The 113,999-nt window shown below is 60.8% G+C and carries 106 protein-coding genes, 2 tRNA genes, 2 pseudogenes and 1 other annotated feature (2 of these 111 cut by a window edge); of the genes and pseudogenes, 69 read left to right on the forward strand and 41 right to left on the reverse strand.

Features of this window, described 5'->3' with window-relative positions:
• The 6 genes from ACT5M9_RS16565 to ACT5M9_RS16590 all read left to right on the forward strand — a co-directional run.
• Nucleotides 1–834: the final stretch of a di-heme-cytochrome C peroxidase gene (locus tag ACT5M9_RS16565; RefSeq protein ID WP_457980333.1), read on the forward strand. It extends 1,404 nt beyond the left edge of the window; the window shows 834 of its 2,238 coding nt (coding positions 1,405–2,238); the start codon falls outside the window, past its left edge; the stop codon is at nt 832–834.
• 11 nt (nt 835–845) lie between these two features.
• A complete protein-coding gene (locus ACT5M9_RS16570) occupies nt 846–2,213 on the forward strand; it encodes a cytochrome P450 (protein WP_457980331.1) in 1,368 nt (455 codons plus the stop codon).
• 146 nt (nt 2,214–2,359) lie between these two features.
• Nucleotides 2,360–3,169 (forward strand): alpha/beta fold hydrolase, encoded by an 810-nt coding sequence (locus ACT5M9_RS16575; protein ID WP_457980329.1) that lies wholly within the window; start codon nt 2,360–2,362, stop codon nt 3,167–3,169.
• A gap of 81 nt (nt 3,170–3,250) precedes the next feature.
• Nucleotides 3,251–3,580 carry a DHCW motif cupin fold protein gene (locus tag ACT5M9_RS16580; RefSeq protein WP_457980327.1) on the forward strand — a complete coding sequence of 110 codons (330 nt, stop codon included), beginning with the start codon at nt 3,251–3,253 and terminating at the stop codon, nt 3,578–3,580.
• Between the two features lie 38 nt (nt 3,581–3,618).
• The gene (locus ACT5M9_RS16585; RefSeq protein ID WP_457980325.1) at nt 3,619–3,867 is read left to right on the forward strand and encodes a DUF1272 domain-containing protein; all 249 of its coding nucleotides are present in this window, start codon (nt 3,619–3,621) and stop codon (nt 3,865–3,867) included.
• A gap of 132 nt (nt 3,868–3,999) precedes the next feature.
• Nucleotides 4,000–4,665, forward strand: coding sequence for a class I SAM-dependent methyltransferase (locus tag ACT5M9_RS16590; protein WP_457980323.1), 666 nt, complete (start codon nt 4,000–4,002; stop codon nt 4,663–4,665).
• Between the two features lie 80 nt (nt 4,666–4,745).
• On the opposite strand, the gene ACT5M9_RS16595 is transcribed toward ACT5M9_RS16590, so the two are convergent.
• The 8 genes from ACT5M9_RS16595 to ACT5M9_RS16630 all read right to left on the reverse strand — a co-directional run bounded on the left by ACT5M9_RS16595 (nt 4,746) and on the right by ACT5M9_RS16630 (nt 11,827).
• Nucleotides 4,746–5,165 carry a cupin domain-containing protein gene (locus ACT5M9_RS16595; RefSeq protein WP_457980321.1) on the reverse strand — a complete coding sequence of 140 codons (420 nt, stop codon included), beginning with the start codon at nt 5,163–5,165 and terminating at the stop codon, nt 4,746–4,748.
• Between the two features lie 201 nt (nt 5,166–5,366).
• Nucleotides 5,367–5,741, reverse strand: a complete 375-nt coding sequence (locus ACT5M9_RS16600) for a cupin domain-containing protein (RefSeq protein ID WP_438550341.1) — start codon at nt 5,739–5,741, stop codon at nt 5,367–5,369.
• A 387-nt stretch (nt 5,742–6,128) separates the two neighbouring features.
• Nucleotides 6,129–6,605 carry a methylated-DNA--[protein]-cysteine S-methyltransferase gene (locus tag ACT5M9_RS16605; RefSeq protein WP_457980319.1) on the reverse strand — a complete coding sequence of 159 codons (477 nt, stop codon included), beginning with the start codon at nt 6,603–6,605 and terminating at the stop codon, nt 6,129–6,131.
• Nucleotides 6,602–8,110, reverse strand: coding sequence for an AlkA N-terminal domain-containing protein (locus ACT5M9_RS16610; protein WP_457980317.1), 1,509 nt, complete (start codon nt 8,108–8,110; stop codon nt 6,602–6,604). The genes ACT5M9_RS16605 and ACT5M9_RS16610 overlap by 4 nt, the downstream gene beginning before the upstream one ends.
• 186 nt (nt 8,111–8,296) lie before the next feature.
• Complete coding sequence (locus ACT5M9_RS16615) at nt 8,297–9,775, reverse strand: carboxypeptidase M32 (protein ID WP_457980315.1); 1,479 nt, start codon at nt 9,773–9,775, stop codon at nt 8,297–8,299.
• A 114-nt stretch (nt 9,776–9,889) separates the two neighbouring features.
• Complete coding sequence (gene smrA / locus ACT5M9_RS16620; protein WP_457980313.1) at nt 9,890–10,471, reverse strand: DNA endonuclease SmrA; 582 nt, start codon at nt 10,469–10,471, stop codon at nt 9,890–9,892.
• Between the two features lie 161 nt (nt 10,472–10,632).
• Nucleotides 10,633–10,782, reverse strand: a complete 150-nt coding sequence (locus ACT5M9_RS16625) for a DUF3149 domain-containing protein (RefSeq protein ID WP_434666082.1) — start codon at nt 10,780–10,782, stop codon at nt 10,633–10,635.
• Between the two features lie 157 nt (nt 10,783–10,939).
• Nucleotides 10,940–11,827, reverse strand: coding sequence for a TraB/GumN family protein (locus ACT5M9_RS16630; protein ID WP_457980311.1), 888 nt, complete (start codon nt 11,825–11,827; stop codon nt 10,940–10,942).
• Nucleotides 11,828–11,913: 86 nt separating this feature from the next.
• Here ACT5M9_RS16630 and ACT5M9_RS16635 point away from each other — a divergent pair, with 86 nt between their 5' ends.
• Complete coding sequence (locus ACT5M9_RS16635) at nt 11,914–12,246, forward strand: DUF1904 family protein (RefSeq protein WP_438550335.1); 333 nt, start codon at nt 11,914–11,916, stop codon at nt 12,244–12,246.
• A 221-nt stretch (nt 12,247–12,467) separates the two neighbouring features.
• Here ACT5M9_RS16635 and ACT5M9_RS16640 read toward each other — a convergent pair whose 3' ends face one another.
• From ACT5M9_RS16640 to ltnD, 10 genes are all read right to left on the reverse strand, one after another.
• The gene (locus tag ACT5M9_RS16640; protein WP_457980309.1) at nt 12,468–13,298 is read right to left on the reverse strand and encodes an SDR family oxidoreductase; all 831 of its coding nucleotides are present in this window, start codon (nt 13,296–13,298) and stop codon (nt 12,468–12,470) included.
• 111 nt (nt 13,299–13,409) lie between these two features.
• Nucleotides 13,410–14,813, reverse strand: coding sequence for an OprD family outer membrane porin (locus tag ACT5M9_RS16645; RefSeq protein ID WP_457980307.1), 1,404 nt, complete (start codon nt 14,811–14,813; stop codon nt 13,410–13,412).
• Nucleotides 14,814–15,316: 503 nt separating this feature from the next.
• Nucleotides 15,317–17,251 carry a methyl-accepting chemotaxis protein gene (locus ACT5M9_RS16650; RefSeq protein ID WP_457980305.1) on the reverse strand — a complete coding sequence of 645 codons (1,935 nt, stop codon included), beginning with the start codon at nt 17,249–17,251 and terminating at the stop codon, nt 15,317–15,319.
• Between the two features lie 59 nt (nt 17,252–17,310).
• Nucleotides 17,311–18,201: a DMT family transporter gene (locus ACT5M9_RS16655; protein ID WP_438550332.1), complete on the reverse strand. Its 891-nt coding sequence runs from the start codon at nt 18,199–18,201 to the stop codon at nt 17,311–17,313.
• Between the two features lie 85 nt (nt 18,202–18,286).
• Entirely contained in the window at nt 18,287–19,792 is a 1,506-nt protein-coding gene (locus ACT5M9_RS16660; RefSeq protein ID WP_457980303.1) for a GntP family permease, read from the reverse strand.
• The gene (gene denD, locus ACT5M9_RS16665; protein WP_457980301.1) at nt 19,789–20,739 is read right to left on the reverse strand and encodes a D-erythronate dehydrogenase; all 951 of its coding nucleotides are present in this window, start codon (nt 20,737–20,739) and stop codon (nt 19,789–19,791) included. The genes ACT5M9_RS16660 and denD overlap by 4 nt, the downstream gene beginning before the upstream one ends.
• 40 nt (nt 20,740–20,779) lie before the next feature.
• Entirely contained in the window at nt 20,780–21,553 is a 774-nt protein-coding gene (otnI, locus tag ACT5M9_RS16670) for a 2-oxo-tetronate isomerase (protein ID WP_457980299.1), read from the reverse strand.
• A gap of 61 nt (nt 21,554–21,614) precedes the next feature.
• Nucleotides 21,615–22,247, reverse strand: coding sequence for a 3-oxo-tetronate 4-phosphate decarboxylase (gene otnC, locus ACT5M9_RS16675; RefSeq protein ID WP_457980297.1), 633 nt, complete (start codon nt 22,245–22,247; stop codon nt 21,615–21,617).
• Entirely contained in the window at nt 22,240–23,490 is a 1,251-nt protein-coding gene (otnK, locus tag ACT5M9_RS16680) for a 3-oxo-tetronate kinase (protein WP_457980295.1), read from the reverse strand. The genes otnC and otnK overlap by 8 nt, the downstream gene beginning before the upstream one ends.
• Entirely contained in the window at nt 23,487–24,395 is a 909-nt protein-coding gene (gene ltnD, locus ACT5M9_RS16685; RefSeq protein WP_457980293.1) for an L-threonate dehydrogenase, read from the reverse strand. Before ltnD ends, otnK begins: the two co-directional genes overlap by 4 nt.
• A gap of 244 nt (nt 24,396–24,639) precedes the next feature.
• Here ltnD and ACT5M9_RS16690 point away from each other — a divergent pair, with 244 nt between their 5' ends.
• Nucleotides 24,640–25,422 (forward strand): DeoR family transcriptional regulator, encoded by a 783-nt coding sequence (locus ACT5M9_RS16690; protein WP_457980291.1) that lies wholly within the window; start codon nt 24,640–24,642, stop codon nt 25,420–25,422.
• A gap of 24 nt (nt 25,423–25,446) precedes the next feature.
• Here the strand turns inward: ACT5M9_RS16690 and ACT5M9_RS16695 are convergent, their stop codons facing one another.
• From ACT5M9_RS16695 to ppk2, 3 genes are all read right to left on the reverse strand, one after another.
• Nucleotides 25,447–25,593 carry an entericidin A/B family lipoprotein gene (locus ACT5M9_RS16695; RefSeq protein ID WP_457980289.1) on the reverse strand — a complete coding sequence of 49 codons (147 nt, stop codon included), beginning with the start codon at nt 25,591–25,593 and terminating at the stop codon, nt 25,447–25,449.
• 40 nt (nt 25,594–25,633) lie between these two features.
• Nucleotides 25,634–26,704: a PQQ-dependent sugar dehydrogenase gene (locus ACT5M9_RS16700; protein ID WP_457980287.1), complete on the reverse strand. Its 1,071-nt coding sequence runs from the start codon at nt 26,702–26,704 to the stop codon at nt 25,634–25,636.
• Nucleotides 26,705–26,821: 117 nt separating this feature from the next.
• On the reverse strand, nt 26,822–27,646 hold the full coding sequence (gene ppk2, locus ACT5M9_RS16705) for a polyphosphate kinase 2 (RefSeq protein WP_457980285.1): 825 nt from the start codon (nt 27,644–27,646) through the stop codon (nt 26,822–26,824).
• 1,326 nt (nt 27,647–28,972) lie between these two features.
• On the opposite strand from ppk2, the gene ACT5M9_RS16710 reads away from it, so the two are divergent.
• The gene (locus tag ACT5M9_RS16710; RefSeq protein ID WP_457980283.1) at nt 28,973–30,259 is read left to right on the forward strand and encodes a carbohydrate porin; all 1,287 of its coding nucleotides are present in this window, start codon (nt 28,973–28,975) and stop codon (nt 30,257–30,259) included.
• 124 nt (nt 30,260–30,383) lie between these two features.
• Here ACT5M9_RS16710 and ACT5M9_RS16715 read toward each other — a convergent pair.
• Both ACT5M9_RS16715 and ACT5M9_RS16720 read right to left on the reverse strand, forming a co-directional pair.
• A tRNA-Arg gene (locus ACT5M9_RS16715) sits at nt 30,384–30,460 on the reverse strand.
• Nucleotides 30,461–30,510: 50 nt separating this feature from the next.
• Nucleotides 30,511–31,665 carry a flagellar assembly protein FlgT gene (locus ACT5M9_RS16720; protein ID WP_457980282.1) on the reverse strand — a complete coding sequence of 385 codons (1,155 nt, stop codon included), beginning with the start codon at nt 31,663–31,665 and terminating at the stop codon, nt 30,511–30,513.
• 279 nt (nt 31,666–31,944) lie between these two features.
• Here ACT5M9_RS16720 and ACT5M9_RS16725 point away from each other — a divergent pair, with 279 nt between their 5' ends.
• Nucleotides 31,945–32,565: a FlgO family outer membrane protein gene (locus tag ACT5M9_RS16725; RefSeq protein ID WP_457980280.1), complete on the forward strand. Its 621-nt coding sequence runs from the start codon at nt 31,945–31,947 to the stop codon at nt 32,563–32,565.
• 13 nt (nt 32,566–32,578) lie between these two features.
• Nucleotides 32,579–33,004 carry an LPP20 family lipoprotein gene (locus ACT5M9_RS16730; RefSeq protein ID WP_457980278.1) on the forward strand — a complete coding sequence of 142 codons (426 nt, stop codon included), beginning with the start codon at nt 32,579–32,581 and terminating at the stop codon, nt 33,002–33,004.
• A gap of 129 nt (nt 33,005–33,133) precedes the next feature.
• Here ACT5M9_RS16730 and pheA read toward each other — a convergent pair whose 3' ends face one another.
• Nucleotides 33,134–34,306 carry a prephenate dehydratase gene (gene pheA / locus ACT5M9_RS16735; protein WP_457980276.1) on the reverse strand — a complete coding sequence of 391 codons (1,173 nt, stop codon included), beginning with the start codon at nt 34,304–34,306 and terminating at the stop codon, nt 33,134–33,136.
• Between the two features lie 38 nt (nt 34,307–34,344).
• Nucleotides 34,345–34,467, reverse strand: a sequence feature (Phe leader region).
• Between the two features lie 184 nt (nt 34,468–34,651).
• Between pheA and ACT5M9_RS16740 the strand changes: the two genes are divergently transcribed.
• The 18 genes from ACT5M9_RS16740 to galE all read left to right on the forward strand — a co-directional run bounded on the left by ACT5M9_RS16740 (nt 34,652) and on the right by galE (nt 51,249).
• Nucleotides 34,652–35,251: an HAD family hydrolase gene (locus tag ACT5M9_RS16740; protein ID WP_457980274.1), complete on the forward strand. Its 600-nt coding sequence runs from the start codon at nt 34,652–34,654 to the stop codon at nt 35,249–35,251.
• 126 nt (nt 35,252–35,377) lie between these two features.
• Nucleotides 35,378–36,250, forward strand: coding sequence for an adenine nucleotide alpha-hydrolase family protein (locus tag ACT5M9_RS16745; protein WP_438550316.1), 873 nt, complete (start codon nt 35,378–35,380; stop codon nt 36,248–36,250).
• A gap of 97 nt (nt 36,251–36,347) precedes the next feature.
• Complete coding sequence (locus ACT5M9_RS16750) at nt 36,348–36,920, forward strand: DUF3157 family protein (protein ID WP_457980272.1); 573 nt, start codon at nt 36,348–36,350, stop codon at nt 36,918–36,920.
• 326 nt (nt 36,921–37,246) lie between these two features.
• Nucleotides 37,247–37,876 carry an autotransporter gene (locus tag ACT5M9_RS16755; protein ID WP_438550314.1) on the forward strand — a complete coding sequence of 210 codons (630 nt, stop codon included), beginning with the start codon at nt 37,247–37,249 and terminating at the stop codon, nt 37,874–37,876.
• A 154-nt stretch (nt 37,877–38,030) separates the two neighbouring features.
• Nucleotides 38,031–38,990, forward strand: a complete 960-nt coding sequence (locus ACT5M9_RS16760; RefSeq protein WP_457980270.1) for a YbgA family protein — start codon at nt 38,031–38,033, stop codon at nt 38,988–38,990.
• A gap of 67 nt (nt 38,991–39,057) precedes the next feature.
• Complete coding sequence (locus ACT5M9_RS16765) at nt 39,058–39,915, forward strand: MerR family transcriptional regulator (RefSeq protein ID WP_457980268.1); 858 nt, start codon at nt 39,058–39,060, stop codon at nt 39,913–39,915.
• Nucleotides 39,912–41,366, forward strand: a complete 1,455-nt coding sequence (gene phrB, locus ACT5M9_RS16770) for a deoxyribodipyrimidine photo-lyase (RefSeq protein ID WP_457980266.1) — start codon at nt 39,912–39,914, stop codon at nt 41,364–41,366. Before ACT5M9_RS16765 ends, phrB begins: the two co-directional genes overlap by 4 nt.
• 1 nt (nt 41,367) lies before the next feature.
• On the forward strand, nt 41,368–41,796 hold the full coding sequence (locus ACT5M9_RS16775) for a nuclear transport factor 2 family protein (RefSeq protein ID WP_457980264.1): 429 nt from the start codon (nt 41,368–41,370) through the stop codon (nt 41,794–41,796).
• A complete protein-coding gene (locus ACT5M9_RS16780) occupies nt 41,793–42,509 on the forward strand; it encodes an SDR family NAD(P)-dependent oxidoreductase (protein WP_457980262.1) in 717 nt (238 codons plus the stop codon). The genes ACT5M9_RS16775 and ACT5M9_RS16780 overlap by 4 nt, the downstream gene beginning before the upstream one ends.
• A gap of 14 nt (nt 42,510–42,523) precedes the next feature.
• Nucleotides 42,524–43,771, forward strand: coding sequence for an NAD(P)/FAD-dependent oxidoreductase (locus ACT5M9_RS16785; RefSeq protein WP_457980260.1), 1,248 nt, complete (start codon nt 42,524–42,526; stop codon nt 43,769–43,771).
• Nucleotides 43,768–44,505: a DUF1365 domain-containing protein gene (locus ACT5M9_RS16790; RefSeq protein ID WP_457980258.1), complete on the forward strand. Its 738-nt coding sequence runs from the start codon at nt 43,768–43,770 to the stop codon at nt 44,503–44,505. The genes ACT5M9_RS16785 and ACT5M9_RS16790 overlap by 4 nt, the downstream gene beginning before the upstream one ends.
• Entirely contained in the window at nt 44,505–45,761 is a 1,257-nt protein-coding gene (locus ACT5M9_RS16795; RefSeq protein ID WP_457980257.1) for a class I SAM-dependent methyltransferase, read from the forward strand. The genes ACT5M9_RS16790 and ACT5M9_RS16795 overlap by 1 nt, the downstream gene beginning before the upstream one ends.
• A gap of 1 nt (nt 45,762) precedes the next feature.
• Nucleotides 45,763–46,242 carry a DUF2878 domain-containing protein gene (locus ACT5M9_RS16800; protein ID WP_457980255.1) on the forward strand — a complete coding sequence of 160 codons (480 nt, stop codon included), beginning with the start codon at nt 45,763–45,765 and terminating at the stop codon, nt 46,240–46,242.
• Nucleotides 46,239–46,457 (forward strand): TIGR02450 family Trp-rich protein, encoded by a 219-nt coding sequence (locus tag ACT5M9_RS16805; protein WP_457980253.1) that lies wholly within the window; start codon nt 46,239–46,241, stop codon nt 46,455–46,457. The genes ACT5M9_RS16800 and ACT5M9_RS16805 overlap by 4 nt, the downstream gene beginning before the upstream one ends.
• A gap of 241 nt (nt 46,458–46,698) precedes the next feature.
• The gene (locus ACT5M9_RS16810) at nt 46,699–47,166 is read left to right on the forward strand and encodes a Dps family protein (RefSeq protein ID WP_100860823.1); all 468 of its coding nucleotides are present in this window, start codon (nt 46,699–46,701) and stop codon (nt 47,164–47,166) included.
• A gap of 232 nt (nt 47,167–47,398) precedes the next feature.
• Nucleotides 47,399–49,048, forward strand: coding sequence for a hydroxylamine reductase (gene hcp, locus ACT5M9_RS16815; RefSeq protein ID WP_457980251.1), 1,650 nt, complete (start codon nt 47,399–47,401; stop codon nt 49,046–49,048).
• Nucleotides 49,049–49,156: 108 nt separating this feature from the next.
• Nucleotides 49,157–50,152 carry an FAD-binding oxidoreductase gene (locus ACT5M9_RS16820; protein ID WP_457980249.1) on the forward strand — a complete coding sequence of 332 codons (996 nt, stop codon included), beginning with the start codon at nt 49,157–49,159 and terminating at the stop codon, nt 50,150–50,152.
• Between the two features lie 83 nt (nt 50,153–50,235).
• On the forward strand, nt 50,236–51,249 hold the full coding sequence (gene galE, locus ACT5M9_RS16825) for a UDP-glucose 4-epimerase GalE (RefSeq protein WP_457980247.1): 1,014 nt from the start codon (nt 50,236–50,238) through the stop codon (nt 51,247–51,249).
• Nucleotides 51,250–51,317: 68 nt separating this feature from the next.
• On the opposite strand, the gene ACT5M9_RS16830 is transcribed toward galE, so the two are convergent.
• Nucleotides 51,318–52,067, reverse strand: coding sequence for a DsbA family protein (locus tag ACT5M9_RS16830; protein WP_438550301.1), 750 nt, complete (start codon nt 52,065–52,067; stop codon nt 51,318–51,320).
• Nucleotides 52,068–52,265: 198 nt separating this feature from the next.
• Here ACT5M9_RS16830 and ACT5M9_RS16835 point away from each other — a divergent pair.
• Nucleotides 52,266–52,353 (forward strand) — tRNA-Ser (locus ACT5M9_RS16835).
• 37 nt (nt 52,354–52,390) lie between these two features.
• Here the strand turns inward: ACT5M9_RS16835 and ACT5M9_RS16840 are convergent.
• A pseudogene (locus ACT5M9_RS16840) lies at nt 52,391–53,113 on the reverse strand (transposase); the annotation flags it as partial.
• A 327-nt stretch (nt 53,114–53,440) separates the two neighbouring features.
• On the opposite strand from ACT5M9_RS16840, the gene hcp1 (ACT5M9_RS16845) reads away from it, so the two are divergent.
• From hcp1 (ACT5M9_RS16845) to ACT5M9_RS16895, 11 genes and pseudogenes are all read left to right on the forward strand, one after another.
• Nucleotides 53,441–53,959, forward strand: a complete 519-nt coding sequence (hcp1, locus tag ACT5M9_RS16845; RefSeq protein WP_438550283.1) for a type VI secretion system effector Hcp1 — start codon at nt 53,441–53,443, stop codon at nt 53,957–53,959.
• A gap of 326 nt (nt 53,960–54,285) precedes the next feature.
• A complete protein-coding gene (locus ACT5M9_RS16850; protein WP_457980245.1) occupies nt 54,286–56,139 on the forward strand; it encodes a type VI secretion system Vgr family protein in 1,854 nt (617 codons plus the stop codon).
• Nucleotides 56,140–56,148: 9 nt separating this feature from the next.
• Entirely contained in the window at nt 56,149–56,556 is a 408-nt protein-coding gene (locus ACT5M9_RS16855; RefSeq protein WP_457980243.1) for a DUF1795 domain-containing protein, read from the forward strand.
• 133 nt (nt 56,557–56,689) lie between these two features.
• The gene (locus ACT5M9_RS16860) at nt 56,690–60,985 is read left to right on the forward strand and encodes an RHS repeat-associated core domain-containing protein (protein ID WP_457980241.1); all 4,296 of its coding nucleotides are present in this window, start codon (nt 56,690–56,692) and stop codon (nt 60,983–60,985) included.
• Nucleotides 60,985–61,392, forward strand: coding sequence for a RhsIA family immunity protein (locus ACT5M9_RS16865; protein WP_457980239.1), 408 nt, complete (start codon nt 60,985–60,987; stop codon nt 61,390–61,392). Before ACT5M9_RS16860 ends, ACT5M9_RS16865 begins: the two co-directional genes overlap by 1 nt.
• Nucleotides 61,393–61,594: 202 nt before the next feature.
• Complete coding sequence (locus ACT5M9_RS16870; RefSeq protein ID WP_457980238.1) at nt 61,595–62,083, forward strand: RHS repeat-associated core domain-containing protein; 489 nt, start codon at nt 61,595–61,597, stop codon at nt 62,081–62,083.
• Entirely contained in the window at nt 62,083–62,673 is a 591-nt protein-coding gene (locus tag ACT5M9_RS16875; protein WP_457980236.1) for a hypothetical protein, read from the forward strand. The genes ACT5M9_RS16870 and ACT5M9_RS16875 overlap by 1 nt, the downstream gene beginning before the upstream one ends.
• A 319-nt stretch (nt 62,674–62,992) precedes the next feature.
• Nucleotides 62,993–63,463, forward strand: coding sequence for a hypothetical protein (locus ACT5M9_RS16880; protein ID WP_457980234.1), 471 nt, complete (start codon nt 62,993–62,995; stop codon nt 63,461–63,463).
• Nucleotides 63,445–64,287, forward strand: a complete 843-nt coding sequence (locus ACT5M9_RS16885; protein ID WP_457980233.1) for an RHS repeat-associated core domain-containing protein — start codon at nt 63,445–63,447, stop codon at nt 64,285–64,287. The genes ACT5M9_RS16880 and ACT5M9_RS16885 overlap by 19 nt, the downstream gene beginning before the upstream one ends.
• 2 nt (nt 64,288–64,289) lie before the next feature.
• Nucleotides 64,290–64,712 (forward strand): Imm26 family immunity protein, encoded by a 423-nt coding sequence (locus tag ACT5M9_RS16890; protein ID WP_457980231.1) that lies wholly within the window; start codon nt 64,290–64,292, stop codon nt 64,710–64,712.
• A 480-nt stretch (nt 64,713–65,192) separates the two neighbouring features.
• Nucleotides 65,193–65,375: pseudogene (locus ACT5M9_RS16895) on the forward strand (hypothetical protein); the annotation flags it as partial.
• Nucleotides 65,376–66,001: 626 nt separating this feature from the next.
• Here the strand turns inward: ACT5M9_RS16895 and ACT5M9_RS16900 are convergent.
• The 5 genes from ACT5M9_RS16900 to phnR form a co-directional block, all read right to left on the reverse strand.
• Nucleotides 66,002–67,414 carry an FAD-dependent oxidoreductase gene (locus ACT5M9_RS16900; protein ID WP_457980229.1) on the reverse strand — a complete coding sequence of 471 codons (1,413 nt, stop codon included), beginning with the start codon at nt 67,412–67,414 and terminating at the stop codon, nt 66,002–66,004.
• 17 nt (nt 67,415–67,431) lie between these two features.
• A complete protein-coding gene (locus ACT5M9_RS16905) occupies nt 67,432–69,120 on the reverse strand; it encodes a putative 2-aminoethylphosphonate ABC transporter permease subunit (protein ID WP_457980227.1) in 1,689 nt (562 codons plus the stop codon).
• A gap of 32 nt (nt 69,121–69,152) precedes the next feature.
• Nucleotides 69,153–70,217 carry a putative 2-aminoethylphosphonate ABC transporter ATP-binding protein gene (locus ACT5M9_RS16910; RefSeq protein WP_438550288.1) on the reverse strand — a complete coding sequence of 355 codons (1,065 nt, stop codon included), beginning with the start codon at nt 70,215–70,217 and terminating at the stop codon, nt 69,153–69,155.
• A gap of 233 nt (nt 70,218–70,450) precedes the next feature.
• Nucleotides 70,451–71,470, reverse strand: coding sequence for a putative 2-aminoethylphosphonate ABC transporter substrate-binding protein (locus tag ACT5M9_RS16915; protein ID WP_332502445.1), 1,020 nt, complete (start codon nt 71,468–71,470; stop codon nt 70,451–70,453).
• Between the two features lie 101 nt (nt 71,471–71,571).
• Complete coding sequence (phnR, locus tag ACT5M9_RS16920) at nt 71,572–72,279, reverse strand: phosphonate utilization transcriptional regulator PhnR (RefSeq protein WP_457980224.1); 708 nt, start codon at nt 72,277–72,279, stop codon at nt 71,572–71,574.
• Nucleotides 72,280–72,466: 187 nt separating this feature from the next.
• Here phnR and phnW point away from each other — a divergent pair, with 187 nt between their 5' ends.
• From phnW to ACT5M9_RS16980, 12 genes are all read left to right on the forward strand, one after another.
• Nucleotides 72,467–73,609: a 2-aminoethylphosphonate--pyruvate transaminase gene (phnW, locus tag ACT5M9_RS16925; RefSeq protein WP_457980223.1), complete on the forward strand. Its 1,143-nt coding sequence runs from the start codon at nt 72,467–72,469 to the stop codon at nt 73,607–73,609.
• Entirely contained in the window at nt 73,606–75,003 is a 1,398-nt protein-coding gene (locus ACT5M9_RS16930) for an aspartate aminotransferase family protein (protein WP_457980221.1), read from the forward strand. Before phnW ends, ACT5M9_RS16930 begins: the two co-directional genes overlap by 4 nt.
• Nucleotides 74,996–75,835: a phosphonoacetaldehyde hydrolase gene (gene phnX, locus ACT5M9_RS16935; protein WP_457980219.1), complete on the forward strand. Its 840-nt coding sequence runs from the start codon at nt 74,996–74,998 to the stop codon at nt 75,833–75,835. Before ACT5M9_RS16930 ends, phnX begins: the two co-directional genes overlap by 8 nt.
• A gap of 538 nt (nt 75,836–76,373) precedes the next feature.
• Entirely contained in the window at nt 76,374–77,135 is a 762-nt protein-coding gene (locus ACT5M9_RS16940) for a LuxR family transcriptional regulator (protein WP_457980218.1), read from the forward strand.
• A gap of 237 nt (nt 77,136–77,372) precedes the next feature.
• Entirely contained in the window at nt 77,373–77,891 is a 519-nt protein-coding gene (gene hcp1 / locus ACT5M9_RS16945; RefSeq protein ID WP_438550283.1) for a type VI secretion system effector Hcp1, read from the forward strand.
• 60 nt (nt 77,892–77,951) lie between these two features.
• On the forward strand, nt 77,952–78,170 hold the full coding sequence (locus ACT5M9_RS16950) for a hypothetical protein (RefSeq protein ID WP_438550282.1): 219 nt from the start codon (nt 77,952–77,954) through the stop codon (nt 78,168–78,170).
• 138 nt (nt 78,171–78,308) lie between these two features.
• Nucleotides 78,309–80,351 (forward strand): type VI secretion system Vgr family protein, encoded by a 2,043-nt coding sequence (locus ACT5M9_RS16955; protein ID WP_457980216.1) that lies wholly within the window; start codon nt 78,309–78,311, stop codon nt 80,349–80,351.
• Complete coding sequence (locus tag ACT5M9_RS16960; RefSeq protein WP_438550280.1) at nt 80,351–81,208, forward strand: DUF4123 domain-containing protein; 858 nt, start codon at nt 80,351–80,353, stop codon at nt 81,206–81,208. The genes ACT5M9_RS16955 and ACT5M9_RS16960 overlap by 1 nt, the downstream gene beginning before the upstream one ends.
• Entirely contained in the window at nt 81,205–84,642 is a 3,438-nt protein-coding gene (locus ACT5M9_RS16965) for a toxin VasX (RefSeq protein ID WP_457980214.1), read from the forward strand. The genes ACT5M9_RS16960 and ACT5M9_RS16965 overlap by 4 nt, the downstream gene beginning before the upstream one ends.
• A gap of 420 nt (nt 84,643–85,062) precedes the next feature.
• Complete coding sequence (locus ACT5M9_RS16970; protein WP_438550278.1) at nt 85,063–85,794, forward strand: hypothetical protein; 732 nt, start codon at nt 85,063–85,065, stop codon at nt 85,792–85,794.
• 62 nt (nt 85,795–85,856) lie between these two features.
• Nucleotides 85,857–87,029 carry a hypothetical protein gene (locus ACT5M9_RS16975; protein ID WP_457980212.1) on the forward strand — a complete coding sequence of 391 codons (1,173 nt, stop codon included), beginning with the start codon at nt 85,857–85,859 and terminating at the stop codon, nt 87,027–87,029.
• A gap of 303 nt (nt 87,030–87,332) precedes the next feature.
• On the forward strand, nt 87,333–89,099 hold the full coding sequence (locus ACT5M9_RS16980; protein WP_457980210.1) for a hypothetical protein: 1,767 nt from the start codon (nt 87,333–87,335) through the stop codon (nt 89,097–89,099).
• A 145-nt stretch (nt 89,100–89,244) separates the two neighbouring features.
• Here the strand turns inward: ACT5M9_RS16980 and ACT5M9_RS16985 are convergent, their stop codons facing one another.
• Entirely contained in the window at nt 89,245–90,129 is an 885-nt protein-coding gene (locus ACT5M9_RS16985; RefSeq protein ID WP_457980209.1) for a LysR family transcriptional regulator, read from the reverse strand.
• A gap of 109 nt (nt 90,130–90,238) precedes the next feature.
• On the opposite strand from ACT5M9_RS16985, the gene budA reads away from it, so the two are divergent.
• Both budA and alsS read left to right on the forward strand, forming a co-directional pair.
• Nucleotides 90,239–91,018 (forward strand): acetolactate decarboxylase, encoded by a 780-nt coding sequence (gene budA, locus ACT5M9_RS16990; protein ID WP_457980207.1) that lies wholly within the window; start codon nt 90,239–90,241, stop codon nt 91,016–91,018.
• Between the two features lie 27 nt (nt 91,019–91,045).
• Nucleotides 91,046–92,716: an acetolactate synthase AlsS gene (gene alsS / locus ACT5M9_RS16995; protein ID WP_457980205.1), complete on the forward strand. Its 1,671-nt coding sequence runs from the start codon at nt 91,046–91,048 to the stop codon at nt 92,714–92,716.
• A gap of 102 nt (nt 92,717–92,818) precedes the next feature.
• Here the strand turns inward: alsS and ACT5M9_RS17000 are convergent, their stop codons facing one another.
• Together ACT5M9_RS17000 and ACT5M9_RS17005 are read right to left on the reverse strand one after the other, a co-directional pair.
• On the reverse strand, nt 92,819–93,394 hold the full coding sequence (locus tag ACT5M9_RS17000; protein ID WP_457980203.1) for a DJ-1 family glyoxalase III: 576 nt from the start codon (nt 93,392–93,394) through the stop codon (nt 92,819–92,821).
• A gap of 33 nt (nt 93,395–93,427) precedes the next feature.
• On the reverse strand, nt 93,428–94,375 hold the full coding sequence (locus tag ACT5M9_RS17005; RefSeq protein ID WP_457980201.1) for a ketopantoate reductase family protein: 948 nt from the start codon (nt 94,373–94,375) through the stop codon (nt 93,428–93,430).
• Between the two features lie 212 nt (nt 94,376–94,587).
• Here ACT5M9_RS17005 and ACT5M9_RS17010 point away from each other — a divergent pair, with 212 nt between their 5' ends.
• A complete protein-coding gene (locus tag ACT5M9_RS17010; protein ID WP_010673357.1) occupies nt 94,588–95,070 on the forward strand; it encodes a YajQ family cyclic di-GMP-binding protein in 483 nt (160 codons plus the stop codon).
• Nucleotides 95,071–95,184: 114 nt separating this feature from the next.
• Here ACT5M9_RS17010 and ACT5M9_RS17015 read toward each other — a convergent pair whose 3' ends face one another.
• The 6 genes from ACT5M9_RS17015 to ACT5M9_RS17040 all read right to left on the reverse strand — a co-directional run bounded on the left by ACT5M9_RS17015 (nt 95,185) and on the right by ACT5M9_RS17040 (nt 100,399).
• A complete protein-coding gene (locus ACT5M9_RS17015; RefSeq protein ID WP_457980199.1) occupies nt 95,185–96,027 on the reverse strand; it encodes a nucleoside-specific channel-forming Tsx family protein in 843 nt (280 codons plus the stop codon).
• Between the two features lie 157 nt (nt 96,028–96,184).
• Nucleotides 96,185–97,588, reverse strand: coding sequence for an AmpG family muropeptide MFS transporter (locus tag ACT5M9_RS17020; protein WP_457980197.1), 1,404 nt, complete (start codon nt 97,586–97,588; stop codon nt 96,185–96,187).
• Nucleotides 97,589–97,673: 85 nt separating this feature from the next.
• Nucleotides 97,674–97,967, reverse strand: coding sequence for a hypothetical protein (locus tag ACT5M9_RS17025; RefSeq protein WP_457980624.1), 294 nt, complete (start codon nt 97,965–97,967; stop codon nt 97,674–97,676).
• Nucleotides 97,968–98,114: 147 nt separating this feature from the next.
• Nucleotides 98,115–98,666, reverse strand: a complete 552-nt coding sequence (locus ACT5M9_RS17030) for a peptidylprolyl isomerase (protein WP_457980196.1) — start codon at nt 98,664–98,666, stop codon at nt 98,115–98,117.
• Nucleotides 98,667–98,681: 15 nt separating this feature from the next.
• Entirely contained in the window at nt 98,682–99,254 is a 573-nt protein-coding gene (locus tag ACT5M9_RS17035; RefSeq protein WP_457980194.1) for a YajG family lipoprotein, read from the reverse strand.
• 11 nt (nt 99,255–99,265) lie between these two features.
• Nucleotides 99,266–100,399, reverse strand: coding sequence for a methyltransferase (locus tag ACT5M9_RS17040; protein WP_457980192.1), 1,134 nt, complete (start codon nt 100,397–100,399; stop codon nt 99,266–99,268).
• 208 nt (nt 100,400–100,607) lie between these two features.
• Between ACT5M9_RS17040 and ACT5M9_RS17045 the strand changes: the two genes are divergently transcribed.
• The 9 genes from ACT5M9_RS17045 (at nt 100,608) to nqrM (ending at nt 108,524) form a co-directional block, all read left to right on the forward strand.
• Complete coding sequence (locus ACT5M9_RS17045; RefSeq protein WP_457980623.1) at nt 100,608–100,916, forward strand: BolA family protein; 309 nt, start codon at nt 100,608–100,610, stop codon at nt 100,914–100,916.
• Nucleotides 100,917–101,344: 428 nt separating this feature from the next.
• Nucleotides 101,345–102,688 (forward strand): Na(+)-translocating NADH-quinone reductase subunit A, encoded by a 1,344-nt coding sequence (locus ACT5M9_RS17050; protein WP_457980190.1) that lies wholly within the window; start codon nt 101,345–101,347, stop codon nt 102,686–102,688.
• A 3-nt stretch (nt 102,689–102,691) separates the two neighbouring features.
• Nucleotides 102,692–103,921 carry an NADH:ubiquinone reductase (Na(+)-transporting) subunit B gene (locus ACT5M9_RS17055; RefSeq protein WP_438550263.1) on the forward strand — a complete coding sequence of 410 codons (1,230 nt, stop codon included), beginning with the start codon at nt 102,692–102,694 and terminating at the stop codon, nt 103,919–103,921.
• Nucleotides 103,911–104,699, forward strand: a complete 789-nt coding sequence (locus tag ACT5M9_RS17060; protein WP_457980189.1) for a Na(+)-translocating NADH-quinone reductase subunit C — start codon at nt 103,911–103,913, stop codon at nt 104,697–104,699. The genes ACT5M9_RS17055 and ACT5M9_RS17060 overlap by 11 nt, the downstream gene beginning before the upstream one ends.
• A complete protein-coding gene (locus ACT5M9_RS17065) occupies nt 104,692–105,324 on the forward strand; it encodes an NADH:ubiquinone reductase (Na(+)-transporting) subunit D (RefSeq protein ID WP_100857978.1) in 633 nt (210 codons plus the stop codon). Before ACT5M9_RS17060 ends, ACT5M9_RS17065 begins: the two co-directional genes overlap by 8 nt.
• Nucleotides 105,325–105,327: 3 nt before the next feature.
• A complete protein-coding gene (gene nqrE, locus ACT5M9_RS17070) occupies nt 105,328–105,924 on the forward strand; it encodes an NADH:ubiquinone reductase (Na(+)-transporting) subunit E (protein WP_100857979.1) in 597 nt (198 codons plus the stop codon).
• A gap of 17 nt (nt 105,925–105,941) precedes the next feature.
• Entirely contained in the window at nt 105,942–107,165 is a 1,224-nt protein-coding gene (nqrF, locus tag ACT5M9_RS17075) for an NADH:ubiquinone reductase (Na(+)-transporting) subunit F (protein WP_438550260.1), read from the forward strand.
• A gap of 3 nt (nt 107,166–107,168) precedes the next feature.
• Nucleotides 107,169–108,206, forward strand: coding sequence for an FAD:protein FMN transferase (locus ACT5M9_RS17080; protein ID WP_457980186.1), 1,038 nt, complete (start codon nt 107,169–107,171; stop codon nt 108,204–108,206).
• A gap of 93 nt (nt 108,207–108,299) precedes the next feature.
• A complete protein-coding gene (gene nqrM, locus ACT5M9_RS17085; protein ID WP_438550258.1) occupies nt 108,300–108,524 on the forward strand; it encodes a (Na+)-NQR maturation NqrM in 225 nt (74 codons plus the stop codon).
• Between the two features lie 79 nt (nt 108,525–108,603).
• Here nqrM and ACT5M9_RS17090 read toward each other — a convergent pair whose 3' ends face one another.
• A complete protein-coding gene (locus ACT5M9_RS17090) occupies nt 108,604–108,810 on the reverse strand; it encodes a hypothetical protein (RefSeq protein ID WP_457980184.1) in 207 nt (68 codons plus the stop codon).
• A gap of 129 nt (nt 108,811–108,939) precedes the next feature.
• Between ACT5M9_RS17090 and dinB the strand changes: the two genes are divergently transcribed.
• The 4 genes from dinB to ACT5M9_RS17110 form a co-directional block, all read left to right on the forward strand.
• Nucleotides 108,940–109,992: a DNA polymerase IV gene (gene dinB, locus ACT5M9_RS17095; protein ID WP_457980182.1), complete on the forward strand. Its 1,053-nt coding sequence runs from the start codon at nt 108,940–108,942 to the stop codon at nt 109,990–109,992.
• Between the two features lie 66 nt (nt 109,993–110,058).
• The gene (locus ACT5M9_RS17100; RefSeq protein WP_457980180.1) at nt 110,059–112,200 is read left to right on the forward strand and encodes a methyl-accepting chemotaxis protein; all 2,142 of its coding nucleotides are present in this window, start codon (nt 110,059–110,061) and stop codon (nt 112,198–112,200) included.
• A 296-nt stretch (nt 112,201–112,496) separates the two neighbouring features.
• Nucleotides 112,497–113,417: a transcriptional regulator GcvA gene (gene gcvA, locus ACT5M9_RS17105; RefSeq protein WP_349921331.1), complete on the forward strand. Its 921-nt coding sequence runs from the start codon at nt 112,497–112,499 to the stop codon at nt 113,415–113,417.
• Nucleotides 113,410–113,999, forward strand: partial view of an alpha/beta fold hydrolase gene (locus ACT5M9_RS17110; RefSeq protein WP_457980179.1) — the 5' portion only. Its footprint extends 46 nt past the window's final position; the window shows 590 of its 636 coding nt (coding positions 1–590); it begins with the start codon at nt 113,410–113,412; its stop codon lies off the right edge, out of view. The genes gcvA and ACT5M9_RS17110 overlap by 8 nt, the downstream gene beginning before the upstream one ends.

Consider the following 113,999-nt stretch of genomic DNA (forward strand, 5'->3'; position numbering starts at 1 on the left):
CTCAAGCAGCAAGGGTTGGATATCAATGAGTGGCAAATCGACGAGAAAAAAGTCAAACAGGGGGCACTGCTGTATCAGCAATATTGCAGTTCCTGCCATGAGCTGACGGACCGCAACAACTGGGATCGCATTGTTGTCGCCCGTATGAGCAGTTTGGACAACATCAATACCGATGGGAAGATGGCGCAGAACAGCGTCAACTATCAGGGATACTCCGGTAATTTTGCCAACACCTACCAAAAGGTTGATGTGGGCACTGTGGTGATCGGTCAAAAAGCCCCAGTGGTGCAGATTTTGACATCGGCAACCACAGGCGTGGTGGCCACTCCGGATCCGGACAAGAACTTCCTGATGCGCTTCCTCGACTGGGTATACACCCTGATCAGTTCATTGACGGAAAATACGATTAAAAGCTCGGTGAAAGTCGGTAATTACAGCCCGGACACCACGGCGCAGCCTTATGCTTCTTTATTGTCTTATAAGGCTCGCTCTCTCAATGGTATCTGGGCTACCGCGCCCTACTTGCACAATGGGTCGGTGCCGACGCTGTACGATCTCTTGTTGCCGGCCAAACGCGCAGGCGATCCGGAAGGGGCAGAGCTGGAATATCGACCGACGACATTCATGGTCGGTAAACGCGAGTTTGATCCGAAAAAGGTGGGCTTCAAATACCAAGGCTATCAGGGCTTCAATTTTGATACCCGTTTACCGGGTAACAGCAACGGGGGGCATGAATATGCATCCGGTCGCACCGCTCAGCCAGATGGTTCGATATTGCCTGCGATGGATAAAGAGCAGCGCAACGCATTGCTTGAATTCCTGAAAACCTTGTAAGGAGAGAGATCATGATGAACACCAATCTGGCAGAGAATGAAAGCAAACGTGACTATCTGGCCGAATATGATGCCGCTGACGAAAAGGATAAATATCCCTTGGTGCAGCAATGGATGAAAACCGAGCCCTTGCCATTTTTTGCTCAGTTGAGGGTTGCACGACCGATCCTGGTGACACCAGAATGCACATTAATTGCTTGCTATAAAGATGTCGTCGACATGCTGTCGATGCCAAAAGTATTTACTGTGGCACTCTATAAATCCAAGATGGGGGTGACTGAGCAAGATGAAGGTTATTTGATGGCTCACGATGATGATGCGCTTCATTATCGGGAGAAATCGATCATGCAGGGGTTTTTAAATCGTGATGACCTGCCCACCATTCGTCAGTTGGTGGGGAAACATTGTCAGCAGATCATTGAAAAAAGTGACGGTAAATTGGAAGTCGTCAATCACTATTGCCGCCAGGTTCCTGCGCTATTGGTACAGGAGTATTTTGGCTTGGACGGAGTCGATACCAGCGCCCTGTTGCGCTGGTCGTTTTGGAATCAGTATGATGCCTTCCACAACCAGCCTTTCGATTTGAATTCAGCAGAGCTGAACCAGACCATTCTGAAAGAGCACAACAAGGTGTCTGCAGAGTTGTCGAAATATATAGCTGAGTTGTTAGTGAGGAAAACAATATCTATTGAACTGGAGAGTCTTAAAAATCGTGCATTTAAATTGTTTTACTATGTGCGCTTAGCCTGGGAGTACCTCCGTCGAGGCAAACCAGACTTGCCCCGTGATGATATGACCAGCCGTATCTTGAAGAGCCACTTTGCCGATGAGGTGAGTTTTGGCTTCACCCGTAAAGGGGTCAATGTCGGTGGTCTGTTGATTGGCTCTATTGAGACTACCTCGCAAGCCGTTTCCCAGACCTTGGAATTTTTTATCAACCAGCCTGAGAAATTAAAACAACTGCGCAGCGCGGCCAGCGAGGAGGACACTTATCTGTTCGATGCAATGGTTTGGGAGGCACTGCGTTTTGTTCCCATATCACCTTATCTGTTCAGGCAGGCATCCATGACCTGTCGGGTTGCCAAAGGTACTTATTATGAAACCGAGATCACGAAAGGCACCAATGTGTTGCTATTGACGCAATCGGCCATGTTTGACAGTTTCGCCCATGACAACCCGAATGAGTTTCAGCCCAACCGGAACTGGTACCATCACTTCAACTTTGGGTTTGGTGCTCACGAATGCCTGGGGAAATATGTCGGTATGGTCATGATCCCCGAAATGATCAAACAGTTGATCAAGCAGCCAAATTTGAGAGCCAATGCACCAATCAACTACAAGGATGGTCCTTTCCCGGAGGAGTATTATCTGAACTGGTAGTTGATTCTGCCAGGTGAGAGGGTTATCCCTTGCACCAAACGGTGGGAGAGGGCATGTTGGGGGCTGCCGATGAGGGCGAGCGGCTGGCGCAGGAAGCGCTGGCAGCCATTCGCCCTCCTATATCATTCCGAGTCAGGATATTCGATATGGAAGTCGAAGAAAGCGCGGTTCTGGGCATCGCGGATAGCTTTGTCAGCGTCCCGGGTGGACGCCTCTTCGTACGCCAATGGCGCCCCGTCCGTGCCGACAAGGCCCCCCTGATCCTGCTGCACGACTCCCTCGGCTCCGTGGCCCAGTGGCGGGACTTTCCCGCTGCCCTGGCAGCCTGCCTCCAGCGCCCCGTTATCGCCTACGATCGCCTCGGTTTCGGTCAATCCTCGCGGCAGCACGAGCCTGCCAAGACGAGCTTTATCGACGACAAGGCCAGTCTCTATCTACCCACCCTCATCAAAGCTCTCGGTCTGAGCCACTACCTGCTGTTTGGCCACAGCGTGGGGGGCGCCATGGCGCTGGTTGAGGCTTCCCAACCCGGCAGCGGTTGCCTTGCTGTGATCAGCGAGTCGGCGCAGGCCTTCGTGGAGGAGCGCACCCTCGACGGGATCCGGGCGGCCAAACGAGGGTTCGAAGACGGGGCGCAGTTCGGGCGATTCACAAGATGGCACGGTGAGCGGGCCCGCTGGGTGCTGGATGCTTGGACTCAGACCTGGCTCAGCCCGGCGTTTCGCCACTGGTCCCTCATACCCCGATTCGCCGATGTCCACTGCTCCGTGCTAGTCATCCACGGCGAGGAGGACGAGTTTGGCTCACCTGCCTTCCCCCAAGCCATTGCCGGCGGGGTGAGCGGGGCGGCGCAGATGGTGCTGTTGCCTGCCTGTGGTCATGTGCCCCACCGGGAGCGGGAGGCCGAGGTGCTGGCCCTGGTGGAGGCGTTTTTAAGCAGGCATCCCATCGACTGACCACGCTTATTCGGGGGCCGGGGTGGCGCCTTTATTCTCTCGACTACTTTCTCGATTATTTTCTAGACAATGGACCTTGCCATGGAAATCACCAACCTGCCGTTTTGCACCACGAACTGGGCCGATATAGTGCCTACCGAGCATAAGGGGGAACGCGGCCTTGCCCGCTGGCACACCCAGCACTTTGGCCCCATGCGGGTGCGGATGGTGGAGTATTCCCCCGGCTATCTGGCGGATCACTGGTGCAGCAAGGGCCATGTCCTGCTGTGTCTCGAGGGGGAGCTGCACACCGAGCTGGAGGATGGCCGTGTCTTCACCCTGACGGCGGGGATGAGCTATCAGGTGGCGGACAACGCCGAGCCCCACCGATCCTTCACCGAGCTGGGCGCCCGCCTCTTCATTGTCGACTGACCCCTAATCCCTTTTTTCATTTGATCGAGAGGTTGCCCATGCTGGAACTCAGACCCAACTGCGAGTGCTGTGACAAGGATCTGCCCGCCGGCAGTGACGAGGCATTGATTTGCTCCTTCGAGTGCACCTTCTGCTGCGATTGCAACGAACGTTATCTGCACCAGATCTGCCCGAACTGCGGCGGCGAATTGGTGAGGCGTCCCCGCCGCCCCGCCGGGAAACTCGCGGCCAATCCCTCTTCCATCAAGCGGGTATTCAACCCGGCGCTGCGGGAGCGGAACAGCTAACCCCTTGCCCGCCCTATGGCCGTGCCCAAGTCCCACTGGCCTATGGGCAGGCATGGCAGTGATCACCCAGATTGGGCTTTACCTTCTCCCGGCTAGAGCCCTTATCACAAGGGTTCAACCAAGGAGCGAGAGATGGCGGAGCGATTCGAAGGGGAGGGGGCGCTGGCCTATGACCAGCGCATTCCCTTGCTGGTGCCGGGTTATGAGCTGCTGCATCAATTGAGCGCGGCCCAGCTGATGACGCGGCTCGGGGAAGAAGCCAAGGTGCTGCTGGTGGGGGTGGGCACGGGTAGCGAGTTGTTGCTGCTCGGCAGGCTCTGCCCGGATTGGCACTTTGTCGCCCAGGACATCTCGGCGGACATGCTGGCCCAGGCGCGTCAGCGGGCCGATGAGGCCGGGATGGGGGAGAGGATTACTTGGCTTCTGGGGGAACTACCCACTGCCTCATTGCACTGCGATGCCGCACTCTGCCTGCTGGTACTGCACTTTCTGGAAGAGGATGCCAAGGCTGCATTGCTTGCCCAAATCTCCTGCCAGCTCAAGGCTGATTCCCCGCTGCTGCTGGCGGATCTCATGGTGGCGGCGGATCCCGGGGAGCGTGCCGTCATGGGCCAACAGGCGCGGCTAGCCGGTCTGCCGACGGCGGCCAGTGAGCGCATGGTGCAGCGGCTCGCCGATGACTTTATCCCCCTAGATGAGGGGCAACTGCAGCGACTGTTGCAAGAGGCGGGGTTCAGCGCGGGGCTGCGCTACTTTCAGGCTCTGGGGTTTCACGGTTGGTTGACGATGCGGCGCTGAGGCGGGAGGGAATGAGGGCGAGGAAGCGCAGGGAAATCGGAATCCGGCGGGCCCCGAGGGCCCCGCCGTCGATCACACGCTTATTTCTCCATCACCACATTCCAGGGGCCGTCCGCCTGGATGAAGAACAGCGCTGGTTCGGCGCCCTCCACCTTGGCCACGTGGGGCACCTTGTCGGTCAAGGCGAAGAAGTCGCCGGGGCCGAGGCGGTGCTCCTTGTCCGCCACCGTCAGGGTGACCGTCCCCGACACCAGGGTCACATAGTGATCCGCGTCGTGGTGATGGTTGGGCGTCACCAGCCCCGCCGGATACCTCAGGAAGAAGCGGCTCGGCCCGCTGGCCATGTCGCCGGACACCGGGGCGGCGGCTATGCCGTTGCCCATCTCCTTCCACTTGAGATCGGCCTGGGTCATCACCTGGGCGCCGGCGGTGGCCCAGGAGGGGGTGCCGACCACCAGCAGTGCCGATAGCGAGAGGACGACTGCATGCATGAATTTCATCTGCTCTCTCCTTTGCGAGTTGAAAAACCTGTTCGATGCACGGCGAGGCCAAGGTGCAGCCCCGCTCCTCAATCATAGAGCCTGGGGCGTGGTGAAACGGCATTGTGGAAGAGGGCAAGGTGGGCGCTGCGGGTCTGTCTGTGCCGGTGGGCGAGTGCCCACCGGCGGTTCGAGTACAACGAATGCGTTGCAGACGACACACTAGGGCTTGGCGTATTGATCGGCGCTCAATACCTCGATGCCGACGAACGGCTGATCCCCCTCGACCCAGGCATCGTGCCCTGGCGGTATGGTGTAGGACTCGCCGGCGTTGATGGTCTTGAGGGTGCCGTCCGTCAGGCGAACCGTGATGGACCCCGAGACGGCGTAACCCACGTGGGAGAGCTGGCATTGGTCCGTCTTGACGACAGGTTTGACGCATTCAGACCAGCGCCAGCCGGGGGCAAAGTTGAACCGACCTATGGTGTAGCCATCGAGTTTGACGACCTCGACCCGGGTCTTGTCCGGGGTGCGGACCTCGTCAGGGGAGCCGTGGGATCTCACCTGGAATTTCGTGACGGAGACTGGAGTGGCCATGTTTCCTCCTCGTTTCAAGCAGATCGCAGCCCATGGCCGCGACCGGATCGCCGGGAAGCAAGCCGTAGGCTCGACAGACTAGCCCGTTGCGCGCGCACGGTGTCATCCCGGTACTCGAAGTATTCGCCCAAACGCTCGTTCTCACCTCGCTTTGATGCCCGTCATGGGCAAGTTTTTACCCCATAGGGTCTCCCCCGATCTGTGGGCCTGGGGCTATCGCGAGAACGCTTGGGTATTCAAAAGGTTATGTTCAGAAGCTCGAAGCTATCTGGCCAGGGCGCTTCCACTGGTGCGGGCGTGGCTGGGGATTGACAGGGCCTGTGGCGAGGGACTTGGCCCCTCGCCGGTGCGGAGCAATGAACTGAGTGGTGGATGATGGCGGGCAGCTCAGACGGCGATCCCCTCGAGGCGCAGCAGCGCTTGCTTGATGGGCAGGCCCCCGGCATAACCGGTCAGGCTGCCGTTCTGGCCGATCACCCGATGGCAGGGGACTATGATCGACAGCGGATTGCGGCCGTTCGCGGCCCCCACCGCGCGGCTCGCACTCGGTTTGCCGATGGCCGTTGCAATCTCGCCGTAACTGCGGGTCTCCCCATAGGGGATGTCGCACAGCGCCTGCCACACGGCGCGTTGAAACGCCGTGCCTTGGGCGGCCAGCGGCAGGGTGAAGCGTTGCCGCTCCCCCGCGAAGTAGGCCCGGAACTCGGTTAGGTATGGGGCTAGCGCCTCCTTGTCTTGCCGCCACTCTGGCCGAGTGGGCAGGGGGCGTAGACCGTCCACGAAGTCCACGTGACGAAGGCCTGTCGCGTCGATGGCCACCAGCAGCGGGCCATGGGCCGTGTCTAGAAAGTCGTAGCGGATCATGATCTTGTCTCCTCGTTGTCCCGTGATATCAGCAGCGCTGGCTGCTCGCTCATGGCATGCCACAGCCAGCTCGCGGCATAGGCGCGCCAGGGTTGCCAGGCGCGGCTCAGGGTCCCCACCTCTTTGACCGGCAGCTTCACGCCGCCCCCGAGCGCCTTTTGCAACACCAGATCGGAGGCGGGGAAGGCGTCCGGATCCTGGCCGGTGCGAAGCCGCCAGTACGCGATCGTCCAGGGGCCTATGCCCGGCAGCGCGAGCAGTTGCTCGTCACTCGCGGTGCTCAGCATGAGTGCACCGCTCGCGAGCGCCCGGGCCAACCCCTGCAGCGTGCGGATGCGGCTGCCGGGCATGCCGATACCATCCAGATCGAGCGTGCACAGCTGAGCAGGGGTCGGCAGCGCGCTGACCCCGAACTGCGCCTGAGTGCGCGCCACCAGCCGCCCCATGATGGTGATGGCGCCCTTGACCGACACCTGCTGACCGACGATGGCGCGCAGCATCACCTCGTACTCGTCCCAGCCCCCGGGCAGACGGACCCCGGGCCAGCGCGCCAGCAGCGGCGCGAGCCGCGGATCCTGGCCGAGCCGCTTGCCAATCTTCGCGATGTCCGCGTCGAGATCCCACATGCGGCGCACCCGATACAGGATGTCCGGCAGCGCCCCCGGCGGGAGGTCGCGCAGCGTCAGCCGCAGCTCGTTGCCCACCCCGGGTTCGATACGGATCCAGCTCTCCTGCTCGCCGACCCGGTGGCGCCGCTCATAGCCCTGCTCGTCGACCCGCTCCAACCCAGGAATGGCGCGCAGCCGGTAGAACGCCAGCATGGCCTGCACATCGAACGGCGGCCGATACGGCAGTTGCAGGGTGAGCGTGGCCCCAGGCTCGGACTGGTTTTGCGAGGGCTGAACCCCTTCTCGCTTGCGCAGCGCGCTCGGGGAGAGGCCATAGGCGTGGCTCCAGGCATCGTTGAAGCGGCGGATGCTCGCAAAGCCCGCCGCGAACGCGACGTCGGTGACGGGCAGGTGCGTCTCCGTCAGCAGCCGTTTCGCGAGCAGCAGGCGGCGCGTCTGCTCCACCTGCTTCGGCGAGGCGCCGAGGTGTTGCTCGAACTGGCGCCTCAGCGTGCGCTCAGTGATGCCCGCCTCGGCGGCGAGCATGCCGAGCGTGCTGTCCGCGAGTTCGCCGCGCTCGATGCGCGAGAGCACCCGGGTGACCATGTCCGGCAGATCTCCCCCCTGCGCCGGCGCCAGCTCGGGCCGGCAGCGCAGACAGGGGCGCAGGCCGTACTGTTCGGCGGCGGCCGCGAAGCGAAAGTAGTGCACGTTGTGCTCGTGGGGTGCGCGCGCCGGGCAGATGGGGCGGCAGTAGATGCCGGTGGAGAGCACGCCGGTGAAGAATCGGCCGTCGAAGCGCGCATCCCGGGCGAGGCGGGCTGCGTGACACTGCTCGCGGGTGAGGCCGGGGATGATCTCGTCCTGTTGGGGCTGGGCTGTGCGCTCTGTACTCATGGCGTATCGACTCTGCTGACTGGGTTCATGTCCTGAGACTAAGCGGGGAGGCGGAGGCTGACTAGCCAAAAACGGACAGGGATAGGAAAAATAATCGGGGGCAGGATCTTGCGGGAAAGTGGGATAAAAAACGGCGCCCTCGGTCGGGGCGCCGTTGTTGCATCTGGGCCGGGGCTATTTCAGATGCTACTTCAGATAACGCTGCTCAAGGTGTTTGCGCAGCCACTGCGGGTTCAGCACCTCGCCGGTCGCGTTGCGAATGAGCGTGTCCGTGTCATGCACGCTGCCCTGGGACCAGATGTGGCGGCCGAGCCACGCGAGGATCTCCGGCAACCGGCCCGCTTCGATCAGGCTGCCCATCTCGCCGAGCTCTCGCTCCAGCGCGAAGCGCAGTTGCGCCGCGTACATGGCGCCGAGCGTGTAGCTAGGGAAGTAGCCAAAAGACCCATCCGTCCAGTGGATGTCCTGCATGCAGCCGTTCTGGTAATTGCCCTTCGTCGACAGGCCGAGCCACTGTTGCATCTTCATGTCCCACAGCTCCGGGATGTCCGCCACCTCAATGCGCCCTTCAATCAGATCGCGCTCCAGCTCATAGCGCAGGATCACGTGGGCGGGATAGGTCACCTCGTCCGCATCGACGCGGATAAGGCCCGGCTCGACACGGTTGTACAGCTTCACGAGGTTCGCGGGAGCGAGTGCCGGTTGATCGCCGAAGTGCGCACGGATGCGCGGCGCGAGCAGCGACAGGAAGGCCGGGGAGTGGCCGAGCTGCATCTCGCAGAACAGGCTCTGGCTCTCGTGAATACCCATGGAGCGCGCCTCGGCCACCGGCTGACCCAGCAGTTGGCGCGGCAGCCCTTGCTCGTAACGGGCATGGCCCGTCTCGTGCACTATGCCCATCAGGCTGGAGACGAACTCGGCCTCGTTGTAGCGCGTGGTGATGCGCACGTCCGTCGGCACGCCGCCGCAGAACGGGTGGCTGCTCACATCGAGCCGGCCGTGGGCGAAATCGAAGCCGAGTACCCCCATCACCTCCTGGCCGAGCGCCTGTTGGGTCGCGATCGGGAAGGGGCCCTGCGGGATCAGCAGGGTGTCGCGCTTCTGCTGCTCGCTCACGCGCTGGATAAGGCCGGGCAACCAGCTCGTCAGATCGCCGAAGATACCGTCCAGCCGCGCGCTCGTCATGCCGGGCTCATACAGTGCCAACATGGCGTCGTAGGGGCGCACGTTCAGTGCCTCGGCACGAAGCTGTGCGACCTCCCGCGACAGCCGTACCACCTCCTTGAGATTCGGGGCGAAGCCGGCCCAGTCGTTCTCCTTGCGCTGGCGGCGCCAGGCGTGCTCGCACTTGCTGCCGGCCAAGGAGAGCGCCTCCACCAGCTCCCCCGGCAGCAGGATCGCATCCTGCCAGTGGCGCTTGATCTCCGCGAGGTTCGCACGCTGGGTGACATCCAGGCTCTCGCCCTCGGCCGCGGCTATCCAGTCGCCGAGCTCGGGGGTGGTGCGTTTCTCGTGGATGAGCACGCCGAGTTCGGCCATGGCCTCGGCCCGCGCCTCGTTGCCCCCTTCCGGCATCATGGCGGCCTGATCCCAGCCGCAGATGGCACTGAGGTGGGAGAGTCGGTGCAGCTGTTGCTGATGTTTTTCAAGCTTTTGATATGACATGGGATTGTCCTTGTTATCGTCCCTGAGATGATGCACCCCGTACCTGGCATGATCGGGGCGTCATGATGCTAGCACCGGCTCCGGGTGCCTCGCCACTCCAGGGTGTTCAGGGGCTCAGGGAAGGCGCTTCTGGTGGCGCTCGCGGTTCTCCGCCTTCTTGCGCTCACTCTTTCGCAGCAGCACATAGAGCGCGCCGCTGCCGCCGTGGCGGCGTTCGGCGCTGTGCATGGCCATGACAGCCGGCAGTTGCGGCAGCCAGGCGCTGACGTGGCTCTTGAGCATGGCGCGCGGCGTGCTGCGCTCCCCCTTGCCGTGCAGGATCAGCAGGCAGCGGATATCCCGCACCTCGCAATCCGCGATGAACTGTACCAGGGCGGTTCGCGCCTCGTTGAGGGTCTTCTGGTGCAGATCCAGGCTCGCCTGCAGCTCGTACTTGCCCAGCCGCAGCTTCTTGTAGACCCCCTCCTGCACCCCGTCGCGCTTGAAGCCGACGATCTCGTGGGGATCCAACAGCGCTATGGCCTCCATGCTGAGCATGTCCTGGGGCAATGGGCCGGCGCTGGCGGCCTGGCGGCGCGCTAGCTGGGCCTCGGTCGGGGCGCTGTCGCCCCCCTGGGGAGCGATCCGGTCGCTGTGAAGGGGTCGCACGTCGGCGACCTCCTGCAGGAAGAGTGAATATTCGTCGTCATGTGGCACGGCAGGCTCCCCCCATGAAAATGAGGAGGCATTATAGCGGGCTAGGCCCGCGCTTAGAATGGCGGCACGGGGGAGGCTCGACTGCAGATGGGGGAGGGCGCCCGAACGAGCGCCCGGACCCGTACTTCCCTCGGCGGGCGTGTATCACCCGCATCGCGGGATCACTGCTCTTCCGTCGGCGGCTTGGCGTGCATCACCTTGTAGATGAAGTAGACGGCGTAGGCGCTGATCAGCAGGAAGGTGCCGATTATCACCAGCATGGACATCAGGCCCACGCTGTTGCCAAACATCAGGTTCATCCAGAATTCCATCACATCCACTCCTGTCATCCCTTGGTGACAGGCATGATAGATACCTCTTTGGATGGAAGGAGATGATCCCGATCAAGTCCCGTCATGGTTATTTAATCGGCAATCCGTTCTGTGAGCGGCCTCCCACTCGGGACTAGGGAGGCCGCGGGAGGAGGGCTTATTGGGCCGCGGGCGGGGTCGGCTCGGTGAGTGGGGTAATGCGCCAGCCTTGCCGCTCCAGCAGGGCCAGCAGCCCCTGCTCGCCGTAAAGATGCAGGGCGCCTACCACGATAAAGCTCTCGTTGGGCAGGGTCGGCCACTTCGCCACCCAGTTGTGGTTGCGCTCCGCCAGCAGGGTCTGCTCCAGCCAGGCCTGCAGCTTGGGTGGGGCCATCTCCTCTTTCAGCAGGTTGATCAGGGTCGCCTGATCGCCGTTTTGCCAGGCGCTCATCACCTCGCCAAAGCCCTTCTCCAGCTCCGGCAGCTCGTCCAGGGTGCTCTCCAGCATCAGGGTCTGGTTGTCGCCGACGCTGGCGAGGTAGCCGAGCTGCTCCAGCAGGGTCTCCAGGCCGACGATGGGTTTGCCCCCCTCGCTTGCCCGCTTGGCGAAGTGCTGATCCACCCCGTATTGGCCGCTGAAGCCGGTGCGTTCCAGGGCCGCCTGGGTCAGGGTGATGGCCGCAAACCAGGGGCGCAGCGGGGTCAGGATGGCTTCATTGAGGCCGTTCTGGCCGGCGGCGATCAGGGTGCGCCGGTAGAGGTCGATGGGCAGGTGATCCTTGAGGGTCTTGCCATCGACGAGCCGGGTGATGGCCCCCATCTCCTGCCACTGCGCCTGGCTGACATGGGTCATGTCGACCTCCATCACCAGGGCGCGGCTCTGTTGCCAGGCGCGCTCCACGGGATCCGGCAAGGGGTAGAGGGAGGGTTTGCCCGCGTGGATGGAGCCCAGCAGCCAGTGTTGTTCACTGCCTTTCTCGATGCGATAGAAGGCCGGGTCGGCGAGGGCCTGCAGCGGCAGCAGCAGGCAGATCAGGAAGGAGAACAGCGGTCGATGGAATCTCATGGGGCTCCTTGTATGAACGGATGACTTGGCTTCATGGCAATAAACCCTATGATAAGTCCTCATTCGTCACAGCCAAGAGGTTTCCCATGCCCCACCTTCGCTTTCGGGCAGTTTCTGTCGACACCCTGCAGCAGATAAGCGCCCCGCTGACGGCGGATCTCTGCGCCCTCACCGGCGGCAAGCCGGAGTTTGTCACCCTGGAGTCTGTGCCGAGCCAGTGGGTGCGAGACGGCCAGGTGGAGGCGGGTTTCCCCTTCGTGGAGCTGGTCTGGTTCGAGCGTCCCCAGGAGATGCAGGATACCGCCGCCGCCCTCATCACCCGCCATCTGAAGGCGGTACTGGGGGAGCAGACCTATGTGGTGGTGCAGGTGCTGCCTATCGTCAAAAGCCAGTACTACAGCAACGGTCAGCATTACTGAACGGGGCCGGGAGAGGGACCTCAGGTGGTGCAGGCCCTCTCTATCCTTGTCAAAAGCCAGTACTACAGCAACGGTCAGCACTACTGAGCGGGGGACGGGAGAGGGATCCCAGGTGGTACAGGCCCTCTCCATCCTTGTCAAAAGCCAGTGTTACAGCCAGGGCGAGCACTACTGAATGATGCCAGGGTGGACTGGGTTGTGGGCCCAATCCTTGCCCGGAGTCAGGCGGATTTTATCAGCAGCTTGTCCAGCCAGCGGCTCGGCAGCAGGCGGCGCAGCACGGTGAACAGCCTGGTCGGGAAGGTGACGGGGTAGCGGTGTTTGGGCCGCTTGCTCCTGAGCGCGTGCAGCAGCGGCGGGATGCAGGCCTCGCTTGGCAGGGTGAAGCCGCGGGCCCCCCCTTCACGTTCCAGCCGGCTCAGGGTCTGCTGATAAGCGGCGCTGTGGCGGCTAGTGTCGGGATTTATGTGGCGCAGGAAGGCGGCGCGGGCATTGGCGCGAAAACGGGTGTCGATGGGGCCGGGCTCTATCAGGCTGACCTGTACCCCGGTGCCCGCGAGTTCGAGGCGCAGGGTATCTGTGTAGCCCTCTATGGCGAACTTGCTGGCGTTGTAGGCGCCGCGAAACTTCATGGCCACCAGGCCGAGCACCGAACTGTTCTGCACTATGCGTCCCTCTCCCGCCGCCAACATGGCGGGCAGTACCTCGCGAATGAGCTGATGCCAGCCGAACAGGTTGGTGTTGAACTGCTCCCGCAGCGCCGCCGTGGGCAGGTCTTCCAGCGCCCCCGGCTGGCCGTAGGCCCCGTTGTTGAACAGGCCGTAGAGGCGACCGCCGGCCAGGGCCAGCGCCTCGGCGGCCCCCCGGCTGATGCTGGCCTCGTCCGCAAGATCCAGTTGTACCGCCAATAACCCCGACTGTTGCAGCCGCGCCACATCCTCCTGCCTGCGGGCCGAGGCGATGACGGTGAAGCCCTGGTCGCCGAGGGCCCTGGCGGCGGCGAGACCGATGCCGCTTGAGCAGCCGGTGATGAGCACGAAGGGGTGGGGCATGAGCGGGTGTCCTTGATGGCGGTCGAGTCCTGTGATGGGCATGTTAGCCTGCCCCGCCCAAAAACAAAACCGGGCCCAAGGGCCCGGTTTCCGGATGATTCACGCTCCCGATTACAGGATGGTGAACGGCATGATGATGTGGAACTTGACGTCATGCTCGGAGCTGAACATGTTCGGGTAGTACCAGCTGCCCTTGTCGTCCTGCTCGTTGTTGTAGTCGGTGTAGTGCAGCTTGAACAGGGTGCCCTTCAGCTTGCCGTCTTGCACCGTGTACATGACGTCGAAGTTGGCCGCCCACTCTTTGCCGCCTTCCAGGGAGCTGTCGCCGTTGTTGGCATCCCAGCCGTAGGCACCGGATACGCCGACTGCCCAGCCAGGAGCTCCCACCAGATCGTCCAGGGTACGGGTCACGCCGAAGAACAGCGCCTTCTCGTCGTTGTGGTTCCAGTCAGAGCGGGAATCCCACCAGATCTCGTTCGCGCCCTGGGAGTTGCCGTAGCCACGGGTCAGACGGGGCAGGTAGTTGCCCAGATCCCCTTCGGCCTTGGTCCACAGACCTTCCAGGCGGAAGCCGTATTGGGCGTAGTTCCAGGCGGCGGTCAGCGCTTGCTGCCATGCCAGGCCATCGTAATCGCTGTTGTCGGTGTCGGAACCGTAGAACTGGTAGCTGGTGGAGAGGCCACCCAGCACATCAAACTTGTGAGCCAGCTTGAAGTGGTAGCTGTCCATGTAGCCTTCGGACTGACCGAAGCCACCGGTGACCGCAGTGCCGTTCTCGAAGGTGTAACGAGCGGCCAGACCGTGGATGTAGTCGATCTTGTTCGCGTCGGTGAAGGGATCGCTGGCATAGGGGCTGCTCTTGGAGAAGCCGGCGGTGTTCTTGAACCAGGGCGCCTTGTACTCGTCGGCGATGGCGTAGGTCAGGTAGAGACCACCGAAGTTGCCTTCGATCTGGCCACCGCGGTAGGTACCGGGCTGATAGGACCAGTTGACGCCGAGGATGCCGGGAACGTAGAGCTGGGTGAAACCACCCTTGGCGGTGACGGCACCATCGAAGAATTTCAGTTTCAGAGCGGCGGTGGAGAGGCTGAAGCCATTCTCGGGAACACCGTCACCACCTGAACCCCACTTGTCGCCCCAGAAGGAGAATTCGTTCTCTTCGTTGACGCCGTTGCTCTCGTCGACGGCCAGGTCATAGGCGCCGAAGCCGCCCACGTCGATACCGACCACATCCCAGGCATAACCGGAGTTGAAGTTAAGGGCGGCTTGGGTGGTGGCATGGCTCAGGTTGGAGTGGTACTTGCCATCTTGGCCGGGACCGGCCTGCTTGCGGTCACGTTCACGCTGGAAGTAGAACAGACCGCCGGTGACTTTGGCGTCTTCGGCAAACGCCTCATAGGATTTTCCGTAACCCGGACCCATAGTGTCCTGGGCGGCGAAGGCCATTCCCGGGGCAGCCAGTGCGGCAACCACAGCGGCGCTCAAGGCGGCACGCTTGAAAATCACTTTTTCCATTTTGTATTGCTCCTGATTTTATGGACTTAGCTTTTTTTGTGTCCGGCAGTCAGGCACGGGCCCGCCGCTCGGTAATGGCATTGCAATCAAGGCCCCGCAGGGCAAAAAAGAGTCGTTTGTCTGTGCTGTGCCCCTCCCTGTATGCCTTGGCGCATCAGTGGGGGTATCTGTGTATTTACAATCTTTATTTTTTATGTCCAACCCTTGGCGGCTGGACACCACAAGAGTACGTTCGCGGTGCGAAATATCAACATGAAGTTCCATCGAAGTTTCAAAAATATGACCGAGTGCAAATAATCATGACCCTTGGTGTGGACACTTTGATCCCGCGCATATCGGCGATGACAGCGCTTTCATGGCGCAATGGCCGTTGCCGTGGATGAAACTCGGTGAGGAAGCAGAACTTTCTTTGTTAACCGGCCGGTAACAGATAATTTTGTGACACGAAAAAAGATAGGCCCCGCCAGCAGGTGCGGGGCCCATGCCGGGTCAGTGGCGAGGGATCAGGCCTGCCCCAGGATGCGGGGGATCTGACGGGCCTGGTGGTGGATGTGCTCGGACACTTGCACCGAGAGCTGGCTGCCCTGACGGGCATGTTGGCTGATGCGACCGATGAGGGCGGCGAAGCTGGCCAGCCTGTGCTCCTGGCTCCTGGCGTTGTCGGCTCCCTGCAGGGCGATGACGGCGGTGCTGCGGGCCATCTCCCGCACCGTCTGGGTGGTCTGGCGAAGCTGCTCGGCCTGCTGGCGCTGGTCGGCGGCCTCGCTGGTGATCCGGGTCATCACGGTGGCGAGCTGATCCCCGGCCAGGGTGAGGCTCGCCAGGATTTCGGTGATCTGGCCGAGGGAGCGCTGGGTATCGGCGGAGAGGTGGCGCACCTCGTCGGCGACCACGGCGAAGCCGCGCCCCTGCTCGCCTGCACGGGCCGCTTCTATGGCGGCGTTGAGGGCCAGCAGGTTGGTCTGCTGGGAGATGTGGCCGATGACGTCGACGATGGCGGTGACGTCCTCCACCGAGCGTTTGAGCTGGGTCAGGGCGCCGCTGCTCTCGTCGATGGCGAGGCCGGTCTGGGCGGTGGCGGCCAACATGCCCCCCACCAGTTGCTCGCTCTGGCTCATGGAGTGTTCGTTGTGCTGGGCATGTTGCGCTATCTCGGCGGCGACCTGATGCACCTCGCTGGCGAGCTGGTTCAGCTCGCTCATCATGGTGCCGCTCTCGTCCACCACCTGCTCCGTGGTGCGGGTGCTGTGATGGATCTCCTGCACCCGATCCACCATCTCCTGCAGGCTCAGGGAGACGGAGGATAGCTGCCCCGCCTTTTGCTGCTGATCCTGCTGCAGACGCAGGATGAGGCGGTTGTAGCTCGCGACTATGTCGGCCAGTTCGTTGCGCTCCCGCCCCTCGGGCAGCATCTGCGCCTCGCCGGTGGCGTCGAGTCGCAGGAAGGCGCCGCGCAGTTGCAGCAAAGGCCTCACCAGCCAGCGCCGCTGTACCAGGGCGAACAGCAGGGCCACCACCACCAGGCAGAGGGCGAGGGAACCCAGGATGGCGCCTAGCTCCTTGTTTACCCCCTGGCGCTTTGCGGCGAGCCGCTCTCCGAGCGTCTCCCCCTCTTTGAGCAGCAAACTGATGTCCTGCTGCACCATCTGGCGCGCCACCTGCTGCCGTTGCAACGTCTTGCGGCTGTTTTCCAGCTCCTGGGGATAGCGCTTGAGCAGGGAGACCAGCTCGGCTCTGGGCTGATCGCCGAGCTCCTTGCGCGCCGGCTCCCCCAGGGTGAACTCATCGGCGGGGGCCTCCTCGAACAGCTTCAGGCTCGGCAGGGCTGCCAGCCTATCCGCCTGCTTTTGCAGGGCGACGAGTTCGAATTGCAATCCCTCCAGCAACTTGGGGCTCCCTTGCTCCATGTAGTTCTGACGCAGGTGGCCGAGGCCGGGCAGGGTCGCCAGCAGGTCGGCGGCCCCCTGCCGATACCGATCGGCAGTGGCGGGATCGTCTCCCGTTGCGCCCTGCTGGCCGTAGCGCAGCAGGGCCTTGGCATGGGTGGTCAGCTCGTTCTCGGCATTTTGCAGCAGCAACTGGCTGTTGCCGGAGAGCTTGCCCGCCGCCAGATAGTCCCCGTCGATGCGGGTGCCCATCTGCTCCAGCAGGGTGTACAGGGGGGCGCTCTGCTCGGGATCCTGTTGCTCCAGCTGGCCGAGGGCCTGCTTGCGTATCCCCTGCGCCTCGGTCAAGCGCAGGGGATCTCCGCTGCCGAGGTAGTCGCGCAGCGCCTCTTGCAGAGGGCCGCTCAGCCGCTGTTGCAGTCGCTCGTGCTGGCGCTGGGCCTGCTCGGTCTCATTGAGCTGCTGCCAGCCATGGAACAGGGCCGCGGCCTGAGTGCCGGCGACCAGCAGCAAGACGAGGGAGGAGAGGGAGGCATAATGGGCAATTTTCACGTCAACATCCTGCTTGAACCACGCAATGGCTTGGAGCTTAAGCAGGAGTGATGGCGTTTTTATGACAAGGGTTTGGCAACTCCCTGACGCTTCGGGGATTTCACCAGCAGGCCGAGCAGGGCGCCCCCCATGATGAGGGCACCCGCCAGCAGGTGGCGGGAGGTGAGTGCCTCGCCGTTCAGCCACACCAGCAGCAGGGTGCTGAGGAGCGGAGTCAGGTAGGCCAGGGCCCCGATGCGGCGGGGATCCCCGTCTCGCAGCGCCAGGTACCAGGTGACGAAGGCCGCCCCCATGGGGCCGAGGGCCAGCCCGGCGATGAGCAACCAGTCCGCCTGGGGGATCTGGTCGAGGGGTAGCGGCCCTTCCAATCCCCGGGCGAGCAGCAGGGCCAGGATCCCGGCGGGCAGGCAGGCGGCGGCCGTGACCACGGCGGGAGCGGGGGGCAGACGGCGGGAGAGCACGGAGTAGGCCCCCCAGACGATGGCGGCGCCCAGCGCCAGCAGGTAACCGGGGAGATAGGCCTGCTGCAGCTTCAGCTCCCCATCCACCATCACCAGCACGGAGCCGGCGAGGCCCAGGGCCCCCGCCAGCAGGTGCTGGGGCCGCAGGGGGTGGCCCGGCAGCAGCAGCGGCGTGAACAAGATGATGCACAGGGGCCAGAGGTAGTTGATGAGGTTCGCCTCCAGTACGGGGGCGTGGCGAAAGCTCATGAACAGCAGGCTGTGATAGAGCAGCAGGGCCGCTATGGTCACCAGCCAGGTAACGGGACGGGCCCGCCACTGGCGCCAGAACGGCAGGGCGCCCAGGCCGCAGAAGGAGAGCACCAGCCCCACCAGTACCAGGGGGGAGACGCTGGTGACCCTGGAGGTGAGGGCGGCGAGGGAGGCCCACAGCAAGATGGTGAGCAGGGCCAGGGCGGTGGATCTATCCCACCAGGAAACAGCAGACATCCAGCACTCCTTGGCAGATGCATGAAAAAGAGGGCCAGTCTAGCAGACTGGCCCTCGTCACACAGCGTTCCCGTGTTCTGTTCGCTTATGACTCCCTGCTCGCCACCGCACCGGTCGCCGGGGCCAGGGACTGGCCCTTGACGTACCAGACGATGAGCGCCAGCACCAGCAGCGGCAGCACGGGGTCTAACCAGGTGCCTCCGGAGCCGAACAGCAGGTTCAGCAGGGCTACGCCGGTGCCGCCGATGGCCCAGGCGATGGTGGTGGGGATGGACCAGACGATCATCTGTTGCTTCACGTCCGAGATCCCCATCATGCGGTTGACCACCCAGAACAGGCTGTCGTTGAAGTAGCCGAAGAAGAGGGATCCCATGGTGGCGGCCTGGGCCGCCAGCAGCATGTTGACCCCGGGGATCTGGGCCAGTATGGGGGCCGAGATGGAGGCCGCGGTCACCATGGCCACAGTGCCGGATCCCTGGATGAGGCGCACCAGGGTCGCGACGATGAAGGGGATCAGTATGGGGGAGATGGGCAGCTGGGCTATCTGCTCCGCCAGCTGCTGACCCGCCCCGCTGTCCCGCAGCACGGCGCCGAGCGCCCCGCCGGCCCCGGTCACTAGCAATATGATGCCGGCGGATTGCAGTCCCTCTTCCAGGCGGGCGGCGGTGGCGTGTCTGTCCATGTGCGGCACTAGCGTGTAGACCGCCAGCAGCACGCTGATGGCGAGCGCTATGATGGGGGCGCCGATGAAGTTGATGCCCTGCACCAGGGGGTTGGCGGCCAGACTCTCCATGCCCTCCAGGGTGGCCAGGGTGGTGAAGATGGCCTTGAGGAAGATGAGCACGATCGGCACCAGGATCGGCAGCAGGGACAGGGTCAGGCTCGGCAGGGCCTTGCCTTCCTTCTCCTTGAGGTAGGTCTCATAGGTAGCCTGCATCTCATCCGGGGTCTGGGCGACCTGGGCACTGAACTCGGGGTATTTCTTGTCCAGCCACTGGGCGTAGAAGACGATGCCGAGTACGCAAGGGATGGCCAGCGCCATGCCGGTCAGCAGCATGGCGCCTATGTCCACGCCGAACAGGCCGGCGACGCCCAGGGGCCCCGGGGTCGGCGGTACCGTGTGGTGAGTCACCACCAGGCCGCCCGCGAGCGCCACCCCCAGGGTGAGCAGGGAGCGCTTGCCGCTTTTTGCCAGCGCCTTCGCGACCGGGTAGAGGATGACGAAGGCGGAATCCACGAAGATGGGGATGCTGACGATGTAGCCCGTGATGGCCAGGGCCCACTCCTCGCGGCGCTTGCCGAGCCACTTGATGAAGCTGTAGGCGATCTGCTCGGCCGCCCCCGAGACCTCCAGCAGGCGGCCCATCATGACCCCCAGGCCGATGACGATGCCGATGCTGCCAAGGGTGGAGCCAAAGCCCTGGGTGATGACGGTGAGGGTCTTGTCGATGCTCATGCCGCCCGTGATGCCGGCGATGCAGGCCGCCGCCAGCATGGCGATCAGGGCATGTACCCGGGTGCGGATCACCAGGAACACCAGCACGAAGACCGCGATGATGAGACCTATGATGGGGGTCGGGATGTCGCTCATGATGCCTCCTGCATGTCATGGGTGATGAAACTGTCGATGATGTCGGCAAACGTCCTGTCTGCTGTGAAGCCGAGGGCATGGGCCCGCTGATTGTCGATGCGCCCCGGCCAGCTGGCGACGATGCGCTCCACCGCCGGATCGGCGGCAAATTGCACCCGCTCCCGGGCCGCGGCACCCCCCGCATGGCCGAGGGCCTCCAGCATCTCCCCCACGGTCACGCTGATGCCGGGCAGGTTGACGCTGCGCCAGTCACCTGTGGCAGGCAGCCTGGCCGCCAGCAGGAAGTTCGCCACCACGGTAGCCGGGCTGGAGAGCCAGAGTCGCAGATCCGTGCTCACCGGGCAGATGGCCTGCTCCCCTTGCAGGGGCTCGCGGATGATGCTGCTGACGAAGGACGAGGCCGCCCGGTTCGGTTTGCCCGGTCGCACACAGATGGTGGGCAGGCGCAGCACCAGACCGTCCACATAGCCCTTGCGGCTGTAGTCGTTGACCAGCAGCTCCCCCATGGCCTTCTGGGCTCCATAGGAGGAGGTCGGGGTCAGGGCGGTGCTGTCGTCCACCAGGGCAGGCAGGTGGCCGCCGTAGACGGCCAGCGAGCTGGTGAAGATGAAGCGGATGCCGGGTTTGGTATGACGGCAGGCCTCCAGCAGGGTGCGGGTGGTGCCCAGGTTCACCTTCCAGCCGAGATCGAAGTCCTGCTCCGCATGGCTGCTGACGATGGCCGCCAGGTGATAGACGATGGCGGTCTGCTCGTTGATGAGGGACTCCGCCACACCGGGGGCGGTGAGATCCGCCTGCAGGCAGTGCACCCTGGCATCGGCGATGGGGGCCTGGGGCAGCTGAATATCCACCAGCAGCAGCTCGGTGAAGGATTGTGTGCTCTGCAGCAGGGCTTTGGCCAGTTTCTGGCCCAGGAAGCCACCACCGCCGGTGATGATGATTTGCATCTCGTTATCCTCAGACTCGTTCGTGTGTAGGGTGTCGTTGTTATTGTTGGGTCAGCCAGCCCAGCCCTTGGTGGGTGCTGGCTCTGGGGTTGTATTCGCAGCCTATCCAGTCGTGGTAGCCGGCCCTGGCCAGCGCCTCGAACAGGTGGGGGTAGGCGATTTCCCCCTCGTCCGGCTCGTGGCGATCCGGTACCGAGGCTATCTGGACGTGGCCGATGGCCGGGCCCAGCTTGCCGATGAGGCGGGTCAGATCCCCGTCCATGATCTGGGCGTGATAGAGGTCGAGCTGCACCCCTACGTTGGGCCTGTCTATCTCCTGCACCAGGGCCAGGGCGTCGAGCTGGTGGGCCAGGAAGTAGCCGGGCACGTCCCGATCGTTCAGAGGCTCGAGCAGCACGCTGATGCCATCGGCCGCCAGGTAATCGGCGGCGAAGCGGATGTTGTCGACCAGGGTCTGGCGATGGGCCGCAAGGCTATGGGCCGGGTCGATGATGCCGCTCATGGCGTGCACCTTCTTGCAGCCGAGCGCCAGGGCGTAGTCCCGCACTTTGGGCAGATGGGCGCGAAACTCTTCCTCCCGTCCCGGGATAGCGGCCATGCCGCGCTCCCCCGCGCCCCAGTTGCCCGGCGGCATGTTGAACAGCGCCTGGGTCAGCTCCTGCTCGCGCAGCAGGCGACCCAGCTCGTCGGCGGGCCAGTCGTAGGGGAAGAGGAACTCCACCGCCTCGAAACCGGCGCGGCGCGCCTCGGCGAAACGCTCGAGGAAGGGGACCTCGGTAAACAGCATGGTCAGATTGGCGGCAAACTTGCTCATGGTTTTATCTTCCTCAAGTCGTTGAATTCGTATCGGGTCAGAGGGGCGTCACAGGCTCTGCTCATGGCTTCATCCTCCGGAGCTCATCTATCTCATGCTCGCTCAGGTAGCGGATGGACTGGCCGTGCAGCAGCAGGGCGAGGCGGGCCGTCTCCTCCAGCTCCTCCATGTTGTTGACCGCATCGACCAGATCCTTGCCTGTCACCACGGGACCGTGGTTGGCGAGCAGGAAGGCCTTGCCATCTCGGGCCCGCTGACCCAGCTCCTCGGCGATGCGGGCATCCCCCGGCTTGTAGTAGGGGATGAGCGGCAACTGGCCGACCCGCATCACGTAGTAGGGGGTGAAGGGGCGGATGACGTTGGCCGGATCCAGCCCGTCCAGGCAGGAGAGGGCGGTGAGGTGGGTGCTGTGCAGGTGCACCACGGCCCGACACTCGGGATTGTTGTGATAGAGCGCCAGGTGGAATGCCACCTCCTTGGAGGGGCGATCCCCATCCAGATGCTCCCCCAGCAGGCTGACCCGGGAGAGGCGCTCCGCACTCAGGCGACCGAGGCAGGAGCCGGTGGGGGTGGCGATCAGGGTGCCGTCCGGCAGCAGGGCCGACAGGTTGCCTGCCCCGCCGGTGGCGTAGCCACGCTGGAACAGGGAGGCCCCCAGCATCACCATGGTGTCGCGCAAGGCTTGTTCAGTCATGGAGGAACTCCTGTGCCTTGGCGAAGAAGGCCTCGTCGCCGAAGTTGCCGGACTTGAGGGCCAGGGACAGGGGGGCATCCGTGGCCCGCACCCAGGGCACGCCGGGGGCGATCTGCGGACCTATGTGGAAGGCCTTCACGCCGAGGGCCTGGGTGATCCTGCTTGAGGTCTCGCCACCGGCGATGATGAAGCCGTCCACCCCGGCGCCGCGCAGCAGCCGGGCGAGCCGGGCGAAGCAGTGCTCTACCGCCTCGCTCGCCGCCTGCAGGCCGTGGCTTGCCTGAATGCGGGACAGCTCCGCCGGGCTGGTGGTGGCATAGATCATTGGAGCGGGGGAGGAGGGCTGTGCCAGCACCCAGCGGGCGAGCTCCTCCGGGTAATCCGGGTGGTCGAGGCAGGCTGCCACGTCCAGCGCCAAGGAGGGAGCCTGCTCACGGTAATGGGCCACCTGGCGGTTGGTCATCTCGGAGCAGGAGCCGGACAGTACCACGGCACGTTTGACGCTGGGCCAACCCGCCTCGCGGGCCCCCTGCAGATCGCCACCGCCGAGGGCGCGGGCCAGACCGATGGCGAGGCCGGAGCCGCCGGTGAGCAGCGGTAGCTGCAGGCTGGCGGCGGCGATGTCCAGCAGGTGTTGCTCGTTGAGGGTATCCACCACGGCGTAGCGCACTCCCTCGGCCTGCAGTTGCCCGAAGGCGGTGGCGATGGCTTCGGCGCCCCGTTCTATGGTGGCGAAGGGCACCAGACCGGCGCGGCCGGAGGCCTGGGACTCCATCAGTCGCAGCAGGTTGCTGTCCTGCATGGGGGTGATGGGGTGGTGGCGCATGCCGGACTCGGCCAGCGGCTGGGCCCCCACGAACAGGTTGCCCTGATAGACGGTGCGACCATTGATTGGCAGGGCCGGGCAGATCAGGGTGAAGTCGCTACCCAAGGCCTCTAGCAGGGCATCGGTGACCGGACCTATGTTGCCCTGGGCCGTGCTGTCGAAGGTGGAGCAGTATTTCTGGTAGATGCGCGGGCAGCCGCGGGCCTTGAGCCATGAGAGCGCCGCCAGGGAGTCGCGCACCGCCTCGTCCACCGGGCAGGAGCGGCTCTTGAGGCTGATGACGATGGCATCCACCTCGGGCAGATCATGGTCTTTTGGGACGCCCGAGAGCTGCAGGGTGGAGAGGCCGCTCTCAACCAAAAATCCTGCTATATCGGTGGCGCCGGTGAAATCGTCTGCAATGACCCCGAGTTTCATGATCTCTCCTCCTGTCCCGGCAGCTGGATGCCGGAGAACGTCTTGATGACGGCGCTGTCGTCCTCCTGGCCGTGACCGGCGTTGCTGGCGGCGAGGAACATGTTCAGGGCCGTGCTGGCCAGCGGCAGCGGGAAGTGCAGCGCCCTGGCGGTATCCGCCACCAGGTTGAGATCCTTGACGAAGATGTCCACCGCGGAGCGGGCCTGGTAGTCGCCACAGAGCACCCTGGGCATGCGGTTCTCGAACATCCAGGAGTTGCCGGCGGCGTGAGTGACCACGTCGTACATGAGATCCAGGGAGATGCCCGCCTTGCTCGCCAGCGCCATGGCCTCGGCGGCCACGGCGATGTGTACCCCGGCCAGCAGTTGGTGGATGATCTTCACCGTGCTGCCCTGGCCGGGGTCACTGCCGACCCGATAGACCCGGCCCGCGACCGCGTCCAGCACGGGGGCCAGCTTGTCGAAGGTAGCCTCGGCACCCGATGCCATGACAGTCATCTCCCCCGCATCGGCCTTGATGGCGCCGCCGGAGACGGGAGCATCCAACATCAGCAGCCCGAGTTGCGCCAGCTCGCCGGCGAGGGAGGCCGCGTCCGCCGCCGATATGGTGGAGGAGATCATGACGGCGGTGCCCGGTTTGAGATGAGGGGCGAGCCCCGTGTCCCCCAGCAGGATGCGGCGCACCTGGGCGGCGTTGACCACCAGTAGCAGGACAGCGTCCAGGGTCTCGGCGAGCGGTCTGGCGTCGGCCATGACGGCGGCGGCACCGGCCTGTTGCAGCTGGCTGCGGGCCTGCTCGGAGAGATCTATGCCGTAGGTGGTGAGCCCGGCCCGCAGGCAGGAGCGGGCGGCGCCCATGCCCATGGCACCCAGGCCGATGACGGCGACGTGGAAGGGAGTGCTCATCTGGTGATTCCTCGGTAACGACTGATGAGCCGATAGTAGAGGCTTGTGGCGGTGAAATATCAGGCTGTTGTCACAAAAATTAACTGTGAATGTGTTAATTTTTGTTATTTCATCAAGCTTGGATTTGTATGGGTCACATTTTTATGTGAAGAAATGTTATTTGTGAGCGTCTTCGAGGTTATTTATCATTTTTTCCCAGATCACTGGGGTAGAATGACCCCTCTTTTCCCAAGGTGTGAACCCCATGATACCCGTAGAGCGACAGCAACAGATCCTGCACCTGCTGGCAGAGCGCGGCGTGGTCAGCATAGTGGAGCTGACCGAGTTGCTGCAGGTTTCCCACATGACTATACGGCGGGATATCCAGAAACTGGAGCAGATGGGGCGGGTACTCTCGGTGTCGGGGGGAGTCAGCCTCTCCCAGCGGATCAAGAGTGAGCCCTCCCACGCTGCCAAGCGCAGCCTGATGCAGGGGGCCAAGCTCGCCATCGCCCGGTTGGCGGCGGCCCAGGTGACGGAGGGCAGCAGCATCTACCTGGATGCGGGCACCACCTCCCTGGAGCTGGCCCGCGAGCTGGCGCTGCGGGAAGACTTGATGATAGTGACCAACGACTTCATGGTCTGCGCCTACCTCATCGAGCACGGCCGCTGCCGCCTCTATCACACCGGTGGCCAGGTCATTCGCGACAACCAGTCCTGTGCCGGCGAGGCGACCGCCCACTTCCTGCGCAACTTGCACCTGGACATAGCCTTCCTCTCTTCTTCTTCCTGGGACGGGCAGGGGATCTCCACCCCGAGTGAGCAGAAGGTGCCTGTGAAGCGGGCTGTGGTGGAGTCGGCGGCGAGTCGCATCCTCATCTGCGACTCGTCCAAATACGGCAAGGTGGGTACCTTCAACGTGGTGGGCTGGGATGCCATCGATCAGGTCATCACGGACGATCAGTTGCCGGACAGCGCCCGGGAGCTGCTGGCCCAGCACGGGGTCAAGCTGACCATGGCGTCCCTGACCACGGCGGGCACAGATTAAGGGACGGTGGAAGCTGCTCGTGACTTAGCGAGCGGCTTCGTCTGCCAGCTTGGACGAGTTCTGGATCACCTCGCCCGCCTTCTCCACATCCCGACCCATGCCGTGGATGGTGTTGCAGCCAAGCAGCAACAGGCAGGCGCACAGCACCAGCAGGTTTCGACACTTGTTCATACATCCTCCTTGTGGCGCCTCGGCCATCATCGCATCCGGATCAGGGGGTGAGCCTCAGCAAGCGCCCCTGACCCGAATCGGTCAGCAGATAGAGGGCGCCGTCAGGCCCCTCCTTGACGGTGCGGATCCGCTCCCCCAGCTCGGTGAGCAGCCGCTCCTGTGACACTATCTTGTCCCCCTCGAGTTTCAGGCGCATCAGGGCCTGGCCGCGCAGGGCGCCGACGAAGAGATCCCCCTGCCACTCCTTGAACAGCTCCCCCTGATAAAACGTCATGCCGGAGGGGGCGATGGAAGGTACCCAGATCCAGAGCGGCGCCGTCATGCCGGGGGCACTCTGGCCCGTACCAATCTTGCCGCCCCCGTACTCCTCGCCGAAGGTGACCCTGGGCCAGCCGTAGTTGTGGCCGGGCAGGATGAGGTTGACCTCGTCACCCCCCTGGGGGCCGTGCTCGTGGGTCCAGAACTGCTGGCTGCCCGGGCGCAGGGCGGCTCCCTGCATGTTGCGATGGCCCAGGCTCCAGATCTCGGGCAGGGCGCCAGCCGTCTTGATGAAGGGATTGTCGTCCGGCACCCGGCCATCCCTATGGAGGCGTACCGTCTTGCCGAGGTGATTGTCGAGGGTCTGAGCCCTATCCCGTTCCGTGTAGCGATCCCCCAGGGTGATGAAGAGGTAGTCATCCTTCAGCACCAGGCGGGAGCCGAAGTGGGCGCCGCCGCCGACCTTGGGCTGCTGGCGAAACAGCAGTTGCCAGTCTGTCAGCGCATCTTTTTGCAACCGGGCGCGGGCCACGGCGGTGCCGGCGCCCCCGTCACCGGGTTCGCTGTAGCTGAGATAGAGCCAGCCCTCTCCATCCAGGGCGAGATCCAGCAAGCCACCCTGGCCCTGAGCGGCGATGGGGGGCAGGCCGGAAACCGGATGGCGCTCCCCTCTTGCGTCGATGCGCAGCAATCGGCCGGGCCGCTCGCTCACCAGATAACCCCCATCCGGCAAGAAGGCCAGCCCCCAGGGGTGGGCGAGATCGGTCGCGACCGGGGTCAGGGTCAGGGCCCGCAGCGGAGCCGCGAGGCAGAGCAGCAGCAGGGCAAGCAGTCGAACGGGCAGTGGAAACAAGGGGATACCTCCTCTCAATGTGCTGGCGTGGTCAAAGCCATCTTGGCTGAAGTGTAGAGGGGAAACGGGTGACACCGGATAGGGCAAGCCCCTGCATGGGCAGGGGCTTGCCCGGGATCAGAACAGATCGGGCACGTAGCGGAAGGGGTGATCGGTGGGCTTGGCCTTGCCAATCTTGCGCTTGGGCAGCTTGACGTGCTCCACCGGCAGATCCTCGTAGGGGATGTGGGCCAGCAGGTGGGAGATGATGTTGAGGCGCACCTTCTTCTTGTCCTCCGAATGAGCCACGAACCAGGGGGCCCAGGTGGTGTCGGTGGCGGCGAACATGGCATCCCGCGCCTCCGTGTAGTCATCCCAGCGATCGAAGGACTTGATGTCCATGGGGGAGAGCTTCCAGATCTTGCGGCCGTCGTCGATCCTGTCCCGCAAACGGCGCTCCTGCTCCTGTGGCGTGACCTCCAGCCAGTATTTCAGCAAGATGATGCCGGCATCGACCATGGACCACTCCATCTGCGGCGTGCTGGCCAGAAACTTGTCGCTCGCCTCCGGGGTACAGAAGCCCATGATCCGCTCCACCCCGGCCCTGTTGTACCAGCTACGATCGAAGATGACGATCTCGCCGGCGGCGGGCAGCAGGGGTACATAGCGCTGCATGTAGAGCTGGCTCTTCTCCCGTTCCGTGGGGGCGGGCAGGGCCATGACGCGGAACACCCGGGGGCTGACCCGCTCCGTGATGGCCTTGATGACCCCCCCCTTGCCGGCGCCGTCGCGCCCCTCGAAGACGATGCAGACCTTGAGCCCCTTGTGCACCACCCAGCGCTGCAGCTTCACCAGCTCCACGTGCAGGCGGCGCAGCTCCTTCTCGTATTCCTTGGTGCCGAGGGGTTTGTTCTCTTGCGGTGGCGTGACCTGTTCTGCCTTGGCTTTCTTCTTGTTACCCATGATGTTCTTCCTTGGTGCTGGAGTGGTTGAGCGCCGTGATCCATGGACGGCACCGAATACAAGCAACTGATGGGGAGTGTAACCCATTGATGACAGGGTGACAGCGGGCGGGCACTGCGGTGGGATTTGGATCCATAAAAGCCACAAACTACGACGATATTCGTGGGACCCGGCTCTGGGAGCGTGTGGATGGAGCCGCTCTCAATATATTTGAACGACAGCGATAACAGCCTCTTTAGAGGCTATTATTTAAGGTGATGACGTACATCAATTTAAATAACGGGTTTTTAATAAGTGGGGAAAACGGTCTGATAACAGCCGGCTCAATATGAGTCGCGGTGCTTGGCTCACAGGAAGAAGAGCAGTAGCATTGTCAATATATGAGCCTCATTCACCCTGTGTGAATTATCTTTGTTCAGTCACGATTCAATTAAGAATGGATTCAGCTTTAACAATTTCTTAATTCAGTGCCAATTCAGTTTGAAAGTTTTTGGTATTAAATTTAATGTCAGCTTGAGTCCGCTTTAATAAATCAGGGATGGAATTGTGTGAGCCCGACAGCAAAAAACAATCCGGCTTATGTAATCCTATACCTCCCTTGATATAGTTCGCTTCACTCAAGAGGGGTTCCCTTTTACAGATTGATGTCCGAATTGAATGCCATGGGTTGACGCCATCTTCTACCGGTACGCTGGTGTCGGGAATGGTCAAGTTTGCGAGTAACCCACTGCTCAGATGCTGTGTGGATCTAGCTCTCGCGCGTTCCGCTGCCTGCCGGGTTGGAGAAGAGGCAGCATGCCAACCTGATACAGGTTCGCCATATGGATATTGCCGCGCCTTGCGTGAGCCAATAGCACCGTTATTAATACATAGCCATGGGACTATTTTTATTCCACGCTTGTTAAAAAGGACAGCCATTACGCCGATTTAAATACGGTTAAGCCAGCCTGATATTTGCACATTTTATATTGAGGATTCATCACAATAGCTAGCTGCTTGTTGCGGCACTCCCGTGGGCGTATTTATCACCGCTCGGCATGCTTGGTACAGCTTGCATTAATGTTTTTGCACCGAGTGTTAATGCACTGAAAATAAATATCTCTCTCGCAACACAAGAGTGCTTATTAACGCGCTTATATGTCTGGCTTGGCAGAATAACCTCTGGTCAAGCGGTTATATCGGGTGATGTTTGAGCATAGTCACGCCCATGTTTTTATTTCCTCCGGCACAAAGAAGTGCCGGGTTTAACCGGTCATGGAATCGACTCAGCGAGGCACTGATTGCCTTCGGTGTTTCCCAATCAATCGATGTAATAAGGAAGAAATAATGAAAACCAAGTGGCTCCCAATTGCAGTCGCCGTCGTGTCGGCCCTCTCCGCCCAGGCCGCCGTCTCTGCCGAAGCGGCCGGTTTTGACTACTACGGTTATTTCCGCTCCGGGGTGGGGACGGGTGACGACGGCTCCATGAAAGATGCCGTGGGTGGCAGCTTCCAGAAGAACAAGCTGGGCCGTCTGGGTAACGAATTCGATACCTATGCGGAAGTCGGTTTTGGCAAGGAGCTCAAGAGCGACGACTCCAAGTCGGTCTATATCCAGACCATGTTCAACATGTACGACGGGGACACCAACAGCAACATGGGTGACTCCAACTTCGGTTGGGAAAACCTGAACATGCAGCTACGCAACTTCATGGGGATGGGGGAGACCTCCTGGGTCGGTATTCGCCAGTACAAGAAAGACTTCGTCATCGACTCAAATGACTTCTTCTACTGGAACCAGACCAACGTCGGGGGCGGTATCGAAGACATGCAGCTGGGTCAGGGCAAGCTCTCCGTGGCGGCGCTGCACCGTGACATCGCGGACACCTACAACAACAGTGTGGGAGAACCGATTGAAGACATGATCGATTCCAATCAGCTGGACTTGCTCTACACCAATCTGCCCCTGTGGGACGGCGCGACCCTGGCCATGGGTTACAAGTTCCTGAAAGCCGATGCGACCGCCGAGCAGATCGACGCGGACCAGGGCAACCATGACTATGCCGATGGCCATGCCGTGATGCTGGAGCTGAATCAGTCCCTGCTGGGGACGGGTTGGAACAAGACTACCCTCCAGTACTACGCCGACGGCTCAGCCCTGCAGGGCGTCCTGTTCGGTGCGGCTGACACCCTGAACGGCACCGTCGAGAGCGGTAACGGCTTCGCCATCCGCAACTACGGCAATATACCGCTGGGGGCTGACTGGGATCTGAGCCACGCCATCAACTACGCCGAGGCGAACGACATCAAGCAGTGGGATGGGGTCGAGGGGGATGTCACTGCCTTCGCCATGAATGCCAAGGTGACCTACCACTGGAGCGACATCACCCGCACCTATGTGGAAGCCGGTTACTTTGATGACGAGAAGACAGAGAACGGTGATCAGGGTTCCCGCAGCGGCTCTAAGTACACGCTCGCCCAGGCCTTCTCCCTCGGCCGTGGCGAGCCTGAGCTGCGGGTCTTCGCCAGCTACTTGGACAGCGACAACAGCGATTGGGATGGCTCCCACTCCTTCGACAACGGCACCGCCGACGACACCTGGACCGTCGGCCTGCAAGCCAACGTCTGGTGGTAAGGGTATCGACAGGATCAATAGCTGACATCAGTGCTCTGCCCAGAGCAGAGCACTGAAAATGGCAGGAAAACCGGGATAAAAAAGAAGGGGTTGGCACCTGATGATGCCAACCCCTTGTCTTGTATGGTGTTCCCGACTGGAGTCGAACCAGTGGCCTGTCCCTTAGGAGGGGACCGCTCTATCCTGCTGAGCTACGGGAACCTGATGGCGGGCATTATACAAGAAGCCGCCCGCTTTTAAACCCTTGATTCCTATTCCAATACAGCCAAATCGCCGACCTGGATGTTAAATGGCGAATATTTGTTCTGACTGCTGATGACGGCGCCATCCTCGAATACCTGCACCACCTCGAACAGACCGTCCGCCGGGTTGCGCATGACCCGGGACTTGCCGTAGGGATCGACGAAGTCGGCGCTGTGCTGGACGCGGAACTGATCCCCGAGCTTGACCCCGTTGCGCCGACCCAGGTTGATGTGGGGGCCGCGCTCGTGTTGACCGACGATGCGGGCGGTGACCTGGGCGCAGGAGAGCTCGGCGATGATGTCGCGGGCCGCCTCCTGCAACTGGTAGTTCACCTCCTGGCCGTAGCTCGACTGCCAGAACTGGCCGCTGTTGCTGCCGACCTGATCCCGCTTGGAGAAGGTCCATTCGGCACGGCCCTTGTACTCCTTGCGGCCGAGCAGGCTGCCGTTGATGCCGTCGAACAGGTAGAGCTGCATGCGAAAGTTGCGGATGGGATCCTTGTACCAGCGGGTCAGCTCATTGCCCTGGGGTTCGAGGGAGAGATCGTCGATGCTGCCGAGCACCAGATACTGGCTGTCGGTGCGAAGGCTCAGGGCCTTGATCTCCTCCAGCACGCTGCGATCCCCCTGCTGCAGGTGCAGGGGGTCGATGCGCAGGTTCTCGTCCAGCCACTGGCGGGCCACGACCCCCTGAGGGGCCGCGGCCAGGGTCTCGAACAGCTGGCGAGACAGGTCGGCGGGCATGTCGTCGAGGGCGCCCGGGCTCGCCTGATCCGGGTAGCGCATCCGCAAGCGTACCAACGTCAAATCCTTGGCGTAGTGCTGGGTCTGGCAGAGCTGGCGCTCCGCCAGGATGTCGGCCTGCACAGTGATGTACATGCGGCCATTGCGCACCTCTTCCCGCTTGAGCCGATACTGACGGATGTCGCCGCCGGAGCGGATCTGGATCTGTTCGGCCCGCAGGCTGCCATTTTCCAGCCGCTGGATGCTGGAGACGGAGGCGCCGCTCGCCAGCAGCGCCTGGCGCAGGGCATCCCGGGTCGCCTGCTCGCGGGCATAGGCCTCGTCACCGCCTATGATGGCGGCGCTGCCCTGGGCCTCGATGATCTCGGCCCGGGCCGACAGGGTGGCCAGCAGCAGGGTTAACAGCAGCACAACTCTCATATCAGACACCTTGAATAAAACGGATCACGTCGAACCTGGGCCGGGGGCGCAGGGCCGACCGAGAGCCCGCACCGGCGGGCCTATGTCATTGCCTGAAATAAAAGCAAGATCCATGCCTCATTATCCGTGGTGCCTGCCTTGTCCAGGCCTGGGCCGTCTTGGACCCGGTTTCGGGATCCGCCAGCGAGGATCCTGCCCGATCCTCGGCGCAATTCGGACCTCAAGTGTTGGCCGCCGCGACCGATAACAGAGTCAGGTGTAGATACAGGAAAGGTATCCATGAACAGATTTATCACGGCGCTGGCGATCACGCTGGCGCTGACCGGCTGCGGTACTGCCGACCCCATCAACCGGGATCAGGGCGATCCCAGGCAGGCGGCCAAGGGGATGGAGCTCAACTGGCTGGTGGCGCGCATGACCGATCAGCTGATGGAGCGCAAGTCCCTCACCACCCTGAGCGAACCCATCGCCGTCGCCTCCTTCGTCGATCTCGACACCCTGAAGGACACCAACTGGATGGGCCTGCAGATCGAGGAGAGCTTCATCTACGAGCTGAACCGGCGTGGGGAAGTGGTGGTGGACTTCAAGACCACGGGCAGCATCCAGGTGACCCCCAGTGGCGACTTCGTGATGAGCCGCAACTACCGGGATCTCTCCGCCCGCCTGCCCATCTCCCGCATCCTGACCGGCACCTTCAGCCGCAATTCCCAGGGGATACTGGTCAACGCCCGCATCATAGACCTGCGCACCAAGATGGTGGAGACCACGGCCCAGAGCCTGATCCCGCAACAATACCTGTCCGGTGCCAGCAACTCGTTTGGCCGGGCATCGGTCAACCGGGGCTACCTGATGCGGGGGGGCCAGAGCCCGTCCGGCCATCTGGTCAACCTGACTCCCTGATGAGGAACCTTCGATGAAAATCCTGTTTGGCTGCCTGATGGCGATGTTTTTGACTGCCTGTAGCGGGAATCGGGTCGTGAACTACGATGTGGCGCAGAAACCGGACGAGTTTCCTGTGCTCAAAGCGGTCGGCTATGCGGTGATCGACATCCAGCCGGGCCCCTCCCAGTCCGAGAAGATGCTGCAGGCCATCCGGGCCTCCAAGATGGATGCCTACCGGGAGCTGGCGGAGCAGCTCAACGGCCAGCAGGTACGGGCGAACAGCAGCTACAAGGATCTGACCCAGACTGCCAACTCCCTGGACGTATCGGTGGCCGGCGTGGTGCGCGGTGCCCGTGTGGTGGCGACCTATCCCCGTGGCAACACCTATGCCACCGAGATGGAGCTCGACACCCGCAATCTCTATAGCCTCAACCAGCTGATGGCGGGTCAGTTCTGACAAGCGGATCCATCGGTTTGTCCAGGCCGTGACAGAGGCTCTGGTGGGCAAAGAGGCAATAAAAAGGCGAACCTGAGGTTCGCCTTTTTATTTGTGCTCGGGGCCGTTGCGCAGCCCATGGGGCCCGGGTTATTTCCCCATCAGCACAGGCGGCACCGTGGTCGGTTTGACGTCTTCGCTCGGGTAGCAGCCCAGCACCTTGATGTAGCGGGTGATGGCGGTCAGCTCCAGCAGGGCGGCCTGCATCTCCGGATTCTGCAGGTTGGCGGAGACATCCAGGTAGAACATCTCCTCCCAGGGGTTGCCCTGCACCGGACGGGATTCCAGCTTGGTCATGTTGATGTCATGGCTGCGCAGCACCAGCAGGGCCTCCACCAGGGAGCCGGGCTTCTGGGAGGTGGACATGATGAGGGTGGTCTTGGCCGGGATCTGGGACGCCACGTCGATGGGCTTGCGCGCCACCACGATGAAGCGGCTGTAGTTCTCCTTCTGGTTCGCGAGCTGCTCGGCCAGCACATCCAGGCCGTACAATTCGCCACCGGCGGCGCTGCCGATGGCGGCGGCCTCCGGGCTCCCCAGCTCCTTGACCTTCATCATGGCGCTGGAGGAGGAGTCGCAGATCTCGTGGCGAGCTCCGTCCAGCTTGCTCAGGTAGTGGGAGCACTGCTGGAACACCTGGGGATGGGCGTAGAAGGTCTTGATGTGGGACAGCTCGGTCGGCACCGCCGTCAGGATGCAGTGCTCTATGGGGTAGGTCAGCTCACCGACGATGGAGAGTGTGGTGTGCTGCATCACGTCGTACACCTCGTTGATGGAGCCCGAGCTGGTGTTCTCGATGGGCAGCACCCCGAAGGCGGCACGGCCAGACTCCACGCTGTCCAGCACCTCGCGGAAGTTCTGGCAGTTCACCTCGATCACCTGATCCTTGTAGCGCGCCAGGTACTTGCGGGCCGCGAGGCTGGAGTAGGAACCGCGCGGGCCCAGGTAGGCGACGCTGGTCATGGGCTCCTGTTGCTCAGGGTTCAGCAGGCTCTGCAGATAGGCCTGCTGGGAGAGCACAGAGTCTTCGATGATGGTGTGGTAGATGCGGGTGATGTATTGGGCATCCAGGGCGAGGGGGCGCCCCTTCTGGATGAGGGCCACCAGCAGATCCTGTTCGCGCTGGGTGTCGCGGATGGGACGGGGATTGGCCTGCTTGGCCCGGGCCACCTCGATGCTGAGGGCCTTGCGCTTGGCCAGCAGGGCGAGCAGCTCCTCATCCAACTGGGTAATGTCCTGTCTGATCTCGTCGAGCGTAGCCATTGTGGTTCCCTATCCAAGTATTCGGTGATGGTGAATGCAAAAAAAAGCCTCCGCTAGGGGAGGCTCGATTCGTCTTTGTTTTCTGTTCATGCGACGACAGGGCCTTCCCTCATATGGGCCGGATAAACGAGAAAACGAAGAAGAATGGTGTGTGCATGGGCTTGTCCTTGAGGTAACGCCATAAGCATTAAGGGATTTGGCGGTGCGATGCAAGTAAAACTTGCCCGGGCTCCGCGTTGGAGGCAGGGTAGGGAACCAGGGATCGGGGCAGTATCGGCGCCGTACCGGTCCCTTTGCAACATCCGATTTCATCGGTGCCCTATACCGAACGCAGGAGGTGAGACGATGGCGATTATCTTCGATCTGGGACGAGTGGTGGTGAGCTGGGATCCGGTGGCCATAGTGCGCTCCGTGATGGGCCCCGTGGATGCCGAGCTGCTGGCCGAGCGGCTGTTCAACCACCCGGACTGGCTGGAGGTGGACAGGGGCACCCTGTCGCTGCACACCATGGCGCGCCAGGCCGAGGCGCGCACTGGGCTCTCTGCGGCGCAAAACCTTGCCATCCTGCAGGCGGTGCCCGCCTCCCTACTGCCGGATCCCGCCGTGGTGCGCCTCATCGAGGAGCTGCACGGCGCCGGTCACGCCCTCTATGCGCTCTCCAACATGGGTCATGCCAGCATCGACTGGCTGGAGCAGCATCAGCCGTTCTGGCGCTTCTTCAGCGGCAAGGTGGTGTCGGCGCGGGTGCGCATGATGAAGCCGGAGCCGGACATCTACCGCTACCTGCTGGTGTCGTTTGATCTCAGGGCCGAGGATTGCCTGTTTATCGATGACAGCCCGGCCAATGTCAGGGCCGCCGAGGCGCTCGGTCTGCGCGGTCTGGTCTTTACCGACGCAAAGATGTGCCGCGACCACATGATTGAGCAGAAATTATTGCCGGCATGAGGTGGCGAGTGGGTCTTGTCGCGGTGCGTTCTCCTAGCATAAAAAGCATTACCGATAAACCTTTTGGAAATAAAAAACGGTTTTATCCTTATTCTTTAAGGGTCTATTCAGCTTTCTAACAACAAAATGGCATCCAATTCATCATCCGGAGTTGTTGTAATGGATGCCAATGTTGTCGTGCTGAATCGGGGATACGATCAGACCTTTCAGGCCAGGGAGCAGCGCATCATCGAGACGCTGGCCGGCCATGATGAGCTGCTTGTCTCCTTCTCGGGCCGACTGGCATCTTGCTACAGCATGGAGCTGTGCCGGGCCAGCGGGGCCCGCATTCGGGCCATCACCCTGGACAGCCCGACCCTCAGCCGCCAGGCGGTGTCACGGGCCAAGCGCTATTGCCGTCATTACGGCATCGAGCAGAAGGTGATCAAGACCGACGAGATCCTCATCTGCAACTATCCCGGCCACTTTGGCAAGGTGCTCGACCCCATTCGCTACGTCTGCCAGCTGACGGCGCTGGAGAGCAACTGGGGCCACCAGCCCATACTGCTGCCCGCCTCCGCCGAGGAGCAGCGCTGTTATCTGCAGCGCTTCGACAGCCTGCCGACCAACACCCTCTGGTGCTTCGCCGAGCAGGGCATGACGGACCGGGATTTTCGCTACGGCTTTCACAAGCGACAGCTGGATCTCTGGGGCAAGGGGGGCAATGGCTGCCTGAGCAGCCGCTTCCCCGACCCCGTCACCCTGGACAGGCGTCACCTGCGCATGGTGGACATGGCCGAGCAGATGCTGAGCGACATGGGGCTGGAGGAGGCGCAGGTCTTCTTCCACACCCTGGCGGACAGGGTCACCACCCTGGCCAGAGTGCAGGTGCCCCAGCGGTTGCGAGCCCGGGTCTTCGACATGCAGAGCAGCATACTTCACGCCCTCAAGAGCACGGATTTCGATCTGGTGACCCTGGACATGGTATCGGCGGAAGAGCCGCTGTTGATGGCGACCTGAGCGGGTGGCGGGGATGATGACAACGTGAGTCGAGTCATAGGCAAGTCGGGGCCAACTCTTTATACTTGCCCATCCTATTCCTAGCGAGCACTCGCCCATGAAGCCCCTGTCCCGACTGCTGATCGTCCTCAGCCTCTCCCCCCTGCTGGCACAGGCCGCCCCCCTGACCCAGGTGACCCTGCCGGATGGGCGCCAGATCCAGCTCAACGATGACTACACCTGGGAATATCTGCTGGTCAAGCCGGCGGCCCCGGCCGAGTTGACGACGGGAGCCAAGGGCGCATCGGCCGCGGCCGTGGTGGCGGCCCCCGTGCTGACCGAACAGGCCCTGAGCAACCCGGAGCTGCTCTCCCAGGCGACCCGGGACGGCATCACCGTCAAGCTGGAGCTGGTGGAAGGGGATGATCCCCTGCAGCTGCATTTCAAGCTGAGCAACAGCGGCACCCGCAACGTGGTGCGGGTCAATGGCAGCGTCACCCTGTTCAGCGAGCAGGGCACCCAGCTGGGCACTCAGGAGGTCCGTTTCTGGGCCGGTGAGAACCGCCTGCCGGAGTCCTATCTGCGCAAAGGGGAGCAGCGCCCCTCCCGCGCCATCGAGGTGGCGCGCCCCGCCGGGCTGCACAGCAAGCCGCTGGTACGGGTGCAGATCGATGAGGTGGAATTCCGCTAAGGGCCTCCCTCATTGACCGCTGGTTCGCGCTTTTATAGCGATATCGACCACGGAAAAGGAACTGATGCCGATAAACCGCGGTCACAGTGTCACCCTCAGGCCGGGGAGAGCGACTCCCGGCGCCTGAATAGGGTCTGCACTGCGATGAACCAAGGGGGCCGCCGGCCCCCTTGTTCGTGGATTGTTGCTCCGGTAACTGACTGCAATATTTGCTTACATCTGCAATGCTTTGGCAACAGCTTGCCGCTCGGCACCACAGGCTTTGCCCGTCACAATGACCCCATACCAGTTAGCGCATCGCTAGCTCAACAAATGGAGTCAATCTCATGCAAAAAGTCGCACTCTCAATCCTGGTTCTGGCCGGTCTCTCTTCCACCTCCGTCATGGCGCAGGATGCATTCAGCTACGCCAAGGGCGCCGCCACCTGGGCTCACACCAAGTCCGACTTCGTCGGTGGCAAGGACAGCAACAACCGTGATTTCGGCGGCCTGAGCCTGGATCTGTCCAAGAGCTTCGGTTCCAACTTCTACGGTCGTCTGGGCTCTGAGTACACCTCCCGCAACAGCGGCAACGACAGCATGGGCATCAGCAGCCTGGGTGTGGGTGTGTTCACCCCCCTCAGCACCGGTCTGAACCTGTACGGTGAAACCGGCCTGATGGGATACAGCATGGAGCGCGAGCTGGCCAGCAATGTGAACGACTCCGGTTGGGACAACATCACCCGCAAGCAGAGCGGCAGCCTGTACGGGGAAGTGGGCCTGCGTTATGACATCGGCGCGGTCGAGCTCTCCACCGCCTACCGCTACGCCAACATGACCGACGACATGCACGATTTCAAAGTGGGCGGTGCCTACAAGCTGACCCAGAACCTGGCGCTGACCGCCGACTACACCTACCGCCACTGGGATCTGCAGCAGGGTTCCATCTCCAGCCTGGGTGTGAAGTACAGCTTCTAATCTTCCTTCCTGTAGTAGTGTCTTGGTTTTTGCCCATGGTTTCGGCCATGGGCTTTCTTGTTTGTCCGCTTTTTTCTCTCGTTTAACCTTGTACAACTTTACCTATCTTGTACAACTGCTATAACTGATCCAATAGTTATACGCAGGTGCATCTATGTACAAGATCAAGGTCGGGATCAGCGCCTGTCTGCTCGGTCAGGCGGTCCGCTTCGATGGGGGTCACAAGTACTCCCACTTCTGCGAGCGCGAGCTCGGTGCCCACTTTGACTTTCACCCCGTCTGCCCAGAGATGGCCATCGGCCTCGGCGCACCCCGCGCCGCCATCCGCCTGGTGAGGCGAGACGGGGAGGTGCGGGCCCAGAGCCGGGACGGCGCGCTGGACGTGACCGAGCGGCTCATCGCCTTCAGCGAGCAGCAGGCCGGGCGCCTCGATTTTCTCTCAGGCTACATCCTCTGTGCCAAGTCCCCGAGTTGCGGCATGGAGCGGGTGCGCGTCTATGCCGTCAATGACAGGGCGCCGGGTGGGGAGGGGGGCGCCAAGGAGGGAGTTGGCCTGTTTGCCCAGGCCCTGATGGCGGCCAACCCCCTGCTGCCGGTGGAAGAGGATGGCCGCCTGTGCGACCCCGTGCTGCGGGAGAACTTCGTGCTGCGGGTCTTCGCCTACCACGACTGGCAGGAGCTCTGTGCCTCTGGTCTCAGCGCCGCCAGCCTCACCGGCTTTCACGCCCGTTACAAGTATCTGGTGCTCTCCCACGCCACCCGCCATTACCGGGCCCTCGGCCGCCTGCTGGGGGGGCTGGGGCGGGAACCCCTGGACGAGATCGCGCAGCGCTATATCCAGGGGCTGATGGAGGCCTTGCGTCTGCGGGCCAACCGGCGCGGCCACACCAATGTGCTGATGCACCTGCAGGGTTACTTCAAGCGGGTGCTGACCCCCTCCCAGAAGCAGGAGTTGTGCGAGCTCATCGACAAATACCGCCTCGGCCTGGTGCCCCTGCTGGTGCCTCTGACCCTGTTGCGTCATCACCTGCGGGAGCATCCGAACCCCTATCTGGCCCGGCAGGTCTACCTCAACCCACATCCGGAATCACTCAGGCTTCGATATGGCCTGTGAACGGCGGGCGCCCCATGGCCACCGGCCCAGCGCCTGACCCCGGTCTCTCTCATTGAACGGACGATTCATGCAACAACAGAACGATGACAAGGGGCTATACCCCATCCGCGAAGTCGCTCGCCTGACCGGGGTCAACCCCATCACCCTGCGGGCCTGGCAGCGGCGCTATGGCCTGGTGCAACCCGCCCGCACCGAGAAGGGTCACCGCCTCTACAGCGAGCAGGACATCCGCCAGATAGGCGAGATCCTGAGCTGGCTGGAGCGGGGAGTCAGCATAGGTCAGGTCAAGGGGCTGCTGAGCGAGCCCCATCGCCCCCTGGCCGGGGATCACTGGCTGCAGACCCTGCAGCAATGTGGGGAGATCATGCTCGCCTTCAACCAGCGCAAGGCGGAGGCGCAGCTTCAGGATCTGCTCAGCAGCTACCCCTTCGAGCTGGTGCGCGAGCGGGTGTTGCAGCCCCTGCAGGCGCAACTGCTCGGCCTGTGGCGCGAACGCCCCGATGGGGAGTGGCTGCAGCGCTACTGGCTTGGCTGGTTGCAGGCTCACTTCGCCCGCCATCTCATCGAGCAGGAGAAGGGAACCCCCATCTGTCTGGCGAGCTGGGGCCAGGTCGGCCCCCTCGATCTGCTTTGGTACGCCTATGAGCTGATCAATCAAGGGTATGAGGTGCAGCTGATCGGCCCTTGTGACCCCAGGGGGGCCACCCTGCTGGCCGGACGGGTGCCGGATGACTGGCGGGTGCTCTTGGGAGTGGGGCTTGGCAAGGGGGAACTGGCTGAGCCCTGGCCGGCGTCCTGCCAGCTGTTCGGCCCCCTGGGCACCCTCTATGAGCCGGACTGGCTCTTCGCGCACTCCTGGTCGCCCACCCTGCGCCCCCTCGCCGGGCCGGACTCCGGGCGCGGTGAGCGCGGGAGGCAGCCATGAGGCTGGTCTGGTTTAGAAACGATCTGCGGCTGGCGGACAACCCGGCCCTGCGCCATGCCTGTGCCACTCCTGGCGATACGGGCGGAGAGGAGGGCGAGGGAGGCGGGGTCGCCGCGCTCTTCGTCATCAGCCCGGCCCAGTGGCGGGCGCACAAGATGGCCCCCATCCGCCAGCGCTTCCTGCTGGCCCAGGTCGATGTCCTCGGCCACGAGCTGGCGGCGCTGGGCATCCGCCTGCACCTGCTGCGGGTCGAGACATTCGCGGAGGTGCCGGCCGAGATCGGTGCCCTGGCGACCCGGCTCGGGGTACGCCAGCTCCATGCCAATCAGGCCATAGAGCTCGACGAGCAGCGCCGGGATCTGGCGGTGAGTCAGGCGTTGCAAGGGCAGGGAGTCCAGAGCCACTGGTTCAACGGCTGCTGCGTGCTGCCCCCGGGGCGGGTGCTGACCGGTAGCCAGGAGATGTTCAAGGTGTTCACCCCCTACAGCCGGGCCTGGCTCAAGGCCCTGGAGGAGGATGGCTTCGTCATCCATCGCGCCCCGGCGGCGCGGGGCGCCCCCTTGCCCTGGACACCGCTGGCCGAGACCGGTCTGGTGGAGGAAACGGGGCGAGAGGCCGAGGAGGCGGCGCGCTGGCCTGTGGGGGAGGCCGAAGCCCAGCGTCGCCTGCACGCCTTCCTGGACGAGGATCTGCTCGACTATGGGGAGGCGAGGGACTTCCCGGCACGCAGGGGGACCTCGGTGCTCTCCCCCTATCTGGCGGCGGGGATCCTCAGCCCGCGCCAGTGCGTGGCGGCCCTGCAGCAGAAGCTCGGCTACCGACCCCAGTCCAGGGCGCAGCCGGGGTTTGTCTGGCTGAACGAGCTCATCTGGCGGGAGTTTTATCGCCACCTGCTGATGCTGGTGCCGAGCCTCTCCATGAACCTGCCGTTCAAGGCCGAGACCCGGGCCCTGCCCTGGGGCTGGGATCCGGCGGCGCTTGCGGCCTGGAGCGAGGGGCGTACCGGCTATCCCATCGTCGATGCGGCCATGCGTTGCCTCAATGCCACCGGCTGGATGCACAACCGGCTGCGGATGATAGTGGCGAGCTTTCTCACCAAGGATCTGCACCTGCACTGGCGGCTCGGGGAGGATTACTTCATGAGCCGGCTGGTGGACGGGGATCTCGCCGCCAACAACGGCGGCTGGCAGTGGGCGGCGGGCACGGGCGCGGATGCGGCCCCCTATTTTCGGGTGTTCAACCCCACCACCCAGGGCCAGCGCTTTGATCCGGACGGGGAGTTCATCCGTACCTGGGTGACAGAGCTCGCGGATGTGCCGACCCCTCAGTTGCACAGGCCCCACGAGTGGTTGCTGCAGCATGCTCGATATGATTACCCGGCTCCCATGGTGGATCATGCCGCTGCACGGATAAGAGCCATCGAGATGTTCCGGGAACTGGAGAGAAAATAGGATGAACGAACCGCTGGCCCACTTCATCGTCCTCTACCTGCAGCTCGACAGGCAGCAGCTGCATCGGCTGCCGGAGATCTATGCGGAACAGGTGGTGTTCATGGATCCGGCCCACCGGATCGAGGGGCTGGCGGCCCTCACGAGCTATTTCGCCTCCCTCTATCAGCGGCTCGATCACTGCCGCTTCGAGATAGTGAGCCAGCAACAACAAGGCAACGAGGCCTGGCTCAGCTGGATCATGACCTTCGCCCATCCACGCCTCGCCGGCGGCAAGCCGGTGCGGGTGGAGGGGGCGACCCGGCTGCAGTTCGACCCCTGGGGCAAGGTATGCCTGCATCGGGACTACTTCGATCTCGGCGCCATGCTGTACGAACAGCTGCCCCTGCTGGGGCCCCTCATCCGCGCCATCCGCGCAAGGCTGGGCGCATGAGCGGCCGGGTGCTGATCACGGGGGCGAGCTCGGGCCTAGGCCGCGCACTGGCCCTTGCCTACCGGCAGGCGGGCTGGCAGGTGTGGGGCTGCGGTCGTGACGCTGGGCGGCTGGCCGAACTCGCGGTTGCTGGCGTCACCCCGCTGCGCTTCGATGCCCGCGATGGCAGCGCCACCGCCGCGGCGGCTGTTGGCTTGCCCCCCCAGGATCTGCTGATCCTCAACGCGGGGGGCTGCGAATACATCAGGGATGCCCACCATTTCGATGGCGCCCTCTTTGCCCGGGTCATCGAGACCAATCTGGTGGCCACCGGCCACGCCCTAGCCGCCTTCTTGCCCCTGCTCGGCAAGGGCTCGCGGCTGGCCATAGTCGGCTCGGCGGTGAGCTGGCTGCCTCTGCCCCAGGCCGAGGCTTATGGCGCCTCCAAGGCGGGGCTCGACTATCTGGCGGCCAGCCTGCGCCTCGACCTGCGGGGGATCGGCATAGGGGTGACCCTGATCCGGCCCGGCTTTATCGATACCCCATTGACCGCCCGCAACCACTTTCCCATGCCCTGCCTGCTGCCGGTCGATGAGGCGGCGCGGCAGATCATGAAGGGGCTGGCAGCCGGTCGGGATCAGATCCACTTCCCGCTTCGTTTCATAGGGTTGCTGCGCCTGCTTGGGGCGCTTCCCGTGGGCATCTGGCTGCGCCTTGCCCGCCATCTCACTTAGCAAGGATGCCGAGCATGAAGAGAAGGATCGCCATCGTGGGGTCGGGGATCTCCGGGTTGACCGCAGGCTATCTGCTGCACCAACACCATGAGATCACCCTGTTTGAGGCGGCCCCCGTGCTGGGAGGGCACACGGCCACCGTGGACATTAGCCAGGGGGGACGCCATCACGCCATCGACACCGGCTTCATCGTGTTCAACGATAGAACCTATCCCCACTTCCTGAAGCTGCTGGCAAGGATAGGGGTGGCCCGCCAACCCACCGAGATGAGTTTCTCGGTCAAGAGCGAGGGGCTCGAGTACAACGGCCACTCCCTCGACAGCCTGTTTGCCCAGCGCGGCAACCTGGTGAGGCCGCGCTTCTATCGCTTCATCGCCGAGATCCTGCGCTTCAACCGGGCGGCCCGCCGCTGGCTGGCCCAAGAACCCCAGAAGCTCGATCCGACCCTGGGGGCCTTCCTGCAAGAGGGGGGCTTTAGCGACTACTTCGCCCGCCACTACATCCTGCCCATGGGGGCGGCCATCTGGTCATCCACCCTGGCGGACATGCGGGGCTTTCCCCTCGGCTTCTTCCTGCGCTTCTTCGAGCATCACGGCCTGCTCAGCGTCACCAATCGTCCCCAGTGGTACGTGATCCCGGGGGGATCGCGCGAGTACATAGCCCCTCTCACGGCGGGCTGGCAGAGCGGGATCCGGCTGGCCTGCCCGGTACAGGGGATCCGGCGGCAGGGGGAGGGGGTGCGGGTCTGCAGCCAACATGGGGAGGAGCAGTTCGATGAGGTGATCCTCGCCTGCCACAGCGATCAGTCGCTGGCCCTGCTCACCGATGCCAGCGAGCAGGAGCGGCAGATCCTCGGCGACATCGCCTATCAGGCCAACGCGGTCTGGTTGCACACGGATGTGGGCAGCCTGCCCAGCCGGCGCAAGGCCTGGGCCAGCTGGAACTATCGGCTCGATGACGATGAGCAGGCCAGGCCCCTGGTCACCTACAACATGAACATACTGCAGGGGTTGCAGGGGTCGACCCCCTTCTGTGTCAGCCTCAATCCCGCCGGCAGGGTGGATGAGCGCAAGGTGCTGCGCCGTTTCGTCTACCACCACCCCGTGTTTAACGGGACCGCGCTCGCGGCGCAGAGGCGGCGCCACCAGATCTGCGGGCAGCGCCATACCCACTTCTGCGGCGCTTACTGGTACAACGGCTTTCACGAGGACGGGGTGCGCAGCGCCCTGGATGTGGCCAAGCGCTTCGGTGCCAGGTTATGAGCTCGGCCCTCATCAGCGCCATCTGGCAGGGTTCGGTGCGCCATCGCCGCTTCGCGCCACGCCCCCACGCCTTCGCCTACCCGCTCTTCATGCTGGGGCTGGATCTGGACGAGTTGCCGGGCTTGCGGCTGGGGGGCTGGCTCGGGGTCGAGCGGGCCGGGCTGCTCTCATTTCGGCGAGCCGATTACCTGAGAGGCAGCGGGGGCTCCCTCAAGCAGGCGGTGTGGGACAAGGTGGCAGCCCTCGGCGGAGAGCAGGGGGAGGGGCGGGTGCTGCTGCTCGGCAATGTGCGCTGCCTCGGCTTCTACTTCAGCCCGGTCAATTTCTACTTCTGCTATCAGGGCAGCGATGCCCGTTACCTGCTGGCGGAGGTCTCCAACACCCCCTGGAACGAGCGCCATTATTACCTGCTGGACTTGGCGGCCCTGGTGCCCCACGACAAGGATTTCCACGTCTCCCCCTTCATGGTGCTGGCCATGCGCTATCACTGGCGTATCCGCCCACCGAGGGAAGAGACCCTGATCCACATCGAGAGCCATCCCCAGAGCGGTGAGCCCAAGCTGTTCGACGCGACCCTGGCATTGACCCGGGCGCCGCTCTCCCGCCATGGGCTCTGTGCCCTGCTGCTGCGCTGGCCCTGGATGACCATGCGGGTGTTGCTCGGCATCTATTGGCAGGCGCTGAGGCTGTTTATCAAACGGACCCCGCTGTTCACTCACCCGGAGACTCACTAATGGAACTGGTGCAATCCACGACATCTCTCTCCCTGCCGGACCGCTGGGCGCGGCAACTGGTGATCAGGTTGCTCGGCCACCTGCAACAGGGCCAGCTGTCACTGCGTGACGGGGAGGCGACCTTGACCTTCGGGGTGGCGGGTTCGGATCTGCAGGCCGAGGTGAGGGTACTGGATCCCGCCTTCTACCGGCGCCTGCTGCTGGGGGGCAGCATAGCGGCGGGGGAGACCTGGGTGGAGGGGCTCTGGACTAGTCCGGAGCCGGTCACCCTGGTGCGGCTGCTGGCCCGCAACATGGCGCTGCTCGACCGGCTGGAACGGCGCTTTGGCTGGCTCAGTCTGCCGCTCAACAAGCTGCGTCACTGGAGCAGCCGCAATACTCAGGCGGGTTCGCGGGCCAACATCGCAGCTCATTATGATCTCGGCAACCGCCTCTATCAGGGCTTTCTCGACAGCCACATGCAGTACTCCAGCGCCCTCTACCCGGCGGACGATGCCACCCTGGAGGAGGGGCAGCAGGCCAAGCTCAGAACCATCTGCGAGCGATTGGCGCTGGGGCCGGACGATCACCTGCTGGAGATTGGCACCGGCTGGGGCGGGCTCGCCATCTACGCCGCCCGCCACTATGGCTGCCGGGTCACCACTACCACCATCTCCCAGGCCCAGCACGATCACGCCAGGGAGTGGATCGCGGCGGCCGGACTCGAGGATCGCATCACTCTGCTGCTGGAGGATTATCGCAAGCTGGAGGGGCGCTACGACAAGTTGGTCTCCATCGAGATGATAGAGGCGGTGGGCCATGCCTTCCTGCCGGGCTACTTCAGGCAGCTGTCACGCCTGCTAAAACCCGGTGGCCGATTGCTGATCCAGGCCATCACCATCGCCGATCAGCGTCACGGCCAGTATGTGCGCGGCGTCGATTTCATCCAGCGCTACATCTTCCCCGGTGGCTGCCTGCCGAGCGTCGCCCAGATGGCCGGCCTGCTGGCCCGGGAGACCGACATGCAGCTGGTGAGGCTGCACGATCACGGCCATCACTACGCCCGCACCCTGGCCCACTGGTGCGAGCGTTTCCTGGCGCTGGCCCCCGAGCTGCTGAGGCTGGGTTACAGCCAGGACTTCATCCGGCTCTGGCACTTCTACTTCGCCTATTGCGAGGGGGGATTTAGGGAGCGGGCCATCAGCTTGGTGCAACTGGAGGCGGCTAAGCCCGGCCCGGATGGCTGGTCTGGGGATGGCCCAGTGAGCCGGCGCTGAGATGTGGCCCTGGGCCCAGTTGCTCGGGTTCAACCTCTACTGGTGGCTGGCGGTGACATGGCAGCAGCCGGTGCCATTGCTGATGCTGCTGGGGCTACATCTACTTTGCTCGCCGGATGCCTGCGGGGATCTGCGACTATGGCCGCTGGCTCTGGCGGGCTGCCTGCTGGATGGCTTGCTCTGGCAGCTTGGCATGTTTCGCTTCGATCAGGGGTTTCCCCTCTGGCTGGGACTGCTGTGGTTCGGATTTGCATTGACCCTAGGCCAGGGGCTGCGCTGGTTGCTGGCCTTGCACCGCTGGCAGCAGGGAGTGCTCGGCATGGTGGGGGGAGCCGGTTCCTATGTGGCGGGAGCGGCCATGGGATCAGTACACTTGTCTTGGGGCATCGGGATCAGCGCCCTCGTCCTCGCGCTGATCTGGATGTGGTGGTTACCCGTACTGCTGTGGGTAATGGTCAAGCTGGAGGGTGAGCCAAGATGAGCACCTTTTCGACCGACACGCTGCTGTTTTCGAAGTGGACCAGGGAGGGCCAGCAAGGGCCGAATGCCCACTTCTACCTGGTGGTCTCCTGTCAGCGGGATGCGCAGGGCCAGCTGGCTCGCGTGGTGCTGCAGGATATCAATACCCTGCAGGAACAGGAGCTGGATTGCCATGAACTGGCAGACGCTGCTCGCTGGCACATGGGTTGGAATTAGCCTGCTGCTGGCAGGCTCCCTGGCCCCGGTGCCAGCGAATGATGGGGTCCAGGCATCGTCACCTCCCTGGCTGCAACTGTTCGCGACCCTGTGGCCGGGCGTGAGTACTCGCTCGTTGCCCCAGAACCTCTATCGATAGGCATTCACTATGGATAAACAAGGGAAAGTCGATTGTCCTTTGAGTCTGTGCGGGGATATCCTAGCCCTGTTCCCGAATTTGATGCCCACCTGGAGGTGAATGATGAAGAGCCCAATCGGTCTTGATACCGTTCAATCACAAGCCCTGGCCGCCGAGCTGAACAAGTTGCTGGCCAGCTACCAGATCCTCTACATGAACGTCCGTGGTTTCCACTGGAATATCCGCGGCAACCAGTTCTTCGAGCTGCACCTGAAGTTCGAGGAGATCTACAACGACCTGCTGCTGAAAGTCGATGCTTTGGCCGAGCGCATCCTGACACTGGACGGCGTGCCCATGCACAGCTTCAGCGACTACCTGAAGGTCTCCGCCATTCCCGAGCAGAAGGGGTTGCACGACGGCCGTGCCTGCGTCGAATCCCTGCTGGACAGCTTCCGCGAGCTGCTGGTGGCACAACGCCGCATCCTGGGGCAGGCCGCCGAGGCCGGTGACGAGGGCACAGCCTCCATCCTGTCTGACTATGTTCAGCAGCAGGAAAAACTGGTCTGGATGCTGCGCGCTTACCTGGCCTGATAGTTTGAACAGGGGGAAGCAGTGCGTCTATCCGGCTTGCTTCCCCGCCACCCTAACCCTGAGTTGTCTCTCCTTTTATACACCCAGTTGCCGCCCTTTCGGGCGGCTTTTTTGTTTTTGATCTGCATCAATGAAACTTTAATTGGTAAATTGAATGTCTATTAAGTTCTGAACCAGAAGCATAGAATCGCCACAAAACAAGCAACTGAAATGTCCAATTAGGAGAGGCATGATGTTTTGTGTGCAATGTGAACAGACAATTCGTACCCCGGCAGGCAATGGCTGCGCTTACGCACAAGGCATGTGCGGCAAGACGGCGGAAACCTCGGATCTGCAGGATGTGTTGATCTATGCCCTGCAGGGCCTCAGCGCCTGGGCCCTGGCGGCCCGCGAGCACAACATCGTCGATGACGAGATCGACGCCTTCGTGCCCAAGGCCTTCTTCGCCACCCTCACCAACGTCAACTTCGACTCCGCCCGCATCGTGGCTTATGTGAACCAGACCCTGGCCTACCGCCAGCAGCTGGCGGCCAAGCTGGCCCCCCTGGCCGTGCAGCTGAGCGATCTGCCCGCCGCCGCCCGCTTCGAACCCGGTAGCGAGCTGCTGGAGCAGCTGGCCCACGCCCCCCAGACCGCGGTCAATCGCGGCAAGAGCGAGGTCAACGAAGATATCATGGGGCTGCGTCTGCTATGTCTCTACGGCCTCAAGGGCGCCGCCGCCTATATGGAACACGCCCGGGTACTGGATCAGCAAGATGCCGAGGTGGCTGCTGAATTCCACCGCATCATGAGCTGGCTCGGCACGGATCCCAGCGATATGGATCCCCTGTTCAAGTGTGCCATGGACATCGGCCTACTCAATTTCAAGATCATGGAGATGCTGGATCTCGGCGAGACCAGTGCCTTCGGCCATCCGGAACCGACCCAGGTGCGCGTCACCCCGGTGCCGGGCAAGTGCATCCTGGTTTCCGGCCACGACATGGTGGATCTCAAGCTCATTCTGGAACAGACCGCCGGCACCGGCATCCATGTCTACACCCACGGCGAGATGCTGCCGGCCCTGGCCTATCCCTTCTTCAAGCAGTACCCGCACCTGGTGGGCAACTATGGCTCCGCCTGGCAGAACCAGCAGAAGGAGTTCGCGAACTTCCCGGGCGCCGTGGTGATGACCTCCAACTGCATCATAGATCCCAACGTGGGCAACTATAGCGATCGCATCTTCACCCGCTCCATCGTCGGCTGGCCGGGCGTGACTCACCTGGAAGGGGAGGGCTTCTCCGCCGTTATCGCCAAGGCGCAGGCGCTGGAAGGCTTCAAGCACGTTGAGCTCGAGCACTTTATCACCATCGGCTTCGCCCGCAACGCCCTGATGCAGGCTGCCCCTGCCGTGATCGACAAGGTCAAGGCCGGCGAGATCGGCCACTTCTTCCTGGTCGGTGGCTGTGACGGTGACCGTGCCGAGCGCGCCTACTACACCGAGTTTGCCAAGGCGATCCCGCAGGACAGCCTGCTGCTGACCCTGGGCTGCGGCAAGTACAAGTTCAACAAGCTCGATTTTGGCGACATCGGCGGCATCCCTCGTCTGCTGGACGTGGGCCAGTGCAACGATGCCTACTCCGCCATCCAGCTCGCCCTGGCCCTGGCCGAAGCGTTCGAGTGCGGCGTCAACGATCTGCCCCTGACCCTGGTGCTCTCCTGGTTCGAGCAGAAGGCCATCGTCATCCTGCTCACCCTGCTGGCGCTCGGTGTGAAGGATATTCGCACCGGCCCGACGGCGCCCGCCTTCCTGACCCCGGCCCTGCTCAAGGTGCTGGAGGAGCAGTTTGGTCTCAAGGGAACCACGACCGCAGAGGCCGATCTCGCCGAGATCCTAGCGGCCTGATCTGGAATCTTTCCAGCCAGATACATTCAGCATGTTGTAAGCCTTTGGCGAGCCGATTGGCTCGCCTTTTTTTCAAGAAGATCGCTATCAGACAAGAGGAGCCTTGCGATGACCTCCACCTCTTCCACCCTCAGATGCATCGGTCGCCGGGCGGACACCCACGATGTGGCGAGCTGGCAGTTCGCACCGCTGACGGGCACGCTGCCCCCCGTGCTGGCGGGCCAGTGCGTGACGCTGCACACGATAATCGACGGTCAGCCCCAGTGCCGTGCCTATACCCTCTCCTCCAGCCCGCAGGATGGGTTCTGGCAGGCGACCATCAAGGACGTGGGCCTGGTCTCCCATCACCTGCACCAGAGCCTGCAGGTGGGGGACGAGATCCGGGTCGACGGCCCCTTCGGCGACTTCAACCTGAGTGCGCTCCCCTGCGAGCGGCCGCTGCTCTTGAGCGCCGGTTCCGGCATCACCCCCATGTGGGCCATGTTGCGGGACGAGCTCGCCAAGCGGCCGGATGCGGATATCCGTTTCATCCACAGTGCCCGCTCACCGGAGGACGTGATCTTCGCCGCCGAGCTGGCTGCCCTGGCCGAGGCGCACACTGGCGTGCGCAGCGCCCTGGTGCTGGAACAGGCCCCGGCGACTCATCCCTGGGTCGGGCGCCTCACGCCGGACATGCTGAAGGAATTGGCGCCTGACCTCCTGAGCCGCCACGTCTACCTGTGCGGGCCGGCCCCCTATATGGCGGCGGTGAGCACCATGCTGACGGAGCTGGGGTTGCCTGCCGATCAGTTGCATCAGGAGTCGTTCGGACTGCCTGCTGCGGTGCCGGTTGCAGCCGGCAGCGACCACTTCTGGCTGACCCTGAAGAAGAGCGGCAAGAAGGTGAAGATCTTGCCGGGTCAGACCCTGCTGGCGGCGCTGGAGGGGGCGGGGGAGACCATGATGGCGGCCTGCCGCGCCGGGGTGTGTGGCGCCTGCCGCTGCACTACCACGGGCGAGATAGAGCGTCAGAGCGTGATGACGCTGAGTGCTCAGGATCTCGAGAATGGGGTCGCCCTGGCCTGCTCCTGCACCGCCAAGGGGGATATCAGCCTGGATTATTGATGGTGTCATCAGAGCCTCTTGCTTTTCTCGCATCGGCCCGGCGGGTACACTCAGCCCAGTTTCATCAGAACACGGGATTAGACATGACAATATTGGTCACAGGCGGCGCCGGTTATATCGGCTCCCATACTCTGGTCGAACTGCTGGACGCCGGTCAGCGCGTGGTGGTGCTGGACAACCTCTCCAACGCCTCGCCAGAGTCCCTCAAGCGGGTCGAGCGGATCACCGGCCAGGCGGTCACCTTCGTCGAGGGGGACATACTGGACAGGGCCTGTCTGCAGCGCCTGTTTGCCGAGCACAGGATAGAGTCTGTCATTCACTTCGCCGGCCTCAAGGCGGTGGGGGAGTCCAGCCAGATCCCGCTCACCTACTATCAGAACAACGTGACCGGCACCCTGGTGCTGTGCGAGGAGATGGCCAAGGCGGGCGTGTTCCGGCTGGTGTTCAGCTCGTCTGCCACCGTCTACGGCGATCCCGCCTCCGTGCCCCTGCGGGAAGATTTCCCCACCGGTGCCACCAACCCCTATGGCCGCTCCAAGCTGATAGTGGAAGAGATCCTGCGGGACCTCTCCAAGTCCGACCCACGCTGGGCTATCGTATTGCTGCGCTACTTCAACCCGGTCGGCGCGCACCAGAGCGGCCTCATCGGTGAGGATCCCAACGGTATCCCCAACAACCTGCTGCCCTATATCAGTCAGGTCGGGGTGGGCAAACTCAAGGAGTTGGGGGTGTTTGGGGATGACTACCCGACGCCGGACGGCACTGGGGTGCGCGACTACATCCATGTGGTGGATCTCGCCATCGGCCACCTGAAGGCACTCAAACGCATCGAGAGCGACACCGGCGTGTTCACCTACAACCTGGGTACCGGCCAGGGTTACTCAGTGCTGGAGATGGTCAAGGCGTTCGAGGCGGCCAGCGGTCGCCCCATTCCTTATCGGATCAAGCCCCGCCGCCCCGGCGACATCGCCGAGTGCTGGGCCGAGCCGACCCTGGCCCGGGACGAGCTGGGCTGGCAGGCAGAGCGGGGGCTGGAGCAGATGATGGCCGACACCTGGCGCTGGCAAAGCCAGAATCCGAACGGTTATCAGGCCTAAGCGGCCAGGCCGCAGATAGCAAAACGCCCCGACATAGCGGGGCGTTTTTTTATGGGCGAGGGGCTGGCTTACTGGATGCTCTTGCCCGCGCGCACGTCTTTTACTATGGCCTGCAGGCTCGCCAGATCGCGGGGGGCGCCGCGCAGGATCTGGTCGCCGATGATGAAGGCCGGGGTACCTGAGATGCTCATGGCTTCCGCCAGGGCGCGGTTGGTGCCGAGGTTCTTGTCGATGCTGCCATCCTTGATCTTGGCTTCGACCTTGCTCCAGTCCACGCCGGCGGCCTTGGCGACCTCTTTCACCTGCGCCTCGTCGGACAGCGGGCCCTGATGGGCATACAGCTTGTCGTGGAAGGCCTGGTACTTGTCAGGCTGACCAAGCTGTACCGCCAGGGCGGCGCGGGCGGCGTAGTAGGAGGTCTCGCTCAGGATGGGGAACTGCTTGTAGATGTAGCGAATGTCCTTGTCCTCGCCGAGCAGCTGCTTGACCAGGGGATGGGCGCGCTTGCAGTAGCCGCAGTTGTAGTCGAAGAATTCCACCACGGTCAGGCTGCCCTTGGGATTGCCGCTCTCTGCGTCGTTATTGCCATAGAGCTGCTTGGCATGGGCCTGGATCAGCGCCTTGTCGCTCTCGGCCTGCTGGCTCTCCTGCTTGGCACGCAGGGCGTTGGACATCTCGACCAGTATCTCCGGATTCTTGACCAGATAGTCGCGCACGATCTGCTCGACATCGCTCTTGGTCAGCTCACTCGCCTGCAGCGGGGCGGCAAGCAGGGTCGCGCCGGTCAGAGCGGCGCACAGGGCATGTTTGATTCTCATAAGTCCATCTTGCTGGGGATATGGTAGTGGTCCCTATAGTGGGTGAGTCTGTTTTCAAGTCAAGTTATCCGGTTGAAAAAGCGCGGCTTATGCCCAGTTTGCGGGGTTTGTGCGTCATTTAGACCAATAAATCGTCAAACGGACGGGGCGGGGATTTACAAGGGGGGTGGTGATGGGTAGTATTCGGCGCACTGCTGCGGAGGGGTGGCAGAGCGGCTGAATGCACCGGTCTTGAAAACCGGCGATGGGCGACCATCCGTGGGTTCAAATCCCACCTCCTCCGCCATCTATAGGGCCCAACTGATTTATTCGGTTGGGCTTTTTTATTTGAGCTTTTGGTGTGCCACTAGGTGTTGGTGTAGTGGTCCACTACATCCGGACACACAGTTAAGCCGCTTTTCGGCTTCTGCTGGCGGTATCCCATCATTGTATTGATGCGGGTACTGCCAGTTGTAGCAATCCATCAGGTAGTAGCTGAATATCCCGCCTCGCTTCCCGCAGGCTCATGTAGCCCGTTGCCGGAAGCCACTCCGTCTTTAAACTCCTTAACAACCGTTCCATCGCCGCGTTATCCCAGCAGTTGCCACGCCGATCCATGCTCTGGGTCATCCGATAGCACCACAGCCGTTGCCGAAATACCCGTCTGCCATATTGGTTGCCCTGGTCGGAGTGAAACAACACACCGGACGGACAACCCAGCTCCCTTCGTTGTTGTATCCGCTCTCGGTCAATGGTGTGGCTACGAGCCAGATAGTCGTAAAAACAGGATGTTGGGATGCCGGAAGCGCAACAGACCAGGGGGCTCTCTTAATCGGTCTATCAGCACGTACGTTCGAGCTCGTCCTCCATCAATAGAGCAGTAGCTTTTTTAGAATGGCCTTTTCGCGTTCAAGCCGGTTGATGCGGGCTTCCCGCTCCTGGATTTTCTGTTGCTCTGGGGTCAGAGCTTTGCTGATAGGGGTTGTGCCCGTTCGTTCGGATTGAAGTTGCTGAATCTATCGGCGAAGCACTGTTTCGCCGACACCCCGTGAGCGGGTCGGCTTTGGAAACTGATTGTTGAGAGACATACTGCAGACCGTTACTGGAACGTAGCCAGGAGTTCGATTCAATGAGATTGCATGAGTGGAAAACCAATAACGCTGGTTAATGATTCCGATTTGAGCAATGCATTGCTCTATTGCTAGCTTTAATCTCCATATGGGTCTTGTCTTGCGATGCATGTAAGCTGTTTGAGCAAAGATTTGCTCAAGGTAAAGCAATTGAAACGGGTTGTGTTGGTAAGTGATTGATAAGTAATGTGGTGAATAGTTGGCATGGTCGCTGCTGTTGGCTGGTTGAGTGTCATTACCGTTCAACCAATCAGGAGCATACCCATGCCAACTCCATGTTATATCAGCATCGAAGGTAAAACCCAGGGCAACATCACCGCCGGTGCCTTCACCTCCGACTCCGTCGGCAACATCTTCGTGCAGGGTCACGAAGACGAGATGCTGGTGCAGGAATTCCAGCACGTCGTCACCGTGCCGACCGATCCGCAATCCGGTCAGCCTGCCGGCCAGCGTGTCCACAAGCCATTCAAGTTCACCGTGGCCCTGAACAAGGCCGTGCCGCTGATGTACAACTCCCTGGCCTCCGGTGAAATGCTGCCGAAAGTGACCCTGAAGTGGTACCGCACCTCCGTTGAGGGCAAGCAGGAGCACTTCTTCAGCACAGTGCTGACCGATGCCACCATCGTCGACATCGACTGCCAGATGCCCCACTGCCAGGATCCGGCCATGTCCGACTTCACCCAGCTGATCCAGGTCTCCCTGGCCTACCGCAAGATCGACTGGGAGCACACCGTCGCCGGTACTTCCGGTGCGGACGACTGGCGTGCGCCGATCGAGGCCTGATCCTCGCGTTCTTACCTTGCTATCCCTTGTAAGTAGTCTCGAATGTTGTGGCCGGTGTGCACCGGCCTTTTATCCCGTATTTCTCCGGGCAGTCTTGGGCTGCCGGAGTCTTTATGCTTTGCCATTCCCCTGCCTGTAAGTTGAAGCCGTGTTGGTGAGTGCGGAGTGATGGCAAAGCAATAAGGGGTGTTCTGTTATGCAGACACAAACAGCGTATTGCCCGTCATGTTGCTTCTCTTTGGTGACCGCTTGTGTACCAGAGAGGGCGATATCGCGGTGTTTTGACAGGTTTCGGGCCCAGTTTCGAGAGGTGATAGGGATATATCATGGCTAATCAGACCGGATTGCAGTTCACCGTTAAGGTAGGAGCGCTGCCCGCGCCCACCTTTGTGGTGGCAAGCTTTGAGCTTAACGAGGGGCTCAATCGTCCATTTGACCTTCATCTCGAGCTGGCCAGTCTACTGAGTGACATTGACTTCGGTGCCGTGTTGGATCAGCCCTGTGAACTGCTGGTGTGGTACGAGGGGAGTCTTCAGCGCCGTGTCAGTGGCGTGGTGGCGCAATTTGCTCAGGGCGATACCGGGTTTCGCCGTACCCGATACAGCATGGTGGTGAAGCCTGCACTATGGCGGCTCTCCTTGCGTACCAATGCCCGCATCTTTCAGGCGCAAAAGCCTGAAGAGATCCTCTCCATCTTGCTGCAAGAGCACGGTATTACCGACTACGCCTTTGCCCTGAAGAACGAGCATGCCCAGCGTGAATACTGCGTTCAGTACCGTGAGAGCGATTTGGCTTTTTTGGACCGACTGGCGGCTGAAGAGGGGATGTTCTACTTCCATGAGTTTGAAGCAGGCAAGCACCGGATAGTTTTTGCCGACGATGCTGCTGCGTTGCAGGAAGGGCCTGCCCTCTTTTTCAATCTGGCCAATCAAGGGTTGCAGCAGGGGGTGTTTGTGCGCCGGTTCCATTATCAGGAAGCGGTGCGTCCGAGCGATGTGGAGCTCAAAGACTACAGCTTCAAGACCCCGGCTTATGGCCTGTCCCACAAAAAAATGGGGGCTGAGCTGGAACATCAGCGCGATAGCTACCAGCACTTCGACTATCCCGGTCGCTTCAAGCAGGACCCGAGCGGCAAGGCGTTTGCACAACATCGATTGGATGCGCTGCGAGCCGATGCGGTGACGGGCAATGGACACTCGACAGAGGCTGGGTTGATGCCAGGACTGAGTTTCGCACTATCGGAACACCCTGCACCTGCACTCAACATTGCCTGGCAAGTGGTGCATGTGACACACACCGGCAAACAGCCTCAAGCATTGGAAGAAGAAGGCGGTAGCGAGCCCACGGTGTATTACAACGATTTTGGGGTGGTAAAGGCTACCACCACCTGGCGTGCGCAGATGCCTCATAAACCCCTGGTTGACGGGGCGCAGATTGCCACTGTTGTGGGGCCAGCCGGGGAAGAAATCTACTGCGATAAATATGGCCGTATCAAGCTGCAGTTCCCCTGGGACAGGTATGGCGCCAGCGATGAGCACAGTTCTTGCTGGGTCAGGGTCGGTCAGGCCTGGGCCGGAGGTGGCTATGGCATGATGGCCATTCCGCGTATTGGCCATGAAGTGATTGTGTCTTTCCTTGAGGGGGACCCTGATCAGCCCATCGTTATTGGCCGCACTTATCACGCGACCAGTCTTCCCCCTGAAGGATTGCCTGCCAATAAAACCCGTATGTCACTGCGTAGTAATACCTACAAGGGTAAGGGGTTTAACGAGTTTCGTTTTGAAGACAAAGCGGGTCAGGAAGAGGTGTTCCTCCACGCTCAACATGACATGAACACTGTGGTGCTCAACAACCGCTCAACCTCTGTTAATGCCAATCACACGGAACAGGTCGGCGGGAGTCAAACCGTTGCCGTTCAGGGTAACCAGACGATGTCGGTCAAGCTGGACCAGGTGACCGAGGTGCAGGGTGAGCAAACCGTGGCAGTCACCAAGAATCGCAGCACCATGGTCAATGACAATGAATCGCTGCAGGTGAAGAACAATATCGCCATCCAATCGCAGGATGGGGACATTCTCATTGCCACAGCCGGTGGTTATATCGCCATCGACAAAGAGGGCAACATCGCCATTACCGGCAAAGGCCTCGTGTTGAACGGCACCCGCATTGATTTGAATTAAGGATGTGACATGTATCAGATGAATGAAGGTGCGCTGCTGATACCCCAGCAATGGCGCGATGAGTCCCTCCATGTGTTTGTATTGCCGGGCGATACCGTCAATCTGGTGGTCAATCGTTCACCGTTCGAGTTTGGGTTGGCACCAGAGACAGTCTATCAACAGACGCTTTCGCAATTTGCGGCTCACCTCAAGGGCTATCAGGAATTGGCCAGCTGGGAAACACAGCTGGATGGGCAGGCCGCTCCAGCCATCGAGTACACCTGGCGCTCGACCGAGGGGCCGATGCACCAGGTCGTGGTGATGCAGGTGAGGGGCACGTTGCTGCTGACCTTTACCATCACGGCAGCCGGTACCTTGCAAGACGAGCAGAAACAAGCCCTGCTCGACGTGATTGCCACCTTTAAAGCCGTGAGCTAAGGGAGGGGGCATGCTTGGCGATATCTTAACGCGGGTAGCGCGAGTCGGCGCTATGCATGCGGGAAACCGCCCCTTGCCCCCCGCTGATAGACCCAAACCAGGTGAGGGCAAGCCGCCCACGTCTCCTGGAAAAATGATCAAGCACAAGAGTTTCTTGGGCGCCTTGGCGGGGGCGATAGCCGGTGCCCTGGTGGCGGCGGCAGTCTTTGCTGTGGCAGCTGCGGTAGTAACGGCTGCCGTCGCCTTGACAGGCGTGACTGGCGGGATGGGGCTGGCGTTGGTGGTGGGGGTCGCCAAGCTTGGCCTGGGCATTGCTGCCACCATAGGGGCGGGGGATCTTATCGCCAAGGTGTCAGGAAGTGTGTCTGGCATGGTTGATAGTGCGTCCCCGCCCTTCGGTCCGGTTGCAACTGGCTCTGCCAATGTGTTTGTCGAAGGACAACCGGTCTCCCGTGCGTTGGTTGATACCGTCGCGTGCACCAAGCACTCGGTTCCGCCCATCATTGCACAAGGCAGTGAGTCTGTTTTTGTCAACGACAGCCCCGCCGCACGAGTGGATGACCAGACCGCCTGTGGTGCCACCATCAAGGAGGGCGCTTCCACCGTGTTCTTTGGCTCAGGCCAGGGAACCTATGCCGACATAGCAGATGAGTTCAGTTGGTGGGAGAAGGGGCTGCTGATTGCGGTCGAGTTCCTGGTGCCCCCCAGTCGTGGCATGTTCAAGGGGATAGGCAAGCTCTTTACCAAGGGACCGCGCGCAGTATTGCGGGGAGCGCTGGTTGGGGCCAAAGTGGCGGTGCGTCAGTTCAAGCGGACTGCCCTTCGCTGCATGAGCCAGGGGTTCAAAAACAACAAGGGACTGGCTCGCTTCAAGGAAGCCGCCAAGGGTTTTCTTAAAGACCCCGTCTATATCCCCAGTGGTGAAGTCATCGAATCCCGGCTGGATATCGAGTTGGGGCAAACCTTGCCGCTGTGCTTTGAGCGTACCTATCGCACCGCATCCGATCATACGGGGCTGCTCGGTAAGGGGTGGCATGACAGCTGGAGCGAAGTGGCCAGCGTCACCCAGCAGGGGCTCAATACCCTGGTGAACATCACCCTGGCACAGGGCTATGACATTGATTTCACTTTCCATCAAGACGTGAGCCGCGTCTATTGCCCGCACTATCCCCAATTTACCCTGACGCGAACCGAGCACGGGTTTCTGCTGTGGGACAGAGACAGCCAGCAGACCCGTCACTTCATCCATCAACAGGGGGGGAGATACTGGCTCGGTGCACTGTCAGACCGCCATGACAATCGCATTACCTTGGTACGCGATCAGGCAGGCAAACTCTGCCGGGTGCGCCACAGCGATGGCATCGAGCTGGCGCTCGCTTGGCGAGATGATTATCTGCAGCAAATTGTCCGGGTAGATGGAGGCCAGCAAACACGCTTGGCCCACTACACCCAAAACCGCGCCGGGCAATTAGTCGAAGCGGATGCCAGCCATCACTACCACCTGTTTTACGAATACGATGACCAGGGGCGGCTGACGCGTTGGCATGATAACGACCAGACCTGGGCACGTTATGAATATGACGTGCAAGGGCGCTGCGTCTACACCACCTGTGCCGATGGCATGCTCACCGCACGCTTTGACTATCAGCCAGGCAAGGTGGTGATGACCGACGGGTTGGGTCGCCACGAGTATGAGCTTAACGAGCTTGACCTGGTGAGTGCGATCCGCACCCCCCTTGGCCATGTGACCCGCTTTGACTACGACGAATTTGGTAACCTGCTGCGGGAGAGTTCCCCTGCCGGGCGGGTGGTCGAGTTTGAATACCTGGATGACACCGGGTTGGTGACCCGCTTTGTGGACGGCAGCGGCCACGCCTGGCACTACGAGTATGATGACCAGCAGCGGCTGTGCGCCGTCACTGACCCGCTCGGGCGCAGTTGGCAGTGGCGTTTCGATGAAACGGGTAACCCGGACAAACTGACGGGGCCCGATGCCAGCGAAGTGCATTTTAGCTGGAACCGTTATGGACTGCTGACGGCGGTCAGCGACCAGAGTGGCAAGGTGCAAGCACGCCTGCAGTATGACCACCGCCAGCGTCTGTTGAGCCAGACCGATGCCGAGGGGCGCACCGAGCAGTGGCGTTACGATGGTCAAGACAGGGTCGCACAATGGCAACGTGCCGACGGCGCTCGCTATCAGTTAGGCTATCGCCGCCCCAGCTGGCAACTGCCAGAGCAGCTCAAACGACCCGATGAGGTAGAAGAGCTGCGCCGTTACGATCGCCACAAAAACCTGACCGACTATGTCGATGGTAATGGCCTGCACTGGCGCCAACGCTTCGGGGCCTTTGACCTGCTCCTTGAGCGCACCGATGCCAGTGGCCGCAGTTGGCGCTATCAATACGACCGCGATACCCAGCAGCTGATTAAAGTCATCGGGCCCGACCAGCAGGTGTGGCAGTGGTGGCTCGATAACGATGGCCGGGTGGTGCGCGAGCAAGACATGGCCGGCACTCAAACCCAGTACCGTTATGACGAAGATGGCCACTGCATCGAAGTCCGCAATGGCGAAGGTCAGGAACGCCGCTTCCTGTTTGATGGCCGTGGCCTGCTGCTGCGTGAAACCTGTGACGATGACACCATCCATTATCACTACGACGGGGCAGGCAGACTGCTGGAAGTGTCGTCCAACACCAGCCATCTACGTTTTGAATATGACACCCGCGACCGGGTGGTACGTGAAGGGCAAAACGGCGCCACCATCAGCCGCAGCTATGATGAGCAGGCCCACACCCTGACCCGAACCCTGAGCTGGCCTGAGGGACACAAAGGGGATAAGGAGGACGAACCGGCCCCACTGACCACCACATTTACTGTAAACAACGTCGGTGAACTGACCCGTGTTGGCTTGCCAGATGGCGCAGAGCTGACCCTGGGACACGACCTGGCCGGCCGGGAGGCGCAGCGCCAAGGCGGCGCCTTTGGTCTGACGCAAGAGTATGACGTACTGGGCCAGCTTACCGGCGCCCAAAGCGGTCAGCTGCAAGAAGGGCGCTTGCTGGCGGGGCTCACCCGTGAGTACGGTTACGACCGTGCTGGCAACCTGATTGGCGAACGGCGCGGACGCGAGGTGCAGGGCTATCGGCTCGATGCCTGTGGCCGGGTGCTGGAGACCCTTAGCCAGCATCCCAACGCCGGCCAACAACGGGAGGCGCAATTTAGCTACACCCGTCAGGGGTTGCCATTAGCAGACGGTGAACACACCCGGTGGCAGCAAGGGCGGGTCAGTCAGCGCGGTGATACCCACTACGACTATGACAAGGCGGGCCGGCTTATCAGCAAACGCCAGCTGCGTCCGGGTTTTCGGCCAGAGCAGTGGCACTACCGCTGGGACAGTCGTAACCAGTTGAGGGTGGTCACCACCCCCGAAGGCTCTAACTGGTTTTATCGCTACGACCCGTTTGGTCGGCGCATAAGCAAACGCTGTGAGCAGACTGGCGAAGAGGTGCGTTACCTGTGGGATGGCGACCAGATCGCCGAGGTGCGTCATTTCAAGCAAGGGCAGTTACAGGCCCGCCGCCACTGGGTCTGGCGTGGCTGGGAATTGCTGGTGCAGCAGCGTCAGATGACACAAGCTGGCGCGGTGAGTCTGCCTCATGCTTCTACTGTCTATATCGAACAAGGCCGACAAGCCGCCGCAGAGAATTGGCAGACCGATTTTGCCGTCAGCCAGCAAAATGGCGAACTGCTGGGGCTCTATAACCCACAAGGGGAACTGCACTGGCAACCGACAAAGACCAGTCTGTGGGGCCAGCGGTTAAGCAATCATGCTGATATCCGTGACCCCGGTCTGGCATTCGCGGGCCAACTGCGTGACGACGAGAGTGGACTTTGCTATAACCGTTTTCGGTACTACGACCCGCAAGGGGCTTGTTATATCTCCCCCGACCCAATAGGGATACTGGGCGGTGAGAATAACTATGGATATGTGCCCAATCCAGTAAACTGGGTTGACCCGCTGGGGTTGGCGAAGTGTCCCACAATTACTCGTGGTGCAAATGGTGAGATTGCGTCAGCACGGGCCACTGTATCACTAGCAGACTTAAAAACAGGTACAGCCGTAAACTCCAGTGCGAGGGATGCCATTAAAGCTATAGGTCTGCCTGGTGATGATGCCGGTCATATACTTGGTAAGGTACTTGGTGGTCAAGGCGGAAAAGGTAACCTGTTTCCCCAACTATCAAATATTAATCGCGGCGATTATAGAATGTTTGAGAAATCGGTCAGAGACTATATTAGCCAACATGGTGCGGTAGACATTGAGTGGACATTCAAGTATGCAAATGGTGGATTACGACCTACCGGAGTTCAATATGATGTCTATCAAAATGGCACTAGGATATTAGGTGACTTCTTTAGGAATATATGATGAATATATCAGATGAGCCGATAGGTGTATTATTGAGTTTTTTTTCTGCCATGAACAAGTGGGAGAGAGATAATTACATGCCTATGAGGGAAGGCGGTATTGAAGAGCAAAGTAAAGCACAGGATGAGATTGATACTATCTTCCTGAAGTTTTGCACTATCAGAGATAGAAAAATAGGCAGACAAGCATCATTGCATTGCGGGGAACCACCTGAATACTCTATTGATAGTCAACCTATTGGACATGTTGAAACAAAAGGTAAGAAAGTAGTTATTTACACTGAGCAGCTGAATAGATTAAAAAATAAATATCGATATACACTTCATTATAAAAGTGATGAATGGCGTATTGATAAAAAAGAACGATTTAGCCCAGTTGAAGATAAGTGGGTCAAAGATAGTTTGTAGATGTAAATAAATGTAGGAAGTGATTTAAGTGATCCTTCTGGTCATTTAATTATTTGCTCAGGGAGGTGCGACCAAATGGGTTGCACCTTATTCGTGAACAAACTCGTTGTATTTTTAACTCACATCTAGGAACTTGCTGTAGGGACAACGTCTAAGCAGCTACGCCGATAACCGTGACCCCGGTCTGGCATTCGCGGGCCAATTGCGTGACGATGAAAGCGGACTCTGCTATAACCGTTTCCGGTACTACGACCCGCAAGGTGCTTGTTATATCTCCCCCGACCCGATAGGTATTTGGGGCGGTGAGAATAACTATGGGTATGTGCATAATCCCCTTGGGTGGATTGATCCGTTGGGGCTTTCAGCTTGTGCACCTACTCATCATCTAGCTACAAATAAGCATTCAACTTGGTCTGACCGATTTAGAGAGTTATTTAAGAAGAATGATTTAGGTAAGTTTAAGAATGGTAAGTGGAGAAAGGACGTTCTTAATGATCCTTTAAATAAAATCGATGTTCCAGGGCATAAAGGTCCTCACCCACAGGATATGCATCAAGAGATTTTTGATCGCCTATCTGCTGCTAGTGATAGAGGTAAAGATGCCTTTATAAAAGAAATTGAAAAACTTAGAGTCGAAGCTATTACTCCGGGCTCTTGGCTTAATGATATATTGACTAAGGTTGGCAAATAATGAATTACTACAAGCTAGGAATCAATTCTGAAAGCAAAAAATGGAAGGGGTATATGAATCCAAGTTCATTCCTTACTGATGGAAAAGGGAATGAGTTAAGTGATGCGAAACTATCAATGCTCCAAGAGGAATTTAGCGGAGACTTATATTTTGATGTGTTAAAAAACGGAAAAGCCCCCCCTGTAGTATCAATAGGCTCTAGGCATTTGGCATTTAGTAATGACATTTTTCGTGTGAATGATATTAATGCTTGCGGTATCCAAGCAATACCACTTATAAACAGGGTGTTTAACTTGGAATACGTATTTATGCATATTTTAAATTATGTGGATTGTGTTGATTGGGAATCTTCTAAAGTTGATCTCTGGCCTCAGGACTATGTTCCTGAAGCTTGGGAGTCAAAACGTGGTCGCTTTTTTATAGAGCCAGTTATCCATAAGGATAAAATACCTAATCATTTAGATGTATTTCGTTTGTATGAGTGGGGGGGGGCATTTAATATAGTAATATCTGAAAGTTTCAAAAATAAATTGTGTTCTATAAAATTTGACCACACATTTCTTGATTTTAAAGCATTATCTCTTAAATAAAGCCAGTGGGCCCAACTAACTAAGCGTAATCGGGCTTTCGCGATTTATCGTTGCCGGTATTGCAGGTAATGACCGCGACGATTCCTTTCATCTCCCATATCACGACCAGGGTCAGCTTACCCGCGCCCAGAGTGGCCAGTTGCAAGAAGGGTGCTTGCTGACCCGCGATCTCGTATGTTGGGCTAAACCGTAGGTTGGTGCTGAACGAAGTGAGGCCCAACGTTTGCCGAGGCAACATCTCGCTACGACCGGGCAGCCAACCTGATGGGGGCGGCGCGAGCGCGAGACACACGGTTATCGACTCGATGCCTGTGGCCGGGTGCTGGAGACCCTTAGCCAGCATCCCAACGCCGGCCAACAACGGGAGGCGCAATTTAGCTACACCCGTCAGGGGTTGCCATTAGCAGACGGTGAACACACCCGGTGGCAGCAAGGGCGGGTCAGTCAGCGCGGTGATACCCACTACGACTATGACAAGGCGGGCCGGCTTATCAGCAAACGCCAGCTGCGCCCGGGTTTTCGGCCAGAGCAGTGGCACTACCGCTGGGACAGTCGTAACCAGTTGAGGGTGGTCACCACCCCCGAAGGCTCTAACTGGTTTTATCGCTACGACCCGTTTGGTCGGCGCATCAGCAAACGCTGTGAGCAGACTGGCGAAGAGGTGCGTTACCTGTGGGATGGCGACCAGATCGCCGAGGTGCGTCATTTCAAGTCAAGCAAGGGCAGTTACAGGCCCGCCGCCACTGGGTCTGGCGTGGCTGGGAATTGCTGGTGCAGCAGCGTCAGATGACACAAGCTGGCGCGGCGAGTCTGCCTCATGCTTCCACTGTCTATATCGAACAAGGCCGACAAGCCGCCGCAGAGAATTGGCAGACCGATTTTGCCGTCAGCCAGCAAAATGGCGAACTGCTGGGGCTCTATAACCCACAAGGGGAGCTGCACTGGCGACCGACAAAAACCAGTCTGTGGGGCCAGCGGTTAAGCAATCATGCTGATATCCGTGACCCCGGTCTGGCATTCGCGGGCCAACTGCGTGACGACGAGAGTGGACTTTGCTATAACCGTTTTCGGTACTACGACCCGCAAGGTGCTTGTTATATCTCCCCCGACCCGATAGGGATACTGGGCGGTGAGAATAACTATGGGTATGTGCCCAATCCCGTAAACTGGATTGATCCATTGGGGCTTACTCCTTGTATGGGAATACCATCTAGCCGTAAATCTGGTGGCTTTGGTACAACTTATGATTCCGTAAAGGGTCAAGGATTGTATGTGTTACATGATGGAAAAAATATTATATATGTTGGTCGAGGAGATGCTCCATCCCGTTTGAATATTCACGCAAACACCCCAGGAAAGTCTCATTTGAGGCAGTTTACTGTGTTTGATAATAATTTGACCAAGGCCGAAGCTAAATTCTTAGAGCAAAAAATTATGGATCTTCATGGTGGTGCGCAATCTACAAATCCGGTAACTAATCTGCTCAATAAAATTCGGTCTTACAGTCCAAACAATCCTAACGCAGGGTCATATGATATCGCTGGTTATAGTAGTGATTGGGGTGATAAAGTGCTGGATGATGCTCTTTCTATTTTGAGAGGTAAAGGATTGTGAAAGTGAAATATAAAGAAGGCGATATTTTTATTATTCCTGTAAAAGGTAAGTTTGTCCTCTGCCAAGTTGTTTTTTCCCCAAGAGGTAAATTTAAGAAAGTAATTGGTTTTTGCGTTGTTTTTGTGCAAGATAATAAGGTTTTTAAAAATGATGGAATTCTTGCCCCTATTCCTGTTATGGATATGGGGGGAGAGATGAACGTCATATTTACAGGGAATCAAAATATTGAGAATGGCTCTTGGGAAATCATTGGTCATGCAGAGCTGACCGAGGATAAAGAAGAACTTAAAATATTTAACTATGCTGGTGGTCTATATAAAGGAGAGGAGGAGATAAGGCGAATTCCTGTTTCCGAGTATAATAAATACACCACCATGGAGGTGTATGGTTTTGAGCTTGTTAATAGCCTGCTAGAAAGCCTGTAGCACCTCCTTTTCATCAGCTATAATCTCGTATTTTTGGCTAAACCATAGGTTGGTTCTGAACGAAGTAAAGCCCAACATTTACCGTGGTGATTTCAGTTTAAAAATTCAACCATAGGCCTGATTACGACGTGTAATCGGGCTTTCGCGACTTATTGTTGTCGGTATTGCAGGTAATAATCGCGAGGTTTATCCTCTCATCCCTCATATCACCACCAGAGCCAGCTTACTTGTGCCCAAAGCGATCTTCTATAAGAGGAGTGCTTGCTGATGGCATGCTTAACCAGCGAGTATGGTCATGATCTTGCGGGTAACCTGATCTGATTGGCGAGCGGCGTGGACGCGAGGTTATCGGCTGTGGGGACTGTAGATCCTCAAGCCCCGCTTTATGTCTGCCATCAGGTTGCGGAAAAGAATGATTAGACAGTCCGTAAGTCGGCAACTCTTCATCCACTATATTTCCACTACTCGAAGAATATTATCATGAAGTACATAGTGTTATGGATGACGCTGGCAACCAGAATGCTTGCAGCCTGTTCTTCCACTGCGTCACTCACTGACGCCGAATTATCCCACGCGGCAAAGCAGGGGGATGGTCGCGCTAAATATGAGCTGGCCAAACGCTTGGCGACCCAGCCTGATTATCCCAATGCCATGCACTGGATATTGCGCCAATGTGGTTATCCATTGTTTGCCGTGTTTAGGGTTCTTCCGGTCTGGTAGCAAGCTTCCGTATACAAGTTTGGCGAATGCTTCCAACGTTGGGAGCTTCGGCTTGTTCTGCTCCTGCATCTGGAACCTTCGTTGATCCAGATTATTCGCCAACTGTTTCCGGATTGTCTGCACGTCTCGAGCTGCATCAGTGATCGAGATCTCGGGTAAGTCCCGAAGCCTGCGTTACATCATTTCTTCGTCAGTGGGCTAACATAGCGGAACACCAACAGCCTCTGCCCTGATGGTAGAGGGTGTAGCGTCAACCCTGTGATGCCACTGTGAGCAAGGGATTTATCTTCAGGCTTGATGCTACGTGCTTTGGTATCGGTGTTTCGTTTTTTCTCTCTTTCATCACTCTGCATGTCGAACCCTGAGAACTGGCTTGGCTTGGCTTGGCTTGGCTTGGCTTGGTCCGGTTCTGGTGCCAGGGCCTTCGATCACCTGGCGGCTCCACTCTGCGGATAGAGGGCGGTGCGGGGTCCCGTCATGCATCAGATGAATGGCTATTGGGTTTTCATCCATGGGTGAATAATGGCCATGTCATGGCCGGGAGCTCGGCTCTACCGGTGCTGTGCTCGCTACTTGTCGGCCTTACCGGCGGCGTCGGCGAGAGTCGCCAGCCGTTTGTCGAGCCAGCGCACTGGCCTCCCTGCATCTTCGGCCCTCTCCTTGCGGCGAATGGCGTTGCGCACCAGCATGGCTCCGAGCCATCGTATGGGCTCGGGCGGGAAATAGCCGCGCGGGCCCCCCACCAGGGCGCACCGGCGCCAGGGCTCATCCTCTGGCCGCTTATCGCCTCTAACCATGGCCGCCAGGATGCGGCCGCCGATCCAGCTCTGGGCCACCCCGTTGCCGGAATAACCCAGGCCGTAGACAATGTTCGGCTGCCGGCGCCAGTGGCCGAAGAAGGGCAGGCCGTCCACGGAGCGGTCCGAGGCGCCGCACCAGCTGGCGGCGATGGGCACGTCTTTGAGGGCCGGGAAAAAGCGGCGCAGGGCCTGGGTGAGGGGCGTCAGGTAGCGGCTGGGCTCATCGAATTGGGCCAGGTGGTGGTTAGCGAAGGCGAAGGTGTTGCCCCCCTTGCCGAGCATCAGGCGCCCGGCCGGGGTCGAGCGCGCATAGTAGACGAAGGTGCGGCCATCCACCGTGCTGCGGCCGTGATCCATCTGCTGGGCGGCCAAGGCGTCGGGGGCGGGTTCCGTGATCACCATGTCGGAGGAGACCAGCACTATGGCTCGGCGAAATTCGCGAAAGTGCTCCACCATGGCGCCATTCATGGCCAGCACCACCTTGTCGGCGTTCACTATCCCTTGCGGAGTCTGGATCCGGGCGGCTTGCCCGGCTTCCAATCGCTGCATGGGGGTCTGCTCATAGACTTCCACCCCGAGCTCCCGGGCGACCCGCAGCAGGCCGCGCACCAGCAGGGCCGGCTGCACCGAGCCCGCGTGGGGGCTGAAGACTCCCTCCAGATGCGCCACCGAGCCGCATTGTCCCGCCAGATCCTGCGCCGCTATGGGCTGCCACTGGTTCAGCCCCGCCTTGTCCAGTTTCGCCATGATGGGGGCCATGGCACCGCGCTGAGCCTCGCTGGTGGCTGTGTAGCAGGTGCCCTCTACCCGGAGCTCTGCTTCTATGCCATGGGCCTCGCAAAACCGGCCTATCTCATGCACCGCTTGCTCCGAGGTGCGCACCAGCCAGGCGGCCTGCGCCTCGCCGAATTGCTTGCACAGGCTGGGGTACTTGGCGGACCAGGTGAGCAGGCAGCCGCCGTTGCGACCGGAGGCGCCGCCGCCGCACAGCCCCTTCTCCAGTACCAATACCCGTAACGCCGGGTCAGCCTGCTTGAGATGGATGGCGCACCAGAGCCCGGTGAAGCCGCCGCCGACGATGCAGACATCGGCATCATGGTGACCCAGCAGAGGCCTTGGGCCTTCGGGTTGCTCGGCGGCCAGCGCCTCCGCCAGCCAGAAGGGGAGTTGAGTGTTAGGCATGTGTTCTCCGTTGAGAGTCAGGGTTGGCGCCAGCGCTGGGTGCGGGTCAGCAGGGTGCGGCTGAGGCCAAGTTGCAGCAGCTTGACGCTGGCGGCCGCCAGCAGGATCAGGGTGGCCATGGCGGCGGCCGCTGCGGTATCGCCGGAGTCCTCCATGTTGAGCACGGCGATGGAGGCGAGCACGCTGTCGCTGGAGTAGAGGAAGATCACCGCCGAGGTGGTGGTCATGGCGTTGACGAAGAGGTAGATGAAGACTTCCAGCAGGGCGGGCAGGCTGGCGGGCAGGGTGACGCGCCAGAACGCCTTGATCAGCGGGATGCGCAGGGAGATGGCGACCAGCTCCAGCTCCCGCGGCAGCTGCTTGAGGCTGGTGAGCGCCGTCATGTGACCCACCGTGTAGTAGTGGATGATGCAGGAGAGCACCATCAGCGGCAGAGTGCCGTAGAGGCTGCCGAGCAGGCTGTCCGGTCGGTTGAAGAAGAAGATGTAACCCAGCCCCAGCACCATGCCCGGCACCGCCAGGGAGAGCATGGCAAGCAGGTGCATCAGTTGACGCAGGGGGGCGAAGTGGCACCCCTTCTCCTGGGCCCAGGCCAGCACCATGATGAGGCCAGTGCCAAAGATGGCGGTGAGGGCGCCGAGCTTGAGGGTGTTGGTGAAGGGTTGCCAGCCGTAGACGCTGTTGCTGTCGAAGGCATAGTGCTCCAGGGTCAGGCTGAGGTTGTAGGGCCAGAACTGCACCAGGGAGCCATAGACCGCCATGCCGACCAGGGCCAGGAACAGCAGGGCCCAGAGCCCGCACCAGAGCAGCGCCAGCAGATCCCGCACCTTGTGCGGGGTGGGGCGGTAGGGCACGGACTTGCTGCTGCTCTGCTCCTGCATCTTGCTGCGCACCCTGTGCTCGAGTGCGAAGCTCAGCAGGGCGGGCAGCAGCAGGGTGACGCTGGCGACCGCTCCCAGGGAGAAGTTCTGCATGCCGATCACCTGGCGATAGATGTCGGTGGCCAGCACGCTGTACTGGCCGCCGATCACCTTGGCCACCCCGAAGTCGCAGATGGTCAGGGTGAATACCGCGATGGCGGCACTCAGGAGGCCGTAGCGGGCGGTGGGTAGGGTCACGGTGAGGAAGGTGCGAAGGGGCGAGCTGCCGAGCACCCTGGCGGCCTCGTACAGGCGGGCGTCGCTGTGACCGAGGGCCGTGATGAGGATCATCAGGGCGTGGGGGAAGCACCAGAAGCCGAGCCCCATCACTATGCCGATGGGGCCATAGATGCTTTCTCCCCCCAGCAGCCCCTTGGCAATCCCCTGGTTGCCAAACCAGTAGACCAGGCTGATGGCGGGCAGCAGGGAGGGCATCAGCAGGGGAATGAGGCCGATGAGGCGAAACAGTCCCTTGGCGGGCATGCAGGTGCGGGTGAGGGCATAGGCGTAACCGAAGGCGACAGTGACCACCAGGGTCGTGATGAGCAGGCCGAGCCAGAGGGTGTTGCCTATGGTGCGAGTCAGGTTCGGGGAGAGGAAGTAGTCCCGAAAGTTGGTGAGCCCCACCCAGTTACCGTCCAGGTCCTGCAGGCTCTTTTGCAGCATGGCGAGCAGGGGCAGCAGCAGGCCGCCGGCCAGCAGGGTTATGCCGAGCAACAACAGCACGAGCTGAATGAGGCTGTCCCGGCTCCAGCCCGCGAGGTGCTGGCGCCATCCGTTAGCCATTCGGGTTGCCCCGAACGTCTTGGATTGCAGCGTCATAGGGCCTCCCCGTCGAAACACTGCACGGCATTTGCGGGCCAGTGCAGGGAGCAGAGCATGCCGGTGCGCCACTGGGTCCGTTCGTCGTTGGGGCCTTGTACCAGCACCTGCTGAGGGCCGAGGTAGGTCTGGGCGCTGCAGATGAGGCGCTGGGTGGCGCCGAGAAACTCCACCTGCGTCACCTCGGCCTGCAAGCCGTTCTGGGCCGGGGGGGAGAGGCTGATGGCCTCGGGGCGAATGGCTATCTGCAGCTTGCTGCCGGCCGCGGCCCGGTTGGCCAGCGCCAGGGGCTGCTCGTTCAGGCGTACCTGCTGCGGGCTCAGCACCAGGGCGTCGAGGAAGTTCATGGTGCCGACGAAGCTTGCCACGAAGCGGCTCGCCGGCCTGTGGTAGATCTCCTGGGGCGTGCCCACCTGCACGATTCGGCCCCCCTCCATCACGACGATGCGATCCGCCATGGTCAGGGCTTCCTCCTGATCGTGAGTCACCATGATGGTGGTGATGCCGAGGCGTTGTTGCAGGGCGCGGATCTCGCTGCGCAGGTGAGTGCGCACCAGGGCATCGAGGGCGCTCAGAGGCTCGTCGAGCAACAGCAGGCCGGGGGAGAGGGCCAGGGCCCTGGCCAGCGCCACCCGCTGCTGCTGGCCGCCGGAAATCTGGCTCGGGTACTTGTGGGACTGGGCCTCGAGGCCGACCAGCGCCAGCCAGTGTTGCACCTTCTGCTGGATGCTCTCCTTGTCCTGCCTCTGGTTCTCGAGGCCGAAGGCGATGTTCTGGGCCACCGTCAAGTTGGGAAACAGGGCGTAGGACTGGAAGACGATGCCAAAGTCCCGCTGCTGGGGCGGCAGCTGGGAGATGTTGCGCCCTCCCTGCCAGATCTCGCCGCCGTCCGGCAGATCCAGGCCGGCGATGGCCCGCAGCAAGGTGGTCTTGCCACAGCCGGAGGGGCCGAGGAAGCAGACGAACTCTCCCTGCGCGACGGCGAGGGAGATCTCTTTCAGGGCCTGAAAGCTCCCGAAGTGCTTGTTGAGGTGCTGGATGTCCAGGTAGGGCCGGCTCATGGTCTGACTCACTGCTGATTTGGTATATACCAGTTTGCGATTGAAGTGTGACCGTGCCATGACAGAAAGATGACGGGAGCGTGATGGTCGGGGGCCATGGCTGCGGGGTCAGGGCAGAGGGGCCAGGGTGAGCGCCTTGGCAGGCATCAATGATGAATCTGGCTCCTGCCATCAACGACAAAAGGCCGACTAGGGTCGGCCTTGTTGATGCGTCATGCTCGCCAGGATGGCGCTTACTGCTTGGCCTCTGACTTGCCGTCGAAGCTGGCGGTCCACTGGCTCAGGATCTGGTTGCGCTCGCGGGCTGCCCAGGCGAAGTCGTTCTCGATCATCTGGCCCTTGATGTCGGCGGGGTATCCGTCCCTGGCCTTGGCGACCTGGGGAATGGCGACCACGGCGAAGGACTTGTTGTACAGGCTGTTGGCCTGCTCGGTGGCGGCAAAGTCCAGCAACTGCTTGGCCGCTTCGAGTTTGGGGGTGCCCTTGAGGATGGCGGCGGCTTCCATGTCCCAGCCTGAGCCTTCGCTCGGGAAGATAACGTCTATGGGGGCGCCCTTGCCCTTGAGGCTGGTGGCGGGGAAGTCAAAGGAGATACCGACCACAGTCTCGCCGCTGGCCGCCAGTTTGCACGGGGCCGAGCCCGAGTGGGTGTAGCGGTCTATGTTCTGGTGCAGGCCTGTCATGAACTGCCAGCCCTGCTGCTCGCCCATGCTCTGCAGCCAGCCCGCCACGCTCAGGAAGCCGGTACCGGACGAGCTGGGGTTTGGCATGATCACCTTGCCCTTGTAGATGGGCTTGGTGAGGTCGCTCCAGCTGGTGGGCGCCGGGATCCCCTGCTTTTCGGCCTCGACCTTGTTGAAACAGATGGCGCTGAAGAAGGCATCCAGCCCGATCCAGTGCGGCTCCGCCTTGGGGTCACGGAAGCGGCTGTCGAGCTTGTCCAGCCCCTTGGGCGCGTAGCCTGCCAGCATCTGCTGCTGATCGAGCTGCATCAGGCTGGTGGCCGCCAGCCCCCACACCACGTCCGCCTTGGGCTGGGCCTTCTCGGCTAGCAGCCGGGCGGTGACCACGCCGGTGGAGTCCCGCACCCACTTGATCTGGATGTCCGGGTGCTGGCGCTCGAAGGCGGTCTTCAGCTCGGTGAGCTGCTCCGGCTCGAAGGCGGTATAGACGGTGAGGTCGGTCGCGGCCATCACCGGGGCTGTCATGGCGGCCAGCAGTGCGCTCGCCAGCAAGGGGGTTCCCTGTTTCATCCTCTGTCTCCATCGAAATTGGTATAAACCAGATTGGTCGAGAGAGAGGCTAGGGGAGGATTATGACGTTCAAGTGACGGCCCCGTGACGTTTTGATGAGGCTACTCCTCGGTATCCACCTCTATCTCCAAGCTGTCGTGGCGCCAGTATTCCAGATCGAAGTCGAGCACCCGGCCGTGCTGATCGAAGTTGAGCCGCTCCAGGCGCAGGGCGGGCAGCCCGGCGGTCGCCCCCAGCGCCTTGGCCACCTCGTCCGGCAGGGCTGTGGGGAAGAAGCGCACCTGCATGCGGGCGTACTGCAGGCCGTAGTGGGCCTCGTAGATCTCGGTCAGGCTGCCGTTGAGATCCAGCTCAAGCAGGCCGGGCACCCGCTCGGGCAGGCAGTGGTTCTCGCAGTAGCAGAGGGCGCGCCCGTTGGCGTAACGCAGCCGCTTGAGCAGGTACAGGCTGTCGAATGGCTTGAGCTGCAGCCGCGTCATCAAGGCGGGGGGCACCGCCTGGCGGCTCTTCTCCAGCAGCTCGGTGTGAGGCTCCCCTCCCTGCTCGCGCACTATCTGGTGGAAGTTGGAGGTGCGCCTCGGATTAAGGCGATAGCGGGGCGGGGTGACGAACCAGCCGCGCCTGTCCTCCCGGTAGATGAGACCGCTTGCCTCCAGCTGCACCAGGGCCTCGCGGATGGTGACCCGGGTGGTGCCGTAGAGCTCTCCCAGCAGCCGCTCCGAGGGGAGCTTGTCGTTGGCCTGCAGTCCGCCCGCCTGGATCTGGGTGGCGAGGGCGTCTTTGATCTGCAGGTATTGGGGTTTGCTCATGGTGATCCTTGTGGACGAAACGATGCTTGGTAGAGACCAGTTTTGGTCTCTGGCTCAGGATCCCTAGATTATCGCGATGATGGCGCCGAAAATGAATTTTTTGTTGCACGAAGGGGCACCCCTTTGACCCGGGAGGGGGAGATCACCACAATAGGCTTTCTCTGGTATATACCAAATGGAGCAAGTCATGACCCACATTCCTGCCGCCCCCGCTGCCGTCGACTACCTGCTGTTGACCCCGGGCCCCCTCTCGACCACTCCCACGGTGCGCGCCGCCATGTTGCAGGACAGCTGCACCTGGGATGCGGACTACAACCTGGGGGTGGTGGAGCCCATCCGCCGCGAGCTGGTGCGCCTGGCCATGAGCCCGGAATATGTTGCCGACCACAGCGCCGTGCTGCTGCAGGGCAGCGGCAGCTACGTGGTGGAGAGCGTGCTGGGTTCGGCGATCGGGCCCGATGATTGCCTGCTCATCATCAACAACGGTGCCTACGGGGCCCGCATGGTGGAGATGGCGCTCTGCCTTGGCCTGCGCCACCTTGAACTCGACTGTGGCGAGACGGAGCGCCCGGAGGCGGCGGCCATCGAGGCCCTGCTCGGCCAGTACCCCGGGATCACCCATCTGGCCATGGTGCACTGCGAGACCACCACCGGCATGTTGAATCCGCTGGAGGAGGTGGCGGCGCTCTGCCAGCGCCGCGGCATCCGGCTCATCGTCGACGCCATGAGCAGCTTTGGCGGCATCCCCATCGACATGGGGCGCCTTGGCATCGAGTTTCTCATCAGCTCCGCCAACAAGTGCATCCAGGGGGTGCCGGGTTTTGGCTTCGTCATCGCCCGCCGCTCGGCTCTCGCGGCCTGCGCCGGTCGGGCCCGCTCCGTCTCCCTCGATCTGCACGCCCAGTGGCAGACCATGGAGCAGCAGGGGGGCAAGTGGCGCTTCACCTCGCCGACCCACACCGTGCTGGCCTTCGCCCAGGCGCTGCGGGAGCTGGAGGAAGAGGGGGGCATAGCCGCCCGCCATCGCCGCTATCAAGAGAACCAGCGCACCCTGGTAGAAGGCATGGCCGCCCTCGGCTTCGAGCCCCTGCTGCCCGCGCCCTGGCAATCCCCCATCATCACGGCGTTTTACTCCCCCACCCATCCCGACTATCGCTTCGCTGATTTCTATCAGCGCCTCAAGGCCCAGGGCTTCGTCATCTACCCGGGCAAGGTCTCCCGGGCGGATTGCTTCCGCATCGGCAACATAGGGGACGTGACTCCGCCCCGGGTGCGCGGGCTGCTGAGCGCCATGGCAGGCGCCTGTTACTGGCAGGAGGGGGCGCAATGAGCCGCCATCCGACCCTGCCCGGCGGCGGCCTCGCTGACACCGAGGGAGACATCAACCTGGGGGAGACGCGCCTGCGCTGGTGGGCGGGGCAGAGCGAGCCCGTGCGCGATGGCCTGGCCGAAGATGGCCGTTATTTCCTCCATCAGGCCCTCTCCAGCCCCTGCCTCGATCTGCTGACGGGGGCGCAGGGGAGCCGGTTGACCAGCGCATCCGGCCATCAGTATCTGGATTTTCACGGCAACAGCGTGCACCAGCTCGGCCACGGTCACCCTAGCGTGGTGGCGCGGGTGCAGCAACAGCTGGCGGATCTGCCGTTTGCGCCGCGCCGCTACACCAATAGGGTTGCCATCGACTGTGCCCGCACCCTGGCCGAGCTGGCCCCCGGCGATCTCAACCGGGTGCTGTTTGCGCCAGGGGGGAGCGAGGTGGTGGGCATAGCCCTCAAGCTCGCCCGCTTCATCACGGGCAACAGCAAGGTGGTCTCGCTCTGGGATGCGTTCCACGGCGCCTCCCTCGACGCCATCTCGGTCGGTGGCGAGGCCTGTTTTCGCGCCGGGATGGGGCCTCTGCTCCCCGGGGTGGAGCGGATCCCGCCTCCCACCCGTTATCGCGGGGCCTGGTATCGCGGCGAGGGGGAGGATCTGCACTACGCCGACTACCTCGAATACGTGATTGAGAAGGAAGGGGGCATAGGCGCCTTCATCGCCGAGCCCATCCGCAACACGGACGTGCAGGTGCCATCTCGCGCCTACTGGCAGCGGGTGCGGGAGATCTGCGATCGCCATGGGGTGCTGCTCATCGCCGACGAGATCCCCAATGCCCTCGGTCGCACCGGCCACTGGTTCAGCTTCGAGGAGTTCGGCATCGAGCCCGACATCATCTGCCTCGGCAAGGGGCTGGGGGGAGGCATTGTGCCGTTTGCCGCCCTCATCACCCGGGATCGTTTCAATCAGGCGGCGGCCATCTCCCTGGGTCACTACACCCACGAGAAGAGCCCCATCGGCTGCGCGGCGGCCCTGGCCACCATAGACGTGATCTGTGAAGAGGGGCTGCTGGCCAAGGTGCAGGAGGATGGCCGCTTCATGGCCGCCGAACTGGCCAAGCTCGCCGAGCGCCACCCCCTGATAGGCCAGGTGCGCGGCATCGGCCTGCTGTGGGCGCTGGATCTGGTGGCAGATCACCAGAGCCGGGCCCGGGCCAGCGCCGCCGCCGAGCGGTTGCTCTACCGCTGCCTCGCGCTGGGTCTGAGCTTCAAGGTCTCCCAGGGCAACGTCATCCAGCTTTCACCCCCCCTCAACATCAGCCGCGCCGATCTGGCGCAGGCCATTGCCATCCTCGATCAGGCCCTTGGCGAGATCGAAGCCTCACAGGAACAGGAAAACTCACATGACTGAGACACAGATAGCCATTCACAGCGCCACGGACGTACAGGGGATGATCCTCGATTGGGCCGGTACAGTGGTGGACTTTGGTTCCTTCGCGCCGACCTCCATCTTCGTGGAGGCGTTCGCCCGGGCGTTTGATTTTGAGGTGACCCTGGACGAGGCGCGCCAGCCCATGGGCCTTGGCAAGTGGGATCACATCGCGACTCTGGGCCGCCTGCCCTCGGTGGATGCCCGCTGGCAGGCCCGCTTCGGCCACCCCATGAGCCGCGAAGAGGTGGATCACCTCTATCACACCTTCATGCCGCTTCAGATAGCGGCGGTGACCCGCTTCGCCGCCCCTATCCCGGGCGTATTGCCTGTGCTGGCGAGCCTGCGGGCCCGGGGGCTGCGCATCGGCTCCTGCTCCGGCTATCCGCGCCCCGTGATGGAGGCCCTGGTGCCGGCGGCGGCCGAGCTGGGTTATCGTCCGGATCACTGGATCGCTACCGACGATCTCCAGGCCGGCGGGCGCCCCGGCCCTTGGATGGCGCTGGCCAATGTGATTGAGCTCGGGTTAAGCGCAGTGCATCGCTGCATCAAGGTGGACGACGCCGTGCCCGGTATCAGCGAGGGTCTGAATGCCGGCATGTGGACCGTGGGGCTCTCTGTCTCCGGTAACGAGTTTGGCGCCACCCTGGAGGAGTTTGCGGCCATGGGGCAGGAGGAGGTCGCCGCGCGGCGTGCCCCCGCCGAGGCCAAGCTGCGCCAGGCGGGGGCCCACTATGTGATCGACACCCTGGCGGACATAGCGCCCGTGGTCGCCGACATCAACCGCCGGCTGGCGCTGGGGGAGCGTCCCTGAGGGGCGGACACGCGATCAGGTCCGGAGGGAGGCGGGGCTCAGTCATCCGAGCCCTTGCCATGCGGCCTGCGAGCCGGATCCCGGATCCGGCTTATTTCCATATCAGTCATCTATATAAGCCATTGATATCACCCACCTATGATCGTGCTTGTTGCGAACAGGTGCGGGTTTCTGATGGAGGTGGGCTTGTACGGGTCTTTATTGGTAGAAATGAGTGGCTACCCCGCCCAAACAGGGTCAGAACGGCAAGATGCGGCAGTTTAATATGCTGAATTTTACGGATTTTAATTGTGTAAAATATGTCAATTGGAGTTTTTATTTACTAAATATATTAATAATTAGGTCTGTTCCCGTTTTTATGGGATGGTAGGTTTGGTTTCGAGTGGTTCCGACCATTCACTCATATGGCCCAGCTGACTCGCGTCACCGGGTCTTTTTGTTTTTGTAGCCTGGCTGTTGCTATTTGTTAACGGTCGGTTCAGCGTCCATTGGGGTTGGGGCTGAACAATGTGGCTAACGTTTCAAGCAAGATAATGACATGGATACAACTGACGCATTAGACCTCATCTCCCAGTTCGACGGGGCCAGGGATGAACGCACCATAGTGGCGCTGCTACGCAAACTGACGGCACAAATGGGGTTTGACCATTTTCGCATGGCCCTGATCTTCCCCAATACCATACAGCGGCCGGATGTCATCATCTTCAATGGCTGCCCCCAGGCCTGGGTGGATGCCTATACCCAGGCGAACTTCTTTGCCATCGATCCCGTGGTGCAGCGCGGCATGGTGCAGAGCACCCCCATCTTGTGGGCGGATCTCATGGGGGAGGGAGTGTGTGACGAGCAGAGCCTGGCGGTCATGACCCTGGCCCGGGAGGCTGGGCTGTGCGATGGCATCACCTTCCCCTGGCACGGGGCCAACGGTCACGTCGGCCTGCTCTCGCTGATCGCCAGTGCGCCGCGCACCGAAGCCCGGTGGCTGGCGGATGTGCCCTCCCTCACCTGGCTCTCCATGCACATCTTCGAAGCGGTGGCGCGGGTCTGCCTGGTGGGGGTCTCTCCCCACGATGCCCTGAGCCTTAGGGAGCTGGAGGTGTGCCGCTGGGCGGCCGAGGGCAAGCAGACCAGCGATATTGCCCAGATCCTGGGGATCACCCCGCGCACTGTGACGTTCCATCTGAACAACGTGGTGACCAAGCTGGGGGCGAACAGCAAGTGTCAGGCCATCTCTTGGGCACTCAAGCAGGGGGTCGTCAGGCTGAATGTGGAGCTGGCGTCGGTCGCCAATGTGGATGAGTAGCAGTGGACTCGTCGGTCTGGCGCAATTAATTGCCCGCCATGCAGATGAATATGCTGATAATGCAATGCTTTACGGTTTAAGTGGTTGGTGAATGCGGTTTGTTGCGCTACTTGTGCTGCTTGGTGTCGGATGAGTTCTGCTAGCCCATTGAAATATAAGCATTAAACAAGATGGCATGGTCGCTGCTAATGGTTTCGGTTGAGTGTCATCACCGTTCAACCAATCAGGAGCATACTCATGCCAACTCCATGTTATATCAGCATCGAAGGTAAAACCCAGGGCAACATTACCGCCGGTGCCTTCACCTCCGACTCCGTCGGCAACATCTTCGTGCAGGGCCACGAAGACGAGATGCTGGTGCAGGAATTCCAGCACGTCGTCACCGTGCCGACCGATCCGCAATCCGGTCAGCCTGCCGGCCAGCGTGTCCACAAGCCGTTCAAGTTCACCGTGGCCCTGAACAAGGCCGTGCCCCTGATGTACAACTCTCTGGCCTCCGGTGAGATGCTGCCGAAAGTGACCCTGAAGTGGTACCGCACCTCCGTCGAGGGCAAGCAGGAGCACTTCTTCAGCACAGTGCTGACCGATGCCACCATCGTCGACATCGACTGCCAAATGCCCCACTGCCAGGATCCGGCCATGTCCGACTTCACCCAGCTGATCCAGGTCTCCCTGGCCTACCGCAAGATCGATTGGGAGCACACCGTCGCCGGTACTTCCGGTGCGGACGACTGGCGTGCGCCGATCGAGGCTTAATTGCCGCGATCGCGCTGATCGAGGGGGCCGAGGCCCCCTTCTTTGACTGGAGGAAGGATCATGCCCAAAGAGAGTTTCTATCCCGACCATAAAGAACCCCATGTGCACCTGCACAAGGGGGGCGCCACCTTCACCGACGTGGGTCACAACCACCGCACACTGCAAAATGGATCCGTTCTCTACCGTGGTGTGGTGCGCGAAGTGATCGCCGATCTGCAGACGCGGGGGGATGATCGTAGCCGGGAACTGGCGACCTACATCCATCGCAACTTCTCCTGAATCCACCGGGCCGCTTGTCGGCCCGCTTGCGTTTCTCCCGTTCGGTAAGCGCCGCGTGCGGCGTTCACCCAACTTGAGATGACCGACGGCGCGCCGCTGAGCGCGCCAGCCACGGCACGAACAGACAAGGGGCTCACGATGGCCAACAGCACGGGATTACAGTTCACGGTGAAGGTGGGGGCCTTGCCAGAGAGCACCTTCGTGGTGGCGGAATTTGCGCTGGAAGAGGCGTTAAACGGCCCCTTCCAGCTGAGGCTGGAACTTGCCAGCCCCCAGCCGGACGTGGACTTCGGCGCCGTGCTGGACCAGCCCTGCGAGCTGCTCATCTGGTACAACGGTGAGCTGCAGCGCCGGGTGTGCGGTGTGGTGAGCGATTTTTCCCAGGGGGACAGCGGTTTTCGCCGCACCCGCTATCAGCTGTTGGTGCAGCCGGCCCTGTGGCGCCTCTCATTGCGCCAAAATTCCCGCATCTTCCAGGCCCAGAAGCCGGACGAAATCCTCTCCATCTTGCTGCAAGAGCACGGCATCACCGACTACGCCTTCGCGCTGAAAAACGAGCACGTCCAGCGGGAATACTGCGTCCAGTACCGAGAGACAGATCTCGATTTCGTGAACCGGCTCGCCGCCGAAGAGGGGCTCTTCTACTTCCACGAATTTGAGCAGGGCAAACATCGCATCGTCTTTGCCGATGATGCCGCCGCGCTGACCGCGGGCCCCGAGCTCTTCTTCAACCTCGGCAACCGCTCCTTGGAGCAGGGCCCCTATGTGCGCCAGTTCCACTATCGGGAGGCGGTGAGGACGTCGGATGTGGAGCTCAAGGACTACAGCTTCAAGACCCCGGCCTATGGTCTCTCCCACAAGCAGCGCGGCGCCGAGCTCGCCCATCAGCGCGATACCTATCAGCATTTCGACTCCCCAGGCCGCTACAAGCGGGATCCGAGCGGCAAGGCCTTTGCCCAGCATCGGCTCGATGCCCTGCGCAACGACGCCGTCACCGGCCAGGGTAAGTCCAACTGCGCGGCCCTGTCGCCGGGTCAGACGTTTTCCCTCACCGAACACCCGAACGGCGTGCTCAACGCCGACTGGCAAATCGTGCACATCAGCCACACCGGCCAACAGCCCCAGGCGCTGGAGGAGGAGGGAGGCAGCGGTCCCACCGTCTATCACAACGAATTCGGGGTGGTGAAAGGGAGCACCACCTGGCGTGCGCGCATCGGCAGCCCGGAGGCTCCCCACAAGCCCATGGTGGACGGTCCGCAGATCGCGACCGTAGTGGGGCCGGACGGGGAGGAGATCTACTGCGACGAGCACGGCCGGGTGAAGCTGCAGTTCCCCTGGGACCGCTACGGCAGCTCAAACGATCAGAGCTCCTGCTGGGTGCGGGTGAGCCAGGGCTGGGCCGGTGGTCAGTACGGCATGATGACCATCCCGCGCATCGGCCACGAGGTGATAGTGAGCTTCCTGGAAGGGGATCCGGATCAGCCGATTATCACGGGCCGCACCTACCACGCCACCAACCGTCCGCCCTACGAGTTGCCGGTCAACAAGACCCGCACCGTGCTGCGCACCGAGACCCATCAGGGGGAAGGGTTCAACGAGCTGAGATTCGAAGATCAGGCGGGCAAGGAAGAGATCTATATCCACGGTCAGAAAGACCTGAATTGGCTCATCGAGAACGACGCGGCCTGGCACATCAAACACGACGAGCACAGGGACATCGACAATGAGCGGGTGACCCGCATCAAGGCCAATGACCATCTCACCGTGAACGGCGAGAAGCGGGATCAGATCAAGGCAGACTATTCGCTCACCGTGGATGCCTCCATGCACCAGAAGCTCGGGCAATCTTTCCTGGTGGAGGTGGGCACCGAGGCGCACCACAAGGCGGGGATGAAGATAGTGATGGAAGCGGGCGCCGAGTTGACGCTCAAGGTCGGTGGCAGTTTTGTCAAAATCGATCCGAGCGGTGTCACTCTCTCTGGCGGCTCCATCAAGATGAACTCCGGCGGCAGCCCGGGATCCGGTTCCGGCTGGGCGGGGCAGATGCCTATACAGCCCGGTGCAGTTGAGGTGGTAGCCCCACCTCCCCCCATGGAGCCTGCGCGTCAAATCGCGACGCTGAAATCGGCAGAACCGGTCTGTGAAATTTGTGAACAGCTGGCCAAGGGGGAGAGCCAGTAATGGTTTTGCCCGAGTTTGATTTGGCCAAAGGAGATCACCTCTATCTGCTGCTCGATGGCGGGCAGATCCCCGAGCTTGAACGGCAGTTGTTTGAGGTAACCGATAGCCCTGCCTATCAACCTATATATCTCTATGCACCTTGGGATGCCCTGCGAGAAGCCTCTCCCTGCTTGGTTGAGGCGTCACCAGCACTGCTCGATTGGTATGCCCACGGAGAAGAGGGGTGGGGATATCTCCTTTCCTCTCGTCTCCCGTTATTACCACTCGCGGAGCGGCTACGCCAATTGATCGAGGTTGAAAGTTCTTACGGTAGTCGCATTTTGCTCAAGATGGCTCAACCCGATGGCATGTTCCGCCTACTGCTCGATGACGAGCCTTGGCTTTGGCAGGCTATTGAGCAGGTATGGATCCCTGTGCACAAGTTGCTGCGCCCAAACTCCCCTGCCGAATGGTGGAACAAAAAGGTTTCCACGTCGGAACTGCCAGTTGGCAAGTTGCTACGTCTGAGTGATGCCCAGTGGACACGTCTTGGAGAGGTAACCTGGTTGAACACCCTAAATGATATCTGGCGCCATATGGAGAAATGGTTCCCCGAACGTCTGGGTGAACAGCTTGATGCTCGTCAGTGGGTCGCAGAGTGGGCTGAATGGGGCTATGGCAAAGGGTTCGAAAGCCCAAGGGACCTGTTGTTTTTCTTCAATGTACTGGGTTACCTCGGCACTGCCTGGAAGGAGAGTGACGCTTATCCCGCCATTACAGCACTGCTCATGTGTACTTCTTCACTCACCCCCTCACAGAGAATTGAGCGAGCCGCCGAGCTCGCCGAGACACAACATAGAATGGGAACTGAGATATGAGTGCTAATCAAGACGCTGCAGCAGCAAGCAGTGCCAATGCTCAGGGGAGCACTAAAGCTTGCCCATTGAAGAAGAACAAGATTCAACTATTACCGGTTCGTTATGCGTTGGTTGAACAGAAAACGGTCCATCCAGCCATAGCCAGCAACCATGCTGCCAACATCAAGTACCGCCCCGTCGGGATCCGATTGATTGACGAGACGAGCTATCTCTATGTGATCCACAGCAAGCGCCCCGATATCATCCATGCCTATCAATTGGCGGAGAACGGGGGCGTTGCCAAGCTGGAGCAGAAAGGACTGGCATCCGCCTCAGGCAAGGAGGCGTTTGTTTATCAGGAATCGGACTCTACCATAGTGGTCAGTCGTTCCGGTTCTGTGCAGGTGCTTTACAGTCGCACCAAGATCTCGCCCAAGCTGCAAGGCCAGCTGCTGCGCTCCCCCAAGCTACGTCAAAAGATGATGCAAACCTGCCAGTTGGGCGGTTTTGATTGTCAAAATGGGTCTCGACATCTGCTGCCACCTGAGCAGCTTGAGAAGCATCTTGCAGAGGTACACCCGCAGCAAAGCACTCATGCCAAAACCGATCAGTGGTGTTGGTTGACCCAAACGCCAAAAACGCAAAGTGCTAGCGTATTGACCAGCAAAATACTGCCTGCTTACCAGGGGGAGGCCGCCATCCTGCTGCTGGAGGATCCGATCGGTCTGATGACAGAGTTGGCCAGCGCCTATCAGGCGATGGTGGAGCAAGAAGAACAATGGATGACCGAAGGTTATAACCGGGCGGATTACTTTGCTGCCGCTCAGTTGCTCCAACTGGTTGAGATGAGCGACGACCTCTTGTTGATGCAGTCGGCGGACAATCAAAAGTTGGCCGAGTACAGCAAGGCCCATCCCAATGCGTTGGAGAATCGCTATCGCGACTATTGGAAGGCCAAGCAAGACTATGAAGCCGCATTGAAGAAGATGAATCGCCCCAGCGCCTCGCCGTTTGGCGATAAAAAGACGTTCGAAGCCTATCGTTCCGAGCTGGCCAAGAACGACGTGATGGCAAAGGAAGCAGGCGTCTCCAGCCAAGAGTTAAAGGCGATGTTTGACCGCGCCGGTGAGCAGAAGAAAGACCTGCTCTACGGCGAAAGCTGGATGGGCATGCGGATAGCACGAGGGATCCTGGAGCGCATCGATGAGGAGGCCATGCGCGCCTGGTACGGGCCGGCTCAGGCCAAGGTCACCCATTGGCGGGAAAGCTGTTTCCAGCTTGAAACCGACAGGGTTGCCATGCTGCCAGCGGCCTACACGGCCATTCCCGTCTATGACAAAGAGGTGCAGGAGCAGTTCAAACGTCGGCTGGATGAGGAGTATCACTGGTTGCTTGGTCTGGGAGACGATCCGGAACACAGGCAGAAAGTCAGTGTATTTTTCGCCACCTTGGGTGAGCAGAACACCCATCTCTGGGTTTCCAACGCCGACAATATTGCTACCGTTGAAGACTATGACGGGCTTGAAGGGGACATCAACAACGCGCTGGGGGTGAAGGACAGTACCAGTGCACTGATCGATGGCCTGGCTGGCCTCAAGGAGTTTCAGGCACAGATGGCAGGGGTGCATCTCAAGCTCATAGACAGCGTCCCTGCACAGTTGCAAGGCTCCATGAGCAGGCTGGCGTCGGAACTCGGCCGTCTGGCGATCCCCGAGCTGCAAAAAATGGCTGAACGGATACATGCGGCCCAGGGGCAGGCAGATAGCCTGCTGCGCCATGCCAGACCCGGCACCATTGCCATGCTGTTGGGTCAGGCGAAGAATGCGGCCGTCACCCTGGATATCGGCACTCAGAGTGATGCTGGTTACACGCAGTGGCAGCAGAAAACCTTGGGTACGTTGGGGACGCTGCGCAAACGCGCTGAGTCTGCCACCAGTGAATACAACAAGGCGAGCAAGAGTACCGCCACCGACAGCAAGATTAGAGCTCGCGCCAATGCCGAGTGGGCCGCGGTGCAGCGTGAAAGTACGGCGCTGCGCGAGCAGGTGTTTGCACACAGCCAGCCGGTGGCCCGCCCCGGCGAGCCTCACCCTGTATCCCATATCGTGGTCAAGGCCAGCGGCGCTACCCTGACCGAGATAGAAGAGCACTTGCGTTTGAGCCGCGCCGCCTTGCGCAACCAGGTACTGTTTGGCAATGCGGCCAGACCCGCCTTGGGCGGGGCAACCCTCAGCGGCAGCCTGGGCCTGGTAGTACTAATGGCCAACTGGTTCAACTTTGCCAAGACGGTGGGGGATCTGGCCCATAAGAGTGAAAACACAGGAGCACAGAACTTTGACTTATGGTCTGCCACGTTGGGGTTGATGGGGGCTGCATTGGCGCTTGGTGTCGAGGTGGTGCGCACTTCCGCCTATTGCCGCTGGCTCAAGGAGGGGGCTGAGAGCAGCCTAAAGGCGACCGGCCGGGTGGTGACGCTAGGGACCACTTTGGTCGCTGTTTTGGGTACAGGGTCAGCATTGTTTGATGGTTATAAGCAAGCCTCTCAGATAGGTCGTCATTGGCGCCGGGGGGAGTGGGAGCCCATGGTCGCCTCGGCCATCACCTTGAGTGGTGATGGCCTGCAAGCCTATGCCAGCGGAAAAGTAATGTTGGCTGGGACCCGGCTCGGCATGGCTGCCATCGCCGGGGAGATCAGCTGGCAGCAGGCCGCCGCCGTTACGCTGCGCTTCGCGGTTCGATTGAATCCTTATATGTGGCTGGCCAGCGCCCTGATCTTCGGTGGCGAGCTGGCCTATAACTTCCTTACCTCGACCCCGCTGATGCGCTGGGTCAGCGAGTCTCGCTGGGGCAAGCGCGGCATGCTGCCATTTCTGCACGCCAATCAGGAGTGGGAGTACGATATGCAACTGCGCAAGTGGCAGGAGGTGATGCAGACCCCGCGCCTGAGGATTAAGTACAACACCGAGACCAAGACGCAGCAGAGGCTGATGGTGGGCACCATCGTCGATGTGCCGGTACAGCAACGGGTGTTGACCCAGCTGCGCATTCTGCTGCCCATGACAGCCCCCGAGCAGGTTAAACTCGCCGTCCTGGTAAAGAGCGAGGGCAAGCTGGTCGATTTCACCGACCACTTTCGCCAGACCGCACCTGTGGCACAGGAGGGGTTGTATACCCGCCTCGACTTCGACTGGCCCCAGGATGAAGTCAGTAGACGGCGCATGGCGTGGCTGCATCTGGTGATCTCGGTCACCACGGCGGAAGGTAACCAGTTGTTTGAGGAGCAGGGGGGGCTGCGCTTTTCCCTTAATCTGCAGCAGTTGCAGGGGCAGGAAGAGGCCAAGCTGGCCGGTGATGAGCCGGGTTGGAGCCAGGTGGAGGCACTCGACGAGGATGACAACTTCCCCCTGACCCGTGGCAAGATAGTGGCCCAGTTGCAACCCCTGCTGAACCGATAACGAGGACCTATGAAACATTCCCCATTGCCGTTTTTTGCCGGCCAGCACAGGCAGGAGCGCCTCGGCGCCCGTACCGTATTCAGCCCCTTGCCGGTGATGACCAATGTGCCGCCGGTGCGCCGCGCCGATTGGTTGACCCAAAAGCATCCCCACTATATCGAGCTGGGAGGGGCGGGTGGTTCCCTCTTTCAAACTCAAATACTCTATTCGGTCTGGGTGCTTGGCCTACTCATCTTTGCTGGAATGTTTTGGGGGCCTCCTGGAAATGGGATGAGCAACGGGCAAGGCTGGGCTGGCGTCTGGACTGGATTGTATGAGGAGGTCTGGATCGGGGCGAACCAATGGGCGATGGAGTTTAGCTGGGAGAATCTGCTTGGCACCATTTTATTACTTGGAACGATGCCTGGTTTAGCTTTGTTTTTGACAGTCAAGATACTGAGAGAGCACCAACAGCAACTTCGCCGAGTATTGCCATTTCGCTTTCACCGCCAGCGTCGCGAGGTGATGCTGTCGCGCTGGGACAAGCGCACCAAGCGCACCGAAGTCCGGATATTCCCTTGGGAAGAGATGTGCGCCATGGTGGGAGAGGGCTCAGCCGTCTCGGTCAGCGGTGTCATGACCATGGCAAGCCTGTTTTTCGGTATCAACTCGGACGAGCGACCCGGCCACTTCTGGTCCGGCATGAACGTCGGCACCCTTAGCAAGGAGGTGGGGGCCGGTGAGTGGGAGATGATCCGCCGCTATATGGAAGAGGGGCCCGAGGCCATCGATGAGCCGGCCCCGGTCACCTTTGACGGCATGATTGAGGAGTTCTGTCGGGAACGCAAGATACCCCGCAGCGCCTTCTCGCCCCTGCGTCGCCTCTGGTGGGAACTGAACGGTACCCGCTTTGGTATATTGCGCATCAATATTCAGAGCCGCTTGCAGCAGCGCTTCGCTGAGCGCTACTTCGCTGCCCATCCCGAGTTGGCAGCCTGGAGTGAGCCATTGCCACCCGAGCAGTGGGCCAAACCGAGCGAGCGGCTGACCCGTTGCAACCAGCTGCTGGCGGAGCAATATGCCCAGGGTCGGAACATCTTCACCGTAGGTGACGTGCGTGAGTTGCTGGGGGAAGAGATAACCCCGCAGGCCGCTCAGGCGTTGACACCCTAATGGATACCATCGTTGGTGGGATGTGACTGCCACCCACCTGACAGCATCGATATAGAGAACGGATGAAACACTCAGCATTGCCGTTTTTTGCCGGCCAACACCGCCAGGAGCGCTTCGGCGCCCGTACCGTATTCAGCCCCCTGCCGGTGATGACCAATGTGCCACCGGTGCGCCGCACTGACTGGCTGACCAAAAAGTACCCCCACTATATCGAGCTGGGGGGGGCGGGAGGCTCTCTCTTTCAAACACAAATCCTGTATATGTATTGGATCATGGGATTGGTCGTTTTTGCTGCATTCTTTTGGGGGCCGCCCGGTCATAATGGGTTGAGCGACGGGCAGAGCTGGGCTGGCGTTTGGGCTGGCAACTATCAGGAGGTCTGGGTAGGGCACAACCAATGGGTGATGGAGTTTAGCTGGATGAATCTGCTGGGTGCCGTTGTGTTACTAGGAATGGGGCCCGGTTTTGCCTTGTTTTTGACATTAAAAATGTTGTGGGAGCATCAACAACAACTTCGCCGAGTATTACCGTTCCGCTTTCACCGCCAGCGCCGCGAAGTGATGCTGTCGCGCTGGGACAAGCGCACCAAGCGCACCGAAGTCCGGATTTTCCCTTGGGAAGAGATGTGCGCCATGGTGGGAGAAGGCTCAGCCGTCTCGGTGAGTGGTGTCATGACCATGGCGAGCCTTTTTTTCGGTATCAACTCGGACGAGCGACCCGGCCACTTCTGGTCCGGCATGAATGTCGGCACCCTCAGCAAGGAGGTGGGGGCCGGCGAGTGGGAGATGATCCGCCGATATATGGAAGAGGGGCCCGAGGTCATCGACGAGCCGGCCCCGGTCACCTTTGACGGCATGATTGAGGAGTTCTGTCGGGAGCGGAAGATACCCCGCAGCGCCTTCTCCCCCTTGCGCCGCCTTTGGTGGGAACTGAACGGCACCCGTTTTGGTATACTGCGCATCAATATCCAGAGCCGCTTGCAGCAGCGCTTCGCCGAACACTACTTCGCTGCCCATCCCGAGCTGGCAGCCTGGAGTGAGCCATTGCCACCCGAGCAGTGGGCCAAACCGAGCGAGCGGCTGACCCGTTGCAACCAGCTGCTGGCGGAACAATATGCCCAGGGCCGGAACATCTTCACCGTGGGTGACGTGCGTGAGTTGCTGGGGGAGGAGATAACCCCGCAGGCCGTTCAGGCGTTGACCCCTTCAACCCATGAGTCGGTTTGCTCTGCCTAAGTGGGCTCTATCTGCTTCGCAAGGCGAGATGGAAAGATGCCTGAAGTTGCTACTATCACTGCCAGCTCGCTTGTTCTAGTAGAGAACTGGACTCCAGGTTATAGACCGGGCCATGACCTGCATAGGTGGTGCAGTAGATCATGAAGCAGATTAGTTATGGGATGAGGATAACTTGGCAAGATATTTTATATCCCATGATGTTTTAGTTTTTACTATTTAGACTCTTAGAGTTGCAATATATATTGTTGTCAATGTCAGGCTTTTATTTTCTCTCACTCCAAGCATCACATCAAGGAGATGTCATTGTTAAGCTATTTTATACCTATCTTAATAAGCATTATCAAGGCCATAGCGTTGCTTTGTTGGTGGTCAGATAACTCTTTGCGCCAGAAGGAAAGGGATGACGCAATTGCTCGATTGAAGGTGAGGAGTAAAACTGCTGATGAGTTATCTGATGCGGATCTGGTTTGGCTGAGAAAGATATATAAACGACGATTTACCGACAGAACTATCTATCAACATGAAGGTCTTTATAACGTACGTGAATTGGCGCCAGGGTGGCGGCAACGGTGGCAGGATACCTGTGTTGGTGATGTGAGGGTGGAGTCCGTTTACTGGCCGCCAGCCACTTACTGCAAGGATTCACCCCGTAGTGTTGTTATCCGGGGTCTTATCTATAAAGATGCGCTCTACGCCGTCAGTGTAGATGGCGCTTTCCTTGTTTCTGAAGTCCGTAAGTCAGAGGAACTGTCCAAACAGTGGGTGCCCAGAGAATTTGATGTTGTCTATCTTGAGGCCTTACATATCATTATTCCTATATTTTCAATATTTACTTTTGTTTCCTCTTTGGAAAATAGTATCCCCACTTTGTTAATATTAATCATCTTAATGCTCAGTATGTTGGGCGGTTATTCATGGATGGTCTTAAGATTGCACCGTTTGTTTGTGCTTGATGGACGCTGCTTGCTCCTGCCAGCTAATAACGTATTTGGTGAAAGGAAAGTTATCAATGGATACCTGGTCAGTGATCCCGCAAAGAAGTTGCAGCCAGGGGAGTGCTATAGACTCCATTGCCAGCGCACTCACCATGAATTATTTTTCTCCCCAGAACGAATAAATAATAAGGAATATGTAGATGGTGCTCAATCCCTACTGTTTGGTTCTCGTCAATTTAACTGTGCTCTGGCATTGTTTTTTTTGATTGCGCATATTGTTTCGCTTCACAATCTATACCAGTCGCCTGCTTACCAAGTCCATGCAGGACTTACAGAATACAATAGGGAAATAGCAATCGATGGAAATAGCTTCTCTGCATTATACGACATTTCACCACAAGATTTTATTCATGTAAGTGGTATACTAGCCATTGCAAATGGGGCCGATGATACAGTTTGTCTTCGTGATAATAGTTCGGTCGACATCGAAGATATAAAAGATTCCGTTCAGCATATCATTGGTATAGATTACAGTGCCAAGTCTGACTTTGAGGGCACGTTATCAGAGCGTTATCCTGAACTTTATGAATACCTTGTAAATATGAAGGCCAGTAAGAAGGTGAGTTGTCCGATCACTATTCGCGTAACTGGAAAAAATAAATATGATTTTGACACATCTCCAGCATTCATCCTTGAATACATTTCAAAATATGTGGTTGATGATCCTGAAGCTTTAGGGAGAAGGATTTATGAAAATTTTTATGGTCCAGCAGAGTTGGTTACGTCATCATCTGCTAAAAGACAAGAAGTAAAAAAAGTAATCAGTCCGATAATTAATCGCGATGTCATTGTTAGTGGTGTTTCACACTATGTTTATGGAGATGTGATTCCAGGCAGATATTCGCTTTCTGGCTTGGTTTTGAATATAGAAAAAAAGCCAGATGGAAGTGTTATTGCTTTTTTGAATGATGAATTCAATCCAACTTCGGAAGAGGAAATTGAGAGTGTTTACTATAAGATATTGATAAGTATCATCTTGGTTTTCACCTATTTCATTACGTTTATGGGGTTCCTGATTGGATGGTTCAGGGCGTCGGGAGAATCTCCCTGCATGCCGTCTTCCAGCTCCACATAATCGCTGATTAGCCAAATTGAGCCGGCAAAATCTAGCATTATGAGCGCCAAGTCCAAGCTGATAGAGGTGTGGTGTCGCTATGAAATCGACAGATCCTGTCTCTAAAGTTCCCCTCTTTAATCATCAAGTTCTGCATGACGTTGAGTCAAGGCTGGCGCGGGATCAGCCCAATCAGATGCTGCAGGCTTTTCTGGCGGGGACGGCGGCGGGTAGCGAGACTGATGCGGGTGGTAAGTGGCTCGGTGGCGATGGGGTGATAGCTGACGCCGTGGGGGTGTAGCTCGCTCACCGAGCGCGGGATGATGGCGACCCCGAAACCGGCCTGCACCATGCCGACGGTGGAGATCACCTGCGGGCTCTGACTGCCGAGGCGGGGGCTGAAGCCGGCCCGTTGGCAGCACTGGGTGATGGCGTCGTGCAGCCCGGGCCCGAGCTCGCGGGGGAACAGGATGAAGGGATCCTGCGCCAGCGCTTCGATGGGGATGGCGCCACTGCCGGCCAGCGGATGGTGCGGTGGGAGGGCGATCAGCATCTCCTCTTCATCGATCAGGTGGTGGGCCAGTGCCGAGCTGCTACTGCAGGGCAGGCGCAGGATGGCGGCATCCAGCTCCTCGCTCACCAGATCGCGCACCAGGTTGGGCATGCTGTTCTCGATGGGGTGCAGGCTGACATCCGGCCAGGCCTGGCGAAAGTCGTGAATGAGTTGCAGCACGCTCGGGTGCAGCACGGTGGAGCCGGCAAAGCCGAGGCGCAGCGAACCCAGCTGGCCGCGAGCGATGCGCCTGGCCTTCTGCATGGCTTGTTCGGTCTGCACCAGTATCCCCTTGGCATCTTGATAGAGGCTCAGCCCAGCCTCTGTCAGCTCCACACTGCGGGTCAGCCGGTGAAACAGCGGCGTGCCCACCTCCTGTTCGAATTTGCGGATCTGCTGGCTGAGCGGCGGCTGGGCCATGCCCAGCGCCTCGGCGGCGCGGGTAAAGCTCTGTTTGTCTGCCACGGCCACCAGGTAGCGCAGGTAACGGAATTCCATATCTGGTACGTCTCGAAGCTGATGGGTTTGGATATTGGTATCAAATTGTGATCTTGGTCACTATTGAATCCTGATTTGCCAACCTAACAGGATTGGAGGTGAAATCCAAATGGAAACCAATTCATCATGTGACTGTGCTATTGAGATAAGCCAGCAGTTTGCTCGCTGGCAGGCTCGCCAAGGGGGTGGCGAGGTCTACCAGAGCTCCCTGATGAGTGCCCTGCTGGCGGGGGTTTACGAGGGGGAGACCACCATGGCCGACCTGCTGCGCCACGGTGACTTTGGCCTGGGGACCTTCAACCGGCTTGATGGCGAGCTTATTGCTTTCGAGCGCCAGATCCACCAGCTCAAGGCTGACGGCTCGGCCCGTCCGGCCAGGGCCGAGCAGAAGACCCCGTTTGCGGTGATGACCCACTTTCGCCCCTGCCTGCAGCGCCGCTTCGATCACCCGCTGAGCCGCGAGGAGATCCATCAGTGGGTGGATCGGTTGGTGGGTACCGACAACGTCTTCGTCGCCTTTCGACTCGACGGCCTGTTCGAGCAGGTACTGGTGCGTACCGTCCCCTGTCAGAGTCCCCCCTACAAGCCCATGCTGGAGGCCATCGAGGCCCAGCCGCTGTTCTCATTCAGCCAGCGGCGCGGCACCCTGGTCGGCTTTCGTTGCCCGCCCTTCGTGCAAGGGATCAACGTGGCCGGCTATCACGAGCACTTCATCACCGAGGATCGCCGGGGCGGCGGCCACATCCTCGACTACGCCATGGGCCACGGCCAGTTGCAGCTGTCGGTGGTGCAACACCTCGACATCGAGCTGCCCCGCAATCCGGCTTTTCAACAGGCCGACCTCAATCCCGCCGATCTGGACCGCGCCATCCGCGCCGCCGAAGGCTGAGCCCTTCGCTTAACAAGGAGTGACATCATGGAAAATCAACACTGGGCCTGTGGGGCCGAACTGGTGGTGCGCCATCTGGAGGCGCAGGGGGTCAAGCAGGTATTCGGCATTCCCGGGGCCAAGATAGACAGGGTGTTCGATGCGCTGGAGGATTCCCCCATCGAGACCATAGTGGTGCGCCACGAAGCGAATGCCGCTTTCATGGCTGCCGCCGTCGGCCGGCTGACCGGCAAGGCTGGGGTGGCTCTGGTGACCTCGGGTCCGGGTTGCGCCAACCTCATCACAGGTCTTGCCACCGCCACCTCGGAAGGGGATGCCATGGTGGCGCTGGGTGGTGCCGTACGGCGGGCCGACGGCCTCAAGCTGACGCACCAGAGCCTGGATACCGTCAGCCTGTGCCGGCCGGTCACCAAGTTCAGCGCCCAGGTGGGCACCGGCTCCGCCCTCTCCGAGGTGATGGCCAACGCCTTTCGCAGCGCCGAGCTGGGGAGGCCCGGGGCGGCCTTCGTCAGCCTGCCGATGGACATCATCAATGAGCCGGCCGATGGCGCCATTCTGGTGCCGAGCGCCATCCCAGAGCCGGGGGCGGCTGACGAGCGTGGCATCGATCGGGCGCTGAGCCTGCTGGCGCAGGCCCGCAAGCCGGTGGTGCTGCTCGGCCTGCTGGCCAGCCGGCCGGAGAATTCCCTCGCGGTGCGCGCCTTCCTCGACAAGAGCCGGTTGCCGGTGACCGGTACCTATCAGGCGGCCGGGGTGGTGGATACCCACCATTTCGACGACTTTGCCGGGCGGGTTGGGCTGTTCAACAACCAGCCGGGGGACAAGCTGCTGCAGGATGCGGATCTGGTGGTCTGCATCGGCTACAGTCCCATCGAGTATGATCCCGTGTTGTGGAACGGCACCGGTGAGCGCCAGCTGCTGCACATCGATGCGCTGCCGGCGGAGATCGACAGCAGCTACTGCCCGGCGGTGGAGCTGGTGGGCTCCATCAGCGCCAACCTAGCGCGGCTGACCAGGATGTTGCACCAGCCGCTGGCGCGGGATCCGGCCATTACCGCGCTGCTTGGCGAGATCCATGCCGAGCGCCATCAGCTCGCCGAACATGCCGGCCGGTTGGGAGGCTCACCCATCCATCCGCTGCGCATCGTCAAGGAGTTGCAGGACATCATAGGGCAGGACATGACCCTGTGCGTGGACATGGGCAGCTTCCACATCTGGATTGCCCGCTACCTCTACAGCTTCCGGGCTCGCCAGGTGCTCATCTCCAACGGCCAGCAGACTATGGGGGTGGCGCTGCCCTGGGCCATCGGGGCCACCATGGTACGACCGGGGGAAAAGATCATCTCTGTGTCCGGCGATGGCAGTTTCATGCAGTCGAGCATGGAACTGGAGACCGCGGTGCGGCTCAAGTCCAACATAGTGCACATCATTTGGGTCGATAACGGCTACAACATGGTAGCGATACAGGAGGAGAAAAAGTACTGCCGCAGCTCAGGAGTGAATTTCGGCCCCATCAACTTCAAGGCCTATGCCGAATCGTTCGGGGCAGCCGGGTTTGCCGTCGCCTGCGCCAAGGATTTGCGACCCACCCTGCGCGCCGCCATGGAGGTGAGCGGACCGGCGGTGGTGTCCATCCCGGTAGATTACAGCGATAACCACCTGCTGATGGAACAGCTCAGACCTCAAATGCTGAGTTGAGTCGATTTTGAGCCGGCGGGCTGCTAAGCGGCCTTCCTAATACAGAGCGCCCCTTGCCAATCGGCAAGGGGCGCTCTGTCATTGCGAGAGGGGGAGGGTTCTCTAGGACGTGAGCGAGGGGGGCATTACCATGGGGTCTGCCACCGCACGGGCAGCCTCGTCACCGCGCAGCATCCGCACGATTTCGAGGGCGAACTCGATGGCGCTGCCGGGGCCCTGGCTGGTGATAAGGCGGTGCGTTTTGTCTATTACCACCCGCTCTGTGCTGAGTTGAGCGCTGGGGAGCTTGGCCTGAAAGCCGGGGTGGCAGGTGACCCGCGCATCCCCCAGCAGATGGTGGTGCTGCAACACCACCACGGGGGCCGCACAAATGGCGGCGCGCCAGCGGCCAAGCAGAGCCTGTTCCTTGAGCAGGTCGATGGCGAGAGGGGTATCGCGAATGGCTTCGCTGCCGGGCAGGCCGCCCGGCACGACGATGGCCTCGAAGTCACGGCTGGCCAGCTCGTCGATATGGCAGTCGGCCACCAGTTGCACCCCGCGGGAGGCGCGGATCTGGCGCTGACCCGCCGGGCAGCAGGAGGCGAGCACCACCTCGATGGCGGCCCGCACCAGGGTATCGATGATGGCGACGGTTTCAATCTCTTCCGAGCCGGGGGCGACCAATACCAAGACGCTCATCGTTCACTCCTTCTTAAATGGTGTTAGCCGGGTTTATTGCTTCTCTCTGATGGCCTGGTAGAGGCCCTGATTGACCGGCACCGCGATGCCGTGCTGTGCAGCCCTGGCCAGCAGGAAACCGGTGATGGCCTCGATCTCTGTCTCGCGCCCCAGCTCCAGATCCTGATACATGGAAGAGTAATTGTCGGCGGTCAGTTCCACCACCATCATGGCCCGGCGCAGCAGTTCCTCCTGGCTGGTGGGTTGGCCTTCCGCCTTCATCACATCCGCCACCTCCACACAGATCTGCTGCAGGGCATCGGTGAAGCGGGGGCCGGCTAGCTCGCCATTCTTGACCTTGTACAGTGCCGTGAGGGGGTTGATGGCGCAGTTGACGGCGAGCTTCTGCCATTGGCGGTTCAGGATCTGCTCATCCCAGCCTGCCTGACCGAGGGCGCGGGCGAGTTCATCCGCCAGATGGGCGTGGGCCTTGGCCGCCTCGTTGACCGGGCCGAGCCAGGTTTCCCCCTTGCCGGTGTGGCGGAACACGAAGTGACCGCCTTGCATGGCACCGTGGCTGGTGACGCCGGCGATGACGGGGTTATGGGGAAAGAGTTGCACCACTTGCTCGGCGACCCCCATGCCATTGTGCAGCAACACTATGGGGATGCCGGCGGCCAGTTTCCCGACCAGCGGGCTCAGGGCCGGGACAACCTGACCTGCCTTGGTCATCACCAGCAGGCGCTTGATCTGGCCAGGCTGGCTGACGAAGCCACGCTCGATGGCGAGCAACTGGGTGTGGCCATCGAGGGAGGTGAAATCGATGCCGGGGTGCAGGGTAGCCCGATGCCGTTCGCGCAGCAGGACGCGGGTCGATTGACCGCTCAGGGTCAGCAGGGAGGCAAACACGCCACCCAGGGCGCCACAGCCCAGCAGGGTCCATTGAGGGGGGAGAGGGTGTCGGCTGGTTTTCAGGTTGTTGTCGCGTAATCCGCTTGGCATGGAGAGGCTCAGTCTGGGTAGGGGTCGCATTCCGATCAACCGGCTACCGGGATAAGGGAGATGTCGCTTGGCGGACACTAACGGGTCTCGCCATTCCTGTGCGGAGGGAATTCTAGCAGAGCCCCTCCATCGAAATCAGCAAATTTGCCCGTTTTCTGGTAGATTTGCGCACCTATAAGCACAACATACAGCACAGCATGAGGAGCCCGGCTATGCCGTCATTCGATATTGTCTCTGAAGTCAAAATGAACGAGGTATTGAACGCCGTCGATAACGCCAATCGTGAACTGGCGACCCGTTTCGATTTTCGTGGGGTGGAAGCCAGCTTCGAACTGAACAAAGAAGAGGTCAAGCTGGAGGCGGATGCCGATTTCCAGCTCAAGCAGATGGTCGAGATCCTGCGCGGGGCCCTGCTCAAGCGTCAGATCGAGAACAGTTCCATGGACGTGGGCGACAGCGTTCACTCCGGCAAGCGCTTCCACCTGACCGTGAAGTTCAAGCAGGGGATCGACAAGGAAGTGGCCAAGAAGCTGGTGAAGCTTATCAAGGACTCCAAGATCAAGGTGCAGGCTGCCATCCAGGGTGACGAGGTGCGCGTCACCGGCAAGAAGCGTGACGACCTGCAGGAGACCATGGCGCTGGTACGCGGGGCCGAGCTGGGCCAGCCGATGCAGTTCCAGAACTTCCGCGACTGATCATGGGTGGGGAGGGCTCTGCCTTCCCCATTTTGCGGCAAAGAATTCGGCGAAAACGCCATAAAAAAACCGGAGCAGCTGCTCCGGTTTTTTGTTTCTGCGAAACCCGTTCGATTAGAACTTGTAGGTAACGGAGAAATAGTGACTGAAGCCAGAACTCTTCCAAGGAGTACCATCGAAGGCGGTAGAACCGTCTTTGGTGCCGTAAGCATCCATGAAGTACTTCAGACCGTAACCGACGGCGTAGCGATCGGAGTGCCAGTAGATGCCGTGGAAGGTAGCCAGTGCATCGCTGGTACGGTCAGCACGCTCATGGGTATCCATGTCGAAGGTGTAATCCAGGTAGCCCTGATAGGAGACGAAGCTACCGTTGCCGAAGGTGTAGAAAGGCTTGAACCAGTTCATGGAGAACTGATAGCCGTTCCAGGAGTTCTCTTCTTCACGGAAGAACTCGTTTTCGTTGGAATAACGAGCATACAGGTTCATGCCAACCTTACCAAACCAAGGCACTTGCACGTCTGCACCCAGACCGATTTGGTTCTCCATTTGGCCATCGGCCATGTTATTCAGGTTGGCAATATACAGCTCTTGTACCGGGCCGAAGGAGAGATCTTTACCGGTCAGCGCATCCAGAGACATACGCGGCGCAAACTTCATGAAGAGGTTTTGGCCGTTGTGCTTGTCGCTGTGCTCGGTATCGAATACATCGAAGATGTCGATGTAACCATACAGATCAAAGATACCGGACCGACCGCCGAATTCCATTTCCAGGTAGGTGTCGTTGTAGTCATCCTGACCGGAAGTAAAGGGACGCTGGTCGATGGTATGCATCAGGTTAAACTGCATCCACTTGTAATCGTTCTTATGGATGTCACCGCTGTAGTCGGCAGCGAAAGCCGGGGTGGCGGATGCAGCCAGCAGACCGGCAGCGATCAGAGTCTTGGTAAATTTGGCCATTTTATTGGTCTCTTGTGTGTTTAGTTGAGGTTTTCCGTAGCCTGCCCACAAGGAGCGGGAGGGATTCTAGCCAAATAATTTCAACGGATAAACAAGAGCCAGGGAACTTTGTCAGGATTTGTGAATCTAATCACCCCCTCATTTAGGCAAACGCTTGCTATTTGTTCGTTTGTGGTGACAAATGCTTGCCCCGTTTGGCAACCATGATGATCAGCACCATCACGGGAACTCCGAGCAGGCTGGTGCCGATGAAGAAGTTGCTGTAGCCAAACAGCTCGACGAAGCGACCGGAAAAGCCCGCAAGCAGCTTGGGCAGCAGCAACATGATTGAGCTGAACAACGCATACTGAGTCGCCGAAAACGCGACGTTGGTCAGGCTCGACAGATAGGTCACGAAGGCGGCGGTGGCGATGCCTGCGCTGAGGTTGTCCAGCGAGATGATCAGGGTCAGCAGCTCCAGGTTATGGCCGACCTCGTTGAGCAGGGCAAACAGCAGATTGGTGCTGGCGGTGAGCACGGCGCCGAGAAACAGGATGCGCAAGGTCCCCAGCCGCATCACCAGCACCCCTCCCAGGGCAGCTCCCACCAGGGTCATGATGACCCCGTACACCTTGGTGATGGTGGCCACCTCCGTCTTGCTGAACTGCAGATCCACATAGAAGCTGTTGGACATCACCCCCATCACCACGTCCGAGATGCGGTAACAGGCGATGAGCCCCAGGATCAGCAGGGCCGAGCCGCCGTAGCGGCGGAAGAAGTCGGCAAAGGGGCACCAGATGGCCTCATAGATCCAGGCCCCCAGGCCAGCCAATGGGGTCGGCCAGCCACGGCCGAGCAGCAGCGCTTTGCGCTCCGCCTGCTGTTCGTTCTGGCGGGCCAGATCGATGTCGGGCTCATGGCAGAACAGGGTGGTGAAGATGCCGAGGGACATGAGCCCCGCCATGCACAGATAGGTGAGCTGCCAGCCGCGATAATCGTAGCCGCTGTTGCTGCCGAGCCAGGCCGCCAGCGCCAGGGCGCCGGCGCCCGCCATGATCATCGCAAGCCGATAACCCGTCATGTAGGAGGCCGCCATGGCCGCCTGCAGCCGCTCGGGGGCGGACTCGATGCGGTAGGCGTCGATGACGATATCCTGGGTGGCCGAGGCAAACGCCACCAGCAGGGCGAAGAGGGCGAGCTGGGCGAGCTGGGTCTTGGGATCGCAGTAAGCCATGCCCACCAGAGCGAGAGCGGTCAGCAACTGGGAGAGCAGCATCCAGCTGCGCCGTCTTCCCAGCAGGCGGGAGAGCAGGGGCAGCGACAGGCGATCGACCAGGGGGGACCACACCCACTTGAAGCCGTAGGCCAGGGCCACCCAGCTCATGTATCCGATGTCGGTCAGGCTGACATCGGCCTCCCGCAACCAGAACGAGAGGGTGCCGAATACCAGCAGCAGTGGCAGGCCGGAGGAGAAGCCCATGGCGAACAGGATGAGTACCCGGGCCTCGAGATAGACGGCGAGGGCATCTCGCCAGCTGGTGAGGCGGCCCGGGTTGCGGCTGGGTGGGCGGAGAGTGTTCAAATGCCTGACTCCTCGGGGAAAAGGTGGCTATTTTGTCAGGTTCGAGGGGGATAGCCAAGGCAAGCCGAGGGGCGTTCTTGATTCCTCAGGGCCGTGAGCCAGCGCAATGAGGCGGGCAGGGGCCCTGTTCGACGAGAAAGTTGGCACAGGCCATCAACTGCAGACGCAGCCAGGGATCGGCACTGATCTGCTGTTCGTCCCATAGATGCAGGCTGTGCAGCAGGTGCCAGAAGACGGATTCACGCTGATTGGCCGGTTGCTTATCGGCGCTGTGGGGCAGGGCTTGCCAGTGGGAGAGCAGTTGCCAGCTCAGGTCTTCCAGCTGTCGGTAGGGAATTTCCCGTGCCAGGAAGTGACGAACCGCCTGGGCCAGCGGCATGGCGTGTTGGGTTATGTAGGTCTGATAGATCACCGGCGCCTCCTTCTTCTCCTCTGGGGATGCCCCCGGAATGGGGGCAAGGCCAGAGTATAGAAAGGGGCGCCGGCGACCTTGGCAGTGATGGGGCAGGATGTGATCCTGTCCGCGTTATTTCTCCGCCAGCAGCACGACTTTCTTCAGGATGATCGGGCTGGTGGGCACATCGTTGGCCCGCAGGATGGAGCTGTAGCCCGTCTGCACCTGAGCCAGCTTGTCCAGCACCTCCATGCCTTGCACCACCTGGCCAAATACGGTGTAACCGGCGCCCGCATTGGCGTTGAGGTTGTCGTTGTCCGCCAGGTTGAAGTAGAACTGGCGGGTGGCGCTGTCGACGGCCTGGGTGCGGGCCATGGCGATGCTGCCACGCTTGTTGGGCAGACCGCCCCTGGACTCGTTCACCACGGGGTCGAAGGTCGGCAGCGGCTGGAACTGTTGGTTGTAGCCCCCGCCCTGCACCACGAAGTTCTGGATCACCCGGTGGAACAGGCTGCCGTCATAGCTGCCGTCCGCCACGTAGCGCAGGAAGTTCTTCACCGTCTGCGGCGCCTGCTTGGGGGCCAGCTCCACGACGATGTTGCCGTGGTTGGTCTCCATTCGTACCTTGGGGCCGGCGAAGGCCAGGGGGGCGATCAGCATGGCCAATAACCAGAGTTTCTTCATCTATCTATCCCTCGCTTAGCTCGGCTGACCCTTGAGATAACCGCGCAGGGCCTCGTCGGCCATGATCTGCTGCAATAAACTGCCAAGCTGTTGGTTCAGGGTGGACTCTAGATCGGCCATGCTCGGCTCACCCGGTTCCTCCTTGCTGGAGGACATGTTGAACTGCTTGGTCAGCTTGCTGCCCTGGAAATCGGCGATCACCTGCAGACTGACCTTGGACTTGGTCACATAGGTGAAGGTCTTCTCTTCCACGGTGACGGCGGCGGTGGAGATGGCCAGGGTCAGGTTGGTGGTGCCGCTGTTACCCACTTCGAGCCCCTGGCTGCGCAGGCCCTCGGCCAGCTTCTCCGCCAGCAGGTTGTTGAGGGGCTGGGCGCTGTTGACCAGCACGGGGGCCTTCTCTTTCTTCTTGATGGAGAAGACATAGGCGGCTTCACGCTTGTCCACCCCTTCCATGGTGATCCGGTTGCCGGAGTAGTACTGCTGGTTGGCGGGGATGATTTGCGGATTGAGCAGGGCGGTCTCCGGCCAGTGGGTGGCGCAACCACCCAGCATCAGGGCGGCCAGCAGCAAGAGTGACTTTTTCATCATGGTTTCCTTTAGCGTTTGATGGCTTTCAAAATAACGAACTTGCTGTTCGATGCAACCACTTGTGCGTTGGCAAACAAGCGCTTGAGTTTGTTGTGATAGTCCAGATGACGGTTGCCTACTATCCAGAGTTCCCCTCCCTGAGGCAACACCCGGTGCGCATCGGTGAACATCTGCCAGGCGATATGGTCGGTGATCGCCTGCAACTGGTGGAAGGGGGGATTGCAGAGGATGCGATCGGCCGCGCCCGTTTCCACCCCATCGAGACAGTTATTGACCAGGAAGTGGGCGCGGGGCAGGGCATCCGGCAGGTTGTGCTGGACGTTCAGCCGCGCCGAGTCCACAGCCATATGGGACTCGTCGATGAAGGTCACCTCCACCTCGCTGTCCCGTGCCAGCAGGGAGAGCCCCAGCACGCCGTTGCCGCAGCCGAGATCGATCACTTTGCGGGCACTGTGGATCGGCAAATTGTCCAGCATGAAGCGGGCGCCGATATCCAGGCTGGTACGAGAAAACACGTTGGCGTGGTTGTGGATCAGCATGTCGCTGCCCTCCAGCGGCCAGGTGGTGGGGAAGGGGTTGGCCATTGCCGGGCGCTCGGAGGCGGGCGTGCAGTGAATGAGGCGGGCCTTCTTCCAGGCGAGGGAGGTGCGGGTCTCGCCCAGGTATTTCTCGAACAGCTTGAGAGTGGAGGAGTGAATGTCCTTCGCCTTGCCCGCCGCCAGGATCCGGGTGGCCGGGGTCACCACCTGACGCAGGGCCAGCAGCTGCTGCTCCAGCAGCGCCTGATATTTGGAAACCTTGATGACCACCAGCGCGGGAGCTTCGGGCAGGGGGGTCAGTGCATCCTGCATGCGGATGGCGTGGGGATCCAGGCCGTTCTCGGCCAGATTCGCGAGAGTCGCCCGCTCGCTGATATGGGAGTCGGTCACGCTGACGGGAGAATGGCCGTGCAGATACGCGGTCAGGGCTCCGAAGCCATCGTTCATGATGATGACGGGGCCGTCGCGCTCGAGGGGCTCTTCGGCCAGGGTGTTGATCAGATACTCGTCTGCCGCATCCCAGGCCTGCAGGGGATCCTGGCTCTGCCGCGGATACCGGTAAAGGGTCAGACGACAATGAGCCGTGTCGAGTAGGGTCAGCATAAGAGAAGGGTCCAAGGTGATGCTTATATATGGCAACGACAGCCGGCGCCGGTCCTGTCGTTGAAGTGGCGCTATTCTAGCGGGGACGCAGAATTTCACCAGCCCGGTGCGTGGAGGATCTGCCCCCGTGGTCGTCGACGCGATTTATCCGGGGTCGGCTCTGGCTTACAATGGCCGCACATCCATCTTGGGAGTTCTTGTCGTGAGCATGCAACAACAGATCGAGGCCAAACTGGCCGCCGCCTTGTCCCCCAGCCACCTGGAGGTGATCAACGAGAGCTACATGCATCGGGTGGCACCGGGTTCGGAGAGCCACTTCAAGGTGATAGTGGTGAGTCAGGCGTTCGAGGGGCAGCGACTGCTGAGTCGCCATCGTCAGGTCAACGGGGTGCTGGCCGAGGAGTTGGCCGGGGCTATTCATGCGCTGGCACTGCATACCTATACCGACGCTGAATGGCAGCAGCGGGAACAGGCGCCCAGCACGCCGAGCTGCGTCAGCAAATCCCCCTTCGCATGACCCATTGACGTTTTCATTACCTAATCCTCGACCAATTAACAAAATTATCACGAGCTGAGCCTGCTGACGGGGTGTAACCTGCCAGCGGGCCAGGATTATTTTTTCTAATCCATCGCCTGCCACCCCAAAAATACCTCCATAGGGTTAGCCAAACAAAAAATCCTTTAAAACCACGGGTTGCAGGGGCGGGGAGGAAATATTCAATGAAGGTTAATTTTGTGATAGCGCGGGGATTTTCCCCATTTGGCGTGGCAGCTGAGTCGCCTAAGGTGGTAAACTCAGGCGCTTTTGAATGATCCTGTATGTTGCTAATTTGTTTGTTTTTTCGACATTTTGTCGCGATATGGACGGGCTCATTCAACAACTCGTCGTGATGTATTTCTCGGCGCTAACCAACCTGTCTTCCCTTAACGGTAGTGCAAGTGAGTATGATTACAATTAAAAGAGGACTGGACATCCCCGTGCTGGGTGCTCCGGAGCAAGTAATCTACGATGGCCCGGCCATCACCCGTGTTGCTACACTCGGCGAAGAGTTCGTGGGGATGCGTCCTACTATGTTCGTCAAAGTAGGTGATCGCGTCATTAAAGGTCAGGAGCTCTTCGAAGATAAGAAGAATCCCGGCGTTAAATTCACGGCCCCTGCCACCGGTGTGGTTTCTGAGATCAACCGTGGTGCCAAGCGTGTTCTGCAATCTGTCGTCATCGATCTCGATGGCTCCGACGAGCAGGTGACCTTTGAACACTTTGCGTCTGCCGAGCTTGCACAGCTCGAGCGCAGCAAGGTGCAGGAGATCCTGGTCGCATCAGGTCAGTGGACCGCACTGCGTACCCGTCCATTCAGCAAGGTGCCGGCCGTGGGTTCCACCCCTCGCGCCATCTTCGTCACCGCCATGGACACTAACCCGCTGGCAGCCAATGCCGAGCTCATCATCAAGGAACAGGCCCAGGCCTTCCTCGATGGTCTGGCCGTGCTGAGCCGATTGACCGATGGCACCGTCCACGTCTGCAAGGGCGAAGCCAGCCTGCCGCACGCCTCCCTGGCGCAGGTCAAGGAAGCCGTCTTCGTCGGTCCGCACCCTGCCGGTCTGCCGGGTACCCACATCCACTTCCTGGACCCGGTCGGTGCCAAGAAGGTACAGTGGCACATCAACTATCAGGATGTGATCGCCTACGGCAAGCTGTTCACCACGGGTCAGATCTTCACCGACAAGGTGATCGCCCTGGCCGGTCCGAACGTGATCAAGCCGCGCCTGCTGCGCACCCGTCTGGGCGCCTGCATCAGCCAGTTGACCAACAACGAGCTGCGTGCGGACGAGAACCGTGTCATCTCCGGTTCCATCCTGAGCGGTGCCAAGGCGGCAGGGGTCCATGACTACCTGGGCCGTTATCACAATCAGGTGAGCGTGCTGGGCGAAGGCCGCGAGAAAGAGTTCCTGGGCTGGGTCAACCCCAGTGCCAACAAGTTCTCCATCACCCGCACCACCCTGGCGCACCTGGTGAAAGGCAAGCTCATCAACTTCACCACCACCACCAACGGCAGTGATCGCTCCATGGTGCCTATCGGCAACTACGAGCGCGTGATGCCGCTCGACATCCTGCCGACCCTGCTGCTGCGGGATCTGATCTCCGGTGACACCGACAACGCCCAGGCGCTCGGCTGTCTGGAGCTGGATGAGGAAGATTTGGCGCTCTGTACCTTCGTCTGCCCCGGCAAGACAGAGTATGGCCCCGTCTTGCGTGAGTGCCTGACCAAGATAGAACTGGAAGGTTAAGCGATGAGTTTCAAGCAACTTCTTGAAAATATGGAACATCACTTCGAGCCGGGCGGCAAGTACGCTAAGTACTATGCCCTGTTCGAGGCGGCGTACACCCTGTTTTATACCCCCGGGTCCGTGACCCGCAATGCCGCCCACGTCCGTGACGCCATCGATCTGAAGCGCATGATGATCATGGTGTGGCTGGCCGTGTTCCCGGCCATGTTCTGGGGCATGTACAACGTCGGCAACCAGTCCATCGCCGCCATCGCCCACCTAGGCAGCGCGGCCGGTGCCGATACCTGGCAATACACCCTCGCCACCCTGCTGGGGGCCTCGTTGGATCCGGCTGTAGCCGGCATCGGCAGCAAGATGCTGATCGGTGCGGCGCACTTCTTCCCGATCTACATCACCGTCTTCATCGTCGGTGGTTTCTGGGAAGTGCTGTTCGCCATGGTGCGCAAGCACGAGATCAACGAAGGCTTCTTCGTGACCTCCATCCTGTTCGCCCTGATAGTGCCGCCCGAGCTGCCCCTGTGGCAAGCCGCCCTCGGCATTACCTTCGGCGTGGTGCTGGCCAAGGAAGTGTTCGGTGGTACCGGCAAGAACTTCCTGAACCCGGCGCTGGCGGGTCGTGCCTTCCTGTTCTTCGCCTACCCGGGTCAGATCTCCGGTGATGCGGTCTGGGTGGCCGTCGATGGCTACTCCGGCGCGACTGCACTGAGCCAGTGGGCCCAGGGCGGCCAGATGGCGCTGATCAACGGTGCCACCGGCGAAGCCATCAGCTGGATGGATGCCTTCCTCGGCAACCTGCCCGGCTCCATCGGTGAAGTCTCCACCCTGATGATCCTCATCGGTGCGGCCATGATCGTCTACATGCGGATCGCCTCCTGGCGCATCATCGCCGGTGTGATGATCGGCATGGTGGCGACCTCATTGTTGTTCAACGTCATCGGTTCCGATACCAACCCCATGTTCAACATGCCGTGGCACTGGCATCTGGTGTTGGGCGGCTTCGCCTTCGGTATGGCCTTCATGGCGACCGATCCAGTCTCCGCCGCCTTTACCAACAAGGGCAAGTGGTGGTACGGCGCCCTCATCGGCGTCATGGTGGTGCTGATCCGGGTCGTGAACCCCGCATTCCCGGAAGGCATGATGTTGGCCATTCTGTTTGCCAACCTGTTTGCCCCCTTGTTTGACCATTTCGTGGCGCAGGCGAACATCAAGCGGAGGATCGCACGTGGCGTTTAATAAAGACTCTACTATCGGCACCCTCACCGTCGTGACCGGTCTGTGCCTGGTCTGTTCCATCGTGGTCTCCGTGGCCGCCGTGGGGCTGCGTCCGGCTCAGCTGGAAAACAAGGCGCTGGACAAGCAAAGCAATATCCTGTCCGTCGCAGGTGTCGATGTCAGCTCGGTGGCCAAGCGTGACCTGGCCCAGTTGTATGGCAATCAGATTGAAGCGCGCCTGGTGGACTTGGCGACCGGTGAATTCGTTGACGGCGACGCCGACAACTTCGACACCAAGGTAGCCGCCAAGGATCCGGCCCAGAGCATTCGTCTGGCTCCGGCCGACGACAAGGCCGGCCTGCGTCAGATCTCCAAGCTGGTTCCCGTGTTCTTTGCCAAGGATGCCGACGGCAAGGTCGACAACATCATCCTGCCGATCTACGGCCAGGGTCTGTGGTCCACCATGTATGCCTTCGTCGCGGTCGCGGCCGACGGTCAGACCATCAAGGGCATCACCTACTATGATCACGGCGAAACCCCGGGTCTGGGCGGTGAGATCGAGAACCCGGCCTGGCGCGAGCTGTTCGTCGGCAAGAAGCTGTTCGATCAGAACGGTCAGCCGGCGCTGCGAGTGATCAAGGGCCATGCTCCGGCTGGTTCCGAGCATGAAATCGATGGCCTGTCCGGTGCAACCCTGACCGGCAATGGCGTACAGCACACCTTCGACTTCTGGATGGGCCCCAAGGGCTTCGGTCCCTTCCTGGCCAAGGTACGTGCAGGAGAAATCAACAATGGCTGACAAGAGCGAAATGAAAAAATTGCTGTTGACGCCTGTGCTCGGCAACAACCCCATCGCACTGCAGGTGCTGGGTGTCTGTTCCGCGCTGGCCGTTACCAGCCAGATGAAGACAGCGTTCGTGATGACGCTGGCCGTTACCGCGGTCACCGCCTTCTCCAACCTGTTCATCTCCTTGATCCGCAACCACATTCCGAACAGCGTGCGGATCATCGCCCAGATGGCGGTGATCGCATCCCTGGTTATCGTGGTTGACCAGGTGCTCAAGGCCTATGCCTATGACATTTCCAAGCAACTGTCGGTGTTCGTCGGCCTCATCATCACCAACTGTATCGTGATGGGTCGTGCCGAAGCCTATGCCATGAAGAGCGCTCCACTGCCCTCCTTCCTGGACGGCATCGGCAACGGTCTGGGCTATGGTGCCGTGCTGCTGGCCGTGGCCACGGTGCGCGAGATCCTGGGCTCCGGCACCTGGTTCGGCATCGAGCTGCTGCCGCTGGTGAACAACGGTGGCTGGTATGTGCCTAACGGCCTGCTGCTGCTGCCGCCGAGTGCATTCTTCATCATTGGTCTGATCATCTGGGGCGTACGCACCAAGGATCCCAAGCAGGTGGAGGCAAAGGATTAAGGTATGGAACACTATCTGAGTCTGTTGATTCGTTCGATCTTCATCGAAAACCTGGCGCTCTCCTTCTTCCTGGGGATGTGTACCTTCTTGGCGGTGTCCAAGAAGGTCAAGACCGCCATGGGTCTGGGTATCGCCGTCATTGTGGTACAGACTGTGGCCGTTCCGGCCAACAACCTGATCTACAACTACGTGCTGAAAGACGGCGCCTTGGTACAGGGCCTGGATCTGAGCTTCCTGAGCTTCATCACCTTCATCGGGGTGATCGCGGCCCTGGTGCAGATCCTGGAGATGGCGCTGGACAAGTATTTCCCCGCGCTCTACAACGCGCTCGGCATCTTCCTGCCGCTCATCACGGTGAACTGCGCCATCTTCGGTGGCGTCTCCTTCATGGTGCAGCGTGACTACAACTTCGTGGAGTCTGTGGTCTATGGGGTTGGCTCGGGTGCCGGTTGGATGCTGGCCATCGTGGCGATGGCGGGGATCCGCGAGAAGATGAAGTACTCCGATGTTCCGGAAGGCCTGCGCGGCCTCGGCATCACCTTCATCACCGCGGGTCTGATGGCGCTGGGCTTCATGTCCTTCTCTGGTATTTCCCTGTAATCGGAAAGGAAATATAGATGGAAATTATTCTGGGTGTGGTCATGTTCACCGTGATCCTGCTGGCCCTGGTGGCAGTCATTCTGTTCGCCAAGTCCAAGCTGGTGACCGCGGGTGACGTGACAATCAGCATCAACGGCGACCCGGCCAAGGCTGTCACCAGCCCGGCGGGTGGCAAGCTGCTCGGCGTTCTGGCCGGCAGCGGTATCTTCGTCTCCTCTGCCTGTGGCGGCGGCGGTTCCTGTGGTCAGTGCAAGGTGCGGGTGAAGGCCGGCGGCGGCGACATCCTGCCGACCGAGCTGGACCACATCAGCAAGGGCGAGGCCCGTCATGGGGAGCGTCTGGCCTGTCAGGTCACAGTGCGCTCCGACATGGACATCGAACTGCCCGAAGAGATCTTCGGGGTGAAGAAGTGGGAATGTACCGTCATCTCCAATGACAACAAGGCCACCTTCATCAAGGAGCTCAAGCTGCAGATCCCGGATGGCGAGAGCGTGCCGTTCCGCGCCGGTGGTTATATCCAGATCGAAGCCCCTGCACACCATGTGCAGTACAAGAACTTCGATATTCCCGAGGAATATCGCGGTGATTGGGATCGCTTCAAGATCTTCGAGCTGGAATCCAAGGTCAATGAGCCGATCATCCGTGCTTATTCCATGGCCAACTATCCGGAAGAGTTCGGCATCATCATGCTGAACGTGCGGATAGCGACCCCGCCGCCGAGCAACTGGACTGCGCCTCCCGGCCAGATGTCCTCCTACATCTTCAACCTGAAGGCAGGGGACAAGGTGACCATCTCTGGTCCGTTCGGCGAGTTCTTCGCCAAGGACACCGACGCCGAAATGGTGTTCATCGGCGGTGGTGCGGGCATGGCGCCGATGCGTTCCCACATCTTCGATCAGCTGCGCCGTCTGAAGACCAAGCGCAAGATGAGCTTCTGGTACGGTGCCCGTTCCAAGCGCGAGATGTTCTATGTCGAGGACTTCGACATGCTGGCGGCCGAGAACGAGAACTTCACCTGGAACGTCGCCCTGTCTGATCCGCAACCGGAAGACAACTGGGACGGCTACACCGGCTTCATCCACAACGTGCTGTTCGAGAACTATCTGAAGAACCACGAGGCGCCGGAAGATTGCGAGTTCTACATGTGCGGGCCTCCCGTCATGAACGCGGCCGTCATCAACATGCTGAAAAACCTCGGCGTTGAAGATGAAAACATCCTGCTGGATGACTTCGGTGGTTAATCCATGCACAGCGTTGTAAAGACCTGGCTAGCCTTCGGGCTAGCCTTTTTCTTGACTGGGTGCGGTCAGGAAACGGTCCAATCCAAGCCGGAGATCCACATCACCGGCAGCACCATGGGTACCTACTACTCCATCAAGGTGGCGGATGATGCCGTCAAGGATGGAGCCAAATTACAGGCCGAGGTCGATGTCCTGCTGGAGCGGGTCAACGATCAGATGTCCACCTACAGGCCGGACTCCGAGCTGTCCCGCTTCAACCAGCACAGGGACAACACCCCTGTGGTGGTCTCCCGGGACACCGCACGGGTGGTGACCGAGGCCATGCACATCGGCCGCGAGAGCCGCGGCGCGCTGGACGTGACCGTGGGCCCCCTGGTCAATCTGTGGGGCTTTGGCCCGGACGCGAAGCCGACCAAGGTGCCGTCCGATGACCTGATCAGCCAGACCCGCCAGAAGACCGGACTCGGCAACTTGCACGTGATCACCTCCGCCGATGCGGATACCCTGCAAAAAGACATCCCGGATCTCTACGTGGATCTCTCCGCCATCGCCAAGGGCTTCGGGGTGGACAAGGTCGCCGAGTATCTGGAATCCCAGGGGGCGCGCAACTACCTGGTGGAGATCGGCGGTGAGCTGCGCCTCAACGGGGTCAACGGCAAGGGGCACCCCTGGCGGGTGGCCATCGAAAAGCCGACCGCCAATGCCGGCACCGTACAGGAGGTGATCCAGCCGGGGGACAATGGCGTGGCCACCTCGGGGGACTATCGCAACTACTACGAGCTGGATGGCAAGCGCTTCTCCCACACCATAGATCCGCTGACGGGCAAGCCCATCCAGCATCGCATGGTGTCGGTGACCGTGATCCACCCCTCCTGCATGACCGCAGACGGGCTGGCGACGGCGCTCACCGTCATGGGACCGGAGAAGAGTCTGGCCTATGCCAAGGAGCAGGGGCTGGCGATCTTCGTGATCACCAAGACGGATACCGGCTTTGAAGAGTCCTACTCGGATGCCTTCAAGCCCTATCTGGTGAAAAAGTAACGGACGGCCATCCCCCGGGGGTGGCGGTTTCGACGCATTCAATGCACGGGTGCCGCCAGGCGGCATCCGGTTAAACAGTAAGGGGGTAATAGCATGCAGACTTTTCTGATCACCTTCGGGGTGTTTCTGGCGGTGGTGGTGGCCATGGCTATCGGCTACATCTTCCAGAAGAAGACCATCTCCGGCTCCTGTGGCGGCCTCGGCACCATAGGGATCGAAAAGGAGTGCGACTGCCCGGAGCCCTGTGACAACCGCAAGAAGAAGATGGCCAAGGAAGAGGCCCGTCGCAAGATGCTGGAAGAGCACCGCATCATCTGATCCGCGTTGTCGCGATGAAACCTGTGATGGCGAGCCGACCCCGTGGTCGGCTCGTTTCTTTTGGGGCAGGGAGCCAGGGTCAGTAATCGTATTGCTTGCAGGATTTTTTATTGAATTCGGCCTTCCTGCGGGCCAGCTCCTCCCGGGTACCCAGCTCATCCCCCTGCGCGATGGCCTTCTCCAGTATCTCGATGCGCTCGAACAGCCAGCTGCATTCGGCGGTCGGGTAATCTTTCGCGATCCCCGACAGCGGCAACAGGCAGAGCGCCAGCCAGATTGCTTTCATCCTTCCTCCTCCTTGAGTCTTGTATGGATGGTGCCTTCGGAGTCTAGATGCCTCCCGTGCCCCCGTGACTGGCAGAAATAGCAGGGCTGGGGTAGCATGGAGATGTTTCCTGTCTATTTATACAGTGGTATGCGCAAGATCATTCACATCGACATGGACTGCTTCTTCGCGGCGGTGGAGATGCGGGACAACCCGGCCCTGAGAGAGGTGCCGCTCGCCATCGGTGGCTCCGCCGATCGACGTGGGGTCATCTCCACCTGCAACTATGTGGCGCGCCGCTTCGGGGTGCGCTCCGCCATGCCGAGCGGTCTGGCCAAGAAGCTCTGCCCGCCCCTGGTGCTGATCCCGGGTCGCATGGCGGTCTATAAGGAGGTCTCCCGCCAGCTGAGGGCCATCTTCCTGCGCTACACCGAACTGGTGGAGCCCCTCTCCCTCGACGAGGCCTATCTCGACGTCACCGACAGCCCCCACTGCGGCGGCAGCGCCACCCTGATGGCCGCCGAGATCCGCGCCGCGATCAAAGCCGAGCTGGGACTGACCGCCTCCGCCGGGGTGGCCCCCAACAAGTTCCTGGCCAAGCTCGCCTCCGAGCAGCGCAAGCCGGACGGCCTGTTCGTGATAAGGCCCCAGGAGGTGGACGAGTTCGTGCGCCTGCTTCCCCTGGCTAAGTTGCCCGGCATAGGCCGCAAGACCGCCGATCGGCTGGAGTCGCAAGGCCTTTATTCCTGCGAAGATGCCAGGGCCATGAGCCACGAGGAGCTGGTCACCCGCTTCGGCAAGCTGGGGGAGATGCTGACCGGTCGTATCTGGGGTCAGGACGATCAGCCGGTACAGGCCTCAAGGGTGCGCAAGAGTGTCGGGGTGGAGACCACCCTCAGCAGCGACGTGCTGGACGAGGAGGCTTGCTGGGTCGTGCTGAGCCAGCTCATTCCCGAGCTGGAGCTGCGTTTTGCCAAGGCCTGCCCCGCCGAGATGCTGATGGGGCAGGGGATCAAGCTGAAATTCGCCGACTTTCAGCAGACGACTGTCTATCGCAAGGGCAGCTATCAGGCCGCCCGCTTCCACGATCTGCTGCACGAGGGACTGCATAGGGCTCAAGGAAAACCCATTCGCCTGCTCGGCCTGGTGGTCGGGCTGCCGAGCGCCGGGGAGCGTAATCAACTTAGTCTGGATCTCTGCTGATTTAGTTAAGTTTCTGTTTCCAAATCCGATACAGTGGTTACATCTGTAGAAGTTAGGAAATCATGCATGAGTTCTCTTTCTGTTCAGGGACGGATCACCCTGATCGCCGGTTGTTGCCTCCTGGCCAGTGCCGCCGCACTGGTCGCCTCATCCCTCTTCAACGCGGCCCGTATGCAGGAGCAGGTGCTCGCTTCCACGACCCTGGAGGCGCAGCACGCGGCAGAAAACTGGATGCAGGCCATGGGCGCTACCCAGGCCGCCCGGGTGACCAGCTACCTCGATGAGGCCTATTTCCGCGCCACCCTGCTGGCCGAGAATATCCTGTTCCAGCGCAAGAATGCGGCTGACAACTTTGTCCATTCCGAGGCGCTGCGGGGCGCCGTGAATCAGCAGTTGCAGGATGCGGCGGAATCCTCCGCCAACCTGATCGGTGTCTATGGCGTGTTCGAGCCCAATCAGCTCGACGGCGAGGATGCGAACTATCAGGGTTCGACCGCCCTCGGGGCCAACGACAAGGGGCGCTTCTCCAGCTACTGGGCCAGGGTGGATGGCAAGGTGACCCTAGAGGTGATGAACGAATCCGTGCTGGCGGATGCCAAGCCGAGCGCCAACGGTCATCCCGAGAACGAGTGGTACAGCTGCAGCATCCAGTCCCGCGCCCTCTGCTTGCTGGAACCCTATCTCGACGAGGTGGGGAGTCAGCAGGTGCTGATGACCTCGGTGACGGCCCCCCTGCTGGAAGAGGGCAATCTGCTCGGCATGGTGGGGGTCGATATCTCGCTGACCACCTTGCAGAGCCTGGTGGAGGAGATGGACAAGACCCTCTATAACGGCCAGGGCAAGGTGTTGCTGCTCAGCCACGAGGGACGGGTCGCCGGGGTGGAGGGCTTCCAAGTCGCGCCTGGCAGCACTCTGGGTGAGCAGAACAAGGGGCTGGTGGGCGATCTCACCGGCTGGCTCGCCAAGGGGGAGGTGGTGACGCGCTGGAGCCCGGACGGCGCCCTGCTGCAGACCTTCGTGCCGGTGCGCATGCGCGGCACGGATCGCAAGTGGGGCATCTACATCGAGCTGCCCCGCGCCGTGGTGCTCGCCTCCGCCCTGCAACTTCAGGGGGATCTCGAGAGTCAGTCCGATCGCAGCGTGGCTTCCCAACTGCTCATTGGCGGCGTCATCTCGCTGCTCGCCCTGCTCTGCATCTGGTGGATGGCGCAGCGTATCGTCGCCCCTATCCGCACCGTGGTGGCCCGCCTCAAGGACATCGCCAGTGGGGAGGGGGATCTGACCCAGCGCATCAACTTGCAGCAGGACGACGAGATCGGTGAGCTGGCCAAGTGGTTCAACAACTTCCTGGACAAGCTGCAGAGCACTATCAGCCAGGTGATCGACACGGTGGCGGGCACCCGGGCCAGCGCGGTCCAGGCGGCGCAGGGGGCGGATCGCACCAGCGCCGGCATGCAGGCTCAGTATCAGGAGGTGGATCTGGTGGCGACCGCGTTCGAGGAGCTGAGCGCCACCGCCTTGCAGGTGGCGGGGGATGCGAACTCGGCGGTACAGGCCGCGAATCAGGCCGACCGGGCCGCCCAGGAGGGCAAGGCCGTGGTGGCGGATACCCAGGATGCCATGTCCAGGCTGATGGTGGTCATCAGCGATGCCAAACCGGTGGTGGAGCGGCTGGCGGCCAACAGCGACAACATCAACGACATCCTGGCGGTGATCCAGGGCATCGCCGAGCAGACCAACCTGCTGGCCCTCAACGCAGCCATCGAGGCGGCACGGGCCGGGGAGCAGGGCCGCGGCTTCGCCGTGGTAGCCGACGAGGTGCGCAACCTGGCGGGACGCACCCAGAACGCCATCGTCGAGATCCAGAATCTGATCAGCCAGTTGCAGTCGGGCACCGAGGCCGTGGTTAAGGCGATCATGACGGGCCACAGCCAGGCGGACGTGACCCTCACCAAGGTGGAGTTGTCGGTGAGCGTGCTGGAGCAGATCATCCAGGCGGTCAGCACCATCCATCAGATGAACGAGCAGATCGCCACGGCGGCCCAGGAGCAAAGCGGGGTGGCGGACGAGATCAATCGCAACGTCAGCAACATCCGCGAGGTGAGCCACAGCATCCGGGCCGAGGCGGCGACCTCAGCCGATAACGGACGGGAATTGTCGCAACTGGCGGATAAGCAGCAGCAGCTGGTGGGGCAGTTCCGGGTGTAGTGAAGAGTGTAGGGATTACAAAAAAGGCGCCATCCAGATGGAGGCGCCAAACACATTCAGATGACAGACTGGGTTAAATCGCATTGATTTAGCCCTTTCTTCCCGCAGAGGAAGAAACACAACACCACAATCGTTGTCGGCCCGCTCACAAAAACCACATGTAAACCAACATGGAAGCAAAGAATGCGAGCCATATGGCAACGGATTGCGAGGCGAATTATGTTTATTCACTGGTCGACCCGCAACCGACAATTTATAATGCGCCCCATTAGAAAAATTCATCGTCGGCCGATCCCATGTCTCGTCGTTTACCTCCGCTCAATGCACTGAAAGCGTTTGAAGCCGCGGCTCGTCACCTGAGCTTCACCCGGGCAGCGGAAGAGCTGTTCGTGACTCAGGCCGCCATCAGCCACCAGATCAAGGCGCTGGAAGAGTATCTCGGCATCAAGCTGTTTCGCCGCAAGAACCGCTCCCTGCTGCTGACCGAGGAGGGGCAGAGCTACTTCCTCGACATCAAGGACATCTTCGCCTCCATCTCCGAGGCCACCGACAAGCTGCTGGCCCGCAGTGCCAAGGGGGCGCTCACCGTCAGCCTGCAGCCGAGCTTTGCCATCCAGTGGCTGGTGCCCAGGCTGGTGAAGTTCAGCGAGCGTCACCCGGACATAGACGTGCGGATCAAGGCGGTGGACATGGACGAGGGGTCCCTTACCGACGACGTGGATGTGGCCATCTATTACGGTCGTGGCAACTGGCCCGGGCTGCGCTCGGACAAGCTGCACACCGAATACCTGATCCCGGTCTGTGCCCCCTTGCTGCTGAGCGGCCCCAAGCCTCTGCGCACCCCGGAGGATCTGACTCGCCACACCCTGCTGCACGACACCTCCCGCCGCGACTGGAAGGCTTGGTTCCGCCAGCTCGACATCGATGCGCCGAACGTGAACCAGGGGCCCATCTTCAGCCACTCCACCATGGTGATCCAGGCGGCCATCCACGGTCAGGGGGTGGCGCTTGGCCACAGCGTGCTGGCCCAGCCCGAGATAGAGGCGGGCCGCCTCATCTGCCCGTTCGAGCAGGTGCTGGTGAGCAAGAACGCCTTCTACCTGGTGTGCCAGGAGCAGCAGTCCGATCAGGGCAAAATAGTCGCCTTCCGCGACTGGATGCTGGAGCTGGTGGAGCAGGAGGAGGCCCGCCGGCGGGCCCGGCTCGCCGATGGTTGAGGCACTGGATGTGATCCGGGAGGGGGCGAGCGACGCCCCCGTTCGCATTCTGCTGGCCCATGGCGCCGGCGCGGGCATGGAGCACGACTTCCTTTCCCGGCTCTCGGCCCTGCTGGCGGGGCCCCAGATCGAGGTGGTGCGCTTCAACTTCCCCTACATGAGCAAGCGCGCCCAGGATGGCAAGCGTCGTCCGCCGGACCGGCAGCCCGTGCTGCTCGCCCATTGGCGCGAGATGGTGAAAGCCTTTGCCCACCCCAGGCTGTTTGTGGCGGGCAAGTCCATGGGCGGGCGCATGGCGGCGGAAATTGCCGACGAGATGAATGCTGCAGGATTGCTCATTCTCGGGTATCCTTTCCACCCCCCGGCCAAGCCCGACAGCTGGCGGGGCGAGGTGCTCAAGCAAATACAGACGCCGACCCTGCTGTTGCAGGGGGAGCGCGACACCTTCGGCAGTCGCGCCGAACTGGTCGATTTCCCCTTCTCACCCAACCTATCGGTCCACTGGCTGACCGATGGTGACCATGGCTTCAAGCCGAGGAAGGCGAGCGGCCTCAGCGAGCAGGATAACTTGCAGCGGGCGGC

The organism is Aeromonas sp. AE23HZ002T15, assembly GCF_054165525.2.

Bases quoted from the DNA above. Each gene is read 5' to 3' on its own strand.
- ACT5M9_RS16570 (WP_457980331.1), top strand. From the start codon at position 846: ATGATGAACACCAATCTGGCAGAGAATGAAAGCAAACGTGACTATCTG.
- ACT5M9_RS16575 (WP_457980329.1), top strand. From the start codon at position 2,360: ATGGAAGTCGAAGAAAGCGCGGTTCTGGGCATCGCGGATAGCTTTGTC.
- ACT5M9_RS16580 (WP_457980327.1), top strand. From the start codon at position 3,251: ATGGAAATCACCAACCTGCCGTTTTGCACCACGAACTGGGCCGATATA.
- ACT5M9_RS16585 (WP_457980325.1), top strand. From the start codon at position 3,619: ATGCTGGAACTCAGACCCAACTGCGAGTGCTGTGACAAGGATCTGCCC.
- ACT5M9_RS16590 (WP_457980323.1), top strand. From the start codon at position 4,000: ATGGCGGAGCGATTCGAAGGGGAGGGGGCGCTGGCCTATGACCAGCGC.
- ACT5M9_RS16595 (WP_457980321.1), bottom strand. From the start codon at position 5,165: ATGAAATTCATGCATGCAGTCGTCCTCTCGCTATCGGCACTGCTGGTG.
- ACT5M9_RS16600 (WP_438550341.1), bottom strand. From the start codon at position 5,741: ATGGCCACTCCAGTCTCCGTCACGAAATTCCAGGTGAGATCCCACGGC.
- ACT5M9_RS16605 (WP_457980319.1), bottom strand. From the start codon at position 6,605: ATGATCCGCTACGACTTTCTAGACACGGCCCATGGCCCGCTGCTGGTG.
- ACT5M9_RS16610 (WP_457980317.1), bottom strand. From the start codon at position 8,110: ATGAGTACAGAGCGCACAGCCCAGCCCCAACAGGACGAGATCATCCCC.
- ACT5M9_RS16615 (WP_457980315.1), bottom strand. From the start codon at position 9,775: ATGTCATATCAAAAGCTTGAAAAACATCAGCAACAGCTGCACCGACTC.
- ACT5M9_RS16625 (WP_434666082.1), bottom strand. From the start codon at position 10,782: ATGGAATTCTGGATGAACCTGATGTTTGGCAACAGCGTGGGCCTGATG.
- ACT5M9_RS16630 (WP_457980311.1), bottom strand. From the start codon at position 11,827: ATGAGATTCCATCGACCGCTGTTCTCCTTCCTGATCTGCCTGCTGCTG.
- ACT5M9_RS16635 (WP_438550335.1), top strand. From the start codon at position 11,914: ATGCCCCACCTTCGCTTTCGGGCAGTTTCTGTCGACACCCTGCAGCAG.
- ACT5M9_RS16640 (WP_457980309.1), bottom strand. From the start codon at position 13,298: ATGCCCCACCCCTTCGTGCTCATCACCGGCTGCTCAAGCGGCATCGGT.
- ACT5M9_RS16645 (WP_457980307.1), bottom strand. From the start codon at position 14,813: ATGGAAAAAGTGATTTTCAAGCGTGCCGCCTTGAGCGCCGCTGTGGTT.
- ACT5M9_RS16655 (WP_438550332.1), bottom strand. From the start codon at position 18,201: ATGTCTGCTGTTTCCTGGTGGGATAGATCCACCGCCCTGGCCCTGCTC.
- ACT5M9_RS16660 (WP_457980303.1), bottom strand. From the start codon at position 19,792: ATGAGCGACATCCCGACCCCCATCATAGGTCTCATCATCGCGGTCTTC.
- denD (WP_457980301.1), bottom strand. From the start codon at position 20,739: ATGCAAATCATCATCACCGGCGGTGGTGGCTTCCTGGGCCAGAAACTG.
- otnI (WP_457980299.1), bottom strand. From the start codon at position 21,553: ATGAGCAAGTTTGCCGCCAATCTGACCATGCTGTTTACCGAGGTCCCC.
- otnC (WP_457980297.1), bottom strand. From the start codon at position 22,247: ATGACTGAACAAGCCTTGCGCGACACCATGGTGATGCTGGGGGCCTCC.
- otnK (WP_457980295.1), bottom strand. From the start codon at position 23,490: ATGAAACTCGGGGTCATTGCAGACGATTTCACCGGCGCCACCGATATA.
- ltnD (WP_457980293.1), bottom strand. From the start codon at position 24,395: ATGAGCACTCCCTTCCACGTCGCCGTCATCGGCCTGGGTGCCATGGGC.
- ACT5M9_RS16690 (WP_457980291.1), top strand. From the start codon at position 24,640: ATGATACCCGTAGAGCGACAGCAACAGATCCTGCACCTGCTGGCAGAG.
- ACT5M9_RS16695 (WP_457980289.1), bottom strand. From the start codon at position 25,593: ATGAACAAGTGTCGAAACCTGCTGGTGCTGTGCGCCTGCCTGTTGCTG.
- ppk2 (WP_457980285.1), bottom strand. From the start codon at position 27,646: ATGGGTAACAAGAAGAAAGCCAAGGCAGAACAGGTCACGCCACCGCAA.
- ACT5M9_RS16710 (WP_457980283.1), top strand. From the start codon at position 28,973: ATGAAAACCAAGTGGCTCCCAATTGCAGTCGCCGTCGTGTCGGCCCTC.
- ACT5M9_RS16720 (WP_457980282.1), bottom strand. From the start codon at position 31,665: ATGAGAGTTGTGCTGCTGTTAACCCTGCTGCTGGCCACCCTGTCGGCC.
- ACT5M9_RS16725 (WP_457980280.1), top strand. From the start codon at position 31,945: ATGAACAGATTTATCACGGCGCTGGCGATCACGCTGGCGCTGACCGGC.
- ACT5M9_RS16730 (WP_457980278.1), top strand. From the start codon at position 32,579: ATGAAAATCCTGTTTGGCTGCCTGATGGCGATGTTTTTGACTGCCTGT.
- pheA (WP_457980276.1), bottom strand. From the start codon at position 34,306: ATGGCTACGCTCGACGAGATCAGACAGGACATTACCCAGTTGGATGAG.
- ACT5M9_RS16740 (WP_457980274.1), top strand. From the start codon at position 34,652: ATGGCGATTATCTTCGATCTGGGACGAGTGGTGGTGAGCTGGGATCCG.
- ACT5M9_RS16745 (WP_438550316.1), top strand. From the start codon at position 35,378: ATGGCATCCAATTCATCATCCGGAGTTGTTGTAATGGATGCCAATGTT.
- ACT5M9_RS16750 (WP_457980272.1), top strand. From the start codon at position 36,348: ATGAAGCCCCTGTCCCGACTGCTGATCGTCCTCAGCCTCTCCCCCCTG.
- ACT5M9_RS16755 (WP_438550314.1), top strand. From the start codon at position 37,247: ATGCAAAAAGTCGCACTCTCAATCCTGGTTCTGGCCGGTCTCTCTTCC.
- ACT5M9_RS16760 (WP_457980270.1), top strand. From the start codon at position 38,031: ATGTACAAGATCAAGGTCGGGATCAGCGCCTGTCTGCTCGGTCAGGCG.
- ACT5M9_RS16765 (WP_457980268.1), top strand. From the start codon at position 39,058: ATGCAACAACAGAACGATGACAAGGGGCTATACCCCATCCGCGAAGTC.
- phrB (WP_457980266.1), top strand. From the start codon at position 39,912: ATGAGGCTGGTCTGGTTTAGAAACGATCTGCGGCTGGCGGACAACCCG.
- ACT5M9_RS16775 (WP_457980264.1), top strand. From the start codon at position 41,368: ATGAACGAACCGCTGGCCCACTTCATCGTCCTCTACCTGCAGCTCGAC.
- ACT5M9_RS16780 (WP_457980262.1), top strand. From the start codon at position 41,793: ATGAGCGGCCGGGTGCTGATCACGGGGGCGAGCTCGGGCCTAGGCCGC.
- ACT5M9_RS16785 (WP_457980260.1), top strand. From the start codon at position 42,524: ATGAAGAGAAGGATCGCCATCGTGGGGTCGGGGATCTCCGGGTTGACC.
- ACT5M9_RS16790 (WP_457980258.1), top strand. From the start codon at position 43,768: ATGAGCTCGGCCCTCATCAGCGCCATCTGGCAGGGTTCGGTGCGCCAT.
- ACT5M9_RS16795 (WP_457980257.1), top strand. From the start codon at position 44,505: ATGGAACTGGTGCAATCCACGACATCTCTCTCCCTGCCGGACCGCTGG.
- ACT5M9_RS16800 (WP_457980255.1), top strand. From the start codon at position 45,763: ATGTGGCCCTGGGCCCAGTTGCTCGGGTTCAACCTCTACTGGTGGCTG.
- ACT5M9_RS16805 (WP_457980253.1), top strand. From the start codon at position 46,239: ATGAGCACCTTTTCGACCGACACGCTGCTGTTTTCGAAGTGGACCAGG.
- ACT5M9_RS16810 (WP_100860823.1), top strand. From the start codon at position 46,699: ATGAAGAGCCCAATCGGTCTTGATACCGTTCAATCACAAGCCCTGGCC.
- hcp (WP_457980251.1), top strand. From the start codon at position 47,399: ATGTTTTGTGTGCAATGTGAACAGACAATTCGTACCCCGGCAGGCAAT.
- ACT5M9_RS16820 (WP_457980249.1), top strand. From the start codon at position 49,157: ATGACCTCCACCTCTTCCACCCTCAGATGCATCGGTCGCCGGGCGGAC.
- galE (WP_457980247.1), top strand. From the start codon at position 50,236: ATGACAATATTGGTCACAGGCGGCGCCGGTTATATCGGCTCCCATACT.
- ACT5M9_RS16830 (WP_438550301.1), bottom strand. From the start codon at position 52,067: ATGAGAATCAAACATGCCCTGTGCGCCGCTCTGACCGGCGCGACCCTG.
- hcp1 (WP_438550283.1), top strand. From the start codon at position 53,441: ATGCCAACTCCATGTTATATCAGCATCGAAGGTAAAACCCAGGGCAAC.
- ACT5M9_RS16850 (WP_457980245.1), top strand. From the start codon at position 54,286: ATGGCTAATCAGACCGGATTGCAGTTCACCGTTAAGGTAGGAGCGCTG.
- ACT5M9_RS16855 (WP_457980243.1), top strand. From the start codon at position 56,149: ATGTATCAGATGAATGAAGGTGCGCTGCTGATACCCCAGCAATGGCGC.
- ACT5M9_RS16860 (WP_457980241.1), top strand. From the start codon at position 56,690: ATGATCAAGCACAAGAGTTTCTTGGGCGCCTTGGCGGGGGCGATAGCC.
- ACT5M9_RS16865 (WP_457980239.1), top strand. From the start codon at position 60,985: ATGAATATATCAGATGAGCCGATAGGTGTATTATTGAGTTTTTTTTCT.
- ACT5M9_RS16875 (WP_457980236.1), top strand. From the start codon at position 62,083: ATGAATTACTACAAGCTAGGAATCAATTCTGAAAGCAAAAAATGGAAG.
- ACT5M9_RS16900 (WP_457980229.1), bottom strand. From the start codon at position 67,414: ATGCCTAACACTCAACTCCCCTTCTGGCTGGCGGAGGCGCTGGCCGCC.
- ACT5M9_RS16905 (WP_457980227.1), bottom strand. From the start codon at position 69,120: ATGGCTAACGGATGGCGCCAGCACCTCGCGGGCTGGAGCCGGGACAGC.
- ACT5M9_RS16910 (WP_438550288.1), bottom strand. From the start codon at position 70,217: ATGAGCCGGCCCTACCTGGACATCCAGCACCTCAACAAGCACTTCGGG.
- ACT5M9_RS16915 (WP_332502445.1), bottom strand. From the start codon at position 71,470: ATGAAACAGGGAACCCCCTTGCTGGCGAGCGCACTGCTGGCCGCCATG.
- phnR (WP_457980224.1), bottom strand. From the start codon at position 72,279: ATGAGCAAACCCCAATACCTGCAGATCAAAGACGCCCTCGCCACCCAG.
- phnW (WP_457980223.1), top strand. From the start codon at position 72,467: ATGACCCACATTCCTGCCGCCCCCGCTGCCGTCGACTACCTGCTGTTG.
- ACT5M9_RS16930 (WP_457980221.1), top strand. From the start codon at position 73,606: ATGAGCCGCCATCCGACCCTGCCCGGCGGCGGCCTCGCTGACACCGAG.
- phnX (WP_457980219.1), top strand. From the start codon at position 74,996: ATGACTGAGACACAGATAGCCATTCACAGCGCCACGGACGTACAGGGG.
- ACT5M9_RS16940 (WP_457980218.1), top strand. From the start codon at position 76,374: ATGGATACAACTGACGCATTAGACCTCATCTCCCAGTTCGACGGGGCC.
- hcp1 (WP_438550283.1), top strand. From the start codon at position 77,373: ATGCCAACTCCATGTTATATCAGCATCGAAGGTAAAACCCAGGGCAAC.
- ACT5M9_RS16950 (WP_438550282.1), top strand. From the start codon at position 77,952: ATGCCCAAAGAGAGTTTCTATCCCGACCATAAAGAACCCCATGTGCAC.
- ACT5M9_RS16955 (WP_457980216.1), top strand. From the start codon at position 78,309: ATGGCCAACAGCACGGGATTACAGTTCACGGTGAAGGTGGGGGCCTTG.
- ACT5M9_RS16960 (WP_438550280.1), top strand. From the start codon at position 80,351: ATGGTTTTGCCCGAGTTTGATTTGGCCAAAGGAGATCACCTCTATCTG.
- ACT5M9_RS16965 (WP_457980214.1), top strand. From the start codon at position 81,205: ATGAGTGCTAATCAAGACGCTGCAGCAGCAAGCAGTGCCAATGCTCAG.
- ACT5M9_RS16975 (WP_457980212.1), top strand. From the start codon at position 85,857: ATGAAACACTCAGCATTGCCGTTTTTTGCCGGCCAACACCGCCAGGAG.
- ACT5M9_RS16985 (WP_457980209.1), bottom strand. From the start codon at position 90,129: ATGGAATTCCGTTACCTGCGCTACCTGGTGGCCGTGGCAGACAAACAG.
- budA (WP_457980207.1), top strand. From the start codon at position 90,239: ATGGAAACCAATTCATCATGTGACTGTGCTATTGAGATAAGCCAGCAG.
- alsS (WP_457980205.1), top strand. From the start codon at position 91,046: ATGGAAAATCAACACTGGGCCTGTGGGGCCGAACTGGTGGTGCGCCAT.
- ACT5M9_RS17000 (WP_457980203.1), bottom strand. From the start codon at position 93,394: ATGAGCGTCTTGGTATTGGTCGCCCCCGGCTCGGAAGAGATTGAAACC.
- ACT5M9_RS17005 (WP_457980201.1), bottom strand. From the start codon at position 94,375: ATGCCAAGCGGATTACGCGACAACAACCTGAAAACCAGCCGACACCCT.
- ACT5M9_RS17010 (WP_010673357.1), top strand. From the start codon at position 94,588: ATGCCGTCATTCGATATTGTCTCTGAAGTCAAAATGAACGAGGTATTG.
- ACT5M9_RS17015 (WP_457980199.1), bottom strand. From the start codon at position 96,027: ATGGCCAAATTTACCAAGACTCTGATCGCTGCCGGTCTGCTGGCTGCA.
- ACT5M9_RS17025 (WP_457980624.1), bottom strand. From the start codon at position 97,967: ATGCCGCTGGCCCAGGCGGTTCGTCACTTCCTGGCACGGGAAATTCCC.
- ACT5M9_RS17030 (WP_457980196.1), bottom strand. From the start codon at position 98,666: ATGAAGAAACTCTGGTTATTGGCCATGCTGATCGCCCCCCTGGCCTTC.
- ACT5M9_RS17035 (WP_457980194.1), bottom strand. From the start codon at position 99,254: ATGAAAAAGTCACTCTTGCTGCTGGCCGCCCTGATGCTGGGTGGTTGC.
- ACT5M9_RS17040 (WP_457980192.1), bottom strand. From the start codon at position 100,399: ATGCTGACCCTACTCGACACGGCTCATTGTCGTCTGACCCTTTACCGG.
- ACT5M9_RS17045 (WP_457980623.1), top strand. From the start codon at position 100,608: ATGCAACAACAGATCGAGGCCAAACTGGCCGCCGCCTTGTCCCCCAGC.
- ACT5M9_RS17050 (WP_457980190.1), top strand. From the start codon at position 101,345: ATGATTACAATTAAAAGAGGACTGGACATCCCCGTGCTGGGTGCTCCG.
- ACT5M9_RS17055 (WP_438550263.1), top strand. From the start codon at position 102,692: ATGAGTTTCAAGCAACTTCTTGAAAATATGGAACATCACTTCGAGCCG.
- ACT5M9_RS17065 (WP_100857978.1), top strand. From the start codon at position 104,692: ATGGCTGACAAGAGCGAAATGAAAAAATTGCTGTTGACGCCTGTGCTC.
- nqrE (WP_100857979.1), top strand. From the start codon at position 105,328: ATGGAACACTATCTGAGTCTGTTGATTCGTTCGATCTTCATCGAAAAC.
- nqrF (WP_438550260.1), top strand. From the start codon at position 105,942: ATGGAAATTATTCTGGGTGTGGTCATGTTCACCGTGATCCTGCTGGCC.
- ACT5M9_RS17080 (WP_457980186.1), top strand. From the start codon at position 107,169: ATGCACAGCGTTGTAAAGACCTGGCTAGCCTTCGGGCTAGCCTTTTTC.
- nqrM (WP_438550258.1), top strand. From the start codon at position 108,300: ATGCAGACTTTTCTGATCACCTTCGGGGTGTTTCTGGCGGTGGTGGTG.
- ACT5M9_RS17090 (WP_457980184.1), bottom strand. From the start codon at position 108,810: ATGAAAGCAATCTGGCTGGCGCTCTGCCTGTTGCCGCTGTCGGGGATC.
- dinB (WP_457980182.1), top strand. From the start codon at position 108,940: ATGCGCAAGATCATTCACATCGACATGGACTGCTTCTTCGCGGCGGTG.
- ACT5M9_RS17100 (WP_457980180.1), top strand. From the start codon at position 110,059: ATGAGTTCTCTTTCTGTTCAGGGACGGATCACCCTGATCGCCGGTTGT.
- gcvA (WP_349921331.1), top strand. From the start codon at position 112,497: ATGTCTCGTCGTTTACCTCCGCTCAATGCACTGAAAGCGTTTGAAGCC.